This window comes from Myroides sp. (assembly GCF_032073645.1).
GTDB lineage: Bacteria > Bacteroidota > Bacteroidia > Flavobacteriales > Flavobacteriaceae > Flavobacterium > Flavobacterium odoratimimum.
Genome location: NZ_DAMANB010000001.1, coordinates 154,546 through 269,888, shown reverse-complemented (window position 1 = coordinate 269,888; position 115,343 = coordinate 154,546). Strand labels below are relative to the sequence as shown.

The following is a 115,343-nucleotide window of genomic DNA, read 5'->3' as shown; positions in this document are numbered from 1 at the left end:
AATACTGTCCCTGATAAGATTAAGATAACAGAGATTATTTTTAAAAGATTAGGAAACGTTTTAGTCGCGATACTGTCTAATACGATACCGATCCACACAGACTGCATTAAGAGAACTACTGCGATAGAAGCATCGATATAACTCACAGCCATATAATATAATACAGAAGTGAATCCCATCGAAGTACCAGCTAAGATTAATTGTCTAATATCTTTAGAAGTCGCCTTTTGTTCATCACTAGACTTCTTGCGTAGTACATTGATTAAGGTCACACAGATTAACCCAATAAGTACTTGAGACAATGTTACTTCTGCAGTCGTATATCCCTGTGCATAAGCCAGTTTTACGAACGAAGCTAACATACCGAAACTAGACGCTCCGATAGCAACTAAGAAAACACCTTTTGCTGTATTTTGTTCTTTCATTTTTATTACTTTTTGCGTGGCAAAGGTAGTCATATTTTTTTCAGCAGTCTAGGACAAATGTCTAGCGCTATACTTCGGTTAGGAATTAAAAATTGTAAATTAAGAATGTTTGTTTTAATGCTCCTATAAGCCATCTATATCTAGGTTGGCTTGCACTTTCTAGGGGGTTGCTAGGAGTATCCTTGGGGTTTACTTGCCTAGAAGTCCATTTTGTCGAAGAAAGGTGCAAGAATACCCCTAGAAATGTGCTAGTATAGTAAGACGAAAAAGAAAGATTAGCTTGTAGAAAGTGTAAGAGAGGGATGGTGTAGAGATAAGAAAGGACTTTTAGATAAGTCAATAAAATCAAGTGAAAAATTATGGAGGCATAGTTTAGATAATAGTATATTAAATAACTTGAAAGGAATATGATAGGAAGAGTGGATGTGTTTGTAAAAAAGAAAAGCCCATAACATCACTGTTATGGGCTTCTCTGGAAGTGCTATAATCTTATTTCAGATTGTTGAAATTTCTTTTTACGAAGGCAGTAAGTTCTTCACCTTTTAATAAACCTTGAGATAGTTTTGCAAGGTCCATTGCTTGTTTGATACTTTCTGTTCTAGTTGCTTCATCAGCATTACCGATGATGTTAGATGCTAGAGGAGAGTTTGTGTTCACCACTAGGTTATACATCTCAGGGAAGTTACCCATACCGAACATACCTCCACCACCTGACTGACTCATCTCTTTCATACGACGCATAAACTCAGGCTGTGTAATGATGAATGGCTCTGCTGTGCTGTCCATAGCTTCTAGCTTCACAGTATATTTATCCTTAGGTACGATATTCTCTACGATCTCTTGTAATGATTTTTGTTCATCTTCAGATAATCTAGAGATTTCAGAATCCTCTTTCTTAATCAAGTTATTGATATGGTCAGAGTCTACACGTACGAAAGTAGTTTTCTCATTATCACTTTCTAACTTTTGGATCAAGTGAGATACGATAGGAGAGTCTAATAATAATACTTGGTATCCTTTCTCTTGTGCAGCTGCGATATAGCTGTGTTGAGCATCTTTATTAGAAGCATATAAGATTACTAGATTACCGTCTTTGTCAGTTTGGTTATCTTTAGTAGCTTCTTTTAATTCTTCTAATGTATAGAATTTATTATCTACAGTAGGGTAAAGCATGAATGCTCCAGCTTTTTCGTAGAACTTCTCTTCAGATAACATACCGTATTCTAGTACGATTTTGATATCATTCCATTTGCTTTCGAAGTCTTCTCTATTTTCGTTAAATAATGATTTTAACTTATCCGCTACTTTACGAGTGATATAGTTAGAGATTTTCTTCACATTACCATCTGCTTGAAGGTAAGAACGAGATACGTTCAATGGGATGTCTGGAGAGTCAATAACTCCTTTTAACATTGTCAAAAAGTCAGGAACGATACCTTCTACATTATCCGTTACGAATACTTGGTTTTGGTATAATTGGATTTTGTCTTTTTGCATTTGAAGATCAGCACTTAACTTAGGGAAGTATAAGATACCTGTAAGGTTAAATGGATAATCTACATTTAAGTGGATATTGAATAAAGGATCTTCGAATTGAGTAGGGTATAACTCTTTATAGAAGTTCTTATAATCTTCATCACTTAAGTCAGCAGGTTGTTTTGTCCATGCTGGGTTAGGGTTATTGATAATAGTATCTACTTCTACTTTATCATCTCCTTCACCTTCTTCATGCGTACCGAACTTAATAGGCACAGGCATGAATTTATTGTATTTTACTAATAACTCACGGATTTTATAGTCTTCTAAGAAGTCTAGTGAATCCTCCGCAATGTGTAATACAATCTCAGTACCTCTAGTCGTTTTGTCGCATGCTTCTAAAGTGTACTCTGGGCTACCATCACAAGTCCAATGTGCAGCAGGCTCATCTTTAAATGATTTAGTGAAGATTTCTACTTTATCCGCTACCATAAAAGCAGAGTAGAACCCTAGACCAAAGTGTCCGATGATACCTGTGTCTTTAGCCGAATCTTTATATTTCTCTAAGAATTCTTCAGCTCCAGAGAAAGCAACTTGATTAATGTATTTTTCTACTTCTTCTTTAGTCATCCCTAGACCTTGGTCTATGATGTGAAGTTTTTTATTGTCTTTGTCTATTTTAACTTCAATGATAGGGTCTCCATATTCTACATTAGCCTCCCCTATACTCGTTAAATGTTTTAGTTTTAATGTAGCATCAGTAGCATTAGATACTAACTCTCTTAAAAAAATTTCGTGATCACTGTAAAGGAACTTTTTAATAAGTGGGAAGATGTTCTCCACTGTAACGTTAATTTTTCCAGATGTCATAGTTGTATGTTTAATGTTATTTGAATTTTTAATATTTTTACAGTGTTGTAAGGACAAAAAAGATACCAAAGCAAAAAGAGTGTCACTTTGTCAGAAAACTCAAGGTTATCTTATTTCTTCGTAACTTTGAGAAGAGTATCGCGTAAAAGAAAACGTAACAATAATAAAAAATCTATGAAAAAATTAGTGTTATTTGGTGCACTGGCTCTTGCAGTAGCATCGTGTAAGCCTACTATGGACACAAAGTCTCAGGTAGGGATAAAAGGGAATTGGACTTTAACGGATATCAAGCACATCGGTGGTGAGTTCGTAAAAGTGAGTTCATTTAATATTGCTGATTCACAATGTTTTATTGGGAGCCAATGGAAATTCGTTTCTAACAATAATACAGGTGTAGTAGAATTGACAAAAGGAGGAGACTGTCCTAGTTTTGCAAGTGATTTTAAATGGACTGTTACTCCGAATGGTAACTTCGAATTTAAATTCGTCGATGAGGGTGTCAAAGCTAAAAATGTAACAACAGGGTATTCTCTACGTGTGAAGAATCAAACAGCTAATACATTTGAGTTAGTTGATAAATTCTATGCAGGTGGACAATCGTATGATGTGACATACCGCTTTACTAAGAATTAATTTACCTTTTAAAACAAAACAATAAAACAAGATGAAAAAAACAGCCACATTTATATTAGCAGGAACATTATTAATCTCTTCAGTATCTTTAACAGGATGTGAAGCTGCTAAAAACTCTAATAAGACACAACGTGGTGCTGCTATCGGTGCTGCAGGTGGAGCTATTATCGGGGGTATCTTAGGAAACAATATCGGTAAAGGAGGTAACGGTGCTCTAGGTGCTGTACTAGGAGGTGTAATCGGTGGTGCTGCTGGAGGAGTGATCGGAAACAAGATGGATAAGCAAGCACGTCAGATCGAAAACACGGTACCTGGTGCTCAAGTAGAACGTGTAGGAGAGGGAATCAAGCTAGTGTTAGGAGAGAATTCTGTAAACTTTGATTTAAATTCTTCAACATTGACACAAAGAGCGAAAGATAATTTAGACAAGTTAACTACAGTATTTAAAGACCCTGAGAACCAAGATACGGATATCGAGATCTACGGATATACGGATAATACAGGTAGAGAAGAGTATAACTTAAGCTTATCTAAAAAACGTGCAGCATCTGTAAGACAGTATTTAGCGTCTAAAGGAGTAGCTGCTAATCGTATGAAAACAGATGGTTTCGGTGTAGCTGATCCTATCGCTTCTAACGATACGAAAGAAGGACAAGCTAAGAATAGACGTGTAGAGTTTGCGATTAAAGCAAATGATAAAATGATAAGAGATGCTTATAATGAATCTGGTTCTTACTAATCAGATGAATATGATACAAAAAAGGTTCCTTTTTGAGGAACCTTTTTTATTGGTAATAATTGAAACAAAATTAATATTACTAGCAGTCAGAGCATTTAAGGGTAGAGTCCTCTTGCATCTCGTACCAATGCGCTCCAGCTGTAAGTGTCTCGTTTGATTTTATCAATGCTTTTACTGGTTCACTGATGTATACTTTTTTTCCTTTTGGGATGTAAATAGTGTATACTATTTTGGCATTTTCAGTATCTGCATTTGTTTTGTTTTCTGGAAATAGATTGTTAGAAATGATTAATTGATTCCCTTCTTGATTTAAGTTGGTTAAGTTCAAATCTATCTTTATTATCTTGTTTTTCTTTTTATTGATAGTAAAGTCTTTAACTTCTGAAGTACCGTATATCTCGTTTTGAAATGTAGGTAAGATTTCTATTTCGATAGGCAAAAGTGAGTTGATTTCTTTTACTTCAAACCCTTCCGTTTTTGACTTATCTGATTTGAAATAATCCTCTGTTACTAATGTGATTTTGATTTCATCAGTAGTGTCATCAAAGCTGAATTCTGAGGTAGCCTTAGCAGACTCTGTATATTCAGTTCTATAGACGTGTCGAGATTCATAGTTTTTAGCATTTAAGAATGGTATAGAGAATAAACCTAAAGAAATAAACCACAGTAGTAATAACCCAATTATGATTAGGGCTACATACTTAATGTTAGTATAGATCATGCGTAACCCTATAATTAACAATCCGATGAAAGGAAGGGTAACTAAAGAAGTTAGTAATAAGGTACTCACCCAAAATGGATAAACTCCTGCAGAAAGTAAAGGAAATTCAGAACCTATTTCTTCTAAGATAATTTCTTTATTAATCAAAGCTGCAGAAATACCAATTATGCTTGAAAATATGGACAATACACTGATGACGATAAAGAAGATACCGATGATATTTAGGATTATTTTACCACTGCGTTCACCAGCTCTTTTCGTTTGATTTTTGATATGTTCGTAGTCTACATCATTGATTTTGCTCGTTACATAATTAACATTCTCCATTACCTTTTTCTCAATAGTAGAGATGTTTATAGGCTCTCTTTTCATTTCTAAGATCTGAGAAGTAGTCTTAGCTTCTGGTACGATAATCCATAAGATAAGGTATAATAAAACTCCTGTTCCGTAGAATAATACTAATATCATAAAGATAATTCTCATCCATACCGTATCTATCTTAAAGTAGTGACCTAGACCAGCTAATACTCCACCTACCATAGCATTCTCACCATCTCGGTATAGTTTTTTGGTGCCTGTGTAGACATATTTAGTCTCTGTTTTTGCAGTTGGCTCTTCATCTATTATATAGTCTTCTGGACTTCCCATAATAGAGATTACTCTGTCTACATCAGCTATTGTGATTACTTGATTAGAGTCTGTAATATTCTCAGAGAATAGTTCTGCTATTCTGATTTCAATATCATGAATGATTTCGTCCTGTTCTTCTTTAGGAAACGAACGTTTGATTGCCTTTAGATATTGATCTAGTTTTAGATAAGCATTTTCATCTATGTGAAAAACTGATCCTGCTATATTGATTGTAAGTGTTTTATTCATCGTTCATTTTTTTAGTAGTTATTTCTTTTACTGCGTTAGCTAACTCATACCATGTTTTAGCTAATTCGTCTAAAAATAATTCTCCTTTTTCGGTTAGCTTGTAGTATTTGCGTGGAGGTCCAGAGCTGGACTCTTCCCATCTATAAGCTAGGTAATCATCATTTTTTAATCTAGTTAGTAAAGGATATACTGTACCTTCTACCACTACCAACTTGACGCTTTTTAATTCGTCTAGTATTTCTGAGGTATAACAATCTCTCTCTTTAAGAATAGAAAGAATGCAAAACTCTAAAATACCTTTTCGCATTTGAGCTTTTGTGTTTTCTATATTCATGGTAATAGTGTTTCTTATTTTCTATAGCAAAGATATATCTAAAGGAAGGTACTTTGTATTACATAGTACTGTTTTTTAACACAGAATTAACTTTTGTTAAATTTATGTTAGGGATAAACATTTTTTGTATATTTAGTAAAAATCTAAGTTTTATGAAGTTTAACGTATCGAATATTAATAAGTTTTTGTTTTTTAAATTGCCATCTGCTTATTGGACAGGTGTGCGTATGAAAGAAATATCTGATGTAAGGGCAGTTACGACTGTTAAGCATGGTTGGAAAAATCAGAATCCATTTAATTCTATGTACTTTGCTGTACAAGCTATGGCAGCAGAATTATCTACAGGAGCATTAGTTATGCGTAAGATTGCAGAGAGTGGAGAGAAAATATCTATGCTAGTAGCCAATAATAATAGTAGTTTTACCAAGAAGGCAACAGGGCGCATCTTTTTTGAATGTGTAGATGGAGCCTTATTAGATGAAGCAATAAAGAAAACAATAGATACTGGTGAGGGAGTGACTGTATGGATGAAGAGCATTGGAAGAAATGCGGATGGTGATCAGGTGTCTGTTATGAACTTTGAATGGACATTAAAAATAAGAAGTAAAAAATAATGAAGGTACTGATAACAGGTGCTACTGGTTTTATCGGGAGTAGAGTAACTCAATCTCTAATCAATCAAGGTCATGAAGTACATTACCTTACACGCTCTTTAGGGAAGAATGAGGTAAAGGGTGCAAAAGGATTTGTTTGGGATCCTTATAAGGGAGAAATCAATATCGCTTGTTTAGAAGGAGTAGAAGCTATTATTCATCTTGCGGGGTCTAGTATAGCCGATTCTTGGTCTAAGGCTGGTAAGAAGTTAATATTGGATAGTCGTATTATACCAACTGCTTTTCTGTATCAAGTACTTAAAGAAAATACGCACCAGATAAAACATATTATTGGGGCATCTGCTATCGGTATTTATAGCAATATAGCTGAGGTTCAAGATGAAGAACATTATCAAAAAGCTACTAACTTCTTAGGAAATGTAGTAGAACAATGGGAAAGAGGTAATTTAGCTTTTAGAGAATTGGGACTTAAGGTGAGCCTTGTACGTATAGGTTTAGTATTAGATTTGCACGAATGTGCATTAGCTACGATGATAAAACCTGTTAGATTATGGTTAGGAGCACCTATTGGTACAGGTAAGCAGTATTATTCTTGGATTCACATTGATGATTTAGTAAACTTGTTTGTCTATGTCTTAGAACGTGGGTTAGAGGGAATTTATAATGGTGTAGCTCCAGAACCTTTGACGAATAGAGCGTTTACAAATAGCTTAGGCGAAGCAATGGGGAAGCCTATTTGGCTACCTGCTATACCAGAAAGTGTTATTCGAGTAGCTCTAGGAGAAAAAGCAATCTTAGTAACGGAAGGACAAAAAGTAAGTAGTGAAAAGATTATTAGTTCAGGATTTGATTTTAAATTTAAGACGTTAAAAACGGCTTTAAAGGACTTTTTTAAAGGATAAAGAAGAGGTACAATAGATAACGATAGAAGGAAACTTTAGGATGCTAGAGTTTCCTTTTTTTATGGAGTGTGATATAAATCGCTATTTTGAGTGAATAAGTGAGGTAATTAGCACGAATATAGCTTAATAATGAAAATGTCATAATGACAGATTGACTAAGTTGGCAAAGGATTTGCTATGAAGTTAGCAGTTAATAAGAATAATAAATACACAATCATGAGTACTGAAAATAAAGATATAAATAAGGAACAAGAAGAAATTCAACAAGAAGTAGTACAAGATACTGCTGAAACGCAAGAGAACGTAGAGCAAGAAGTGAAGAGTGCAGAAGAATTACTTGCTGAACAATTAGCAAGTGAAAAAGATAAAAACTTACGTTTGTTTGCTGAATTTGAGAACTTTAGAAAGCGTACTGCTAAAGAGCGTTTAGAGCTTTTAAGTACTGCTAGTGAAGGTGTGATGTTATCTTTATTGCCTGTGTTAGATGATTTTAACCGAGCTATTATAGAATTAGAAAAACATGGAGAGAGTGATCATCTTACAGGGATTAAGTTAATTGCTACTAAGTTTACAGATACATTATATAGCAAAGGGTTAGTAGAGGTAGAGATAAAGGCAGGAGATGACTTTAATGCCGATTTGTCAGAAGCTGTGACACAAATTCCTGCAGGAGATGAGATGAAAGGTAAAGTGGTAGACGTTATAGAAAGAGGATATAAACTAGGAGAGAAGGTTATTCGTTTCCCTAAAGTAGTTATAGGACAGTAATCTTTCTAAAATAGGAAGTAAAAGACAGTAAAGATGAAAAAAGATTATTACGAAATATTAGGTATTGATAAAGGTGCAGATGCTGCAGCTATAAAGAAAGCATACCGTAAGAAAGCAATTGAGTTTCACCCTGATAAGAATCCTGGAGATAAAGAAGCAGAAGAGAAGTTCAAAGAAGCAGCTGAGGCTTATGAAGTATTAAGTGATGCAGATAAGAAAGCAAGATATGATCAATATGGACATGCTGCATTCGAAGGCGGAGGTGGCTTCGGCGGAGGTGGTCACATGAATATGGATGATATATTCAGTCAGTTTGGAGACATCTTTGGTAGTGCATTCGGAGGCGGAGGCTTTGGTGGCTTCGGCGGAGGTGGCGGAGGTCAGCGCAGAGTGAAAGGAACTAGCTTACGTATAAAAGTGAAGTTGACTTTAGAAGATATCGCTAATGGAGTAGAGAAAAAAATAAAAGTAAAACGCAAAGTTCAAGCAGACGGGGTTACTTATAAAACGTGTCCTACCTGTAATGGTACAGGACAGGTAATGCGAGTAGCTAATACTGTGTTTGGACGTATGCAAACAGCTTCTCCTTGTAATAGCTGTCAAGGAAGTGGTCAAGTAATGGATCACAAACCTGCTGGAGCGGATAATGACGGTATGATCGTAAGCGATGAGACTGTATCAATCAAAATACCTGCAGGTGTAGCAGATGGTATGCAACTGAAGGTATCTGGAAAAGGAAATGAAGCTCCAGGAAAGAATAGTATACCAGGAGACTTATTAGTAGTAATAGAAGAATTAGAACACGATACATTACAACGTGAAGGAGATAATCTTCATTATGATTTATACATAAGTTTTGCAGAAGCAGCTCTTGGAGGAAGTAAAGAAATTGATTCGGTAACAGGACGTGTACGTATCAAATTAGAAGAAGGAATTCAGTCTGGTAAGATTTTACGCCTAAAAGGTAAGGGGTTACCAAGCTTAAATAGTTACGGAAATGGTGATTTGTTAGTACATATTAACGTATGGACACCTAAAAAGTTGAACAAAGAGCAAAAAGAATTCTTTGAACAAATGCTTGAGGATCAAAACTTTAAGCCAAGTCCGACTAAAAATGACAAATCTTTTTTTGAAAAAGTGAAAGAAATGTTTTCTTGATTGAAAATAAGTTATACATTTGTAGGACACTTATTAAACAGTGGATTTTCTTTTTCATAGCAATTTTTCCCAACCTTATTTATCCAAATAAGGTTGGGTTTTTTTATGCCCTACCGAAAATAACTGTCCTCATTCTCCCGTTTTCAAATATTTACTTATTTTTACAGAAATTAATTGAATTCACCGATGCAATCTATATTAGAAGTAAAGGATGTGGTAAAGACATATTCTGATAAAACAGCATTAAATAAAGTATCTCTCACTGTACCTAAGGGTACAATCTATGGTCTTTTAGGACCTAATGGTGCAGGTAAAACTTCTTTAATCCGTATAATAAATCAAATCACTTATCCCGACTCAGGACAAATCTTACTAGATGGAGAACCTCTAAGTCCAAGACATATTCAAGATATAGGCTATATGCCTGAAGAAAGAGGTCTGTATAAAACGATGAAAGTAGGAGAGCAGGCTATGTACTTGGCTCAACTAAAAGGATTGTCTAAAGCTGAAGCTAAACGTCAATTAGATTATTGGTTTGATAAACTTGATATCAAGGGATGGTGGAATAAAAAGATTCAAGAGCTGTCAAAAGGGATGGCTCAGAAGATACAATTTGTAGTAACTGTGTTACACGAGCCTAAACTTTTAATTTTAGATGAGCCATTTTCGGGATTTGACCCAGTTAATGCAAATATCATAAAAGATGAAATCCTAGAGTTAAAAGAAAAAGGTACTACTATCATATTCTCTACTCACCGTATGGAAAGTGTGGAAGAGATGTGTGACTATATTGCATTGATTAATAAATCCAATAAACTAATAGAAGGTAAGTTAGTAGATGTGAAAAGAGAACACAGAACTAACTTATATCAAGTAGGGGTATTAAGTGATAATATCGAGCGTTTGTTTTTAGAATTGAGTGATAAGTTTAAGTTTGAGAGTACTCGTTTTAAATCACTGAATAACGAAGTACAGTTAGAAGTGGACTTAGGTACAAAAATGCCTAATGAGTTATTAAATATATTGTCAGTGAATGGACAGGTAACTCACTTCGTAGAAAAATTACCAACTGTAAACGATATTTTTATTCAATCTGTAAGTAAGTAATATGAATATACTACCATTAATAATAAAAAGAGAGTTCATTGCTAAAGTGCGCAATAAGTCCTTTATCGTAATGACTTTCGTTAGTCCTATATTTTTTGTTTTACTAACTGTGTTTATTGCTTATCTGAGCAGTATGAAAGGAGAGGTAAAGAAAGTAGCTATTCACGATGAGAGTGGATTATTTGTAACTCAGTTTGAAAGTAATGAAGCTTTTGAATATCAAGATTTATCAGCAGTTGATTTAGATATTCTTAAAGAGGGAGTGAAAGAGGAAAAATACGAAGGGATAGTGTATGTTCCAAAGTCTGATAATATTGGAGATTATCAAGAGAGTGTAACTTATATTTCTAATGAAAGTCCTAGCTTAAGTTTTGTTAGCAAAGTAGAGTTATTGTTAGGAGATAAGATAACACATGTTAATTTAGAACAAAGTGGAATCGATATTTCTGTGATAGATAAAGCTAAAGCTGATGTAAACTTAAAGCTAGTGAAAGCAGATGGAGAAGCTACTGTAAAAGGTCTTAATGAAATTAAGATTATTATCGGTGGATTATTTGGATACTTTATCATGATGTTTATTATTATCTATGGAAATATGGTGATGCGCTCTGTGATAGAAGAAAAGACAAATCGTATTATAGAAATTATCATCTCATCTGTAAAACCTTTTCAGTTGATGATGGGAAAAATAGTAGGAACATCTATGGCTGGGTTGCTACAATTCCTTATCTGGGGAGTAGTAGGAGCCATTTTATTAGGTGTAGCAAGTAGTATATTAGGCATCAATGCTATGCCTGGAGCAGGAAGTGCTGAAGCTATGCAAGCTGCTAATGGGATGATTTCGAATGAAATAATGTTCGATGTACAGAACTATGTGAGTGAGATATTAAGTTTGCCTTTGATTTCTCTGTTTATCTATTTCATCATTTTCTTTATCGGAGGTTATTTTTTATATAGTTCATTATATGCAGCTATAGGAGCTGCTGTAGATAACGAAACAGATACGCAACAGTTTTTATTACCTATTTTATTGCCTTTAATGTTAGGTGTGTATATTGGTTTCTTTACTGTAATGAAGGACCCTCATGGGACAGTAGCTACTGTGTTTTCTATGATTCCATTTACATCGCCTATTGTTATGTTGATGAGAATACCTTTCGGTGTACCTTTATGGGAAGTTATAGTGTCAATTATTATTCTATTTCTTACCTTTATACTAGTAGTATGGATAGCGGCTAAGATATATCGTATTGGAGTGTTAATGTACGGAAAGAGACCTTCATGGAAAGAGCTTTATAAGTGGCTTAAATACTAGTGTTATAAATTGCTTTTGAATTATAATATATGGGAAAGACATCTAAAATATTAATAGTAGAAGATGAAGCTGCTATTCGTAGAGTGTTAGTAAAGATTTTAGAAGAAGAATCTTCGGATTATGTAGTGGATGCTGCAGAAAATGGAGAAGAGGCATTGCAAAAGATAACAGGTGAAGATTATGATTTAGTAATCTCGGATATCAAGATGCCTAAAATGGACGGTGAAGAACTGTTAGTGGCAGCTAAAAAGATAAAGCCAGATACAGTATTCGTAATGATATCTGGGCATGGAGATTTAGAGACCGCTGTAAACACAATGCGTCTAGGTGCTTTTGACTATATCTCAAAACCACCTGATCTAAATAGGTTATTAACTACAGTTAGAAATGCTTTAGATACTAGTAAGCTAGTAGTAGAGAATACAATCTTAAAGAAAAAGGTAGGGAAGAAATACGAGATGATAGGAAATAGTGAACCTATCAGTCAAATAAAAGATATTATCGAAAAAGTAGCTCCTACAGAAGCAAGAGTATTGATAACCGGACCTAATGGTACTGGAAAAGAATTAGTGGCTCATCAGATACATTTGCAAAGCAACCGCGCTCAAAATATGTTGGTAGAGGTGAATTGTGCAGCTATACCTTCAGAATTGATAGAGAGTGAATTGTTCGGTCATGTAAAAGGAGCTTTTACTTCTGCTGTAAAAGATAGACCAGGTAAGTTTGAACAAGCTAATCACGGAACTATATTTCTAGATGAAATAGGGGATATGAGTCTGTCTGCTCAAGCAAAGGTACTTCGAGCATTACAAGAGAATGTGATCACACGTGTGGGGGCTGAAAAAGATTTGAAAGTAGATGTACGTGTTATTGCGGCTACGAATAAAGATCTTAGAAAAGAAATAGCTGAAGGTCGCTTCAGAGAAGATTTATACCATCGCTTAGCAGTTATTTTAATTAAAGTGCCTGCATTAAACGACCGTAGAGATGATATTCCTTTACTGACAGAGCATTTTGTCAGTCAAATAGCAAAAGAGCAAGGAACAGCTCCAAAAGCATTTAGTAGTGAAGCTATCGAGTTATTACAACAATATGATTGGACTGGTAATATCCGTGAGTTAAGAAACGTAATAGAAAGATTAATAATATTAGGAGGCAAGGAAGTTTCGAAGCAAGATGTCGAGATGTTTGCAAATAAATAGAATATGAAATTAAAAAAGATAAATAGTACTTTACAAGAGAACTTAAGTAAGAATGGTCTTTTAGAACCAACAACTCTTCAAAAGAAAACTTTTGGAACAATTAAAAGTGGAAGAGATGTAGTTATTTTTGGACCTAAAGAGCAGGGGAAAACAACAGCTATGATCATCGCAGCTCTACAGCGTACTGAAAGACCTGTAGAAGGCGAAATCGCTACAAGAGTATTGATTGTTGTTAAAGATAAGTTTGAGGTAGAGAGATTAATGGAAGTCTTCGAAGCGTATAGTAGATATACAGACCTTAGAATCTATGGAGTACATGATTATACAGATTTAGATGAAGATAAGAATCTACTTTCATTAGGAAATGATATCTTGATAGGTACTGCTAATCGATTGAATGAGATGTTTGCAAGCGCTGGGTTTGACGTAAATCAGTTGAAGATGTATATTATAGATGATATAGATATTCAGCTTAGAAATCGCTTAGAACCGCGTTTACACCGTTTATCAGAAAGTATTGGGAAAACACAACGCCTTTATTTAGCTACTGAGTTTGTTGAACAATTAGATATGTTCGCTGATAAGTCTCTTAGTGAAGATGCGGAGTGGTTTGACTTTTACGATGATGACGAGGAAGAAGAGGATAATGAATAATAATACAAAAGGCAATCAGAAATGATTGCCTTTTTTTTAGATTTAATCTTGTTCCCTCTGTTGTTCAATTTTAGCTAATATATCTAATGCTTGCTTTTTAATAGCTGGAGGTAATTGCTTAAAATTAGTATCTTCTTCTGTGTAGTATTTATCGCTTTCTTGCTCTGGAAAGTAAGCTGTGATTTTAGATTTATATAAATCATATGATTTAGGTTTAGAATTATAGACAATCACCTTTAAAGGTTTAGCGTCTAAGCCATCAGAATCCATTATGTAGGTCAGATAAAACTCAGGTTTACCATCTTTATCTGCATCCTTTACGAAGCAGTAATCATATAGAAAATCAGGTTGTGCTAATCCTTCGGCATAATCTTTAAAGGTGATTTTTTCGACTATCCCTCCATGGTCTTCTATATAGATGCCAGATAATATATCTGTAGGTTTGCCTGAAAAATAGCTAGGCTTAATGGCTTTTCGTTGGTTAAAATACCATATATAGCTACCCGTTTTGTCTCCCATGTAATGAATTATCATTTTAGGTGTTCCTTCAAGCGGATTGCCTAACTCCTCAATTATATCTTTAAATTTTTGGTCTTTAGGTTTTAATCTTTGGTTTATTTGAGCAATCGAATGTAAGTTAATACAAAGAAATGCCAATATTAATAGAGTTTTGTTCATATTGTAATATGGATTCTGTTGAATTATGGTTAATATACAGTTTTAAGCATTGATTGATAAAAAGACAATAGCTAATATCACTAGAGATATAATAAGTGCGATAATCATTGTTTTTTTGTACCCTTTTTTATCAAATTCAAAGGTGTTAGGATTGATAAAAAAATCATTATATACACTATCAGCTATTTTTAAGTCTGGTCTGTATAATGTAACTCCTTGTAAGAAGTGCTGTCTAAGTTCTCTAGAATTAGTAGAAAGGTATGTGTAAAAAATATCGGTGTTCTGAAAAGATATAGTACGTTCCTGCTGATTGTAAAATACTTTTAACAAAGTTTTACTGCTTATATTAACTCCTATTGTTTTTGTGAAAATATCTTTAGTATAAAGTTGTTTAGACTTGTTGAGGTCTTTATATGATAAGTGTTCTATTTCTCCATTGAGTTTGTGATATTGTATTCCTAGTTTATTGACTACAATTTTATGTATGGCATTAGTACTTTTCTTTTTGTAGTCTTTACTGAACTTATATATTCCATAAGTGAGTATTAAAGCATATATGCCTATAAGTATGTAAATCTCCGTACTGCCTGTATAGTCGTTTATTAAAGCCAAAGGGATGAGATATAATAACACTAATAAAAATGTCGTAAAAAGTAGAAATACAACGCGAACCAATAAAGTTAATTTAGGATTCGTAAGAGTAGTTAATTCAGGGAAAGTATCTGAAGTATATTTCATCTTTATCTTTTATTAAAGTGTAAAAATATAAAATTATTGAGAAGCTGATTTAGATAAGAGGAAGTAAAAAAATAGGCATAAAAAAAGGAGACTTATTTAAGTCTCCTTGGTAGTAGCGGGAACAGGACTCGAACCTGTGACCTTCGGGTTATGAGCCCGACGAGCTGCCTACTGCTCTATCCCGCGATATTGTGGTGCAAATATACTACTAAATAGTAACCATGCAAGGGATAGAAGCTTTTATTTTTAAAAATATTTTAGTTTATGGGTTAATGCGTTGTTTTTAAGGTTGTTATTTTGATAAGGTTTTTGTGTGTATATCGACATTATGAGGTTTAGAGTCTATTATTGCGTAGTGTTGGACTTCCTCTAGCCAGTTTTGACGATCTTCTAATGATGAATTATTCATTAACCCGATGAAAGTTGTATCTGTTACTTCCACACCACAGTATTCTAAAATACCTGTTTTGAGTTGAAGTAGACCACTATCATTAAAAACTGTTGTGTAGATTTCTTGACTAAGGTCACCACCTGTTGTTATTATTCTAGCTGTTCTGCCTTTTAAAAGGCCTATTGTTTCTGTAGTAGAGATATGGTTAAACGTGATGCCAGGCAAGAAGGCTCTATCAAAAAAGCCTTTCATCAGAGCAGGTAGCCCCACCCACCATAGAGGATGTATCCATACCATATGGTTACTCCATTTAATATCATCTAAGGCTTTTATTAAATCAGGCTCTAGTTCTGTACGTTTTCTATATCCATATTCAAGATTAGGGTTGAAATCTAATGAATGTAGTGCTAAATATTTTACTTCTGTGTGAGGAGTTTCTTTAAGTGCTTCTATATAAGCTGTAGCAAGTGCTTGATTATAACTTTCTGGATCAGGATGCCCATTGATTACTAATATTTTTTTTGTCATATTGTATTAATGATTTTTTGAGATGACAAACTTAGTTCGTGACTTTCTATAGAAGTAGGTATATTTCTATGATAGTTCGGTAGTATTTATAATACAGGAGAGAATATAAATAAAAAAAGGACATCTTATTTAAGATGTCCTTTTACCTTGTAGCGAAGACGGGAGTTGAACCCGTGACCTCAGGGTTATGAATCCTGCGCTCTAACCGACTGAGCTACCTCGCCATTGTTGGGCTGCGTTACTTCTGTAATGCGGGTGCAAATATAGAACAAAAACTTTATAATGCAAATAGAGGATGAGAAAAAAAATATTTTTTTATTTACAAAATATGATTATATTCGAAAAAATTATAAAATTTGATAAAAGGCTATGAAAGAAAAATACGAACTAGAATTCTCAATTAATTCATCTCCGCAATTATTGTATCAGTATATTTCGGATCCCTCAGGGCTAAGCGAGTGGTTCGCTGATAATGTAAATTCACGTGGAGAGATCTATTCTTTTATTTGGGGAGATTCAGAAGAGAAAGCTCGTGTTGTTACTCGTAAAGCTGATGAGAGAGTTCGATATAGATGGCTAGATGAAAACGATAAAGAAACTGACTATTTCTTTGAGTTAAAAATCAATAAAGATGAATTGACAAAAGATGTAACTATTATCGTTACAGATTTCGCTGAGCCAGATGAAATCAATGAATCAAAACAATTATGGGAAAATCAAATCATGGACTTAAAACAAGTATTAGGTTCTGCATAATTCCATAAAATATAACTTATATTTGCCGTTAATAGTAATCAGAAGAAAAGAAATATATGATTAATGTTAACGGCAAAATTGTTTCTAATAGTGATGTATCTGTAGAGCATAATAGAGGCTTTTTATATGGAGATGCTGTTTTTGAAACAGTTAGAGTTTTAGATAAAAAGGTTTTATTCTTAGAAGACCACTACTTTAGATTAATGTCTTCTATGCGCATTCTGCGTATGGAGATACCTATGGAGTTTACAATGGAGTATTTTCAGGAAGAAATACTTAAAGCAATCAATAGTCTTGAATCAGTTGTAAATGCATTTAGAGTGCGTTTTACAGTATATAGAGATGCTGAAGGTAAGTATTTACCAACTAGTCGAAAAATAGGTTATATCGTTTCGGCTGAGGTTTTAAATAATGGAGTTTATAGTTTAAATACTATGAACTACGAGATAGAACTATATAAAGATTTTTATATAACTTCTCATTTGTTGTCAACTTTAAAAACAAATAATAGGTTAATCAATGTAACAGGAAGTATTTTTGCTGAAGAGAATGATTATCAGAACTGTTTATTGTTGAATGATACTAAAAACATTGTAGAGGCTTTAAATGGTAATATTTTTATCGTTAAAGATAATGTGGTAAAAACCCCTCCATTATCTGATGGATGTGTGAAAGGGATTATGCGAAAACAAGTAATCGAGTTACTACAAAAACATCCTGAATATAAATTTGAAGAAGCAGTCATTTCACCATTTGAATTACAGAAGGCCGATGAATTATTTATTACGAATGTCATTATGGGAATTCAACCTGTGACTAAGTACCGTAAGAAAGAATATGGCAACGTTTTAGCTGCTGATTTGGTAAATAAATTAAATGCTAAAATTAGATTGATGTAAGTATGTTATCTGTATTCCCTAATTAAAGTTAGGGTTTTCAGGTGCATTTAACCATAGAGAGTATTTGTTTCCCAATTTAGATAACGAACTTTTCCATAGTTCTGTCGGAGATTGGGAAAAAATATTCTTGGTATCTAATTTATTAGAAGCTATCCAAAAGTTGTCTTGAATCTCATTTTTTAATTGGTCGCAGTCCCAACCTGAATATCCTAGAAAAAAGCGAATATCATTCTTGTTAAGTATTCCTAGGGATAGAATGTTATTCAATTCTTCAAAATCTACTCCCCAATATAAATCATCTACAATATGAATACTATCAGGAATTAGCTCTGGTCTAGTATGGATATAGAATATTCTGTTTTTTTGAACAGGACCTCCGTCATAAATAGTAAATGAGGCTTCCGTATTCGGTAAAAGATCTGATAAGGTTAGATCTAATGGTTTATTCAGAATAAAGCCAACAGAGCCATCCTGACTGTGTTCTGTTAATAGAATGACTGATCTTGAGAAAATAAGATCTGCGTTAAGGGCACTAGGCAATGAGATTAACTGATCTCCTCTTTGTATGGAAAGTGAATGAATCATATATATAAACTATCAGATAGATTTCATCTTCTAATATAATAAAAAAACCCCACTAAAATAAGTGAGGCTTTATATTTTCGAAAAAGTGTTAATATTACTATTAATATTATTTTTTCTTCTTGTTTACAGCGTTTTCTAATTCAGAACCAGCTTTAAATTTTACTACATTTTTAGCAGCAATTTTGATTGTTTTCCCAGTTTGAGGGTTTCTTCCTTCTCTAGCAGCTCTTTCAGATACTGACCAAGATCCAAAACCAACTAAAGAAATTTTTCCACCTTTACCTAAAGTAGTTTCAACATTTGATAAGAATGATTCTAATGCTTTTTTAGCAGCCACTTTGCTGATCTCTGCATCTTTAGCAATTGCATCAATTAATTCAGTTTTGTTCATAATAATTTTTTTTAAAGGTTAACTTTATTAACGTCCTTATACAAATTTAGGGTAATTCTGTAATAAAGCAAGTCTTTTGCATAAAAAAAAATAAAAATTTGATAAATCAAAGTGATTTAAAAGCTAAAATAAACTATAAATTCATTAAATGTTGATTTTTAGAGCTTTATAGAGCTATTAAGTCTTCGGTAAAAGTAACTCCATTGAGTAATTCATTGGCTTTCATAGGTTTTTTACCTGGGAATTGAAGTCTTAAAATATTGATAAAACCTTTTTCGACAGCAATTTTAAGCTCTTTTTTGCTAGAAACTACTTTACCAATAGGGTAGTTGTGACTATCTTCCTCATAATTAGCTTCGTATATTTTAACTGTCCATTCATTACTTTTATCTTGAAAGAAACACCATGCTGTAGGGTATGGACTAAGCCCTCTAATAAGATTGTGTATTTGCTGACCTGTTTGTGTGAAGTCAATTTTAGTATTGTCCTTATTTAATTTATAAGCTGTTTTGGTTTCTTCTTTTGGTTGAGCAGTTGTAGTAACATTACTTTCTTTGATCAATTCAAGCGTTTCTAATACAGTAGAAGCTCCTAAGACCATCAGTCTGTCATGTAGTTCACCAGCATTCTCATTAGCTCCAATATTTAATTCCTTTTTAAGAATGATAGCTCCCGTATCTATTTTTTCGTCTATAAAGAATGTAGATACTCCGGTTGTTGTTTCTCCATTGATAATAGCCCAATTGATAGGAGCCGCTCCTCTATAATCTGGTAAAAGGGAAGCATGTAAATTAAAGGTTCCTAGTTCTGGCATTTTCCATACTACTTCAGGAAGCATTCTGAAAGCAACCACTACATTAAGGTTAGCATTATAACTTTTTAATTCTTCTAAGAACTGTTCGTCTTTTAAGTTTGTTGGTTGTAGTATTGGTAAATTTTTTTCTAAAGCATATTCTTTAACAGCTGAGTACTTAATCTTCTGTCCTCTACCAGCTGGTCTGTCAGGAGCAGTAATTACAGCTACTACGTTATAGTTATTTGTATATATAGCATCTAGAATCCCGACAGCAAAGTCTGGAGTTCCCATGAATACGATACGCAAGTCTTTCATATTACTAAATATTGATTTTCTAGGTTTATTTTTATTTTATTTTGTTCTTGTAGTACTTGTAGTGAATATATTATATCCTCTTTATCTATACCATGCTCTACTTCTAATTGTTGAATAGTGCTAGGTGTATGTAATAGAATTTTAAATATATTGTCAATAATAACACTACTAGTTTTATGTTTCTTTTTATTAGATATACATGTAGAACAAGTACCACAATCAGTTGTTTTGTTTTCATCAAAATACTTTAGCAGTATTTTGTTCTTACAAATATCTTCATTTTCAATATAAAATAAGAGAGATTTATATTGATTTATCTTTTGTTCGTTCTGTTGTTTAAGATATGGAAATGTACGGTATAGTACTCTGTCTTCTTCCCAAGCCTCATTGAATATCACTGTAAGATCGTTTTCTTCAGGAATGTAGTTGCATAAGTTTTGGTCATGACAATCCTTTAAACAAGCGATAATGCTCTCTTGACTTTCGCCAGTATGTTGTTCTATTAGGTGTAAATCTAAATCTTGTTCGTACTCGTGTATTCCTGTGTAAGTACGTAGTATGAAGTGAATGATGTTCTCGTAACTTTCATTGTCATACGTTATGTCTAGTATTTCACTACTAGGAGCAGTAAAGAGCAGTTTAGTTTTATTTTTACTGTTTTCTAATAGTCGAATGATACCTTGTCTATCTAAGAATTGTAGTGCGTTATAAGCTCTCCTATGTGGAAAGTTATTATGACTACAGAATTTATTGAAATTTAAACTGTAAGTACAGTTGTATCCCTCTCCATAAGCAATACTTAGAAAGTTATTGAGTTTTCGATAGATGCGTTTAAGAAACTCTTTGTCAAAGAGATTCGTTTCAAACATTTCACTGTTTTGCTTGATTTCTTGTGGAGTGACTAGCATAGTAGCAAATGCTTTATTACCATCTCGTCCTGCTCTTCCGGCTTCTTGGTAATAGTTCTCTATGTTTTCGGGTATCTGTATATGGATTACATTCTTTACATTTTTTTTGTCAATCCCCATTCCGAAAGCATTAGTCGCTACCATAATAGGTGTTTTTTCTTCTATCCAATCTTGCATTCTTTTCTTTTTTTCAATGATAGATAAGCCCCCATGAAAAAAAGTAGCTTTATAATTCATTTGATTTAATTGGTTAGAGAAGAAATAAGCTTCTTTTCTATTGCGAACATAGATGATTGTTGGTGCAGGATTTTTTTGTAATATGCGTAGAACCATGTTTAATTGGTTCTCTACCTTATATACACCGTATATTAGATTCTCTCTCAAAAAGCTTTTTGTGAATAGCTTTGGAGAATTAAGTTTAAGATTTGTGCAGATGTCTTCTATTACTTTTTTATTAGCAGATGCTGTCAGTGCAATAATAGGTACTTCAGGGAAAACATCACGTAATTTTCCTAATTCTAGATAAGCAGGTCTAAAGTCATGTCCCCATTGAGAGATACAATGGGCTTCATCAATGGCTATAATACTGATTTTAAGCTTTTCTATTCGTTCAAGAATCCAAGTCTGTTTTAATCGCTCAGGTGATATATATAGAAATTTATAGTTTCCATATAGGCAATTGTCAAATATGGCATCTATCTCATGCATTGGCGTACCTCCTATAATAGAAGTAGCCTTTATATTAAGTTTGTTAAGATTGTTGACTTGGTCTTCTATTAGAGCGATCAAGGGGGAAACTACTAAACATGTGCCTGGTAATAGAAGTGTAGGAATCTGAAAGCAGATACTTTTTCCTCCACCTGTAGGAAGTAAAGCAAAAGTATCATTCTTTGCTAGGACAGAATCTATAATGTCTTTCTGTGGCTCTCGAAAACTGTCGTAGTTCCAGTACTTTTGAAGAATTTCAATTGGTGTGGTCATGTGCTAACAGAAATATATGAAAATATGATAACGAATTTACAAAATTTGTTGTAAATAAAAGGGTTATAGTTTGAATACTATAACCCTTTTAACTCAAATATGATGATTTCTTAAATTCTGCTTAATATAAAATCAATTCTATTCTCAACTGTGTCTCTTGGAACTTCGATTAGATCGTAACCATAGTTTTTATATGTTGAGATAAGATGTTCGTGTATTTGACTTGCCTGTTCAAAATTCTCATAACGTTGTTCATCACTTTGATAAATTGATTCCCAAGGTGGTAATAAGAATATTTGGTGATAAAGATGTTGTTTACATGCTATATCAAAACTCTCAGGGTATTTGTCTCCTGTGTAATGCATATAAGCTAGTACATCAGGAATTCCTCTATCTATAAAAACAATATTCGCTGATTCTTTAACAGCATCTTTATGTTGCTCGATTCTTCCTTCTAAAAGTAATTGGCTGAATAATAGAGGTTCTGTTAAGAACAATTGATCAATACCTTTTTCTTGGGCTTTTTTCGTTACCGCACGAGATATTTCTGGATAGCAAACATATCCTTTGTTAGTAAGTTCGTTAATCAACGTAGTTTTACCAGAACCGGGTCCTCCTATGATTAAGATTATTTTTGTGTCCATTTTGCTGTAAATATCAAAGGTGCAAAAGTACAATAAAATGTGGTCTGCAAAAGAGTTTTAACTACATCTTTTGAAAATTATAGTGGTTAATTTGATTATATTTGCCTAATAAAAACGATATGGACGATAAGACAATAGAATTTTATAAAAGATTAAAAGAGCAATTAGAAGACGATAAAATGTGGCCAAGACCTTACCTTTATAAATTTATAGTGCCAGGTGAACCTGAGAAAATTGCCAGAGTAGAAGAAGCTTTTGATGGTTGTAATGCAGATATTCAAATTAAGAACTCTAGTACAGGTAAGTTTGCAAGTGTTTCTGTAAAACTTACAGTGAAGAATGCACAAGAAATCATTGATAAATACATTGCAGTTTCAACTATTGAAGGAATAGTTTCTTTATAATCCTTTTTTTACCTATTTTTAAATAAATTACTTGATTAGGAGTTATATATAAATAACTTAATAAGTAATTATTCCAATATAACAGTATAGATAATATGAAATTTGATTCCAAAGAAGCAGTAACTCACTTAGATTATAATTCCTTAAGAAAACCATTGATAATACCAGAATATGGGCGTCATCTACATAGTTTGATAGACCATATTTGTAAAATCGAAGATAGAGAAGAGCGAAATAATGGCGCTAAGTATGCTATTAGTGTGATGGGGAGTATGAATCCGCACTTGCGTGATGTACCTGATTTTCAACATAAGTTATGGGATCAACTATTCATGATGTCTGAGTTTAAATTAGATGTTGATAGCCCATTTCCTATTGCAACACAAGAAACTATCTTTACAAAACCTGGTAAATTAGCCTATCCTCAGAATCACCCTAAATATAGATTTTATGGTAATAATATTACCTATATGATAAATAAGGCTATCGCTTGGGAAGATGGTGAGATGAAGGATGCCTTGATATTAGTGATCGCTAATCATATGAAGAAGAGTTATCTGAGTTGGAATAAAGAAACAGTGAAAGACGAAGTGATCTTTGAGCATCTATGTGAGCTGTCTAATGGAAAGATTAATTTATTTAAAAAAGAAGAAGAATTATCTACTACTGCTAACTTAATGCAGGTAAATAAGAAACAATCTAACAAAACGAATCACTCTAATAATCAGAAGAGTAATTCTAACAACAACAATAACAATAAGAAATATAAAAGTAATAACTATCATTCAAAAGGTAAGAAGTAATGAGTACATTTAAGATTGAAGGAGGTTTTAAACTACAAGGGGAGGTATATGCTCAGGGTGCTAAAAATGAGGCATTGCAGATTTTATGTGCTGTCTTATTAACACCAGAAAAAATTGTACTCTCTAATATACCGGATATCATTGATATAAATAAATTAATAGAGTTATTAGGCAAATTAGGAGTTAAAATTGAAAAGTTAGGTCCTAATAAGATGTCATTTCAAGCGGATGAGTTAGATTTAGATTATCTTATCTCAGATGACTTTAAGACAGATGGTAAAGCCTTAAGAGGATCTATTATGATGGTTGGGCCTTTATTAGCTCGTTTTGGAAAAGGATATATCCCAAAACCAGGAGGAGATAAGATAGGACGTAGAAGATTAGATACGCATTTCGATGGATTTATAAAATTAGGTGCTACATTTAGATATAATAGAGAAGAATATTTCTATGGAGTAGAAGCAGAGAAGTTAGTAGGTGCTGATATGTTGTTAGATGAAGCATCTGTAACAGGAACTGCTAATATACTAATGGCTTCTGTATTAGCAGAAGGAGTTACGACTATCTATAATGCAGCCTGTGAGCCATATATCCAACAACTGTGTAAGATGTTGAACTCTATGGGAGCTAAGATTCAAGGTGTTGGGTCTAACTTACTGACTATAGAAGGAGTGACAGCACTAAAAGGTTGTGAGCATACGATGTTACCAGATATGATAGAGATCGGTTCATGGATTGGGTTAGCAGCGATGACACAGAGTGAAATTACGATTAAGAACGTAGGTTGGGAGCATTTAGGTGTGATACCGAATACTTTTAGAAGACTTGGAATTACATTAGAGAAGCGTGGAGATGATATTTATATTCCAGCTCATACAGATGGATATGAAATCCAAAACTTTATAGATGGTTCTATACTTACTATAGCAGATGCGCCATGGCCAGGACTAACACCTGATTTGTTAAGTGTTATCTTAGTAGTAGCGACACAAGCTAGAGGAGAGGTATTAATCCACCAAAAGATGTTTGAGAGTAGATTATTCTTTGTGGATAAGCTAATTGATATGGGAGCTAAGATTATTTTATGTGATCCGCATAGAGCTGTTATTATAGGACATGACTTTAAGTCTCAGTTAAAGGCTACTAAGATGTCTTCTCCTGATATTCGTGCAGGTATATCTTTATTGATAGCTGCTCTATCAGCTAAGGGAGTAAGCGAGATTCAGAATATAGAGCAAATAGATAGAGGATACGAAGCTATAGATGATAGACTACGTGCTCTAGGAGCTCATATAGAAAGAATAGAAGAATAGTATAAGAATATATTAAAAGGACTAAGTCAAGCTTAGTTCTTTTTTTTGTGCTTTTTTGTAGTATATCTCTCCATAGATAGTTCTTAGTTGTAATCCTAATATTGATTTAAAAGACTTTATAACAGTATCATTTAAAAGTAATACCATTAGGTATGAATACGTTAAAGTGAAAGAGCAATTATTATCTTAAACTAGTATACGAGTTGTGATTTTAGTATTTAGGAATAGATATAAGGCGTAAGGCTTGCACTTTCTAGAGGTTTGCTAGGAGATTTCTAGGGGTTTTCCTGCCTAGAAGGTGTTTTTGTCGAAGAAATGTGCAAGAAACCTGCAAGCAATCTGCTAGTATACCAGAGCAAAATTCATTAACTACTCAATACACACTAAAAAGAATATACTTATATATGAATGTCGTTTTTTGATATTTTAATATTCGGCTTTTTGAAGCTGTGGTTATTCTATCTTTTGTGTAATTGTAGACAACTAAGAATTCACTAAACTAAGCTCGTAAAGTAAGGATCTACATTAATAACGAGAGTCGTTCTTGCTAAATATCAAATACTAATACAGCGTTATTATTTTTGGATTAAGTCAAGTACTTTAATACCGAATACAAAACCAAAATTCTTATAAGGTCCATTCGAAACAGTTTTAAAGAAGTCTATTCTAAAAGGTCTAAACTTTCCAAAACCAAAGTTATTTAAGCCTATACTATATTCTCCATACACATCTTTATCAGGAACATTCAGCATATGGTATCCTACTACGATAGAATATCGGGTCTTATTTAATAAAGGAATTTTATTCATGATATACCCTCTAAAGTCGTGTTCTAGGTGAAACTCAACATAAGATTTATTTGTACTATATTCATAGTAGGGTAGTAAGTTGAATTGTTTGTTATATACAGCGGTAGATCCTATAAAAGTTCTATTTCCATTGAAGTGTTTATAGTCAGTGAAGGCGATATCATTTTGTTCAAGGTATTTTCCTGCAGCTAGCCCTATGTATAAGTTTCCTATTTTACCGATATTATCATTGTACTGTGTTGCAAATGATACAAAAGTATAGTTATAATTACTAGTTGTAGCATTCAATGTCTTATCTAATGTAAGTGATATAATAGGATATTTAGAAGTAGGTAAATATTGTTTGTAATCTGGATAAGTGATTATTTTTTGGTCAAAGATGATGTTTAGCCCTAAGTTAAATTTAAAGATAGAATTATCTTTAAATGGTGCATTATCAAAATCCGTTGGGTCTAATGGGTTATTAGAAGTAAAGTCTTTTTGTGGTGCAAATGGTGGGCTGTTAAGACTATTATTTAATGCTCTTCTATGAGCATACTCTAATAAACCACTAAACTTAAATCTATTAAAAGCATATTGTTCATACTTGATTTGAAGGTAACTTTTCTGAAAATACTTTGCATAGTTTTTACCAAAATAAGCACTTGCAAATGAGTTAATAGGCGTTTTAATAGGATCATCTTGGTTAAACTGTAATATCGTACTACCACCAGATATAGTGATTGTATTATAGTCTATTTGATTAAAGATATGAGATGCATATCCAGATACTCTATATTTATTTTCGGAGATACCATAGTTGACGATTGTACCTAGTTTAGTTTGAGAGTAGTCGTCTTTTACTTTTACATAGTCTAAGCCTGTAGTAACATTGAATCCTTGTACCGCATTAAATGCGAATGTGGATAAAAGTCCACGATAGGTAATAGCCGAGTTTTTATAAGAGTTTAAATGTTGATATCCCTTGACTAACTTAAAAAGAGTGAAGTTATTAGTTCTATTATCTATAGAATCTAATGTTACCCTTGTTGCTTCTTGTATTTTTATTTCTTGTTCATTGAAAGTAGCCATCTCTTTTTTAGATAAAGGATATGGTCTATTCTTTTCCCAGTAACTTTCTGGCTGATGTAAGAAGTTATTAGAATATTGGATTAGTTCATTGCTGAATTGTGATTTATTAATAGAGTTGTCTGTTTGGTAATTTGTATAATGCGCTTTAAATGAACCAACATAGTCAAATACTAAGAATTTCCCTTTCAAATATAGGTTTTGACTTTCTTTAAGATATAGATTTAGTAATGGATTATGCTTATACTGTTGAGTTATTACGACTTGTTTTACATTCTTTAATCCAACATTTTCTCCATTCATAGCTGCATACAGTTCTGTAATTTGCCATTTATCACTAGTGATTTTTATTTTACCTTCCATGATAGGTTCTCTATCCCTTTTTGGGGTAAAACCTATTGTATATATATCATTTCCTAAAGAATCAGTGTCTTTTTTCAGTAATTTAAAATAGTAATATGTCTTAGCATAGGACATCAGAGGAGAGATTACATTAATCTGATTAGAAACGATTTTATCGTATAAATTAATATCACTATCTGTTGCTGTTAAGAAGAAAAGATCTTTTGCCTTTCCTATTTCATTGAAGGCGATAACTTTTTCTTTTCCATAATCTTCATTTAAAACTGTTTGTTGAGAAGATAACTCTCCTAGATAGATAAAGTTATTTACATCTGTTATATCAAGTGAGGGATCTAGGTCTTTTCTTTTTTGCCCTAAGAATGTTTCTCTTCCTGATGCAAGTTGAAGATTACCTTTAGAATAATAGTCAAGAGTATATTTCTCTAAGTTATTCGTTTTTTTATGCGTACTAGCTAGATCCATAATGAAGATGGCATATTCATCTTGTGGATTATCGTAAAAGATGTCTGTTTCTTCTAAAGGAGTAAGGACTAGCTCTAGTTTTTGTGCATTAGTTTTATTTGGAGTGTACTCTATCCTTCTAATTGTAAAATCCTCTTTTTGAGCATAGATATATTGACCTGGAATTATTTCTATCTGAAACTCTCCATTCTGGTTAGTGATAGTCTGTTTATCCGTTTTTTTTACAAATACTGTAGCATTCTCTATAGGATTACCATATAAGTCTATGACTTTACCATTTACAGTGTTGTCTTGTGCATAACTACCGTATATAGATAGTATCACAACGCATATAGAAGTAATATACTTAGAAAAAGAATGTTTCATTATAACTGTAAAGAAGCAATAGCTAAGTCGTAACTTTTTAGACCAAAGCCTAATATTACTCCATGTGATACTGGTGATATATAAGAATGTTTTCTAAAATCTTCTCTCTTATGTGTATTAGAGATATGTACTTCGATGACAGGTGCTGTTATACCTGAGATGGCATCAGCTATAGCGATAGAGGTATGCGTGTACGCTCCTGCATTTAAGATAATAGCATCATAGCTAAAACCTACTTCATGTATTTTATTAATTAGTTCTCCTTCTATATTAGACTGATAGTACTCGAGTTCTACTTCAGGATAATTAGCCTTTAATACTTCAAAGTAATCTTCAAAAGAGGTGTGACCATATACATCAGGTTCTCTTTTTCCTAGAAGATTCAGATTAGGACCATTTATAATTAATATTTTCATGTAGTTTAATTTACTTCTGACAAATATATTATTTAATACTTAATCAGTTGCTTAAAAAAAAAGTTAATGCTTCTTATGTGTGTTATATAGTGTTTTTATAAATAGTATTTCACACTTATAAGAATAGTGTTTAGTGTTGTTTTATGTGGTTTGTGCTGTTTATTATGTTAAAAATGGTTTTATATAGCTGGTGTTTTAGTATAAAATCGAATAATAATTGTTTTGTTATGGTTAAAAACAGTTGTTTTAACTTATATTTATGAATTGTTTTTTATTTTATATTATATTGTTTATTAGTGTTTTAGTGTGATTTTTGTAGATTTTATGTTATCTAATTGTTATTTTATCATTAAAAATTACATCGCTATTAGTGATAGTCGCTACATTTGGATTGTTAATTAAAAATAGCTTAAAAACATGAAAAAACTAGTACTTTCATTAGTTGCAGTTGCAGCTTTCGGGTTCACTGCTAACGCACAAGAAACAGAAAAACCAACTTTCGGATTCCAAGAATCTAATGTATTCGTTGAAGGGGCTTTCCAAATTAATGATGTAACAGTTAAACCTAAGAATGGTGGATCTGATATCAAAACAACAGAATTTAACTTTACTCCAAAAGTAGGATATATGTTATCAGATAAATTCGCTGTTGGTGTTGAATTAGGATTTGGAAAACTTGGTTTAAATAGTTTTGAAGGATTTGATGGAATTGAGGATTTAAAAGGAGACCATGTTAATACAACATATGCAGGAGCATTTGGACGTTACTACTTTTTAGAAGTTGGAAGACGTTTTAAAACTTTTGCTGAAGTAGGTATTGGATATAATGAGGCAAAAATTAGAGGTGGAGTTGCTGATGTAAAAGCAACAGGTATTAAAACTGGAGTTACTGTTGGATTTAATTACTTTGTAACTGAGAAAATTGCTCTTGGATTTAATATGGGAGATATCTTCTTTTACGAGAATTACAATGTTAAGGCAGCTGGAACAAAAGTTGCAACAGTTTCAAATACTAAATCTAACTTAAACATTTTCAATAACTTCTTTGATAATGCTAAGTTTAGTTTAACTTACAAATTCTAATTAGAATAAAATCTTATTTGAATATAGAGAGCCTCTTTTTAGAGGCTCTTTTTTTGTTTGTATATTTGGGATATAAAAGAATGTACTATGGCTTCTGGGTATTGGGAAGGGTTTATTAAGATGTTTACTACTTATTTAAAGTTAGAGCGAGGACTCTCGCTTAATTCGATAGAAAGTTACGAATTAGATATTCGTAAGTTTATCGGGTATATAGAAGGGTATGATGAGCACGTCTTATTAGAGGCTATAGATGCAAGTGTGGTACAGGAGTTCTTGTATAGTATCGCTGATATAGTTGCACCTACCACCCAATCGCGTATAATATCAGGATTAAAGAATTTTTTTAATTACTTTATCTTAGAAGGTTATCTAAAGGTTTCCCCAGTAGAGTTGATAGAAACACCTAAGACAGGACGTAAATTACCTGATGTATTAAGTGTAGAAGAAATAGATATACTTATAGAGGCAATTGATCAATCTACTCCAGAAGGCTTTAGAAATAAAGTAATGTTAGAAGTATTGTACAGCTGTGGTTTACGTGTAAGTGAATTAGTAGGACTTAGGTTATCTGATCTCTTTTTTGAAGAAGGTTTTATACGTGTGATAGGTAAGGGGAGTAAGCATCGTTTTGTACCTATTGATCATAATAGTATGGAACTAATCGTATTGTATAATGATTCTATACGTTCTCATCAGGTAGTTAAGAAAGATAGTTCTGATATTTTATTTTTGAATAGAAGAGGAGGGCAATTGACCCGAGCTATGATATTTACTATTATTAAGCGATTAGCTGTAGAAGTAGGTTTAGAGAAGAATATTAGTCCACACACATTTAGACATTCTTTTGCTACGCATTTATTAGAGAATGGAGCTGATATTAGAGCTATTCAATTGATGCTAGGACATGAGTCTATCACTACAACAGAAATATACACACATATTAGTACAGAGCGTTTGAGGTCGGTATTAGAAGAATTTCATCCACGTGCTGGTAAGATATAAAAAAAGAGCTATTCATTTGAATAGCTCTTTTTTGTGACTTGTTGTCTTTATTATTTAGCAATATTTATTGCTCTAGTTTCTCTAATTACAGTAATCTTCACTTGACCTGGATAAGTCATCTCAGTTTGGATTTTTTGAGAGATATCGAAAGAAAGAGTAGCAGCCATTTCATCAGTTACTTTTTCACTTTCTACGATAACGCGTAATTCACGTCCTGCTTGAATAGCATAAGCATTTTTAACTCCTCCGAATTCATTAGCTATACTTTCTAGATCTTTAAGACGTTGAATGTATGAATCCAATACTTGACGTCTAGCACCTGGTCTAGCACCTGAGATAGCATCACATACTTGGATAATCGGAGCGATTAATGTAGTCATTTCTATCTCATCGTGGTGAGCACCTATTGCATTACATACTTCAGGTTTCTCTCCGTATTTTTCTGCCCACTGCATACCTAAGATAGCGTGCGGTAATTCACTTTCTGTTTCTGGTACTTTACCGATATCGTGAAGTAATCCAGCACGTTTAGCTAACTTAACATTTAAGCCTAACTCTGCTGCCATTAATCCACATAATTTAGCTACTTCACGTGAGTGTTGTAGTAAGTTTTGTCCATAAGAAGAACGGTATTTCATTCTACCTACTATTTTGATTAGTTCAGGGTGTAGACCGTGAATACCTAAATCAATAACAGTTCTCTTACCTATTTCGATAATTTCTTCATCGATTTGTTTAGTCGTTTTAGCTACTACTTCTTCGATACGAGCAGGGTGAATACGACCATCTGTTACTAATCTGTGTAGAGATAGACGAGCAATCTCTCTTCTAACAGGGTCAAAGCAAGATAGGATAATAGCCTCAGGAGTATCATCTACAATGATTTCTACTCCAGTAGCTGCTTCTATAGCTCTAATGTTTCTACCTTCTCTACCAATGATTCTACCTTTTACATCATCAGATTCGATGTTGAATACAGACACGCAGTTTTCTACAGCTTCTTCCGTACCAATGCGTTGAATAGTATTGATAATAATCTTTTTAGCCTCTTGTTGAGCTGTAAGTTTAGCTTCTTCGATAGTCTCTTGTATTGAAGCCATAGCATTTGCTTTTGCTTCATTTTTAAGACTCTCTACGATTTGAGCTTTTGCTTCCTCAGCTGTAAGGCCAGAGATGATTTCTAATTGTTCTACTTGAGAACGGTGAAGTCTATCTACCTCTTCTTGTTTCTTTTCAATGATTTCAAGTTTAGTACTGTATTCAGCAACTTTTTTCTCACTTTCATCATTTGCTTTCTTTGCTTTAGCTAATTCACTTGAAATTTGAGACTCTTTATCTCTAGTTCTTTTCTCAGCCTCCGCCATCTTCTTATCACGAGCTAAGATTACTTGTTCATGTTCAGATTTTAACTCTATAAACTTTTCTTTAGCTTGTAATATTTTCTCTTTTTTAATTGCCTCTCCATCAGTCTTTGCATCACGCAATATCGTTTTGGCCTCGTTTTGAGCATTAGACAATATTGAGGAAGCATGGTTTTTTTCAAGGTACTTCGCCACCATGAAGCCTATCGCAGCACCAAGTATTATTCCCCCAACGATCATTAGTATTTCCATAAATGTTTCTATAAATTATATATAAAAAAAGCTCACATTAGTTTGAGTCGCGTAAACTCTCTTATTAACAAGTTTTGAGTTAGCTTGCTTTTCAAGGATCTGCGCAAGGCAGCATGCTTTAGTTGCAAAGATTCACCCATTTTAATTTGTTTGTGTTGAGTTTATCAAACAGTACTAATGTGAGCAGTATTTTTAGTATCTTATGTTAAGAACGAATTGTTATATTTTTTTAGAAAGTACACGATCTAAAGCTTCATCCAGTCTGATTAAACGTTCTACAGCTTTGTTATAACTATCTGTAGTATCAATTGTCTTTTGTTCGTTTTGTGATGCGAACTGTAACGCACACATCGCTAGAACATCTTGCTTATCTCTTACAGCATAGTTTTCCTCAAATTGATGTATCATTAAATCTATCTTCTTCGATGCCGATCGCAGTCCTTCCTCTTGCGAATAGGCCACCGTTAGGGGATATACTCTATCAGCTATAGATAGTTTTATTTTTAATTGTTCATCTTTTTGACTCATATTTCTCCTATTTTGTGAGATGAGCTATACACTGATCTATCTCTTTAATCAATGAATTTATCTTGAGTTTCGTATCTCTTCTATTCTCTTCACTGCCCAATAGTGAATTAGCTAATTGTATTGACTCATATTTTTTATAAATAGAGTCTAATTGCTCTTCATTTTTAAGAATCTCTTTTTGAGCTTGCTCCAAACTAGTTTTTAACTGTTTGTTTTCTGCTTCCAAGACACTTAGCCTTTGCATAAGTTTAGCAAACTTTACCTCTAAAGAATTAATAATATCAGTTAGCTCGCTCATTATACTTGTTATTCACTATCCTTTCAACAAAGTTACAATTAGTATTTAAATTTAAAAAAGTTTTCTGTAAAAAAAAAGGTTATTTATCTTTTTCTTTAAACAGCTTTTAGCTATGTGTTTCATTTTTAGCGATAATACTATTTTTTCTAGGGTTATTATGTATTTTAGCAGAAATGTTTTAAAAATTATGAAAGTAAGAATACTACCGAGCCTTTTTTTAAGTGTATTAGGAACTTTTGCATATGCGCAGAATACCGAAACCTTTGATAGTCCTTTAAATATAAGCATACATGCCTCAGGTAATTTTGGAGAGTTAAGAGGTACTCATTTCCATACAGGTCTTGATATAAAGACACAACAGAGAATTGGTTTACCAGTTTATGCTCCAGCAGATGGTTATGTATCTCGTATCAAAGTATCGACTTGGGGATACGGTAAGGCTCTGTATATTGATCATCCTAATGGACAGACTACTGTTTATGGGCACTTAGACTCTTATGCTGGCGATATCGCTACTCTTGTTTTGAATAGACATTATGCAGAGAAGAACTTTGAGATAGAGATTTTTCCTCGTAAGAATGAAGTATTAGTAAAGAAGGGGCAAATCATTGCATATACTGGGAATACAGGTGGATCTGGTGGTCCTCACCTTCACTATGAGATTCGTGACACAAAGACACAGAATATCATTAACCCTTTAAGAGAAGGAATGGATAAATTGTTAACAGATACTCAAGCACCTACCGTTAATGGGCTTTATGTTTATCCTGTTGGTGATGGAGCTGTGGCTAATGATAATGAGACTCCGCAGCAGTTATCTTATGTGACACAGACTGATGGTAGCTTTTTGACCTCTCCTGTCAAGGCTAGAGGAGATATTAGTTTTGGAATAGATATTCATGATACAGCTAATTTTAATACCAATAAGAATGGAGTGTATATGGTAGAGACTTTTGTGAATGGCAAGGCTTTGTTTTCTTATAAATTTGATACTTTTTCTTTTTCTGAGACGGGTTATGTCAATGCTTTAATTGACTATGAACGCTATGTTTCAACAAAGAAAAAAGTACAAAAACTGTTTTATGAGAAACCTTATAACTTATCAGTCTTAAAAGTAGATCCTACTAAAGGAATTGTCACTGTTAAGAGTGGGCAGAACTATAACTATAGTATTGTGTTGTCAGATTATCACGGGAATAAGAAAACAATTAATATTCCTGTAGAATATACAGACGCTACTGCTAAAGTGAAGAAGTCAGAAGCAAAAGGAGAGTACAAGATAGTTACAGATAGAGATTATATTTTTGAGAAGAAGAATGTAACAGTGAGTTTTCCTATTAAGACATTTTACAATGACTTCTTGATGGATATGTCTGTAGAAGATGATGTATTAAAATTGCACAAACCTGTTGTTCCTCTAGCTAAGAATATCCTTGTATCATTTGACACGTCTGCTATGAATATCTCTAATCGTGATAAAGCATTTATTGCTAGAGTAGATGGAGGTAGAAGAGATTATTTTAAAACGGCTAAGAAAGGTAATCTGTGGACGATCTATACTAAGAGCTTTGGAGATTATAAGATCTTAGTGGATGAAAAAGTGCCTGTTATTGAGAAACCAAGTTTCACAGAAGGGCAGTGGTTAACTAAAGAATCTCAGATCTCTTTCTTGATTAAAGATGATTTGTCAGGTATTAATACCATTACAGGCTTTATCAATGGCAATTGGATATTATTAGATTATGACTACAAGACACGTAAGATTGTTCACAAGTTTAGTGATGGTAAAGTAGTGACAGGTAGAAATGATGTAGTTATAAAAGTAAAGGACAATGTTGGAAACGAAGGAGTCTTCGAATCACACTTCTTCAGAGGATAGTAGATTTCGTATAATAACTGATAAAGCTTTGTTGAAAAAATGCCAAAGTAGTGTTGTGTACAGAAACAGTAATTATGTATCTTTGAAGTATTAAATTTTCTATTATGAAAGTAAGAATAACCCTGTTTTTAAGCGCATTAGTTTTAGTAACAGCTTGTAAACAAGAAGGCGAAAAACCAAAAGTTATTTATAAAGAAGACGGTACCTCTGCTGCTACGACTGAAGTGGTAAAAGAAAGAGACCGTTCAGAAGATATTCGCATTGCTGATCTTCCTATTCTGATGGGCAAATCAGATCATCTAATCCATCCTATAGGAGAGATTAGAGTATATAGCTATTCTTCTAAAAGTGGTATGAGTAAAGTAAACCAAACTTCTTATACCGTATCTAACTATGCGCCTTTTGAACTAACAGGGTATCTAGAGAACCTTATGTTTCAACATAAAGATTCTTTACAGATCAGACCATTAACAGATAAGAAAGTGCAGATACAGAATGTATCTTACCTTAATACGATAGCAGAGAAGACCAAAAAGAATATATTAGTGTACAGCTTATTCGATGCAGATACGAATAGAGATAGCAAGGTAGATTCTAATGATATCAAGACATTGTATATTAGTAGGGGAGATGGTACACACTTTAAAAAGCTAAGTGCTGATTTACATGAATTGTTAGATTGGACAGTTATTGATAGTCAAAATAGATTGTACTTTAGAACAATAGAAGATATCAATAAGAATGGTGCTTTTGACAAAGATGATAATGTAAACTACTACTATATTGACTTGTTGAGTAAAGATTGGGAAGTTATCAGTTATGACCCACTTCATATCAATGCAGAAATAGAAGTAGATAAATAAAAACAAAACTCGTGAATTGCTTCACGAGTTTTTTTATGCCTTCTCAGCTCTGTTTTTTAAAGCGATATTCATAGCTTCAAAGTCTTGTTGAGTTTCAGTTTGTAGTTTCTTTTTGAATAGGGGAACTAATATTCCACTGAAGTCCTCTCTATGTATAAATAAGCAATGTTGCTCATCTAGCTGTTGTATTTCAAATTGATGATGCCCATCGAATATCCCTTTTATTCCTAATTTTCCTTTCCAACTAAGGAGTTGTTCTTTTTTATTTGTTAGAATTATAGGTTTAAACTTCATCGTAGGCAGGCTAATCTTGATTTGTCTTTCTACTATTGGCTCACCTGTGATGGATAGTATAAAAGGATTCCATTCAGGATATTCAGAGAAGCTCATTAATACTTGCCATATTACTTCCTTCGTAGCTTTAATTGTGATACTCGTTTCTATTGTCATAAGATTGTAAATTAGATAGACAAAGGTTGTATATCTCCATTTATCACCTCTTGACATTTATCAAGAAAAGTAATTAGATAAGGGAGCTAAGCTTTCTGTAGAATAAAGTCATCCTGAGGAGTGGCTCCCAGATTAAAGTGAAAGACCTCATTATAATCTACAGGTACTTTAAAGGTGTTGTTGATTGGAGTTTGTAATAGGTAGTTCCACATACATCTTATCGGTCCTGCATGAGTGACTAGTAATACTTTTTTATACTCTGCTTTGCGCAAGTCATCTAAGAAAGAAGATACTCTATCTTGTACTATAGATAAGCTTTCTCCATAAGGAGGACAAGTTTGTGCGAGGTTGTCCATCCAGTTTTGTAAATCATTTTTGGGTATTTCGTCCCACTTTTTCATCTCCCATTCTCCGAAGTTCATCTCTAAGAGTCTGTCATCCGTAGAGTACCACTGAGAGAAGTGATCCGCTATAAAAGTACACCTCTTTAGAGGGCTAGAGATGACCGTGTCGATGTCATTTGGGATTCTATCTCTGAAGGTAGTTATTTCATCAGGATAGTCATTGAATAGATTGACATCAGTCTGCCCATAACAGTGGCCAGGGGGAACGTCTACTTTCGTATGACGGATTACAAAAATTTCCATAGTGTTAGTGTTGTTAAGTAAAATAAGGCTTCACATACTTGCTGTATCGTGCCAAGACAGTCACCAGTATATCCGCCTATATGTTTTTTAAAGTACATCGTCAGGTATATTTTACCAATGTAGCTAACAAAAAAAGCTATGATAAATAACCAGTTATCAAATAGTATGTAAGGGACGATCGCTAGAATCAGAGAAAACAGTAAGGATGAATAAGATAGCTTTTGGTTTGCCATCGGTTTAGACTTACTGTCATCTGTATCTCTTACATATCGATGAGTATATATAGCTGTAGCAGCGTGAAATCTACTCGTGATATGTCCATTTAGCATCACTACAAGTAAAAAGGAAGTAGATAACTCGGCAATATTATGCAAGGCAAGAAACTTCAATAGAAGTAATAAAACAATACCGATGACACCATACGCTCCTATACGACTATCTTTCATAATCGTCATAATCTTCTCCTTGCCATATCCACCGCCAAAAGAATCACAGACATCTGTAAATCCATCTTCGTGAAATGCCCCAGTCAGTAATACTGTGCTCACCATAGAGAGTACGATAGCTATATCTGCAGAGAATAAATAGGAGGTAACCCAATAGACGAGTACCGCCATACCACCTACTAGATACCCTATCAGAGGGAAATATTTCTGAGACTTATTCATGATCTCATGGCTATAAGGTACTTTAAAAGGAATAGGTATTCTCGTAAAGAACATAACAGCCGTCAGAAAGTAAGTGAGTTCTTTTCGGATCATTTGTTAGAAACATTTGCAGATTCGAAACTAGCCATTTCGTTTAAGAATGCTACAGCACTCTGTATAAGAGGATATGCTAGAGCACACCCGGTACCTTCTCCTAAGCGTAAGTTCATATCTAGAATTGCCTGTTCATTAAAAGAGCGAATCAATAGGTGATGACCTATCTCATCAGATTTATGGCAGAAGATTGCGTTATCAGTTATCTTTGGCTCTAAGTTAGCCGCACATAAGAATGCACTCGATGCGATAAAGCCATCTACTAATATGATCATATTCTGCCTGTAAGCTTCTAGCATAGCAGCACACATCTGAGCGATCTCATATCCTCCATATTGTTCTAGAGCATCTTTCGCATTTGCAGGTTTTGGATGAGTATTGATAATCTTGGTAAGGATATCTTTTTTTCTTTTTAATCCTTCATCATCTAGACCAGTTCCTCTCCCTACACATTTATCTATAGGTAGATCTAAAAGAGAACTCATCAGCAGAGAAGCAGAAGAAGTATTCCCTATTCCCATTTCTCCGAATCCTATAATATTAGTTCCTGTAGCAGCGATATCTCTCACTATTTGCTCTCCAGAAGTGAAGCAGAAGGCTAGTTCTTCTTTAGTTATAGCTGGGCCAGAGATCATATTATGTGTACCATGACCTGCTTTAGCTTGGATTAAGTCAGGATGAGGGGCAAAGTCTTTACTCACACCAGCATCTACTACTTTTAGATTGATGTTGTGTTGCTTACAGAATACATTGATTGCAGCACCGTGATTTAGAAAGTTAAGTACCATCTGATAAGTTACTTCAGCAGGATAAGCACTCACACCTTCTTTTGCTAAGCCATGATCAGCTGCGAATACGATGATGGTAGGAGATACTAGACTAGGTGTAAGTGTCTGTTGTACCTTTCCTATTTTATAAGCTATCTTTTCTAATAGTCCTAGTGCTTGTAGAGGTTTTGTTTTTAAATCTATCTTCGTTTGTAGTTGTTGTTCAAAATTCATTTTTATAGTGTTTTGGTTCACACAAATATAATAGAATTAGTATAGTTCCCACAACGAAGAGAATAGCAGGCTTAACTAACTTGATTATCGAAGTGTTACTGCTTTTTTTCTTATTCTGCTCAGAGTTTCGGGTGTCATACCTAGCATAGATGCGATATATTGATGAGGCACTTCATTAAATAAGAAACCGAATTGCTCCATGAAGTGAAGGTAGCGTTGCTCTGCTGCTAACGAGATGAATTGAAATATTCTATTCTCCATCTGTATGAAACAATGTCCGATGAAACCTCTCTCTTTTTCTACCCAATTAGGTATCTGTGTTGCTAATTCTTTATAGTCTGTAGGAGTGATGCATAGCGCTGTGACAGGTGTAAGAGCTTCTATTGTCCACTTAATTGGGGTGTCAAATAACCAATTAGACAGATCAGTCATAAAGTAGCCCGCTCCACTGATCCACTGTGTAACCTCTTTATCATCTACTAGAGCATAGATACGGATATACCCTTCTGCGATATAGTACAGAGGAGCATTCTTCTGAAGAGGAGTAATAATAGTCTCACCTCTATTGAATTGTATAGTATAGAATAGTTCTTCTGCTATAGAAGTTTCTTCTATAGAGAGCTGTAAAGATTGTTGTAATTGAATAGCTAATGACATGGATAGTAAACATACAAAAAAAACGCCTTATAGGCGTTTTTTGATTATTCTTGAACTTCAGTAGTTGTATTCTGAGTAGTCGTCACTTGTGCTTCTGATTCTTTTCTCTCTTTGATATACTCATTCAGTTGCTTTCCGTATTTACGAGCAGTTACTTCAGGAGATAGAGAGTTATAGATCGTGTCTAATAACTTAGTATGAGCGTTGTACAAATCTGTCAATGCGATATAAGGACTCGCATCAGAGTCTTTATGATTAATAGCAAAGTTTACAGCATTAAGATACTTTCTGATTGTAAGTTTCTTAGATAAGTTATTAAGGCTGTCTTTTTTGGCAGCGTTTTGTTCTTTTTCAGCATTAAAGATGTCTACTAATAGACCATTCTGTTTATCTGTGATTAGCGAACGTGTTTTTAAGTATTCATCATACACCTCTTGAGATTTCGATCCAGTTACCTTAGCATCACTATAGAAATTCTTAAGCGTAGTATTGATTGTCATTTTTCCAGGTTCAGCGAAGAACATAATCTGATTATCCTGAGAGTTAGAATGACCACGGTCTAAGGTTAAAAAGAATACTTCAGGAGAGTCAATATTTAAGTCAAACTTAAAGTTAGCATCTCCTTTTACATTTAATGAATCTATTGCTTTAAATACAGTATCTTGAATCTGAAACAGGTATAACTTACCTTGTTTAAATCCATCTACTTTTCCAGTAACAGTAAGGTTCCCCTTAGTTTCTTCTTTATTACAAGACACGAATAACGCTCCAGTAGCAAGTAAAAGAGCACAAACAATTTTTTTCATAATATTATTTAAATAGATCTAGTCCAGGGATATTCGGCATTCCATCTTTAGCAGCCGCAGCTAATTCTGCTTCATTGATAGCAGAAGCTTTTTCGATAGCACGGTTAAGTACCATGACTAAGTAATCTTCTAGTTGTTCTTTGTCCTCCATTAGTTCATCACTGATAGATAAAGAGCGGATAGTTCTATTAGCAGTCATCGTCACTTGTAGTAACCCATCATTACTCTGATCATCTACTAATACGGTGTCTAATCTCTTCTTTGTTTCTTCTATCTTAGCTTGGGTCTCTTGTAGTTTACCCATCATGCCCATTAAGTCTCCAAACATGTTTAATACATTTTAGTTAGTGGCGCAAAAATATTAAAATCTTTTTAAGATAAATGATTTTGTTATAGAATAGTTAATAACAACTGAAGAATATTCTATATTATAACAGTGTATGAGGGAATTTATGGCTATCAAAACGCAGTAGTCAATAGGATATAAAAAGTGACCTAGTTATTTGGGGGTAACCAGGTCACTTAAGAAAAAGAAAGTTTTGTTGTTTTTGTTGTGATATGTATTTTACATATATCGTGCCAAAAAATATAAATACATGAAAATTTATGTTTTTTATTGAGATAATAAGTCGATTATTTTTCTTTTAATAGTTAAAAAATCTTTTAAACAAAGAGATTTAGACGGTATGAAAATTATATTAGTACGGGATATATAGGTATGATCTTTGTATAGAAAAGTACAATAAACTTAATCTAGGTCAAGTACAGTAGAAGAGAATTAGTTCTAATTTTGTAATAGAGTAGAATTAACCACGTAAACGTATAGGATATGAAAGAAGAATTTGTAAATTTAGAAGTAAATAAAAATGCTGATACTAACCGTTTTGAATTAACAGTAGAGGGGCATACTGCATTTATAGATTATGCTGAAGAAGGTAATATTATTAAACTTATTCATACAGAGAGCCCAGAAGAGCTAGCAGGTAGAGGAGTGGCTACTGCTCTGATCGAGAAGAGTCTGATGTATATAGAAGGGCATAACTATGAGCTGTACCCATTATGTCCGTTAGTGTATGCTTATATTAAGCGTCATCCAGAATGGAAGAGAATAGTATCTAGAGCGTTTCCTGCATACGATAAACTATAACAATAAATAAGCTATGAGAATATTAGGATTTGCAGCAAGTACATCGAGTACTTCTATTAATAAAAAGCTAGTTGAGTATACCGTGCCTTTGTTCCCAGCGGGAGAAGTGGAAGTCATAGATCTGAATGACTATAAAGTACCTCCATTTTCTGTAGATCAAGAGAAACAAGGTTTTCCAGAAGGAGCGAAGTTATTCTTAGAAAAGATAAAGCAGTCTGATGCTATCATCTGCTCTATGTCTGAACACAATCGCAACTGGACAGCTTGTTTTAAAAATTTATTTGATTGGTGTTCTAGAATAGAGTTAAAGCTATTCCAAGAGCGACCGATGTTCTTAATGTCTACTTCACCAGGAGGATATGGAGGTCAGAATTCATTAAACCTTGCTAAGACGGTGTTCCCTCAGTTTGGAGGACAAGTAAAGGACAGCTTCGCATTGCCTAAGTATTATGAAAATTTTGATGAGGTGAATGGTATTGTAAATAGTGAGCTCGCAGCAGAACTAAAAGAGAAAATCGAAAAGTATAGAAGTGAATTAAACGAAGTAGCTTTATAAAGTAAGGGTATATACTTAGTGAATAATATAAAAGGTCAAAGAGATAATCTTTGACCTTTTTTTTGTTTTTTAATTTCTTTTTTGGGCAATTTATATACTTAAAAGTCTTTTTAGAAGGTTCTTTTTTTGTTTTTCAGCCTAATTTAATGGGTTTTGAACTATTTAATTGAAAAAAGATATCTGTTTTTTTTAAGCCTATTAACTACTGTTTTTAATTTAACTTATTGATTATTAGTTTGTTGTTTGTTTTGTGTGTGTTGTATCTCATCATGCACTATACCTGCTTATCGTAGTGTTTATAGTACTTAGATTGAATTCCTTCGACAATTCATGGACAATACCTCGAGATTAGTGGAGTGGAGGACTTGTTTGTCGAAGAATGATCCTTTTATATATCAGCCATTCTCCTAGGGTGTGCTGTAAACAAAAGAATAGGATAAGAATAGAATATGAGGTCATATAATAGAGGATGGTAGAAGAGATAAAGTGAAGTTTTAACAGTCTAAGCATAGTAGTAAAGTTGCCTGAAAATCCTTTGTTAATCTAGGTTAAGTGATTTTGGGAGAGGATGTGATAATTTTATACTTGTAATCAGAAAGGGAGTTAGACTATCATTTATTGAATTTATAAAAGGCCTTATAAATACAGTCTGTATTCTTTTTTTGTTACAGTGTATAGTATTTCATTTTCTTCTAGCGAACACTGTCTTATGTCCAATAAAAGAGAGACTATAAGACAGGAAGATTAGAAGCGAATGTATCATGATTAAATATTAAAAAAATAAAGTTATGGCAAGTTTACCAATTAGAGACAAAAAACAAGATCACTTATTAACAGGTGAGAACGCAGCATTAATCGTTATTGATTATCAACCAGTACAAGTAAATTCTATCGCTTCTATGGATAGACAGTTACTACTAAACAATATTAGAGGAACTGTAAATGCAGCCAAACTGTATGATATGCCTATCATTCTATCTACAGTGAATGTAAAAACAGGATTAAATAAAGAGACTGTTCCTCAACTAAGAAAACACTTAGAAGGCGTGCCTTCTTATGATAGAACGACGATTAACTCATGGGAAGATAAGGAGTTCGTAGAGGCTGTAAAAGCTACAGGTAGAAAAAAATTAATCATGACAGCACTGTGGACAGAAGCATGTCTTACATTCCCAGTGATGGATGCGTTACAAGAGGGATATGAGGTATATATCGTGGTAGATGCTGTAGGAGGTACTTCTAAAGAGGCACATGATGCCGCAATTATGAGAATGGTACAGGCAGGTGCTAAACCAATTAGCGTAGTACAGTTATTCTGTGAATTACAACGTGACTGGAATCGTGCAGAAACTGCAGAAGGATTCATGAAGTTATTTACAGAACTAGGAGGTACAGCAGGTATTCAGTTTGGATACGATCTAGCGGAGTAATCCCTAGCTGTATATAGAGGTTAGAATACGCGTATTTATTTACTTTTTTATTAGCGTTATAAGTCAATAAAGCACGAGTTCTAATCGCTTTTAAAAAACGAGGTTTATACACACTGTAAGGTGTGAAGTTATTTAGTTATTCAGTTATTTTCGAAAAGGTCAGAGACGTATGTTTCTGACCTTTTCTATTTTATAGGTGGTTGATTGACAGTAAATAGCAAAGTTATTTTAGTGTTAATAGCTTAAAAGCTCTGTGGTGTTATCAATATATTTAGAACATAAAACATCTAATTAACGATATAATGAAGAAAATTTTTGCACTGTTTACACTATTGATTTGTACTGTTTCTTTTGCTCAGCAAAGAGAGTTGAAAGAGGTAAGTTCTGAAAGTCTAATACATGTATGGGGACTAGTCAAGTATAAACACCCTAATGTAAGTAGAGGTGGTTATGATATGGATCAAGAATTCTTAAAGGCATATACTACTCTAGAAACGATAAAGAGCGAAGAGGCTTTAAATACCTTCTTAAAGCAATGGATAAAACAGTTTGACTCTTCTAAACATCCTCTAAAAAAGGATGGTATAAAAGTAGTTGAAGATAAATTATTTACAGTTAATGCTAGATTTGAATGGATAGACAGTGACCTCTATGATAAGGAATTAAAGTCTATTTTGATAGACTTAAAAGACAATACTAATTATGGTAAGTATTATCTAACTAATCGTAAAATATCTTCTATCGTAAAATTTGATCACGAAAAGCCGTTGCCTAATTTTAGCAATGGGAATGAAAGCCACCGTATGTTGTTTTTATCTTCTTTTTGGAATAGTATCCGTTATGGCAACGTGAATATATATCTAGCTGATACGCCATGGGATGAGGTATTGACTGATTTCGTTCCGAGGTTTAAGACGAAAGAAGGAGTAGAATTTGAGTATCTAAAAGATGAGCTTTTCGTAAAGTTGAATGATTCACATAGTGACTATCAAGCAAGTTATTATCTCAATACTAAAGTTAAACGTTTTAGTACCTATGGGACCAAAAATATAAATGACTCCTTAGTGATAACGACTATTTATGACCCTATCGAGGCTAAAGAGAGTAATATAGAGCTAGGAGATGTGATTTTTAGAGTCGAAGGAAAGTCTGTAAAGGACTATAGAGAAAGTACAATAGGAAAATATGTAAGTGTATCTAATCCCAATTATTTAAAAAGATTTGAGAGTTTTTATTTTCCTGCTTTAGGAGATCAAGAATCAATGACAGTAAGTATAAAAAAGAAAAGTGGAGAGATTATAGAAAGAACGGTTCCTCTATTAAAGGGAGAAGAGTTTAAGAATTTTAAAACAATAAAGTCACTTTTTAAAGAACAGAAAGCTCCTGAGTTAGGTGATGATATAGGATATCTTCATCTAGGTAGAGCGACAAAGAAGAGACTGAAGAGTTTCTTTAAGGCTAATAGTAGTAAGCAGAGCATTATCTTAGATCTACGTAATTATCCTGAGAATATAAGCCCAGAGCTTATTACATCTTACCTATTACCTCATAGAACTACTTTTTTTAAAGCATTAGGTTGGTATGGGCCAGCGTTAGGAGAATGGGATAGTAAGGTGGGCATTGCTAAGATTATAGATCCTTTCAAGGTGGGCAATGAGAATAAAGATTATTATAAAGGAACTGTAGTCCTACTTGTGGATCATACTACGCTGAGTGCTGCTGAATATATGGGAATGGGGATTCAGCAGGCACCAAGATGTATTACTATAGGTAAGCAGACAGGAGGAGCTGTGACTAATCGTGTACGGGTACTTTTAAAAGATGATACTACAATAGACTTCTCAGGTTATGGAGCTTTCTACCCAAATGATAAAGAGTATAATGTGCACCGAAATGGTTTAAAGATAGATCATATAGTATCTGAATCAGCAAATGATTATAATGCGTATGGGATGATACAGTACGCAGTGGACTTAATTAATAAAAAGAGTTTAGGTAAGTAAGACAAACTGCTAAAGAGTGTTTTTTTAGATTAATTAAAAATATTCTTTAGATGAGGTTAGTTAAGTTATTATATTTGCTTTTTGATATTTAAATAAATAAAAACATGATAAAACTTCGAGGTATTATAGTAATAATGGTTTTATTTTTACAGGTTTTTGCATTTGGGTAGAAAAAAGTGAAAGACTTTACTAAAGATAATTACTTAGCTGATTTTGATTTTGTAGTTAAGGCAATAAAAGAACAGCATCCTAATCCATTTCGATTTATAACAGAAAAAGAATTTGATAAGAAGGTAAAGGAACTACGTCATACTTTAGAGCAAAAGCCAATTTTAGAGAATTTTGTCTTATGTAACCCTGTTGCATTAATACGTGATGCTCATTCAAGTATTGAGATGGATGATATTATTTATGAGGATTATATTAAGGTCAGTCATTTCTTTCCTATTGCGACTAGTGTATATGACAATAGAGTGTTCGTTAATCAGTACACTCTAGATATCCCGATGGGAGCTGAGATTATCAAAGTAAATAATGTAAGTATTGCTGACTTATTGAATAAAATACCGAATAAGGTAGATGGAGGAGTAGAGGCTAGTTCTAATAAGAATTTCTCTAATTATGCTTCTTTAATATTTCCAGAAGCCAAAGAGTTTATCATTGAGTATAAAGAAACTGTGGAGGCAACCCCTAAGACGATAACGCTGAAAGCAGTGAACTTTAATGACTATGAGTATCATGCTCAGAAGAGTGTTCTACCACTGAGTACTGTTGCCTTCTCTAAAGGGATCTATGGATATCCATTAAATGATGATACTTATATTTTGAAAATAACAACATTTAGTGTATCAGAGACATATGCTTATTATATCTTGAACAACGTATTTCAAGACATCAAAGACAAGAATATTAAAAAGCTAGTGGTTGATATTCGTGATAATGGAGGAGGTCTATTGTCTAATATTCCTTTGTTTTATTCTTTTATTAGTCCAGAGAAGAGTTTTAAAAATATTTATAAATATGCGACTAGAGTTCCTAAAGTGAATATGAAAGAGAATCTATTGGATGGAAATGGTAAGTTGGCAAATACAGCTGATATTATTAGCCAAGACAACTTTATGAGTCAGCGATTTGATTATAATGAAGAAGATCAGTTTTATTATGGAAACAGTCGTCTAGACGATTCTTATGTAGAGAATTACCCACAGGATAAAAATGCGTTTACAGGTAAAGTAGTTTTATTGTCAAATAATAATACTGTATCAGCAGCAGCTTATTTTGCACATTTGTTCCAATTGAATAAGCGTGGTGATATCGTAGGTCAGGAGACTAGAAGTTGTAGTGACTTTACAACGGCAGCCTGGTTTTTAAGTTATAAATTACCGAATACAGAATCTGTATTATCATTGCCTAGAAGTGAGGTATTCTTTAATGCAATAGCAAATAAAGATCGCACTTGTAGAGGAGTATTGCCTAATCATACTATTAAAGCAGATGATTTCCAAAAGGGATTACAGCAAGCACAAGATGCTGAGATGAATTTAGCATTAGAACTCTTGAAGAAATAGAGATTAATACAACGATATAGAAAAGCCAAAGATGGGAGTCTTTGGCTTTTTTGTTTCTACTCAGTTGAGTCAATAAATGGACGAGTAGGTCATTAGTATTCATTTAAACCATGCTAACATTTATTTAAATATTAAAACCTTACTTTTGTGTTTTAACATTTGAAAATGAATAAAGATATACAAGCGCCAATAGCTACAGTGAGACCTCACGAGTTAACAGCACACAATCATACACGTATCGATAACTACTTCTGGTTAAACAATAGAGAAGATCAAGAAGTGATCGATTACCTAAATGCTGAGAATGCATACTATGAAGGACAGACTGCACATACTAAGGCTTTCCAAGCAGACTTGTTTGAAGAGATGAAGAGCAGAATAAAAGAGGACGATAGTTCTGTACCTTATTTCTACAACGGATATTATTATATCACTCGATTTGAGAAAGGAAAAGATTACCCTATATTTTCTCGTAAACAAGGAAGCTTAGAGGCTGATGAAGAGATCATGTTTGACTGTAATGTGATGGCAGAAGGACACTCTTATTTTCATTTAAGAGGGATTAATGTATCAGAAGATAACCAATGGGTTGCTTTTGGGGTAGATACTGTATCTCGTAGAGAATACACACTGCAAGTAAAGAACTTAGTAACAGGTGAGATATCTCCTATCTCGATAGAGAAAACAACAGGTAGTTCTACTTGGGCTGCTGATAATAGGACTTTGTTTTACTCTCGTAAAGATGAGGTAACACTGCGTGCAGATAAAATCTATAAACACAAATTGGGAACTGCTATCACAGAGGATGTGATGGTGTACTTCGAAGAGGATGATACTTTTGATACTCATATCTTTAAAGAGAAATCGCGTAAGTATTTAGTGATAGGAAGTGAGAGTACGCTGACAAGTGAGTACAGAATCTTAGAGTCTCATAATCCTGATGGAGAGTTTAGAATATTCCAAGAGAGAGTGCGCGAGGTAGAGTATAATATCTCACACTATGATGGACATTTCTATATCATGACAAATCTAGATGAGGCAGATAACTTTAAGTTGATGCGTTGTCCTGAGGACAAGACTACTGTGGAGCATTGGGTAGAGCTTATCCCTCACAGAGAAGAGGTACTATTAGAAGGAGTGGACATCTTTAAAGATTATTTAGTGATCTCAGAGCGATCTAACGGATTAGTTCATTTGAAGATTCAACCTTGGGATGATAGCCAAGAGGCATATTATCTACCATTTGACAGTGAAACATATAATGCGTATACAGGTACGAATTTAGACTTTGATACAGAGATACTACGCTATGGATACCAGTCTATGAACACGCCTTCTTCTGTAATCGACTTTAATATGCGTACGCGTGAGAAAGAAGTGAAGAAGGAACAAGAAGTATTGGGGACTTTCGACAAGAATAATTATGTAGAAGAACGCATCTGGGCTACTGCAAAAGACGGAGTGAAAGTTCCGATGTCTATCGTGTATAAAAAGGGAATGAAGAAAGATGGTACTAACCCATTCTTACAATATGCATATGGATCATACGGATATTCGATGGAACCTTATTTCTCTACTACTCGTTTAAGTTTATTAGATAGAGGATTTATCTATGCGATAGCACATATTCGCGGAGGTGAAGATATGGGACGTCAGTGGTATGAAGATGGTAAGCTATTAGAGAAATGGAATACATTTGACGATTTTATCGCTTGTTCAGAGCACGTGATTGCTGAAGGGTATACTTCTCCAAAACATTTATATGCAGAAGGTGGCTCAGCAGGAGGTTTATTAATGGGAGTAGTGGTGAATAAACGCCCTGATTTATACAATGGAGTTATTGCTCAAGTACCTTTCGTAGATGTGATGACGACTATGCTGGATGATACAATACCATTGACAACAGGAGAGTATGACGAGTGGGGAAATCCGAATGAGAAAGAGTATTATGACTATATGCTGTCTTATTCTCCGATAGATAATGTAGTCGCTCAAGATTATCCGAATATGTATGTATCAACAGGGTTACACGATTCTCAAGTGCAATACTGGGAGCCAGCGAAGTGGGTAGCGAAGTTACGTGTGATGAAAACGAATGATAAACAACTGTATTTAGACACAAATATGGAGGCAGGACACGGAGGAGCTTCAGGACGTTTTGAGGCTTTAAAAGAGGTCGCAAAAGAGTTTGCTTTCATGTTCGATTTAGAAGGGATAAAAGAGTAGTCTCTTTGTTTTTTTAGTAAATTTGTTAGATAACAGTGGTAGATGAGATAAAGAACATCTATCCATAGTAAATAAGATATTATGAAAGAAGAAATTCAAGCGTATGATAATGTATTGGCTCTTGTAGGGAAAACGCCAATTGTAAAATTGAGTAAAGCAACAAAAGAGTTAAAAGGGAATTTCTATGGTAAAGTAGAAGCTTTCAGTGCTGGACAATCTGCAAAAGATAGAATAGCAATGCACATTATCGAGGCAGCTGAGAAAAAAGGAATATTAAAGCCAGGTAGTACTATCGTAGAGACTACATCAGGTAATACAGGATTTAGTATTGCGATGGTGAGTGCTATTAAGGGATATAAATGTATCTTATCTGTGAGTGATAAGTCTTCTCCAGATAAGATAGATATGCTACGTGCGATGGGAGCTACGGTATATGTATGTCCTGCTAATGTAGCGGCTGATGATCCTCGCTCATACTATGAGGTAGCGAAGACGGTGCAGAAAGAAACGCCAAACTCTATTTATATCAATCAATATTTTAATGAGCTAAATACAGAAGCACACTATCTATCTACAGGACCTGAGATATGGGAACAAACAGGAGGTAAGATTACACACTTCGTTTGTTGTTCTGGTACGGGAGGTACTATATCTGGTACAGCTCGTTTCTTAAAAGAGATGAATCCAAACATTCAAATCTTAGGTGTGGATGCTTATGGTTCTGTATTAAAGAAATATCACGAGACAGGAGAGCTTGATCCTAATGAGATAGCTCCTTATAAGATAGAAGGATTAGGAAAAAACTTAATCCCAACTGCTACAGACTTCTCTGTTATCGATAAGTTTATGAAGGTAACGGATAAAGATGCTGCACAAACAGCACGTGAGTTGGCACGCACAGAGGGATTATTCTTAGGATATACTTCAGGTGCTGTACTACAAGCTACAAGACAATATGCTGCAGAAGGAGCATTTGACGAGAATAGTGTAGTAGTTATGTTATTCCCAGACCATGGTTCGCGTTATATGAGTAAGATCTATAGTGATGCATGGATGGAGCAACAAGGCTTCTTAGATGGAGAACCTAAAAATGAGATTACTTATATCAAGTAATTCACTCTACTAAAATATAGAAAACACCTCTCTTTAGGATGAGGTGTTTTTTTATTTTTGGTAGCTCTGTAATTGTTTTCACATAGTTCAATGTCTATTTATTTTCTGTATCTTAGAGATGTAAATATTCTTTAAATCAGTTTATTATGAGAAAGTCTGTGTTTTTCGTTTTGTTAATTCTTGTTGGGGTGAGTTGTAAATCTAAGCAAGTATTAGAAAACAAGGTAACTACTGTGAATGAGATAGGAACTTTTGAGTATGGCTACACACCTGAGAATCCTATAAAAGTAGGAGGGGTAAAGACAAATGAAGGGCCTAAAAATCAGAGAGAGTACTTAGATGATCTAACTGATTTAGAAGGAAATAATTTATCTTTCTACAGAGTAGGTAGTTGTTGTCATTTTGACACTCCTAATGGACTGTTTAACGGTAGAGGAGTACTCGATATATATGCAGTTTATATAAAGGGAAAACAAGATACTGTTCGTCTTTATTTAAACCTATATGATGAGGATAAGTTATATGCACCACGAGGATTTAAATTTAAATTGTAATTTTTTTTATGAATGTTAATTTTTTGGTCTAATACTTGTATTAGTATCTTCAAAAGATTAAAAAAATGAATAAAGTAATCAGTTTTAGTGACTTTACAGAGGATGTAACTACTTATGTGGACTATGTAATGGACAGTGGTAATGAGTTAATCGTAAATGAAAACGAACATAATGGAATCGTAATTATTCCTATCGAAGAATATAATTCATTAAAAGGTATTGACTGCGAGTTATCACCAAATTAAAGAGATTAAGTAAACAGCTTGTAATAAGAAACGTTTTACACAAAAAAACACCTCATTAGAGGTGTTTTTTTATAGGTGATAGTATCATATGATACTATCAATGTCTATAATCTAGAATAGAAAAGGACAATAGATGAGGTAGTCCTTTATTTTTTGTCTTTAGGTAGATTAAATATAATAGCAATTATAAAGAATCCTATTCCTGTAATGGTTGGAGGTAACATATCATTGTTTAATCCTAAAAAAATAAGATAACCTCCTAGAATAGCAAGTAATACAGATAGTGATATTTTTAGCATAATAATAGTGTTTTTTAAAATTGTAGTGGTTTAAACTCAAATATAAAGAATTAACTCTGATAATAGGCTACTGGAATATATCAATCTAATTGTTTTCTAATAAGTTACTGTTGAAAAGCTTAGAATTGATTAACAATCTTTTGCTTTCAGCATTGACATTGATAAGTAAGATTTGTTTGTTTTGTTCTTGATATTTATCGATTAGTTTTTTCAAAGCTTCTATAGCAGACATATCTACTATTCTAGATTCTTTAAAATCTAAGTATACCACAGGAGTGTCTGTAAGAGGAGTAAATTTCTCAATAAAAGAAGTAGTACTCCCAAAGAATAATGGGCCATAAATAGCGTAGACTTTATTGCCGTGAGGGTCAAAAGATTTTCTAGCTCGTATACGTATGGCATTGTCCCAGGCAAATACTAAAGCAGAAACGATTACACCGATTAATACAGCTAAGGCTAAGTTATGTGTGATTACAATAATGATAGTAACTAGAAATAAAACAAAGATATCGGCTTTAGGCATTCTGGTCACTAACTGAAAGGATACCCACTTAAATGTAGTAATCGCGACAATCATCATCACTCCTACTAATGCAGCTAGAGGTATCTGTTCAATGATAGGAGCGCCAACTAATATAATGGCTAAGATGGTAAGCGAGCCAATAATAGCAGCTAGTCTACTTCTAGCTCCTGCATCTAAGTTAACTAAAGTCTGTGCTATCATGGCACAACCTCCCATACCTCCAAAGAATCCATTTGTGATATTAGCTATACCTTGGGCTATAGATTCTTTATTACTATTCCCTTTTGTATTGGTGATTTCGTCTACGATACTTAAGGTTAGTAAAGATTCTACTAAACCTACTCCTGCCATAACCAGAGAAAAGGGCAAGATGATCTGTAAAGTCTCTAGTGTAAAAGGGAGTGAAGGAATATGAAAGCTAGGTAAGCTACCACTGATATGAGCGATGTCCATAACTTTTCGAGTGTCTACTTGGAAGAAAAATACAACTGCTGTAGTCACAATTATAGCAACAAGAGTAGCAGGTACTTTCTTAGTGATTTTAGGAAAGATAGTTACAACTAGTATGGTTAATAGTGTTAATCCTATCATTATGTATAGAGCCATTCCGCTAAGCCATGTATTAACTCCCTCTATATCAATTTTGAATTGGGCTATTTGTGCAAAGAATATTACAATAGCTAATCCATTCAAGAACCCATACATGACAGGCTGAGGTATGAATCGTACAAACCTTCCTAACTTAAGCACTCCTACTAATACTTGTATAATACCAGCTAATACTACTGCTGCGAATAAGTACTCTATTCCATACATAGCAATAAGTGATATCATGACAATGATAGTAGCACCAGCTCCTCCTGAGACCATACCTGGTCTTCCTCCAAAAACAGCTGTTATAATCCCCATAAGAAAGGCAGCGTATAATCCTGTTAATGGATGTAAGCCAGCTAGTATGGCAAAAGACAGTGATTCTGGTATCATGGTCATAGCTACGGTTAGACCGGCTAGTATTTCACTTTGAATTCTGATGTTTTGATTTTGTAAACCAAATAAGCGTTGTAACATTTAATAGGTGTTTAGAAGGTGTAAAAGTAAGGTATAAATGATAAAGTTATATTTATTGAAACAATAGAAATTATGATTTAAAGTCAATGGAAGTGTGATATGCTTAGTATAATGTATGATTGTAAATTATGAATAAAAACACACTTGTTAAAAAAAGATTAAAAAATAATGTAACATAATTATACTTTTTGCTACTTATGATATAGAACCAAAAATGTGATTATGAAATTAGTTATTAAAAACTTGAACAAGACCTATAAAAATGGGGTTAAAGCAATAGATAATTTAGACTTAGAGATAGGAGCAGGGATGTTCGGTCTGTTAGGACCTAACGGAGCTGGTAAGTCATCTCTGATGCGTACCATCGCTACTCTTCAAAAACCAGATAGTGGAACAATTCACTTCGGCGATATTAATATATTAGAACAACAAAGTGAGTTCAGAAAACTGTTGGGGTACTTACCACAAGATTTCGGTGTATATCCTAATATGTCAGCAGTAGATCTATTAGATTATTTCGCTCGATTAAAAGGGATATCAAAAGCTGCTGAAAGAAAGGAAATAGTAACGAAAGTATTAGAAGTAACGAATCTTTATGAAGTTCGTCGTAAAAGTGTGAGTGGATATTCAGGAGGTATGAAACAACGCTTTGGGATTGCTCAGTTGTTATTAAATGATCCTAAGTTAATTATAGTAGACGAACCTACAGCTGGACTAGATCCTGCAGAGAGACACCGCTTCTTAAATGTACTTAGAGAGATCGGTAATAATAATACAGTGATATTCTCGACCCATATCGTAGATGATGTAAATGAGCTATGTCATGAGATGGCTATTCTAAATGGAGGAAATCTATTAGAAAGAAGTACACCTAAGCAAGCTGAACAGAAATTGGAAGGTAAGATCTGGACTAGAGAAACTACTCGTGAAGTAGCAGAAGAACTGAATAAGGAGCTTATGATACTGTCTGGAAAATATAATCAAGATAATAAGCTAAACATTAGAGTGTATTCAGAGGATTCGCTTACAGAAGCAGGTTTTGTATCAGTACAGCCAAGTTTAGAAGATGTTTATTTTGTGGCACTTAAAAACGGATAAACGATGTTTGGAACTATTTTTTCATTTGAAATAAAACGCTGGTTAAAGAATTGGGTATTTTATCTATACCTAGTGTTATTCTTTTTGCTAGGTTTTTTAAGTATGGCTAGTGCCGTTGGAGTTTTTGATGTAGTGAAAGTAACGTCTAGTTCTCTAATGAAGTTTAATTCACCTTATGTATTGGCTAATTTTATAGAAGGTTTTAATAATTTACTTTATTTCTTATTTCCTTCTATTATCGGGGCTTCTATTTATAGAGATTTTCGTTATGAAGTACATCATATTCTATTCTCGTATCCTTTTTCTAAAAGAGAATATTTAGCAGGAAAATTCTTAAGTTCATTTTTAGTAACCTTATTCATTAGTTTAACGATAGGTATTGGTATATTTCTTGCGACATTACTACCGTGGGCTAATCCTAATTTATTAGGAGAGAATGTGCTTTGGAGTTATGTACAGGTGTATTTATTGACTATTATTCCTAATATGTTATTCTTTGGTAGTATTGTATTTGTTGTAGTGACAATGTCTAGAAGCGTGTATATCGGTTTTGTCTCTATGGTTATATTATTGATTATACAAGGGGTATTAGGGGGCTTAGGAAAAGATATGGATAATAAAGAGTTAGTCGCTTTATTAGATCCATCAGGAAGTTCGGCTTTAAGATATTATACTGAATACTGGACAGTGGATGAGATAAACAATAATAATCTTCCTATAGAAAAGTGGTATCTATTAAATAGAGGAATTTGGTTAGCGGTATCTTTATTGTTCTTAGGGGGGCTTGCAAAGTTCTTTACGTTTACACAGCAAGCATTTACTTTTAGTAGAAAGTCTAAGAAATCAGAACGCGTGACGAAGAATAATTTCGGAGGAATAGTACGTATTGAATTACCTAAGGTTAGCTATAACTTTTCATTAGGAACACAGTGGAGTAATATATTTAGTTTCGCTAAAGGAGAGATAAAATATTTAGCTAAGAATAAAGTGTTTATGATCCTTGTGGGATTAGGTGTTTTAATGATGTTGTTAGTCTCTTCTTCAGCGACTTCCTTATATGGGACTACAGTATATCCAGTTACTCGCTTGATGTTAGGAATACCAGGATCTACATTTCAGTTGGTCATCATCATTATTACTTTCTTAGGAGCAGGGTTATTAGTACATAGAGGAAAGTTGTCAAGAATGGACTTATTAATAGATGCTACTCCAACTCCTAACTATGTATTCTTCTTTTCTAAGTTTATAAGTTTAATAGTAGTACAGTTATTCTTGTTATTAGTTATTATGATAGGAGGGATTATTGTACAAATACACAATGGTTATTACAACTTTGAGATAGGACTTTATTTTAAAGAGTTAATAGGAATAAGTTGGATATGGTATATGATTTGGGCAGGTTTAGTTATTGCGGTTCAAACTTATTTTAGAAACTATCTAGTAGGATTCTTTGTTTTATTTGTGTTCTTCTTATTTGGAGGACAATTGTCAAAGTTAGGTATTGAGCAACGTATCTTCTTTTTTAATAAACTACCAGGAACACCCTATTCTGATATGAATGGTTTTGGTTCTAACCTAAGTAGATATTATATCTATGCTCTTTATTGGGTAATGTTTATTACTTCATTAAGTGGATTGACATTATTGTTCTGGAGAAGAGGTATAGTGAATAATTTGAAAGAGAGATTATACTTTGCTAGAAAAAGAGCTAACAAAGGTATAGTAAGCGTTATTGTACTTTTTGGTATAGGATTCTTTAGTTTAGGTGGATATCTGTACTATGAAAATACTGTATTAAATAAGTATACTTCAGACAAAGAAAATGAGCTATTAGGGGTAGAGTACGAAAAGATTTATAAGAAATATGAGAATATGACTCTTCCGCGTATTATAGATATAAAAGTAGATTTTGATTTATATCCAGCACAAGGGGACTTTTTAGCAAAAGGACAGTATGTACTAGAGAACAAGAATGAGAAAGCAGTAGATAGCCTTTATGTAAACTATGTTAAAAGATATATTAATGTCATCACTGTTGATGGAGCAAAAGAAGTATTAAATGATACTGTAATTGGTATTAGATTATACAAATTAACTAAGCCTTTAGCTCATGGAGAAAAATTGGTATTTAAGTTTGAAGTAAAGAATAAAGAAAATACCGCTATTCGCAGTAATTCCTCTGTACTAGAGAATGGTACATTCATTAATAATGGTGAGTTGTTTCCTTCTTTTGGGTACATAAGTCGATTTGAGTTATCTGATGATGAGGTGCGTAAAAAGTATGGTCTAAAACCAAAAGAGCGCATGGCTGAGCAAACAGATAAGAAAGCATTACAAAATACATATATAAGTTCTGACTCAGATTGGGTAACATTTGAAACTACTGTAAGTACATCAGCAGATCAAATAGCGATAGCTCCTGGATACCTACAGAAAGAGTGGACAGAAGGGGATAGACGCTATTTCCATTATAAAATGGATCAGAAAATGCTGAATTTCTATGCTTATAATTCTGCTAGATATGAAGTGAAGCGCGATAAATGGAATGATATTAATATAGAGATATATTACCATAAAGGGCATGAATATAATATCGATCGCATGGTAAATGGGGTGAAGAAGTCCCTAGCATATTATGAGAAAGAATTTAGCCCATACCAACATAAACAAGTTCGTATTATTGAATTTCCTAGTTCAATGGGAGCTTTTGGACAGTCATTTGCGAATACAATACCCTTCTCAGAAGCTATTGGATTTATTGCTAAAGTAGATGAAGAAGCCGATAATAAGGTAGATTATCCATTCGCGGTAACTTCACATGAGGTAGCACACCAATGGTGGGGGCATCAAGTGATAGGGGCTAATGTCCAAGGTGCAACGATGTTGTCTGAGAGTTTAGCTGAATATAGTTCTTTAAAAGTATTAGAAGCAGAATATGGAAAAGGACAGATGCGTAAGTTCTTGAAAGAAGCATTAGATAGATACTTAGGAGGACGTAGTGGTGAGAGTAAAAAAGAAAAAGCATTGATGTATAATGAGAATCAACAGTATATCCATTATCAAAAGGGCTCTTTAGTATTCTATACGATGAGTGATTATCTGGGAGATAAGCAGCTTAATGATGTTTTAAAAGGATATATTAAAAAGGTAGCTTTTCAAGATGCTCCTTATACTACTGCATCTGAGTTAGTAGCGGATATTAAAGAGGCAACTCCAGACTCATTGAAGTACCTAGTTAAGGATATGTTTGAGACAATTACTTTATATGACAATTATATAGATAAAGCAGAAGTAAAAAAGTTAGACAATGGTAAGTATGAAGTGAAAATTAAAGCTATCGTAAGTAAATATAGAGCTGATGATAAAGGAGAAAAGAGCTATACGGATGCAACGACTAAAGCTGGTTCTGATCTGAATACACGTGTCTACAAATCGGATAAAGGAGTAGAAATTAAATCACTTCCATTAGCAGATTATATAGAAATAGGGATTTTTGCACAAGAAGATGTGAAAGAAAAGTCTAAAAACAGTAAAGAGAAAGTCTTATATCTGAAAAAAGTAAAAGTATCAGATATTATGAATGATTTTACTATTATAGTAGATGAGAAGCCAACAGAGGTTGGTATCGATCCATATAATAAGTTAATCGATACAAGATCTTATGATAATAGAAAAGGTGTAAATTAATATATAGGGAAGGGATTTAATTATCTCTTCCCTTTTTTTTTGACATAAAAAAAAGAGACTGTACATTGTACAATCTCTTTTTTTATAACTCTTAGAAAGTTGATTATCTTCTTCTTTCTTTGATTTTTGCTTTTTTACCAGTAAGCTCTCTGAAGTAGAAGATACGAGCTCTACGTACTTTACCTCTTTGATTAACTTCGATTTTTTCTAAAGCTGGCATGTTGATTGGGAAGATACGCTCTACACCTACGTTACCTGACATTTTACGGATAGTAAAAGTTTCAGTAGTACCTTGTCCTCTTCTTTGGATAACTACACCTTTAAAGAACTGAGTTCTTTTTTTGTCACCCTCTTTAATTTCGTAGTAAACAGTGATAGTATCTCCTGCGTTGAATTGAGGAAAATCTTTTTTTGCAACTAATTCGTCTTGAACGAATTTCATTAAATCTGCCATTGTAATAATGTATAAAAGTTATTTTTCAGAACAACATACACGGACCTCGCCAGAGGTTGGTCTAAAATCGAGTGCAAATATAAAAAATAAAACAGAATAATAACTAATTATTTTAAGTAAAAGCATAGTTGTTATTCTATTGATTTCTATTTCGTTATAATATAAATGTGCCTAATGTAAGAAGCTCTAGAGCTTCAAGTTTCTCTATAATGAATAAAGGTAATAAGTATATAGTGTGTGTGCTGTTATTATTTATGTTTTTAACTTTTTTTACATCACTAGGAGGATAACCATAAAATTTTTTAAAAACTGTACTAAAATGATTCTGTGATTTATAACCTAGATCTTCTGCTAGCTCCGAAATTGTAATATCTGAATTTTGTAATCGTTCTTTTGCTTTATTCATCTTGTGCTCATTTAGATACCCAAATACTGTTGAGCCAAAGAGTTCTTTAAAATACTTTTTCAATTTAAATTCATTTGTACCTACTTTTTTAGCAAGAGTTGATAGAGTATATGGATGTTTAATATTTTGAGTCAATAGTTTTCTAGCAGAGTGCATTCTTTCAATGTCTATATTGGATATATAAGATTTTGATTGGTCTTGATTGATGTATTCTAATTGTAGAAACAGTAACTCTATTATTTTATTTTCTAAATAAACTTGTTTGAATGAACCATCTCTTTGACAGGAGCATATATCCGTGATTACGGATTTCATTTCTGGAGAGATGATTTTGTTCTTTTTTATTAAATCGTCTAGTTTTAAAGTGCTAGGTAGTTCTTCAGCTTCAAAATCTATTAATAAATCTTGTTTTAGTTTTATTATAATCTCTTTAGGTATTAAAATGGAAATATAGCGAGTTTCTTGTTTTGAGGAATCTATTTTAAGCATATAGTTCTCTTTATTTACTTTTCTTATTAGATGATGAGAAAGTTGTTGTTCACCTTCAAGTAAGAACAGCATTAAAATACCTTTAGAGTTTGGAGATAGAGAAATGGTGATGGGGCTATTCAACATAAACTCATAGTAAGTTATAAAGTAACGCCCTACTTTTTGAGTTTTTTCTAGAAAGTAATCACCATCATTAACTGTGTACTCTATAATTGATTCTCCTTCTGTTTTCTTTGTTGTTTGTTGACCGCTTATTTTGTCTATATAGTTAGTAGTTAGTTGCATATAATAGAATGAAATTAAGATTGTAAATATAGATATTAATTAGATTTAATAAAAATAATCCTTGATGTGTATTTAATTATCCTTTTTTGAAAGATAAAAGGCTTAATGCTTAAAGTAATTTTGCATTACAGAATTAATAAGTGGTATACCTCTTATTAAAAATGGTTTTTATTAAAAAAAATATATTGAAAGGTGTTTAGAATCATTAGTATAAAAAAATATTGGGGTACAAAAAAGAGTGAAAAAGAAGTGCTAGGTAGTTATAGAAATAATACTTGGAGTAAATATGTTATTTATATTTTAATGCTACTTATACCTATGTTCATGGTTGCTCAAAAAGGAGTTTTATCAGGAGTAATAAAACTAAAAGATGGGAGACCTATAGCATATGCCGTTGTTAGCTTAGATAAAGGAAACTTGTATAGTGAGACAAATGATGAAGGAGAGTTCTCTATTCAAAATGTTGATTATGGTCAATATGTATTAGATGTGAAATCTATGGAAATAGTTGATTTTAAAGTAAAAATTGACTTTAAAGATTCTAAAAGTAATTTATTGGTTACAGTAGAAGAATCTAAAGGACACAATCTAGAAGAAATGCTTATTTCAGTCAAAACAGAGAAACGAGATCTTGAAACTAAAGGTTTTGCAGTGAGTGTTATAGAAATGAAAGAAGCATCTCTGATGTCTTTGCAAACGAATGAAATACTTGATAGAACTGCAGGAGTTAAAATAAGACAAGATGGAGGGTTAGGTTCTAGAGTAAATTATAATTTAAATGGTTTGTCTGGAAACGCGGTGAGGGTATTTATAGATGGAGTACCAGCAAGTAATTATGGTAGTTCATTTTCATTGAACAGTATTCCTCCAGCTTTGATAGAGCGTATAGAAGTATATAAGGGTGTAGTGCCTACTTATTTATCACAAGACGCTTTAGGAGGAGCTATCAATGTAGTATTAAAACAGAAAATGACTAATACTTTGAGTGCTAGTGGCTCTTTTGGCTCTTTTAATACACACCAGTATAATGTCAATGGAGGATATCGAAATGATAAAAATGGACTGACTGTTAGAGCTAATGCATTTTATAATTATAGTGATAATGATTATAAAGTCTATGGAGATCATATTAGGTATGTGGATTATCAAGGAAATGTAAGTTATCCAAAGAATGGAGCTAGGCGTTTTCACGATGGTTATAAATCTTATGGAACTAAAGTAGATGTAGGTTTCACAGATGTGAAATGGGCGGATAAATTTTTTATTGGAGGCATTGTTTCTGGAAATAGAAAAGAGATTCAGCATGGTATTACTATGGAGAATGTATACGGGGATAGAAATACTAAGAGAGAATCTTATGTAGCAACACTTAATTACGAAAAAAAGGATTTATTAGTAAAAGGATTAGAGGTAAAGCTAGATTTATCTTATAGTGATTTAACTAGACAAGTTATCGATACAGTTGGTAATATGTACGATTGGAGTGGAAATGTAATAAGAGATCCTTTAGGGAAACCACTGAAATATACAAGTGGTGCAGAAGTAGCGTCTCAAAAAACACTAGAAAAGAACAAAGATGAATCTTGGGTTGTTCGTGCAAATGTAGGGTATGAATTTATAACTAATCATAAGCTGAGTGTTAACTATTTCTATAACAGTTTTGAAAGAGGAATAACTGATGTTTTGCAACCAGTAGCTGTTATGAGATTAGTTAATACAAGAGATTTGACTAAGGATATACTCTCGTTTAGCTATGAGAATAAACTTTTTGACAATAGGCTTCAAACCAATTTATTTTATAAACTATATCATCAGAAGGCAGTCTCTAATGAACCTTATAAAGATACGAATAAGCCATTAGTTGGTGATTTATATAAGACTAAGAAAATAAATAATAGTATTGATCATAATGGAGTGGGGGTAAGTGTGTCTTACAAATTGTTAGAACCATTTTACTTATTAGGTTCTGCAGAAAAGGCAATTCGCTTGCCAGAAGAATCTGAGCTTTTTGGAAGTAATGCAGATAATCTATTGCCTTCATTTAGCCTTGATCCTGAGAAAAGCACAAACTATAATATAGGGTTTATAGCAGGGCCATTTAACTTTAAAGATCATTCAATGAGCTTAAATGCTACTTACTTTTATCGAAATGTAAAAGGAATGATTAGGGAGAGTATTGACTCAAAAGGAATCTTTACTAGGTATGAAAATTTAGATGATGTATTAAGTAGAGGTTTTGATATAGAGTTAAACTATTCTTTTAGACAACGTTTAGCGTTCAATCTAGCACTATCTAAGTTTGATGTATTATTTAATAAGCAATTTGATAAAGATGGCAATCCATATTTATACTACAAAACGCAGATAAGAAATGAGCCTTCATTTAAACTAAATGCTAATCTGAGTTATAAGTTTAATAATGTTTTATCGAAAGGAGATTTCTTTTCTGTGAATTACAATGTTTACTATGTAAAGAAATTTTTGAGGAACTGGTCTAATGTAGGAGGAACTAATTTAGATGAAATACCTTCTCAATATCCTAATGACATTGGAGTGATATATCAGTTCTCTAATAAAAAAGCAACAGTAAGTTTTGATATGAAGAATATTTTTAATCAAAGGATATATGACAATTTTGGTTTGCAGAAACCAGGAAGAGCTTTTTATGGAAAAGTAACTTATTCAATTTTTTAATATATAATAAATACTATGAAACGTAAATTTTTTAAAAGCACATTATTATTTGCAGGGCTAGCATTAATGACAATAGGATGTTCATCTGATGATAATTCTAACCCAGATACAGGAGAGGAATTTAAAGGTAAGCAATTTCAATTAGCTTATGCTAGTGGATCGGGATCACAGTCAGCTACTTATTTACAAGGGGTAGATAAACTAACGGAAGGAGAAATAAGTTTTAGTAAAAAAGGATTCCAAATGCCTTCATCCCGAACTTCTCGAATATATGTATCAAAAGATGGAAAGTATGTATATAATTTAAATTATACTGTGGGAGATTTACGAAAATATGAACATAAAGGTGGACAAAATTACACTCAAGTAGGTCATATTGAATCTGCTCCTGTATTAGGGACAAAAACAGGTAGATTTACTAAAATTAATGAAGATATGGGGTCTGTTCATTATATAACTGCAGCGCCTCAACATGCCGGAGAAAATGGAGAAGGTGCTTATTTAGGGCATAAAATTACTGCAAGTATTGCTCTTATAGATTTAAATAAATGGTCATTTTTGCCAGGAGCACAAAAAGAAATTAATGTTAAACTTAGTGACGAATTTACTAAAAAAGGATATTACATAAGTAGGATTGATTCGCCTGTATTAGTTGATAATAAACTTTATTATGGTGCTGCTGTTAGCCTTTATGATCCAAGTACTGGAAAAAGAAAACCTACAGATAAAACTTTTACTTTAGTTGTTGATAAAAATAATTTGTCTAAAACGGATGTAATCACAACAGAGCATGTTGTAGGAAGTACTAACGGATATCGTACACCAACTTTATATGTAAATAACCAAAAAGAAGTTCTTCAAATGGTAAATGGAACTGATAAGACATATATTGCAAAAATTAAAGATGGTAAATATGATACTACATTTAAATTCGATTTAGGTAGTGCCTTAGGTGGAAAGAAAGTTTCTAGTAATGGATGGTTTTATATAGGAGATGGTATAGGTTATATGCCTTATGAGAAACTTGATGCACCAGAGATCGAAATGGGAGTGGATCCTAATGGTAAACCAACAACTACTCATGCATGGGGATTAGCACGTATAGACTTAAATAATAAAACTGCGGTGGATTTAGAAGTGCCAGCTAACTTATGGTTGACACAATATCAGACATCAGTTGTAAGAGGAGGAAAGTTCTATATTGCTTTAGCACCTGTTTCAGGAAAAGGAAATGTTTACATTTATGATATTAAGTCAACAGCTAAAAAAGGACAATTAGGAGCAACAATAACAACTGGAGTAGATCAGTATTATATAGGTGTATATTAGGATAGAAAAGAATAAAATGTAAATCATTTTATCAATGAAAATAGGGATAATCAGTATGTGATTTATCCCTATTTTTATTAAGTATTTTAAGAAGTGGAGAGATAATTTAGTCTTCTCTCTCTAATAAATCTGGTCTTCTTGTCTTTGTGTGTTCATAAGCCATATCTTCTCTCCACTTATCTATAGCAGCGAAGTTTCCACTTAGTAACACATCTGGAACTTTCCATCCCTTATATTCAGATGGTCTAGTGTATATAGGAGGGGCTAATAAGTTATCTTGAAAGCTATCAGTCAATGCTGAAGTTTCATTAGAAAGTACTCCTGGGATAAGACGGATAATAGCATCGCATAAAATAGCTGCCCCTAGCTCTCCACCAGATAAGACATAATCTCCTATAGAGATTTCCTTTGTGATGAAATGGTCACGTACACGTTGGTCTACTCCTTTATAGTGTCCACATAGAATGATAATGTTTTTAAGCATAGACATTCCATTGGCCATTTGTTGATTTAAGGTTTCGCCATCAGGAGTCATATAGATTATTTCATCATATTCTCTCTCGGCTTTTAATGCAGTAATACATTTATCTATCGGCTCTACACTCATAACCATTCCTGCTCCACCACCGAATTGGTAGTCATCTACATTCTTATGCTTATTAGTACTATAATCACGTAAGTTGTGAAAATGTACTTCTACTAGTCCCTTCTCTATTGCTCTTTTTAGGATAGAAGCTTGAAAAGGGCTCTCTATTAATTCTGGTAAAACGGAAATAATGTCTATGCGCATAATTACTTTTGATATTTTGGCAAATGTACAATTGTATTCTGTAACCTACAAAATTGTATTAGTGGGCTTGGCTTTTTGAAAAAAGCTGAATGATTAAGACTCCTGTAATTATAAATGCAATTCCTATTAAAGCAGCAGTATCGAGTTTTTGTTTGTATAAAAAGTAAGCCGCTATAGTGACCAACACAATTCCAATCCCTGACCATAAAGCATATGCAATTCCAATAGGTATAGCACGTAAGGTCAAACTCAATAAATAAAAAGCACCTACATAACCAAGTAAAGTTATAGTGGTAGGAACAAGTTTAGTAAATCCTTCACTAGCTTTAAGAGTAGTTGTAGCTATAGTCTCTAAGAGTATAGCAAGAAGTAAGAATAGTATATTCTTCATTTTTTAATGCAAAAGTAGCTTTTTATTAGGTCTATTAAAATTGTGTAAGGCAAAATACTTTATGATATATGATTTGAAAATTACTTTCTTAGAAGTAATGGATATAGATTATTGAAGCTAATAATGAATATTAGAAAAGAAGTTATTTGATAGTTATGAATTTAAATTAAAGAGATAGGCTATTGTAGTACTTCTAATTTTACTGTAATTATTATAATTTCTTATGTTATCTTAAGATTTCTACATCTGAATTAGTTTAAATTTGTATCTATGAGTTTATCAAAATCAAATGTGCTATTTATGGCAGCGATTACAGGTTTAATCGTTGCTAATTTATATTATTGTCAACCATTAATTCCTTTGATATCAGAAGAGTTTGGTGTGTCTGAAGCTTCAGCAGGAACACTTACCTATCTGACTCAGGCAGGGTATGCTGTAGGGATGTTTTTAATGATTCCTTTAGGAGACATGCTCGAAAGGAAAAAACAAATTATTATAACAACAATATTTGCTACTATTGCTTTAGCCCTAACTGCAATTGTACAAAATTTCTTTTTATTACAGATTATTAGCTTTGTCTTAGGAGCGACTTCTATTGTCCCTCAGTTAGTCTTGCCATTAGCTGCTAGTTTATCTTCTGATGAGCAACGCGGAAAAGTAATCGGAACAGTAGTGAGTGGATTACTTATAGGGATATTGTTTTCTAGAACGCTTAGTGGCTTTGTAGGTGTATGGTTAGGATGGCGAGGTATGTTTTGGATAGCTACTATAGTAAGTATTATTATCGTAATCATGATTCAAATTAGACTACCCTATAATAAACCTACCTTTAATGGAAAGGTCAAAGACTTATATAAATCTCTTTTTGTCTTAATAAAAGAACAACCTGTATTAAGGGACTCAACAGGAGTAACAGCTTTAGCTTTTGCTCAGTTTGGAACTTTTTGGACTACGATGGTATTACTTTTACACAATGAACCTTTCGGATATGACTCTGCTGTAATTGGGGCGTTCGGATTGATAGGTGCATGTGGTGCTTTTGCAGCTCCTTTAGTAGGAAAAATAGGGGGAGCAGGAGGAGCTAGAAAGTTGATACTATATGGCATATTCATGACATTCATAAGTTTTGTAATATTTTATTTTTCAAGTGCTTCAGTGATAGGGCTTATTATAGGTATTATTTTGATAGACTTAGGATTACAGACTATACATGTATCTAATCAAACGCGTATTTATTCTCTTTTACCTGAAGCTCGCAATAGATTAAATACTGTCTATATGTCATTTAGTTTCCTTGGAACTGCTTTTGGCTCGGCTTTTGGACTATATTTGTGGAAGTTTTTTGGATGGAGTGGAGTATGTATAGGAGGTATGTGTTTAGCATTATTATCTCTAGTAGTATATCTTGCTGCAAATAAGAAATCATAAAAGAAAGAATTAGTCTTAAGACTAAGTGAAGTAATTCAAAAACGATAAAAATTAGAACAATGGAAAACGGTATTTACGCTAAGTTCAACACATCAAAAGGAGCAATATTAGTAAAGCTTACAGAAGAATTAACACCTGGTACAGTTGGTAACTTCGTAGCTTTAGCAGAAGGTAATTTAGAAAATAGTGCACGTCCACAAGGAAAACCATACTATGACGGTCTTAAGTTTCACAGAGTTATTCCTGACTTTATGATCCAAGGAGGTTGTCCATTAGGTCAAGGTTCTGGAGGTCCAGGTTATAAATTTGATGATGAGTTCCACCCAGCTTTAAGACATGATGGTCCTGGTGTATTATCTATGGCTAATGCAGGTCCAGGTACTAACGGGTCTCAATTCTTTATTACGCATGTTGCTACACCTTGGTTAGATGGTAAACATACTGTTTTTGGTAAAGTTGTTGAAGGACAAGATATTGTAGATGCAGTAGCACAAGGAGATATTTTAGAGTCTGTAGAGATTGTAAGAGTAGGAGAGACTGCTGAGAAATGGAATGCTATTGAAGCTTTCAGAACTTTTGAAGGAGCTAGAGAGAAAAGAGAAGCTGAAGCTAAAAAAGCTGCTTTAGTAGAAGTAGAGAAATTATCTGCTGGTTTTGAAGAAACTCCAAGCGGATTAAGATATCAAATGATTGTTAAAGGTACAGGTAAGAAAGCAGAGAAAGGTAAAACTGTTTCTGTACACTACAAAGGTGCTTTAGCAAATGGACAAGAGTTTGATAGTTCTTATAAAAGAAAAAAACCTATTGAATTCCCATTAGGACAAGGTTATGTAATCGAAGGATGGGACGAAGGAATTGCTTTATTAAACGTTGGTGATAAAGCTAGATTCGTTATCCCTTCTTATTTAGGATATGGAGAAGCTGGTGCAGGTGGGGTTATTCCTCCAAATGCAACTTTAGTATTTGACGTAGAGTTAATGGACGTAAAATAATAAGTTATATAAAAACTCTCAACTTACAGTTGGGAGTTTTTTGTTTAAATGATTACATTTTATGAAAGAGGATTTCTTAGCTTGTTTAGAACGTATTCGACCATATGCACGTTATACTCCAATTATGGAGTCTGGTCAAATAGAAAACTTTTTAGGTAACGATTTGTACTTTAAGTGTGAGAATTTTCAACGTGCAGGTGCATTTAAGATGAGAGGTGCAGCCAATGCTATTCTTCAGTTGACAGAAGATCAGAGAGCAAAGGGAGTGATCACTCACTCTTCTGGTAATTTTGCGCAGGCTTTAGCTCTTGCTGCTAAATATCTTGGAGTGAAATGTTATATCGTAATGCCAAAAGATGCTCCTGATGTTAAGCGTAATGCAGTAATGGCTTATGGAGGAGAGATTATAGACTGCATTGCTACATTAGAGTCTAGAGAACGTATTTGCAATCAAGTGATAGAGGACACAGGAGCAACATTTATACATGCATCTAATAATATAGATGTTATTATGGGGCAAGGTACTGCCGCTATGGAATTGTTAGAAGCGTACCCTGACCTAGATGTTATTATCACTCCAGTAGGTGGAGGAGGCTTAATTGCAGGCACTGCATTAGCAGCAAAAGCTTTTGGTAAGGATACTATTGAAGTAATAGGAGGTGAACCTTTAGAAGCAGATGATGCCTATCGTTCTTTAATGAGTGGGCAGATTGAGTGTAATGAGACTACAGATACTATAGCTGATGGTTTGCGTACCCAATTAGGGGATATTACTTTTCCTATTATCAAAGACCATGTATCTAAAATTATACGTGTACGAGAAAATGAAATTATTAGTTCGATGCGATTGATATGGGAACGTATGAAGATTGTTGTAGAACCAAGTAGTGCTGTTGCTTTAGCAGTATTGATAAAAGAAAGACCTTCTTTTGCAGGAAAGAAAGTAGGGATTATTCTTTCTGGAGGTAATGTTGATTTGAATAATTTACCTTTTGAATAGATTATTACAAAAGGGTGTCAAACTAATGACACCCTTTTTTATATCGGTTTCTTTTTTAGTACAGGCAGTTTTATTTCTTTTCTACCGAAGTAAAGTCCAGCTACGATTAGTATACCTCCTAATATCTGTAAGAACCCTAATACTTCATCATCTAATAATCCCCAACAGAAAGCTACTAAAGGCATTAGTAGAGATACAGACGAGGCAAAACTAGCATTGGTCTCATGGATAAGTTTATAGTAATAGATATTAGCTAATGCACTACCAAATAAAGCCAATAAGAAGACAAAACCAAGTCCTTTCAATGCTTCAGGATGTTCACCGATAGTTTGAAAGAAGCCTGATGATGTTAATACAATTAAGGCAGGTATAAGTAAGACTAGTTCTATAAATGCTGTCCAGACAATAGGAGGAATATTACCCATGTATTTCTGAGTTAATAATCCACTATAAGCATACATTAAGGAAGCGATTACTAATAATAAATGATAGAACCACTCATCCGATACAAGACCTGTAGATTCAGGAGACTGTAATAATAAAATGACTCCAATAAAAGAGAGGATAACTCCTGTGACTTCTCCAAGGTGAGTTTTGTACTTAAAGAATAAAACACCTAATACAATTACGAATATCGACATTAAGGCATTTAATATTCCGGCTATAGAACTATCTAGGTGTACTTCTGCTATTGGGAATAAAAACATAGGAATAAAGCTTCCTACTAGAGCAGTAAGAAATAACCAGTGAAATGTTTTCTTAGGTAACTTTTTAATATGCTTTAGAGAAATAGGCAATAAGAATAAACCTGCAAAAGTAATTCTAAGTGCACCTACTTGTATAGGAGTAAAATATTCTAAACCTCGTTTGATAAGGATGAAAGACGATCCCCATATTAAGGAAAGGATAATGAGTGTTACCCAGTGTTTTGGTTTAAGTTTCAAGGCGTTTATTATTATGTTGTTTTGATAGGGCTAATATAAAAAAAGACCACAATAACTTTGTGGTCTTTTATATAAACGAAGCTTAGTCAGCTTATTATTTTACTTTTCTAGTATCTAAGTTACCGAAGTACATTTCTTGGAAACTTTTAATCACTCCGTGATCGATACGTTTGTAGAATGTTTTAGGATTAACTTCTTGAGTATTCTCATATCCACAAGCACTGATGAACTCTCCTAAAGCTTTCATTGTGTTTTTATGGAAGTTAGCAACACGCATTCTCTTATCTGTTACATCTAATCCTTTGTATAATGTCTCATCTTGAGTTGCAATACCTACTGGACAGTGACCACTATCACATTGTAAAGCTTGGATACATCCTAAAGCGAACATCATACCACGAGCACTATAACAAGCATCTGCACCTAAAGCCATTGTTTTAGCAATGTCAAAAGCAGAAATGATACGTCCTGATGCTAGTATTTTTATTTTATCTCTTAATCCGTTTTCGATTAATGTTTTATTAGCGAATACTAAAGCATCATTTAATGCCATACCCATGTAGTCAATAAACTCTAATGGCGCAGCTCCTGTTCCTCCTTCAGCCCCATCGATAGTGATAAAGTCAGGGTGAATACCAGTTTCTACCATTGCAGCTACGATATCTAAGAACTCATCTTTCTTACCAATACAGATTTTAAAACCAATTGGTTTACCATTTGATAGTTTTCTTAATCTAGCGATGAAGTGAACTAATTCAGTAGGGTTAGAGAAAGCTGTGTGTCCTGATGGAGAGTGTACTGTAGTGTGAGGAGTAATACTACGGATTTTAGAAATCTCTAGTGTATTTTTCTCAGCAGGTAAAAGACCTCCGTGACCAGGTTTAGCTCCTTGAGATAGTTTTAACTCAATCATTTTTACCTCTGGGTAGTTAGAACGCTCTTCGAATAAAGTATCGTCAAAGAAACCTTTTTCATTACGACATCCAAAGTATCCAGTACCGATTTGCCAAATTAAATCTCCTCCAGAACGGTGGTATTGACTAATACCTCCTTCTCCTGTATTGTGTGCAAAACCACCTATCTTAGCTCCTTCATTAAGAGCAGTAATAGCTTTTTTACTTAATGCACCATAACTCATCGCACTAATGTTGTAAACACTTGCACTATAAGGTTGGCTACATAAGTCGCTACCGATAGTAGTTCTAAAGTTTGTATCTGATATATGTTTAGGGTATACTGAGTGAGAAGCCCATTCGTAACCGATACGGTTAGGGTCATCTTGCATACCGAAAGAAACAGTTTGTTTCTCGTTTTTTGCTCTTTGATAAACAATAGAACGCTCACGTCTATTGAATGGTTTACCGTCTAATTCTCCTTCCCAAAAGTACTGACGCATCTCTGGTCTGATTGATTCAAACATATATCTGAATCGTGCAAAAATTGGGTAGTTTTTACGAATTGTATGTTTGTTTTGTATTTTGTCGATTATAGCAAGTGTTGCAAGAAAACCTGAAATAACGATATTTACTATACTAGCAGTTGATTGGTATAATACAAATGAAGTAATTGCGTAAATAAGGTAAAGGAAAACGACAGCCATCGTTAATTGTCCAAATGTAAACCGATTTAAAAATTTTTTGTGAAACATAAAATAGAATTTTAATGCAATCTTTTGTTGTTTAGTTTGTAATAGAATTAGCGTTTATTTTGTTATTCTTTTTCATAAGTTATTTTATGAAGATTGCCCTAATTTCTTAGTCTCAAATCAATCAATACCTTATGAAATTTACGAAGCAAAGGTAGCAAAGATTTTGAATTTACCTCGTTTTTGTAATTATAATTTTGTGAATATAAAGCCTTGAAAATATCATATTGATAATTTAATACTAAATTACTAGTAGTACTTTGAAAATATGCTATTTATCCTTTGATTATATACGCTTATTTCAATTTTAGATCTATTATCTTGTTCTTGTTTTTGAACTGTTCACTATATATACTTTGTTTCCCTGATGTAAAATAGGCTACAAAGCATACTACCGCTAGTAATATAGCATATTCTATGCCAAAAAGTTCTATGCCCATAAATGTACAAGCAAGCGGCGTTTTAGTAGCTCCAGCGAAAACAGCTACAAAACCTAATGCAGCCATTAGGCTTATTGGTAATCCTACATAAAGAGAGAGGTAACTACCTAGTGTCGCCCCTATAAAGAATAGAGGTGTAACTTCACCTCCTTTAAAGCCTGCCCCTAAGATTAATGTGGTGAAGACTATTTTTAGTATAAATACTTCCCAGTTCATTTGTATAGTGAAGGAGTCTACGATAGTTGGAACACCTAGTCCTAAGTAGCTTTCATTACCTATCGTATGGATTAAGAGTATAAAGAGTAGCGCTCCTATAAAAGGTCTTAGGGGAGGGTAGGTGATAGTTGTGGTAAATAGCTTTCCCCATTTTTGTAAAAACAGGATGAATAGATAAGCTGTTAGACCAAATACTACTCCTATTACTCCACATTTCAGTAACGTAGTTATAGTATGTGAGATAGGTATATCTACAGTGTATATGGTATGATGTATTCCCCAAGCGATACAAGTGTAATGACTTATATAAGCTGTCAGAATAACAGGTAATAGACTATTAAGTTTAAAATTTCTTAGGAGCATTAATTCGAATGCAAAGAAAATACCTGCTATTGGAGTTCCAAACACAGAGGCAAATCCAGCACTAACTCCCATCAGAAGAATAGTCTTTCTAGCTTCAGCACCTAGATGTAAGTATTTATTAAGTTGATCTGCTATAGTACCTCCCATTTGTACAGCAGTACCTTCACGACCAGCAGATCCTCCAAATAGATGAGTAACCCAAGTTCCTAATAGAACTAAAGGGAACATTCTAAATGGTATTGTCTTAGAAGGAGTGTGGTATTCTGATATGATTAGGTTATTCCCTTGATTAGCTTCTTTGCCATAGTAGTGATATAATAATCCTATTAAAAAACCACCAAGAGGTAAAACATATAATAAGTAAGTATGAGAGATTCTTAACTCTGTTACTTCTTCTAAGATATAAAGGAATAGGGCAGATATGCTACCTATTATTGTCCCAGAAAGGAGAATAGCAATGAACCATCTTATCAGTAGAGAAAAAGAAATATTTTTTGGATTAAAAGCTTGTTTAAAGCTTGAGAAATTTAAATGCATAGTCTATCATTCAGTTTTACGTTAGTATACTATTATGTTAGACGTCATCAGCATTCTATAGAGAAGCGGTTCGAGGCAGACATCATTGCCTATGATTTATAAGTCAAAGGTATAAAAAAAGTCCGAGTTGAATAACTCGAACCTATTTTATTTTGTGTGTTTCTATTAAATATCGTCAAAACTAACATCAGTAAATGAACTTACCTCATTCTCTGACTGATATTCTTTTTTGAAATCTTTTTGATGTCTCTCAGAAATAACTTCTTCTCCCTTGTGATCTACTACGAATTGAGTCATCTCATCTAATATCTCTCTAAAAGCACCGAAATCCTCTTTGTATAAATAGATTTTGTGTTTTTTAAAGTGAAAAGATCCATCTTCTTCCGTGAACTTTTTACTCTCAGTAATTGTTATGTAATAGTCATCTGCCTTTGTAGATCTAACATCAAAGAAATAAGTTCTTCTACCCGCTCTTAGTACTTTTGAAAAAATTTCTTCTTTTTCTAACATTTCGTTATCTCTCATAATTCCTTCTTATCAATTAATTGATTTGTTCATATAGCATTCAAAAGTCTAAAAAAAAACTTAATAAACCAACTATTTATAATAATTCTTTTTCATTTAATTGTTTTTGGTATAACTCTCTATAGTATCCTTCAGTATGAATAAGTTCGTTGTGTGTACCCTGTTCTACGATTTGACCGTGGTCTAGTACGATTATTTGGTCTGCATTCTTAGCAGAAGAAACTCTGTGTGTGACAATTAGTGTCGTGATTTCTTTGCTGTGTTCTTCTAGATTTTGCAATATTTTCTCTTCAGTTTCTGTATCTACAGCAGATAATGCATCGTCTAAAATTAGAATAGGAGCATCCTTTATCAGTGCTCTAGCGATAGAAACACGTTGTTTCTGACCTCCGGATAGCGTAAGCCCTCTTTCTCCTAGCGTAGTGTTATATCCCTCATTGAATTGAGTGATATTATCGTGTACAACAGCCTTTTTAGCTACTTCGATGATTTCTTCTTCAGTAGCATCTTCTTTACCAAATCTAATATTGTTACTGATGGTATCAGAGAATAAGAAAGCATCTTGAGGTACTACAGCGATACTGTTTCTCAGATCCTTTAGATTACAGTCTTTGATAGGTGTGTTATCTATATAGATATTTCCGCTAGTGACATCGTACATTCTACTGATTAGCGTAAGTAGAGTAGACTTACCAGACCCCGTTTTACCTAATATAGCAAGTGTCTTTCCTTTTTCTAAAGTAAAAGAGACGTCTTTTAGAGCCTGTATACCTGTATCTTCATAAGTGTATGACACTTTGTCAAAGGTGATATTCCCTTCTACGTTAGTTGGGTTAGGATTCGTATTGTATATCTCAGGTTGTTCGTTTAAGAATTCATTGATACGCTTCTGAGAAGCTTCTGCTTCTTGGATCATTGAAGATACCCAGCCAATAGAAGCAATAGGCCATGTCAGCATATTAATGTACAGGATAAACTGAGCGATAATACCGATGTCTGGTATACTACCATTGAAGAACATTAAGGCTCCGACAGCGATCACTACTAAGTTACTTAACCCGATTAAGAAGATCATCAGAGGAGCTATTAAAGCACTAGACTTCGCTAAGTTTAAGTACTTGTCTTTACTCTCTTGTGTTAGTGTTCTAAACTCGTCTTGCTTTTCTTGTTCTATAGAATAAGCTTTGATTACTCTTATTCCAGAGAACATCTCTTGTGAGAAAGTAGTTAGTTTAGATAGATTAGCTTGGAAGATAGAACTTCTCTCATTGATCTGTTTACTTAATTTGTAGATAAAATATCCTAGCAATGGAAGTGGTACTAACGAATACAGGGTTAACTGTGGAGAGATTAAGTACATCTGTGTCAGTACTACAGCAAAACGGATTAATGTATTGATAGAGTACATTACAGCAGGTCCCACATACTGTCTTACCTTACCGACATCTTCACTGATGCGGTTCATTAAGTCTCCAGTTCTATTTCTTTTATAGAAACTCTGAGATAGCACCTCATAATGTTTAAAGACATCATTCTTTAAGTCAAACTCGATATGACGTGACATCACGATCAGTGTTTGTCTCATTAAGAAGGTTAGGAATCCTGCTATTAATGTAGTGATTAGTATCCACAGAATATTATTTAGTAGGATAGAGGTCACTTCCTCTTTGTCGAAGACAGTCATCTGTTCTAATGTACGGATAGAGTCCCCGACTAGTTTAGGGGTGTATAATGTAAATATCTGTGCTACTATAGTAATAATAACACCTATTAAGAAACGATATTTATATTTATAGAAATACTTATTTAATTGACTTAATGCGCTCATACTTGGGATAAATGCTATATAGAAGCATTTTTAATAATTGATAAAACTAGGCAAAAAAAGCTTGTCTAGCTTTGCAAAGATAAAGGATTATTAGAGATCCTAAATTTTAGAGTTTTAAATAAATTATTAAAATTCAAGTTAAATTATATAGTTCTATTAAATTTCTGATTTGATTAAAAGTATATTTTTATACCTTTGCCCTCGTTATACAAACAACATATAATTTATTTTTTTTAAAGTTCTTAAGTAGCATGTTAAACAGAAGACACATTCGTATAAAGGTTATGCAAACGCTTTATGCAATGCAACAAAGTAATTCTGAACAAATTCAGTCAGGAGAAAAGTTTCTAATCAATAGTATAGAGAATATACAAGACCTATACTTATTAATGATTACTACCTTAGTAGAGATTAGAAAAAAAGAAGTCGAGTATATCTCCTTAGCACAAAAAAAACATTTAGCTACTGCCGCAGAACGAAACCCAAGCAAGCGTTTTATCGAGAACAGAGTTCTAGACCTATTAGAAAGCTCTACTTCTATATCGAATAAGATAGAGGAGAAGAAGATAACTACATGGCAAGTACACGATAACTATATCCAAATGTTATTGGACGAAGTGAAAGAGAGTACTTTCTTTAAAGCTTATATGGCTAAGAGTGAAGTAACTTTTGAAGACGATCGTCAGTTCGTATGTGACATCTTTACAGAAGTTATCGCTCCTAATGAGAAAATCTATGAGTTCTTAGAAGATAGTAAGTTAACTTGGTTAGACGATATTCCTGTGGTGAATACCATGATCCAAAAACAACTTCGCAAGTTAAAAGAAAGAGATGTACAGTTCATCGTACCTAAGGTTTATAAAGATTCTGAAGACCAAGAGTTTGCAGTTAATCTTTATAGAAAGACGATTTTGAACTTTGCAGAGTTAACAAAAGAGTTTGAAGATAAAACACCTAATTGGGACCCTGAGCGTATTGCAGAATTAGACACGATTATCTTGAGAATGGCTATCTGTGAATTCTTAAAATTCAGCTCTATTCCAGTAAAAGTGACAATTAATGAATATTTAGAGATTGCAAAAGAGTATTCTACAGCAAAAAGTAGTATTTTTATCAATGGAGTATTAGATAATATTTCTAAAGTTTATAACGAGGAGAATAGACTTAATAAAATCGGTAAAGGATTGCTATAACCTTTCTAAACTAAGTAAAGAACTATGAGAAAAATTTTATTATTAACATTAGGGTTAGCTTTTACAGTAGTTTCTTGTAAAGAGAACAATGCTGCTTCTAGCTTGATTGACAGAGAGAATGCAGCTAAAGTAGAAGGTACTAGAACTAATGGAGAGTATCCTGAGATTGTTTTTGACAGAACAGTACATGATTTCGGTAATATTGCAAATAATGAATCTGTAACTACTGAGATCGAATTAAAGAATACAGGTAAGGCTGATTTAGTTATTATTAATGCTACAGCATCTTGTGGATGTACAGTTCCAGAATATCAAAAAACACCTATTAAGCCAGGAGAAACTTCAAAATTAACTGTTAAGTTTCAAACAGGGGCAGAAGGACAACAACAAAAAACAGTAACTTTGGTTACGAATACAAAAAAAGGAAATGAGACACTTACGATTAAAGCTAACGTAGGTCTTCGTAGTAATTAATAATCTATAAATAATACCAAATGGAAAATTTACAACAATTTTTACCTATAGTTTTAATGTTTGTGGTAATCTATTTCTTAATGATTCGCCCACAACAAAAGAAAATGAAACAAGAGAAAGCTTATGAAGCTAGTATTAAAGTAGGTGATCGTATTGTTACTAAGTCTGGAATTCACGGTAGAATCAATGAGTTACACGAAACTACAGTAATTATCGAGACGATGGCTGGTAAGCTACAAATGGAGCGCTCTGCGATCTCTATGGAAATGAGTCAAAAATTAAATGAGAAGAAGTAATTCTCATTGCACTATAAAAAAAGCGTTATCAATATATTGATAACGCTTTTTTTATGTCTTTTTTTAGATGAAAATTACTTCTTAATCTTTTCGAAATAAGTAATCAAGTCTATCAACCTAGAAGAATAACCGATTTCGTTGTCATACCATCCTACTACTTTTACCATTTTGTCTAAGACAGAAGTGAGTTGAGAGTCGAATAGACACGAGTTTGTATTCCCTAAGATATCTACAGAGACTATAGGATCTGTAGTATAGGCTAAGATTCCTTTTAACTCTCCTTCTGCTGCTTTTTTGAATGCAGCATTGATTTCCTCTATTTCTACTTTTCTTTTGACGATACAGGTTATGTCTGTCAATGATCCATCCGGTACAGGTACGCGTATACCACCCCCACCAATATTGCCTTCGTATTCAGGAAATATTTTAGTCAGTGCCTTCGCTGCTCCTGTAGTAGTAGGGACTATAGACTGAGCAGCCCCTCTAGCTCTTCTCAGATCTTTATGAGGTTGATCATGTAGACTCTGGTCAGTAGTATAAGAGTGTACTGTAGTGATATAAGCATGTTCTATACCACATAGTTCTTTAATTACTTTGACCATAGGAGCAGCATTGTTAGTCGTACAGCTCGCATTAGATATGATAAGTTCCTCTCCTGTCAAGATATTGTGATTTACACCGAGTACGATAGTCTTGATAACATTGTCTTCTGGTGGTACAGATAAGATGACACGTTTAGCTCCTTGCTGGATATGTTGCTCTAATAGGGGATAGGTTTTTCTACGTCCAGTAGCTTCTATGACATAGTCTATATCTAACGTTTTCCAGTCTAGACCAGATATCTCACTTTCTCTAAAGAATGCTATTTTCTTACCAGCTACGATGATATGGTCCTTGTCATAACTTACATCTTTATTCAGTATACCATGTATACTGTCATATTTTAGTAGATGTGACATAGTCTGCGTATCAGCCAGATCATTTATAGCGACTACCTCTATGGTAGGATGATCTAAAAGGAGTTTAAAAAGGTTGCGGCCTATACGACCAAAACCATTTATTGCTATTTTTATTTTACTCATAAGTGTAAAAAGAAGAAGGTCGCGAAGAACGCGACCTTATTTATATTATAAAAGGTGTTTTTGCGCTCGGTAAGATGAGCGAACTAAGGCACCACTTTCTACGTGTCTGAATCCTAATTCTAGCCCTATCTTTTCGTATTTCTCGAATTGCTCAGGAGTGATAAACTCCTTCACAGGTAAGTGCTTTTTACTAGGCTGTAGATACTGTCCGATAGTTAATACGTCAAGGTTAACAGCTCTTAGATCATGCATAGTTTGGATTACTTCTTCTTCCGTTTCTCCTAGTCCTAGCATGATACCAGATTTAGTTCTATTCACTCCTTTTTCTTTTAAGTATCTCAGTACTTCTAGGCTTCGATCATATTTAGCCTGAATACGTACCTCACGAGTCAGTCTTCTAACCGTCTCCATATTGTGAGAGACAATCTCTGGAGCTACTTCTATGATTCTATCTATATTTCTCTCTATTCCTTGGAAGTCTGGTATCAGGGTTTCCATTGTAGTACCAGGGCTGATTCTTCTCACTGCTTGTACAGTTTCTGCCCAGATAATAGATCCTCCATCTTTAATGTCATCTCTATCCACACTAGTGATTACAGCGTGTTTGATAGACATTAATTTGATCGAGCGCGCTACTTTCTCTGGTTCATCCCAGTCCACCGTCTCAGGACGTCCTGTCTTTACACCACAGAATCCACAAGAACGCGTACAGATATTTCCTAATATCATAAATGTAGCAGTTCCTTCTCCCCAGCATTCTCCCATATTAGGACAACTACCTGAAGTACAGATTGTGTTCAGTTTATATTTATCTACTAAACCTCTAAGTTCAGTGTACTTCTTTCCAGTGGGAAGTTTTACACGAAGCCACTTTGGTTTAGCTTTAGGTTCTATATTTGAGTCTAAGATTGTATCCATAGTATGAGTTTATGAAAGTACAAATATACTTAATCTTAAGAGTTATACATTATTAATATATGCTAAAAGTTATCATGTTGTCACTGATTCATAATCTGTGACTTTACACTAGTGTATTTCTGTTCGCTATGTCCTTCTGTGTATGTGAAGAATCCCACCGTACACATTTGTTCTCATTGTCTTTCTCAGCTTTCGAAGAATCCATCCTACACATCCGCTCTTATTGTCCTTCTGAGTCTGCGAAGAACCCCATCCGATACATCTGATCCCGATGTCATTTGGCTTGCACTTTCTAGGGGTTTGCTAGGAGTATCCTTGGGGTTTGCTTGCCTAGAAGGCCATTTTGTCGAAGGAATGTGCAAGAATACCCCTAGCAATGTGCTAGTATAGTAAGACGAAATAGAAAAATTAGCTAGTGAGGGCTATAAGGTGATGATGAGTATTTACTAACAGTAGTTTTATTGGCGAAAATAACAAACTTTAAGACAAAAAAAATAAAAGTAGTGTTTGTATAATTTTGGCTGTTATTCCTTTGAAAAATAACAAGACAGGCTAGAATATGATAGCCGTAGAGTTTCTTTATTTTTTAAACAGTCTACGAAAAGGTTAGGAGATATTTTTTGGATTGATAAAAAAAGTAATGTTTTTTTGTATTAAGAGCAAGGAGTTTAAGGAACAATTCTATTTTATTGTTAAATGTGAATTATTTAAAATAAAAAGTTTATTGCTGATGTAAATTTAGTTATTTTTAAAAAATGCAGTATAAATTTGTGTAAAATGCGGAGAAAATATATATTCGCTATTATTTATTTTACAACATAATGGAAGATCAAATTAGAGAGACACCTGCAGACAAGTGGATTGCAAAACCCATGAGTAGATTCATGAGCAAATCTACATCTGGTGGGGTAGTATTATTTTTAGCTGCTGTATTTGCTATTTTTATGGCAAATTCACAATGGGCAGATGCTTACATGAGTTTTTGGGATGATAACCATATTGGGTTTTCATTAAATGATATGACTTTAAACCACTCTTTAAAACATTGGGTGAATGATGGTCTGATGGCTATTTTCTTCTTTGTGGTTGGTTTAGAATTAAAACGTGAGTTAACTACTGGAGAATTATCATCACCTAAGAAGGCGATGTTACCTATTATCGCTGCTATCGGTGGTATGGCTGTACCAGCTCTAGTATATATTGTGTTTAACGGAGGTACTGATGCAGCACATGGATGGGGAATCCCGATGGCTACAGATATTGCCTTTGCATTAGGAGTATTATATTTATTAGGTGATAAAGTGCCTACTTCGTTAAAAGTGTTTTTGACAGCGTTAGCGATTGCAGATGATTTAGGAGCAGTATTAGTTATCGCAATGTTCTATACAAGTGATTTATCTTTAGCTAATCTAGGTATGGGATTAGGATTCTTCGGATTATTAGTAATCAGTAATCTAGTGGGAATTAGAAACACGATATACTACGCGATCATCGGTATCGGTGGAGTGTGGTTATGCTTCTTATTATCAGGAGTACACGCTACTATCGCAGCAGTATTAGCGGCATTCGCTATACCGAGTACAGCGAGAGTACACGAGTCATACTTCGTAGCAAAATTAAACAAGTTAAGAGACCGTTTCAGTAAAATAGATCCAGACGATAAGATTCCTAATCTTACAGGAGATCAGATGGAATGTGTCCATGATATTAAAGATTTGGCTACAGATGCGTTACCAGCATCTATTCGTTTAGAGCACAGCATGCATAATTTCGTAGCATTCTTTGTGATGCCTGTGTTTGCGTTAGCTAATGCAGCTATTCCGATTAGTATCGGAGATGGTGGATTAAGTGCTGTGACATTAGGAGTAGCATTCGGTTTATTAGTAGGAAAAGTGTTAGGAGTATCAGGACTAACAGCGTTATTAATCAAACTTAAAGTAGTAGCAATGCCTAAGGGGATGACGTATCTTAATTTATTAGGATTAGGATTCTTAGCTGCTATTGGGTTCACGATGTCGTTATTCGTTACTGAATTAGCATTTGATATCAATCTGCATCCAGAGTTCCCAGATCAAGCAAAATTAGGTATTCTAATTGCTTCAGGACTTGGTGGTATCATAGGATATGTACTACTATTTATGTGTGGTAAGAAAACGGGAGTTCAAGAAGAAGCCTAGTGATGATACTATAAAGATATATGGCTCTGTAAATTTAGTTTTACAGAGCTTTTTTTATTAATTAAAATGTAGTAGATGGTACTTAACAAATACTATATTTGCAACTTAATTCAAAACAGATATACAGAGTTACATGATTACAGTTAACGATATTTCAGTTCAGTTTGGTGGTACTACTTTATTTAGTGGTGTCAATTTTTCAATCAATGAAAACGACAAGATTGCCTTAATGGGAAAAAATGGGGCAGGAAAATCTACTTTATTAAAGATAGTAGCAGGAGCGAATAAACCTTCTACAGGGAATATCTCAGCACCAAAAGATGCTGTTATTGCTTATCTTCCACAGCATTTATTGACTGAAGATAACTGTACTGTAATGGAAGAAGCGTCTAAGGCGTATGCAAGTATCTTCTCTATGAAGAAAGAGATAGATGATATCAATGAGCAACTGACAGTGCGTACTGACTATGAGAGTGATGCTTATATGAAGCTAATCGAGCGTGTATCTGAGTTAAGTGAGAAGTTCTATTCTATCGAAGAGGTGAACTATGAGGCAGAGGTAGAGAAGATATTAAAAGGATTAGGTTTTACTAGAGAAGACTTTAATAGACCTACATCAGAGTTTAGTGGTGGATGGAGAATGCGTATCGAGTTGGCAAAAATCTTATTACAAAAACCAGATTTGATTTTATTAGATGAGCCTACGAACCATATGGATATCGAAAGTATCGAGTGGTTAGAAGACTTCTTAATCAACCAAGCTAAGGCGGTGATGGTTATCTCTCACGACCGTGCATTCGTAGATAATATTACCAATCGTACGATTGAAGTAACGATGGGTAAAATCTATGATTATAAAGCGAAGTATTCTGATTACTTAGTATTGCGTCAAGATAGACGTGCTCATCAGCTAAAAGCGTATGAGGAGCAACAAAAGATGATCGCAGAGACAACAGAGTTTATTGAACGTTTTAAAGGAACGTATTCTAAGACTTTACAAGTACAGTCTCGTGTAAAGATGCTTGAGAAACTTGAAATCATCGAAGTGGACGAAATTGATAATTCTGCACTTCGTTTGAAGTTTCCACCAGCAGCACGTTCAGGACAGTATCCTGTGGTAGTAAAAGAGATGTCAAAGTCTTATGGAGATCACGTTGTATTTAAAGATGCAAATATTGTAATAGAGAGAGGCCAGAAGGTTTCGTTTGTAGGAAAGAATGGTGAGGGTAAATCTACTATGATTAAAGCGATCATGAAAGAAATAGATTTTCAAGGTGAAGCTGAGATTGGACATAATGTACAGATTGGTTACTTCGCACAGAATCAAGCTTCTTTATTAGATGAAGATTTGACTATTTTCGAAACAGTAGATAGAATAGCAGAAGGAGATATCAGAACACAGATAAAAAATATCTTAGGAGCATTTATGTTCTCTGGTGATGATATTCATAAAAAAGTAAAAGTGTTATCAGGAGGAGAGAAAACTCGTTTAGCGATGGTGAAACTTCTGTTAGAACCTTATAATGTATTGATTCTGGATGAGCCAACGAACCACTTAGATATGAAAACGAAAGATATCATTAAAGAAGCTTTGCGCGACTTCGAAGGAACCGTGATTTTAGTGTCTCACGACCGTGATTTCTTAGATGGTCTTGCAGAGAAGGTATTTGAGTTTGGAAATAAACGAGTGAAAGAACACTTCGAAGATATCAAAGGATTCTTAGCACATAAGAAAATGGAGAACTTAAGAGAAATCGAAAAATAAAATCGTAAAAGAGCAGTCAGTAAGGATTGCTCTTTTTTTTGTACTCTAAAGTTTAGTTTGTGGATATTGATAGAGTGGCATATGTTTTGAGTTTTATTATTTTGATAAAATAGTTGTATTCTACATAGATACATAGTTTTAGATATAAGTAATGGGTTGATTACTACAGTGATGAGGTCAGTATTTTATATAGGGTCTCTGATGCAGATGTTTTATTCAATAAATAAGACTGCTATATAGTGTACAGCTTATTGCTAAAAAGAGCGTTTAATCATTTTTAATTGTATTAAAAAAGTTTAAATTTATAGGTAATTTTACGTAAAATATAATATTAGGAGTATAGTCTCTATATTTGCAATATATAAATAGAAAGTATGTTCATGAAGCGATTAGATTTAAGGGATTATTTCTCTGTAGTAGGAGGAGTATTATTCTTTATAGGTATGTCTAGTTCTGTGTATGCACAGGAGAGTCTGTCATTTACAGATGCGTATAATAAGATGTATCAAGATAATAGTCTTATTAAGGCAGTAGAGAAACAGGAAGAAGTACACCATTATAAATGGCAAGCTACTAAGGGGCTACGCTATCCTTCTGTGCGTGCTTTCGGAGGAGGACTATATCTTAGCAAATCGTTAGGAGTAGATCTAAATGGGTTGAAAAATGGAATAGGAGATTTTATTCATTTACCTAATCCAGATGTCTTAGGTAACTGGTCTAAGTCATTTAATAAAAAAGATATGGTTTTCGGTGGTTTTATGGCTACTTGGCCTCTTTATACAGGAGGAAAGATTAACGCAGCTATAAAGGCACATGAGATAGAGAGTAAAATAGGAGAGAAAGATTTAGAAAAAACGAAGAATAAGTTAATCACTGAATTAGCACAACGTTATTATTCAGTGAAGTTAGCTGAAGAAGCTGTGGCTGTAAGAAGAACAGTCTTAGAGGGGATGAATAAACATCTACACGATGCGACTAAGCTAGAGGAACACGGTATGATAGCAGCTGTAGAAAAGATGAGTGCTGATGTGGCTGTATCAGAAGCTAATAGACAGCTAGATGGAGCGCTAAAAGATGCTAAATTAGCAAGGTTAGCCTTAGCAAATACATTAGAAGTAGATGAAGTTACAGCTACGTTAGATAGTGATTTCTTTTCGATACCTCAGTTAGAGAACGTTGACTTCTTTCAAGGTTCTGCTGTAGAAAATTATCCAGAACTACAAAAATTAGTATTGCAAAAAGAGCTAGCTGATCAAGGGGTAAAAGTAAAGCAATCTGCTAATTATCCAACAGTATTTGGATTCGGACAAACAATATTAGCACATAATAACCCTATCTTAATAGGAGAGAAAGATAGTAAGCCGTGGGTAGTAGGGATAGGTGTTAGTTATACGTTATTCGAAGGATTTAAAAACAAGAATGAGATTAAAGCTGCTAAAGCAACTAGAGAAAGCGTAGAATTATTCGAAACAAAAGCGAAGAGTGATGTGAAGATGCTAGTAGCTAAGCTGTATCAAGATATTCAAAAACAAGAAGATCAGATTAAGAATCTTAATGTACAAGAGAAATTAGCAGTGGAGTATCTACGTGTTAGAACTAAAGCATTCTCAGAAGGTTTTGCAACATCAACAGAGGTAGTGGATGCTGAGATGAATTTGTCAGGAGTAAGATTAATGAAACTACAAGCCAATTATAATTATGCTATAGGGGTGGCATCCCTTTTCGAAGTAGCAGGATTAAGTTATGATTTTTTACAATACACAAAATAATATAAGCTTTAAAAGATGAAAAATAAAGTTGTAAGTGCAATGGTTGCTATCGTTATAGTGCTTTTAATTTTAATTATATCACTATGGTATATGAGTGCACCATCAGAATCCTATATTCAAGGACAGGTAGATGCTACACAGATTAATGTGGCTTCTAAGATACCTGGACGTGTAGAAGATATTTTAGTAAAGGAGGGACAACAAGTTAAAGCTGGGGAGTTATTATTAAAAATAAGCACTCCTGAGATAGATGCTAAACTACTACAGGCGGAATCAGCTAAACAGGCTGCACAAGCTATGGATGCTAAAGCTAATAAAGGAGCAAGAGGTGAAGAAGTCTCTGCGACTTATAATATGTGGCAACAAGCAAAAGCTGGAGCAGAGTTAGCAGAGAAGACTTATAATCGTGTAGAGAATTTATATAAAGAGAAAGTAGTACCAGCTCAAAAAAGAGATGAGGCATATACACAGTTTAAGGCTTCACAAGAAGTAGAGAAAGCGGCTTATGCTAAGTATCAAATGGTACAAAAAGGAGCTCGTGTAGAGGATAAAGCTGCAGCATTAGCTATGGTAGGACAAGCACAAGGTGCTGTAAATGAAGTAATGTCTCTGAAAGGGGAAGGTGATGTAAAAGCTCCACAACAAGGAGAAGTATTGACTATCATGCCTAATAAAGGGGAAATAGTGAATTCTGGTTATCCTGTGGTCAATCTAGTAGATTTGTCAGATGTATGGGTATATTTCAATATCAAAGAAAATCTAATGCCTAAGTTTAAGATGGCAAGTAAGTTTATGGCTAAGTTTCCTGCTTTAGGGGATGAGATGGTAGAGCTAGAAGTACAGTATATCGCTGCTCAAGGAGACTATGCTACATGGACGGCTACGAAAACAAAAGGTGATTTTGATATGAAGACATTCTTAATTAAAGCTTACCCAACTAAGAAGGTAGAAGGTCTTAGACCAGGTATGAGTGCTTTAGTATTAGAAAGTAGTTTGAAATAAAGGGTGTAATGACTAAAACAGGTTTTTTATCTATATTTATTAGTGAATGTAAAAGGATGTTTACATCACCGCGGTTGCTTGTCTTGATGATAGGCGTGCCTGTGATGCTATTCTATTTTTATTCGTCACTGCTGAGTCAGGGGATTTCACGAGATCTCCCTGTTACGTTACTAGATTTAGATAAAAGTAAATTGTCTCGTCAGTTAGGACGTATGATCGATGCTACAGCTAGTATGGACATTGCTTATGAAGTAAGTGATGAGCTAGAAGGTCAACAGACAATTAGAAGAGGAGATTCGTTTGCTCTAATTATAATACCAAAGAATTTTCAGAAAAATGCTCAGAAAGGTGTTTATACTAATGTAGTGTGTTACTACAATGGGCAGTATTTACTACCGGCAGGATTAATACAAAGAGATTTCCAGATGGTAGCAGGTAATCTAGCTGCAGGGGCAAAGATCATGAGTTTACAACAGAGTGGACTGATGGCAGAACAGGCTGTGGCTACTGTAGTGCCTACAGGTACTAATAGCCATGTGCTGTATAATCCTTATACAAGTTATGGGTATTATCTGACACTTGCTTTTATGCCAATGTCATTTCAGATTATTATTATGGTCATCTCTATCTATGTTTTTGGATCTGTGTTGAGATATAATAAAGGGAAACAATTATTAGAACAGAGTAATGATAAAGTATTCGTAGCTGTGATAAGTAGAATATTACCTTATACGTTACTGTTCTGTTTAATGGGGTTCATGATGAATAGTTTACTTTATTACCGAATTGGAGTTCCTTTTAAAGGAAATATCTTCGTTATAAATTTATTCTTTTGTTCTTTCGTAGTGGTATGTCAGAGTATGGCTTTCTTTATGGCTTCTATTATGTCTAGCCTTAGAACAGCATTGACTATAGGAGGGTCTTATGCAGCTCTAGCCTTTTCTTTTGCAGGATATACGTTTCCTCCAGAAGGGATGAGTGCATTCATAAGAGGGTTTAATTATATTTTTCCATTCCACTCTTATATGCGTTTTACAGTTGATTATGCTATTAAAGGATTTCAATATAATAATACACAACAGAATTACATCATAACGCTAGCTATATTTGTATGCGTAGGATTGTTGTGTATTCCGTTGTACTATAAAAAATTGAAGAAAGGAGGATACGATGTTTAAAGGTCTAATAGCTAACTTCGCTTTAATTACAGAAGCGTGTAAACGAGAGTTTAAACTAATCTTTTCGGATTCGGCTGTAGTGATGTCCTATATGCTATCTTTTATGTTAGTAGGATTCTTCTATTCTTATGTCTACTCACATGAGAACTTTGATGACTTACCTGTAGCAATTGTAGATCACGATCAGGCTAAGTTAGGGCAGCAGGTTAGTAGAATGATAGATGCTACACATCAGTTAAAGGTAGTATATCATACAAGTGATTTTGATGCAGCTAAGGAAGTATATGATAAAGGTGAAATTAGAGGTATTATAATGATACCAAAAGATTTTACTCGTGATATGCAAAAGGGAGAAGTCCCTTCTATCTCAGTATATGCAGATGCGTCTTATATGCTCTATTATAAGCAAACTATAGGAGCTGTGATGGTCTCTATGGGAACGTTCAATGCGCAAGTAGAAGTGAACAAGGCAATGGCTAAAAGCACACCAATGGATCAGGCTATTGCTACTAGACGTCCATTTAATGTCACAGCTGTACCTCTTTATAATATTAATGTTGGATATGCTACATTCGTTATCCCAGTAGTGTTTATTATTGCATTACAGACATTACAGTTAACAGGTATGGGGATTATGGGGGGGACACTTCGTCAGAATGGGATGTTTGCTCAGGTCTTTTCTTATGCTGAAAAAAGACGTTTTAGCAATGTCTTTTTAACTTTAGGAAGAGCCTTGACTTATTTGATTATATCAATGATATTACTTTTAGTAGGAGTGCTTATTATCATGCATGTTTATAATTTGCCCCAACGAGGAAATATATTTGAGATTATGATCTTTTTGATTCCTGTTATCTTGTCTATTACCTTTATGGGAATGACTTTAGTAAACTTCTTTAAGAGAAGAGAAGAGGCAATTATGAGTGTTACAGTATTCTCTATTCCAGCTCTAATGCTTAGTGGTACTTCATGGCCTACAATAGCCTTTCCTGCTTGGATAAAAGGTGTTTCTGTATTGGTACCAAGTACGTTAGGAGTAAAAGGATTTATATCTCTTACACAGTTCGGAGCATCACTGACAGAAATTAGCGATGTCTTTATTAAAATGTGGGGTATTTGTATTTTTTATTTTATCTTTGCGGTCTGGACCAACAGAAGGTTAAGACAAACGAAAACAACTAATTCAATATAGCTTTAGAGCTAATAAAATTAAAAAAGCAGAAGTATTTACTTCTGCTTTTTTTGTTCAGATATAAAGGGAAAATTTAATTCTTAATAGATAGTTTGTATATGCCTGATTCATTTTTGTCATTATCAGGATCTTCACATAGTAAGAACTCTAAGTTTTTTCCTTCTTGACTATATAAGGTTAATCCTTCGAATTTATGTGTGTTACTTATGGTTAGTGTCTTTTCTACTTTTAGTTTTTTGGTATCTATACGGCCTAGTATAGTTCCTTTTATTTCTCCATCAGCATAGGTTGATTGACCATCTTCTGCAGCAGCTAAGAAGTATATCTTGTCTTCTACTTTAATAGCGTCTGTAAAGCTAGTCTGTACTTTATTAAGTTTTGGTAATTTCATAGGAGTATAAGTGATTTGAAAATTATTTAGAATGTTGTTACCCTTTACAACGAATACTCCATTAGCACCTTTAGGTCCATTTCCTCGATTAAAAAAATACCATAGATCATTGTCAAAAATTACCCCTTCTATATTAAAGTCAGCATCACTTAGATTAGCAAAACTCTTCATAGAATCATATAGTATGTCTAGTTCGTTTTCTGAAAGGACTTCGTGTGTCAGTCCGTTTACTTCTACTAAGTTTATTCTATTCGGTTTAGAGCCAGAACCAAAAATATAGTAGTTTAACCCATCTGTAGTGATTGCTTCATAATCAGGTTTAATAGCTTTCTCTATATTCTCTTGACTTAGATTATCACTTGATAAAGACGTTTTATAAAGATGATTATTCTGTAAACTATAGTGATAGAAGTAAGTAGAATTGTCAGAAATGATATGGAGTTGGTTGTCATCATACACTAAGCCAGATGCAGCTCCAATGCCTAATATCTGGAAAAGTAGTTCTAGTGCAATTTGTTTCATAGAATAAATGTTATGTAAAAGCGGAGTAAATTAAAATAAAATAGTAATTTAAGCTTAAAAATTTCTGAGAATGAATATAGAAGAAAAATATAGAATAGACAATAAAGTTGAGCTAGAAAAATTATCAACTGTACCAGATTTAAATCTATCTATGACCAAGGCATTTCGAAAAGTGGAAAAACTGAGTCGTAACTTAGGTAAATTTCAGGATGTGATGTATGCTCATAATCGTTATAGTGTACTTATCTGTATACAAGGAATGGATACAGCTGGGAAGGACAGTTTAATTAGAGAAGTTTTTAAGGCTTTTAACGCTAGAGGGGTAGTGGTGCAAAGTTTTAAGAAACCTACGTCTTATGAACTAGAGCATGATTATATCTGGAGGCATTATGTGACCTTGCCTGAGAGAGGAAAGTTTACTGTGTTTAATCGTAGTCATTATGAGAATGTATTGATTTCTAGAGTTCACCCACAAGTAGTTTTAAATGAAAGAATACCTGGTATTAATAAAGCAGAAGATATAACAGATGAGTTTTGGGACAAACGTTACGAAGAGATTAATAACTTTGAGAAACATATCAGTAATAATGGAGTAATAGTCTTGAAGTTCTTTTTGCACCTAAGTAAGAAGGAGCAGAAGAAAAGAATATTACGTCGATTAGAAAAAGAGAAACACAATTGGAAGTTTGAACCTAGTGATATTAAAGAAAGAGAGTACTGGGATGACTATCAAAAGTATTATGAAGAGGCTATTAATAGGACTTCTACAGCAGAATGTCCATGGTATGTATTACCTGCTGATGATAAGGCTTATTGTCGTTATGTGTTTGCTAAAATACTAGAAGAAGTATTTAGTAAATATGACGATATCAAATTGCCTAAACTAGACCCTGAGATTCAAAAGGATCTGGATATGTATATTGAGAAATTAAAGAATGAAGAGTAAGATAATGATAAAGCCAATTCAATTATTGAATTGGCTTTATTGTTCAGTTATGTTTCTATTTCTATTTCTTTTTGCTTTTCTTTTTTAAAGAAAATCCGTAGGCTACACGGACAGCAAGTTGATCAGTGTTATAATCATTGTAATTTTCATAACGAAGACTTACATCTACATAGCGATTAGCAAAACCAATAGAGGGTGACCAAATAAAGGTATTTCCCATTCCTGAGTGCGTACCAATACCTACTCCTAATTCTCCCATAGCATAGATGTTTTTGTTTAAAAACTGTTTAAATCCTGCTTTTATTGGAACTAATCCTAAATCTCCTTCATCTCCATTAAATAAATGAGTATAACCTGAAGTTAAAGTAAACGAGGTTTTTTGACTAACGTCATATTGGATTCTTGCATCTACACCAAGTGCGGCATCATATTTAGAATCTAAAGGCATACCTCCGTTTAGACCAAAACCTACTCTAAATCCCTGAGGGTAATAAGGCTTGTCTTTCTTTTGAGCTGCAGCTGGCATTGCAACTAAAATAGCACTTAGTGCTAACACTGTAAGTGAAATTTTTTTAGTGAGTTTAATCATGAGGATTGTGTCTTTATTTTGTTGTTTGAGAAAAATATACTGCAATAAACTTGCCGTTTGAGAATATGTTTTTGTTTATTCGTGTAATTAAGAGAGTGAGTTTCCGTATACAGTAGTTATATTTGCACAAAATTTTTGTCAATGAATTTATCAGTATACTATAAAGAATTTGGGTATAATATACGTTTAGCTTATCCTATTATATTAGCAATGCTTGGTCATACAATTGTGGGGGTGATTGATAATATTATGGTGGGGAAAATCGGAGCTACAGAATTAGCAGCAGCTTCTTTAGCAAATAGTTTTGTTTTTATAGCAGTGGCTTTAGGTGTCGGATTTTCAACAGCTTTGACTCCATTAGTAGCTCATAGTGATGCAGAAAAAGATGTAGAAGGTGGAAGAAGTATTTTTATTAATGGGCTGGCATTATGTACTATTTTAGGAGTAGTGTTATTTAGTATTATCTTTTTTGCAAAGCCTCTATTAATGCACATGGGGCAGCCAGAGGAGGTAACGATCCTTGCTAAACCATTCTTAGATATTGTAGCTTTATCTTTGATTCCATTAGTAATGTATCAATCTTATAAGCAGTTTGCAGATGGTAAATCACAGACAAAAAATTCTATGTATGCAACGATAATTGCAAACTTAACTAATATAGTATTTAACTATTTGTTGATATATGGTGTGTGGATTTTCCCCGAATTGGGTATGCTAGGGGCAGCTTATGGTACACTTATTTCGCGTATTGTGATGATTATTTATATGCATTTCGCTTTGAAGAGACAAGAGATGTTTAAGTCTTTCTTATCACATATTAAGTTTCATGAAATCAAAAAGGAGATGTTACTGAAAATTACAAAAATTGGAGTTCCTTCAGGAATGATGAGTTTCTTTGAAGTAGCACTTTTTGTTGGAGCAGTATGGTTATCTGGAATGATAGGTACAGAGGCACAGGCCGCTAATCAGATCGCATTGAGTATGTCTTCGATGACTTTTATGTTTGCAAGTGGGCTAAGCGTAGCTGCGATGATTAGAGTAGGGAATCAAAGAGGATTAAAGGATTATGTGAAGTTAAGAGTAGTAGCGAGGTCTATTATCTTAATGGCAGTTATTATTTATACAGGCTTTGCAATTCTTTTTGTTTTATTCCATCAGTATATTCCAATGTTGTTTTTAGATAATAATGACATCGAAAATGCGGTAATGAATCAAGAAGTGATTAAATTAGCAGGCACGTTATTACTTGTAGCGGCAGTATTCCAAATATCAGATTGTATACAAGTAGTAACATTAGGAGCACTTAGAGGACTTCAAGATGTAAATATGCCTATGGGAATTACTTTTGTATCTTATTGGATTATTGGTTTTCCTATATCTATTTACCTTGGATTGTATACTAGTGTAGGAGCAGCTGGGATATGGATAGGTTTATTAGCAGGATTAACTACTGCTGCAATATGTCTATACTGGCGTTTTCATAAATTGTCAAACAGATTAATAAATAATAATTAGAATTAATATGGAGTTACCAAAATTCGTACTAGCTGATAATACTGAGTATCCAGAGGATATTTTTATTATACATTTAGAATTCCCTAGATTTATCATCAACTTAAATACTGATGAGGTAGAGTTCTTAGAAACAATAGAAGAGTCTGAAGAAGCTGAGATAGAAGCTGAGATGGAAGGATTGATCGTAAAAGCTGGTGAGTTTTACGAAAGAGAGATGGAGCGTTACGTAGATGACGAGGAACTAGACGAAGAAGATTAATATAGAACAAGCTAAATAGTTCAATACTATTTAGCTTGTGAGTTAAAATATAGATCTAAGATTTTATGAGCAGCTGCGAAAGGTGATAATTCACTGTTTTGCACTGCTTTTTTGTTTTCAGTAAGCATTGCTTTTATTTCTGGGTGATTGTAGAAGTTCATTAATATGTTTTCGTTTATAGTCTCCATCATCCAATATTGGTTTTGTTCTTGACGTCTGTTGTCGAAATAACCATTTTCTTTGGTCAATGTGGTGTATTGAGTGATGATGTCCCAAATTTCTTTTATTCCTGTGTTTTCAATAGCACTACAGGTACTTACTTTTGGTGTCCATCCAGAAGGCTTCTTAGGGAAAAGATGTAAGGCTCTATTGTAATCAAGTTTAGCCATATGAGCTCTTTTTATATTTTCACCATCTGCTTTATTGATAATAACAGCATCCGCCATTTCCATAATCCCTCTTTTGATTCCCTGAAGTTCATCACCAGCACCAGCTAGATTAAGTAATAAGAAGAAGTCTACCATACTCTGTACCGCAGTTTCGCTTTGTCCAACCCCCACTGTCTCTACTAGTATAGTGTCAAAACCGCAAGCTTCGCATAAGATTATACTTTCTCTTGTTTTTCTAGCTACACCACCCAAGCTGTCTCCAGAAGCTGATGGGCGTATAAAAGCATTCTCTTCTCGGACTAGTTCTTCCATACGTGTCTTATCTCCTAAGATACTTCCCTTAGTGATACTGCTACTAGGATCAATAGCTAATACAGCTACTTTTTTACCCATTTTAGTCAGTAAGAGACCGAAGGCTTCTATGAATGTACTTTTCCCAACTCCAGGTACACCTGTTATACCAATGCGGACAGATTTATTAGCATAAGGAAGACATCCTTGTACTATTTCGTCTGCTTGTGCGTGATGCAGTGGATTTAAACTCTCAATAAGTGTGATACCTTGACTTAAGGCTACTTTATCATTGTTAATGATTCTCTGAATAATTTCAACAGTAGATATCTTCTGTCTGCGTCTAGCTTGAAACTTAGCTATAGCATCTTGATCCGTAGTATTAGGTTGTTCAATACCTTCGTTTTCAGTTAACGCTGATTTATTATAATTATGCTGTGACATTTTTAAGAATCTATTGGGTTGGTGTAATGATAAAAGGTAAAAGTACTAAAAATAGGCATATTTCGAAATTTATTTGAACGGTTAGGACAGTATATGTACAACCTATTATATTTGGGCTTAACGAAAAATGACGTAATGAATACTAAACTTTTTGCACCCAAAACATTAGTAAACAAAATCAATGAACAAACAGTAAATCAAAAAACAGTCTTTCCAATTCTATTAGCAATAAGCTTTGGACACTTATGTAATGATTTTCTACAAGCTATAGTACCAGCGGTCTATCCTCTATTAAAGACTAACTATAACTTAACATTTGCACAAATCGGAATGATCACTTTTTGTTATCAAGTTTCTTCCTCTTTACTTCAACCTTTAGTAGGAACTTATACAGACAAACATCCAAAACCTTATTCACAAATGATTGGTATGATTTGTTCTATGCTTGGAGTGATTTTACTTAGTTACGCCCCTTCTTATGCAATGGTACTATGTGCTGTTATATTAATAGGAATAGGATCTTCTATATTCCATCCAGAGTCATCTAGGGTATCTTATGTAGCTTCAGGAGGGAAACGTAGTTTAGCACAATCTATTTTCCAGATTGGAGGTAACACAGGAACAGCTTTAGCACCATTATTAGTAGCTTGGATTGTATTACCAAAAGGACAACAACATTTACTATGGTTCTTAGTTGTTGGTTTTATTGCTCAATTTGTATATGCTTTTATTGGTGGATGGTATAAAGATGTATTAAAGAGTCAAGTTGGTAAGAAGAAGAAAGTTATTCGTATTCCTGAACTTTCTAAGTTAAGAGTATGGACATCTATTGTAGTTTTATTATTACTTATCTTTTCTAAGTATTTCTATGTAGCTAGTATTTCTAGTTATTTTCAGTTTTATACAATGGATAAGTTTGGTATAAGTGAAGTACAAGCTCAGGTTTATCTTTTTTACTTCTTGTTAGCTGTGGCAGCAGGAACTTTAATAGGCGGTTTCTTTGGAGATAAGGTAGGACGTAAATATATTATTTGGTTCTCAGTATTAGGAGTAGCTCCGTTCACGATGTTACTACCTTATGCTTCTTTAGAGTGGACAGGTATATTAATTGTGATTATCGGTTTAATCCTATCCTCAGCATTCCCATCTATATTAGTGTATGCACAAGAGCTATTACCACGTAAAATAGGGATGGTATCAGGTTTGTTTTATGGCTTTGCTTTTGGTATGGGAGGTTTAGGATCTGCTGTTTTAGGATGGTGGGCTGATCGTACTTCTATTGAGAATATCTATATGATTTGTGCCTATTTACCTTTAATAGGGATTATAGCAGCTTTGTTACCAAATATGAAAAAAGTCAAATTTAGAGAAGAGGAGTAGTATCTATTAATTTAAAGTTTATCTTTAAGAGAATCAACCTTTAAACTAGATAGTATGAGAGTAGCGTATATTACACTATCAATAAGTATATTATTTATTTCTTGTGGAACAAAAGATAAATTGACTTCAGATAAAGACAAGTATAAAAAAGAGTATGAGCAAGCTCTAGTTAGTTATAATAAAAATAATGAGCCTCAGATTTATAATAACTCTAATGCTCCTGTATTAGAAGCTGAAAAACCTCTTACCTTAAAGTAAGGTTATATAAAAAAAGCGAGTAAACACAAATGTTTACTCGCTTTTTTTTAGTTATACTTATTTATTATAATATCTTTCCTGATAAGAACATTGCTGCTATAGAGAAGTAGATTATTAATCCAGAAACGTCTACTAGTGTAGCAACAAACGGAGCTGATGCAGTAGCAGGGTCCATTCCAAACTTTCTTAGTATAAATGGTATTAACGAACCTGATAAGGTACCCCATAACACAATGAATAGTAAAGAGACTGATACACTTAGTCCGATAGCAATCCAATGCTCTCCGTAGTCATAGATACCTGCTTCTTGCCAAATAAAGATTCTCACGAAACCTATAATTCCTAAGATACCTCCTAGCATAACTCCTGAGGCAACCTCTTTTCGCATTACATACCACCAATCACTTAACTTTAGCTCTCCTAATGCCATAGCGCGTATAATAAGAGAAGCTGCTTGTGAACCTGAGTTACCTCCACTAGATATGATTAAAGGAACGAATAGTGCTAAGACAACTGCCTTTTCTATTTCATCTTCAAAATGTCCCATGGCTGAAGCGGTTAACATTTCTCCTAAAAATAATATAATTAACCAACCAGCTCTTTTTCGTACTAATTCGAATAGTGGTGTATGTGTATAAGATAAATCTAACTCTTCCATACCCCCGAACTTTTGGATATCTTCGGTATCTCTATCTTTAATAGCATCTAAGATATCATCGAAGGTTACTATACCCACAAGTACTCCGCTTTCAGTAATAATCGGTAGTGCAGAACGATCGTATTTCTCGAATATATCAAAAGCATCTTCTGTTTTTGTAGTACTTGTAATAGAAGCAAATGTATTGTCTATTAAGTCTGCTATTAGTGTATTTTCGTCTGCTAGAACTAATTCACCTAGTTTTAAGTCATCAATTAATCTATTGTGATCATCTACTACATAGATATAGTTTAATGTTTCGGCTTTTTTACCATACACCTTGATATGATCTAAAACTTGTCTAACTGTTTTGTTAGCCTTTGTTTGTATGTATAAAGGAGTCATTAAACGAGCAATACTATCTTCTTTATATCCTATTAAGTTAAGTGCAATTTGCTTTTCTTTATCATTTAATAAGTTGATAGAGTATTTAATTAATTCATCTGGGAAATCTTCTAATAACTCTGTACGGTCATCGGGTTCTAAGTTATTAAGTACATCTGCATAATCTTCTCTAGTCATGCTACGTACTATTTCCTCTTGAATATTAATATCTAAAAAGGAGAATACTTCAACTTTTAAGTCAGGTGAAAGCTTTAGAAACGCAAGGTTTCTATCGGTTCTTTTCATCTCTGTAATTGCTTCAGCAATATCTGCTGGGTGCATGTCTTTAAAAGTCATAGATCGAAGCTTATTAAGTAGTTAGTATAATATTTTCTTAAAAACTATGCAAAGGTAATCTATACAAAGTGTACTTTAAAATTTCTAATGATTTTTTAATAAAATAAACTTCTCTTAATATTTTATCTATTTAAATTAAAGGTTATCAATAGCATTGTCTAAAATTTGTGAATCTAAGCTTTTCTTAGCCTTGGCGCCCATGTCTTTTAATTTTTGCACAGAAGTTATCAAGTTTCCTTTTCCTTCACTTAATTTATTGAAGGCATTGTCATATTCATTTCTTGATTCATCTATCTTCTTTCCTACTTTTTGTAAGTCTGTAACTAGTCCAACAAATTTATCATATAGCAAGCCTGCTTGTCTAGCTATTTCATAAGCGTTTTCTTGTTGCTTGCGTTGACTCCACATTGTTTCTATTGTGCGTAATGTTGCTAATAGAGTAGAAGGGGTTACTATGACGATGTTTTTTTCAAAAGCCTTAGTGTATAGTGTATTATCTGCGTTAATTGCTATCGAGAAGGCTGTCTCTATAGGGATAAATAGCAATACAAAATCAGGACTTGTACCTCTGTATAGTTCGTGGTAATTCTTTTCAGACAATCCTTCTATATGTCTTTTTAAAGAAATTAAGTGCTCTTGTAGATAGCGTTTTTGTTCTTCGATATCTACAGTATTGATATACTGTTCATAAGCAACTAAGGATACTTTAGAGTCGACTACCATATGTCTATTGTCAGGTAAGTAGATTACAACATCGGGTTGTAGTCTATTACCTTCTTCAGATGTGTAGCTTTGTTGAGTTTCATATTCTCTACCTTTTTCTAAACCAGATTTTTCAAGTACACTTTCTAGAATCATCTCTCCCCAGTTTCCTTGCATTTTATTATCCCCTTTTAGTGCTTTTGTTAGATTAAGGGTTTCTTGACTCATTTTTTGGTTTAGTTGTTGTAACCCAAATATCTGTTGACGCAATGCAGCATGATGATCAATACTTTCTTTATGTGTTTGTTCTACTTTTTGTTCGAAGTGTTGTATTTTCTCTTGTAGAGGTGATAATAGCGTTTCTAAGCTAGCTTTGTTTTGTTTAGTGAACTTATCACTTTTCTCCTCTAATATTCGATTAGCGAGGTTCTCAAACTCTTTTGTGAACTTCTCTTGAAGATTAGCAGTCTCTTGTTGTTGTGATTCTAATCGTTCTTGTAAATTAATGTATTCTGTATCGCGAATAGATATACGTGCTATTAGTTCCTGATTATCTAATCGGATAATCTCTAAGTTTTCTTCTATTGTTTTCTTTTCGCTTTTTAGTTGATCTATCAGTTTATCTTTAAAGTCGTTGTCTGCTTGTAGTCTAATAAGATCTCCAGATGAGGTAGTTTCTTTTTTACCTGATTTACCAATAAAAAAAGCAACGATAATTAGAATAGCTAATAAGCCTATTAATATTTCTTGTGACATGTTTTTTGACAATGAAGTTAGATAGTCAAAAGTAGTAAATAATGTCTGTATAACAGAGTGTAGTATTGCTATGGATTTTAGCAAAACTATATTATGGATATTAGTGTTTGTAATTTAGGTTTTTGTATTGTTAAATGTTATATCTTTAATATCAGGCTATAATTTTAAAGATATTTATTATGAGAAACTTTTTATGTGTATGGTTATTATTTATGACCTCAAGTTTATTTGCTAATTCTTTTGTTTCTATTCATGTTAATGATACACTTATACAGAGTGATATTAAGCAAGAATCGAAAAGCAAAAAGAAAAGAGATTTAAAAGAAAAACTAACTCAGACGGATGGATATATTGCTTGTAATTTTACACAAGTGGATGAAACACAGTCTATAGCAGATGGGAATGTTTTTATGAGCCCTGAAGCTATGACAAGTCTTAAGAAGTTTGTAATGAAAGATCGAAATGTATTACTTAGCTCTATTTTTATAATTTCAGCTTATGACTCTATAGAATTTGGAGAGTATGAGGTATGTGCAGGAGGTATTTATTATAAATATTATAATAGTAGAGTAGATAAAAGAGAAGGATACTCTAGAAATAAATAAAAAAAGCCCACTTGATAAAAGTGGGCTTTTTTAGTATTATCTACTTAAGTACATTTTTCTACGAGAATAGATTTCATAGAATTGATCGTCTCTTAAGTTTTCGATAAACAAGATACTTTCTCCTGTAGATTTCATTTCAGGTCCTAATGCTTTATTTACATTTTTGAACTTGTTGAAAGAGAATACTGGAGTTTTGATTGCGTATCCGTTTAATTGTGGATTAAAGTCAAAATCAGTTACCTTGTTGTGTCCTAGCATTACCTTAGTAGCGTAGTTTACATAAGGTTCTCCATACGCTTTAGCGATGAATGGAACTGTTCTAGATGCTCTAGGGTTAGCTTCGATGATATATACAATATCATCTTTGATAGCAAACTGAATGTTGATTAAACCAACTGTTTTTAAAGCTACAGCAATTTTTCTTGTGTGGTCTTTAATTTGGTTTAACACATATTCACCTAAGTTAAATGGAGGTAACATAGCGTGGCTATCACCAGAGTGAACTCCACATGGTTCTATATGCTCCATAATACCGATGATGTGTACATTCTCACCGTCACAGATAGCATCTGCTTCAGCTTCAATAGCTCCTGCTAGATAGTGGTCAAGTAATAATGAGTTACCAGGAATAGAGTTCAGTAATTCGATTACGTGTTCCTCTAATTCTTTTTTGTTGATAACGATCTTCATTCCTTGTCCTCCTAATACATAAGAAGGTCTTACTAATAGAGGGAAGTCTAATTGATCTGCTAATTTATTAGCTTGTTCAGCTGTTTTAGCAACACCGAATTGAGGGAATGGGATGTCTAATTGCTCTAATAATTCAGAGAAACGCCCTCTGTCTTCTGCTAAGTCTAATGCGTCAAAGCTAGTTCCTAAGATCTTAATACCATTCTTCTCTAGTTTTTCAGCTAGTTTCAGCGCTGTTTGACCACCTAACTGTACGATTACTCCTTCTGGTTTTTCGTGTTGGATGATGTCATAAATATGTTCCCAGAATACTGGTTCGAAGTATAATTTGTTCGCTGTATCAAAGTCAGTAGATACTGTCTCTGGATTACAGTTAATCATAATCGTCTCATAACCACACTCTTCAGCAGCTAATACTCCATGTACACAAGAGTAATCGAATTCAATACCTTGACCGATACGGTTAGGTCCTGAACCTAGTACCACTACCTTTTTCTTATCTGTTACGATACTTTCGTTAGAGACATAACGTGTACCGTCAGGTCTTTCGATTTCAGCCTCGAACGTAGAGTAGTAGTAAGGAGTCTTAGCAGGGAATTCTGCAGCACAAGTATCTACTAATTTAAACACACGTTGAATGTTCATTGTATCACGTAAGTCGTGTACTTTACTCTCAAGTGTATTTAGCATATGAGCGATTTGTCTATCGGCAAAACCTTTTTGTTTTGCTTCTAGTAATAAATCTTTAGGTAGAGTTTCAAGTGTATATTTAGAAATCTCTTTTTCTAACATATATAGTTCTTCGTATTGTTTTAAGAACCACATGTCGATTTTAGTGATTTCGTGTATTCTACTTAATGGAATACCGTGTTGGATTGCATCATAGATTACGAAAACTCTATCCCAACTTGCGTGAGTAAGTTTATCGATAATTTGATCATAATTAGTGTATCCTTTACCGTCAGCTCCTAGACCATTACGTTTAATCTCTAATGATTGAGTTGCTTTGTGTAAAGCTTCTTGGAATGAACGTCCGATACCCATAACCTCACCTACAGATTTCATTTGAAGACCTAATGTTCTATCAGCGCCTTCAAATTTGTCAAAGTTCCAACGAGGTATTTTAACGATTACATAGTCTAAAGTCGGCTCGAATAAAGCAGATGTAGATTTAGTAATTTGGTTTTGTAATTCATCAAGTGTATATCCTAATGCAAGTTTAGTTGCAATCTTAGCGATAGGGTAACCAGTCGCTTTAGAAGCTAATGCAGAAGAACGAGATACACGAGGGTTGATCTCAATAGCTACGATATCTTCTTTTTCGTCTGGTGATACAGCGAACTGTACGTTACATCCTCCAGCGAAGTTACCGATACTACGCATCATCTTGATCGATAGATCACGCATTCTCTGGAATGTTCTATCTGATAATGTCATAGCAGGAGCTACTGTGATACTATCTCCTGTGTGGATACCCATAGGGTCCATATTCTCGATAGTACAGATGATTACTACGTTATCATTTTTGTCGCGTAATAATTCTAATTCGTATTCTTTCCATCCCAATAAAGCTTTGTCAATTAAAACTTCGTGGATAGGAGAAGCTTCTAATCCATAAGTTAATAAATCGTCGAAGTCTTCTTCTTTGTGAACGAAAGCTGCTCCAGTACCTCCTAAGGTAAATGAAGGACGAATAACTAATGGGAAACCAAATTTTTGAGCGATCTCTTTTCCTTCTAAGAATGAGGTAGCTGTACTTGCAGGAGCTGCAGGAACATCTATTTTTTCTAGAAGTTGTTTGAACTGCTCACGATCTTCAGTGATGTTAATAGCGTTGATATCAACACCGATTAGGCGAACTCCGAAGTCTGCCCATATACCTTTCTCATCGCATTCTAAACATAAGTTTAGTGCTGTCTGACCACCCATAGTAGGTAATACAGCATCAATCTCAGGATGAGCTACAAGAATCTCAATAATAGATCTTGCTGTCAGTGGTTTTAAGTAAATATGATCTGCCATAGATGGGTCAGTCATAATTGTCGCAGGATTAGAGTTAATCAAAATAACTTTAATTCCTTCTTCTCTTAAAGATCTTGCTGATTGTGAACCTGAGTAATCGAATTCACAAGCCTGTCCGATAATGATTGGTCCAGAACCAATGATTAATACAGTTTTGATAGAATTGTCTTTGGGCATTTTAATTGTGTTGTTATGTTAAATACTTCGTTGTGAGTGAAGTAAGTTTAGTGTTGTTGTGTGTGATAGATGGTATGTTTTACGACAAAGTATAAAAAAAGGCGTTACGAATAATAGTAACACCTTTATTTATGTTTGAATCAAACATTATTTTTTATGTCTTGTTTCACAAGAAACAGTCAATTTATGTCTTCCTTTAGCTCTTCTAGCAGCTAATACTTTTCTACCGTTAGGAGTAGACATTCTATCCATGAAACCATGTTTGTTTCTTCTTTTTCTATTCGATGGTTGAAACGTTCTTTTGCTCATTGCTTTTATCTTTAAATCTTAATTTTACTAATCTAACTGGTTTATTTGAATTAGCTGTTGCTTAAAAACCGAGTGCAAATATATAAAAGTCTTTTTACTCTTACAAAACGTTTTTGAAAAATATTTTCATTCTTTTCATGATTAGATTTTTTAAGTGATTGTTTTCTACTTTAACAACTTCAAATCTATCCAATCTAATATTTCTTTATCTTTTGTAGTATCGAATTTTCTTGCATAAAGAAAATTGTCTGAAGCTGTTTTTAAAAACTCCTTATCTTCGATTGTAAAAGTAACTGGTAGAGGAACATTCGTTCTATCCCAATCTATATATGTTAGTAAAGATTCGACTTTAATATCGATATCATCTTTCATAACTTGTACTAATAGAGTTTGAAAAAAATATTCATCAGAACAAAACGATACTTTAAAGAAATTATAAAATTCATCATAATTAGAATTGTATAAATCTACTATTTTTTGCAATGTATCATATCTCAATGACCACCATTGAGAGCCTTTGTAAAACGTTATAGATGGATTGAGTTTTTTTTCTGTAAAAAAATACTTTAAGTATTTAAATTTAAAGCACCTTTTAAGTAGTGATTTGTATATACCTGTAAAGTTATGTTTTTTAAAAATTACATAATCACCTCTTTTATCACTTCTGTTAACTTTGTAACCTTTGAAGTTTAAGTAAGGGCGGTAATGTTTTTCTTTAGCTACAAAAAATTCAATGAAATCTTTTGATATATTCTCAGAGTAAAATTTTGTTATCTCTTTCGCGTTTTTTAGGGGGTAATCTTGTCCACTAATTAAGACTATTCTATCTTCTGGTTGTACAGGAAATAGTTTTAAATTTTGTATTAGATTAAGTGTTGCTTGAACTTGTGAAAAATCTCCCCAAATACAGTTAACTCTGTTCTCTATGAAATGTATGTTTTTTTTATAACTAATTTCTTTAAATATATCGATAGAAGTTTTAGAATCAATGTGAATTAGAAAAAAAACTTGATCATCTGTCAATTGACTTATCATACGTTTTAACTGTGATGGATTTGTATGAGCTTGTACTAAATAATATATTTTCATATTGAAACAATAAAAAATTATAACTTCATATTGAAGTAAATGAAATCAATATGAAGCTGTTATTGAAAAGAGTTAACTTATCTTTCGTTTTTGATTAGAAATAATAATGAAGACAAAAGATTTTACTTAATTATACTTTTTTAAACTAAAACAAATATAGTATAGTTTTGAAATAAAATATCTTTTATGATAATATAATAATTATATTTTATCTGATGCGAATTATAAATATACAGGAGATAATCTGTTTTGTAATACTAAGTCTTATAGATTCGGTCTAAATGACTATAGTTATATGGTTGACTCTGTGGGGGATAGTGGCGATTGAGAATGATAAAACATATTATTATACTTGGGTAGGAAGTGATAAGCGAAAGCCGAAAGTACAACCAGAAATGGGAGAACATGGACAGTATATGCTGAATAAGATGAAAGCTTTTACCACTATGCAGACGGTAAAGATATACGAAGATATACAAGCTCATCAAATGAGCAGAACAAAATAATAAAGAGCTCCATTAAGGAGCTCTTTTCTGTTTATATAATCGTTGATTTGTGATACGGGATATTATCTTGATATCGATATCCTGTTCTGTATCGAATATGGTTACAGATATAGTCACCGATATCAGATGTAATAAATTTAGAAGTCTTGTCTAAGTCAGTAGTTAATACTCCTGCATTGATACAGTGTAGTACTGCATCCTCTATAGCTTCAGCAGCTTCGTGTTCGCCTAAATGTTCTAGCATCATAGCTCCACTTAATATGGAAGCAATAGGATTAGCGATTCCTAGTCCTTTTGCCTGTGGATAAGAACCGTGAATAGGCTCGAATAAAGCGCTTTCTTCTCCGATAGATGCAGAAGGCAATAATCCAATAGAGCCACCGATAACACTAGCTTCATCAGAAATAATGTCTCCAAACATATTTTCTGTTAGAATAACGTCAAACTGTTTTGGGTTTAAGATTAATTGCATAGCCGCGTTATCTACAAACATAAAGTCTAGTTCAACTTCTGGGAACTCCATAGCAATGGTCTTCACTACTTTTCTCCACAGCCTAGAAGTTTCTAATACGTTTGCTTTATCTATAAGTGTCACTTTATTATTACGTTGTTTAGCAGTTTTAAAAGCTAGACGAGCGATACTTTCTATTTCTTCTTGATGATACGAGCAGATATCTACTGCTGACTTGCCGTCAGCAGAAGTGCTTTTGTCTCCGAAGTAGATACCGCTAATTAATTCTCTATAAATTACCATATCAGTTCCCTGAATGATGCTTTCTTTTAAAGGGCTTTTATTGATCAGCTTTTGATACGCTTTTACAGGACGTACATTAGCATAAAGGCCTAATTCTTTTCTAAGAGCAAGTAACCCTTGCTCAGGGCGTATCTTCGCAGACGGATCATTATCGTATTTAGGATCCCCAATCGCGCCAAAAAGCACAGCATCCGAAGCCTTGCATTTAGCTAATGTTTCCTGTGGCAAAGGATTGTTTGTTTCGTCTATAGCAATAGCTCCGATTAATGCTTCGTGATATTGTAATTGGAACACATAGGTCTGTGCCGCTGCGTTTAATACTTTTATTGTCTCGTGGATTACCTCAGGGCCTATACCGTCTCCCGATAATACCGCTATATTGTATTTGTTCATCATGTCTAGTACGATTTAGTTTGTTCAAAGGATTTTATTGCATCCTTTTTAGCAATTAAGAAGTCTATGTCGTCATATCCATTTAGCAAACAGATCTTTTTATACGGATCTAGTTCATAGTGCTCTTTTTGATTATTGACTGTAATAGACTGTTGTTCCACATCCACATCTATCTCTACATTAGGGTTATTTTGTACTTCATTAAATAAGTAAGAGAGATACTCCTTACTTACCATAATAGGAAGTACACCATTGTTTAAAGCATTCGTTTTAAAGATATCTGCAAAGTAACTACTCACAATCACTTTAAAACCATAATCAGATAAAGCCCATGCTGCGTGTTCTCTACTACTTCCACACCCAAAATTATTACCAGCGATTAATATCTCACCAGTGTATTTAGGGTTGTTTAGAGAGAAGTCTTTTTTCTCACTACCATCATTGTTATATCTCCAGTCTCTAAATAGATTATCACCGAAGCCTTCTCTGTTTATACTTTTTAAGAAGCGAGCAGGTATGATCTGATCTGTATCTATATTCTCTATAGCTAATGGAGTAGCAGTAGATGTTATCTTAGTTAAGGCTTGCATATTCATTCATTTTAGAGTAAGTAATCTTTCCTTCTACAGCTACGATAGCTGCTGTTAATGGGCTTGCTAATAAGGTACGAGCTCCTTGTCCTTGTCTTCCTTCGAAGTTTCTATTTGAAGTAGAAACACAGAATTCGCCTGATGGTATCTTGTCTTCATTCATCGCTAGACAAGCAGAACAGCCTGGTTGTCTAATTATAAAACCAGCTTCTTGGAACACTATATCTAGTCCTTCTTCTTTAATCTGAGCGACTACTTTTTGTGAACCAGGTACTATTAGAGCATTGATGTCTTTAGAGATTTGCTTTCCTTTAATATAAGAAGCAGCTACTCTAAAGTCTTCTATTCTCGCATTCGTACAACTACCTATAAATACGTGTTTAATCGGTATCGTATCAATAGCCTGACCAGGTAATAATCCCATATAATTAAGAGCTTTCTCTTCTGATTCATTTTTATTGAATGGAATGAACGTATCTATGTCTATTCCCATACTTGGGTTAGTACCATAAGTAATCATCGGCTTGATATCCTCAGCATTGAAGTGATATTCACAGTCAAATTGCGCATCTTTATCTGTTGGTAACGTTGACCAGTAAGCCACTTTTTGATTCCACTCTTCTCCTTGAGGAGCAAAGGTTTTGTCTTTTACATAGTCAAAAGTAGTTTTGTCAGGAGCTATCATTCCTCCACGAGCTCCCATCTCTATACTCATATTGCAGACCGTCATTCTCCCTTCCATACTCATCTCTTCAAATACGTTACCAGCATATTCACAGAAGTATCCCGTACCCGCATCTGTTCCTACCTGAGAGATGATATATAAGATCACATCTTTTGGTTGTACATGAGCATTAAGCTTACCACTTACAGTGATACGCATAGTCTTTGGTTTATTCATTAAGATACATTGACTAGCGAATACTTGCGCTACTTGGCTCGTCCCGATACCAAATGCTATAGTTCCGAATGCGCCATGAGTAGAAGTATGACTGTCTCCACAGACCATACTCATACCTGGCTGAGTAATACCAAGTTCGGGTGCGATAATATGCACTATTCCTTGGTATGGGTGTCCTAAATCATAGTAAGTAATGTTGTTTTCCTTACAGTTAATTGCTAATTGTTCTACTTGCTGTTTTGATAAAGGATCTTTTATTGGTAATTCTTGATTTAGAGTAGGTACATTGTGATCCACTGTAGCGATGATTTGTTGAGGTCTAAAGACAGGAATCTCTCTCTTCTTTAGTTCATCAAAGGCTTGTGGACTTGTTACCTCATGAATTAGATGTTTGTCAATATATAATATATCCGGACCGTTCTCAATACTTTCTACGACATGGGCATCCCATACCTTGTCAAATAATGTTTTTGGTGTTTTACTCATTTTCTTTGTTTGTTTAGGCGTGTTTAATAATCTGGTTTTGTGTATACATATTCATAATGGCAAATAAGTCTACTTCGGTTACTTCTTTTTTAGTATCTGCTACGCCTAAGAAATATTCGTATAAAGTATCTAGTTCTGTTTTAGTGACATCATATCCGATATTCTTGAAGCGATATGCTAAGGCAGATCTACCACTACGTGCTGTTAGAATGATAGAAGAAGCGTCTACACCTACATCTTTAGGGTCAATAATCTCATAAGTGTCTCTTCGTTTAATCACTCCATCTTGATGAATACCAGAACTATGAGCAAAGGCATTCGCACCTACGATAGCCTTATTCGGTTGTACTACCATTCCCATCGTAGAAGAAGTCAACTGACTTAAGTGGTTTAACATCGTCGTATTAATATCTGTATGAAAGCCTAAATTTTCATGTTGTTTTAAGATCATGACTACTTCTTCTAGAGCAGTATTACCTGCGCGTTCACCTATACCATTGATAGTACACTCGATCTGTCTAGCTCCATTGATTATTCCAGCGATAGAATTAGCAGTAGCCATTCCTAAGTCATTGTGACAATGACATGATAAGATGACGTTTTCTATTCCTTTGACATGATCTCTTAGGTACTTGATTTTGTTTCCATAATCTGTAGGTAGACAGTATCCAGTAGTATCTGGGATATTGATCACTGTCACCCCTGCTTGGATCACTGCTTCACAGACTTTCGCTAGATAAGCATTATCAGTTCTACCAGCGTCTTCTGCATAGAACTCTACGTCGTGTACATACTTCTTAGCATAAGCTACAGCTTCTGCAGCACGATCTATAATGGCCTCTTGTGTTGAGTTAAACTTGTATTTTATATGTGAGTCAGATGTACCGATACCTGTGTGTATTCTTGGTTTTTGTGCAAACTCTAATGCTTTAGCTGCCGAATCTATATCTTTTGTATTCGCACGAGTAAGTGCACATATTTTAGCGTTTTTAACGATTTTACTAATCGCCTGAACAGCTTCAAAGTCACCAGGACTAGAAATAGGAAAACCTGCCTCAATCACATCAACACCTAATTCATCGAGTTGCTGAGCAATAGTTAACTTTTGTTGTTTATCTAGTTTACAACCAGGTACTTGTTCTCCGTCTCTTAATGTGGTGTCAAAAATCTCAATCTTTTCAGTTTTCATATTTTTATGTTTTTAAATAACTTTAGACAAAAGTGTATAAAAGCTTTTTGTTAACTTTATCAAAAAAACAAAAACTACAATGTTAAAAAACCAATTTCAATATCTAAGTTGTTGTTTTTTAGTTTGTTAAAATATTTTTTATTACAATGTCAAATTGGGGGAAAGACTGGTTATTTATATTGATAAAATCTTTGACAAGGTCAGAGAAACGTCAATTTACTTTATATGTGAATAGGTTGCAGAATAATGCAGATGCTAAATTCATCTCTTTATTTAATGCGATGGATAAGATGGAGGAGTATGATGAGCAAGTTATTCTCAAACAAAAAATAACGAGTAAACAACAATTATCCAACTTAAAAGCAAATCTGTATAAAGCTATTTTGGCTAGCCTTCGTATGAATCCTAGTAAGAAAAACGTAAGAATACAGATACGTGAACAATTAGATTTTGCAACCATTTTGTATCAAAAAGGATTACATAAGCAAGGGCTAAAAATATTAGACAAGGCGAAACAAATCGCTTTAGATGTAGAGGAGAAAAGCCTGGCTCTAGAGATTATAGAACTAGAAAAGGTAATCGAATCTCAGTATATCACTCGTAGTATTACGGGGCGTGCAGACGAGCTTATCGCACAGTCTAATGACCTGATTATACAGAACTATTATGCGACTAAGTTATCTAATCTATCACTGAAGTTCTATAACGAGATGCTTACCTCAGGGTATGCTAAGAGCGAGGAAGATAAGCAAGAGCTAATTACCCGATTTAGTGATCAGCTCTTAGATATAGATGTGAAGGTGCTTAACTTTAGAGAGAAGTTGTGGTACTTTAAAGCACATGTGTGGTTGTGTTTTCTAATCCAAGATTATCACAATGCTTATAAATACGCTAAGCTATGGGTGACGCTATTCTATGAGCATCCTAAGATGATACAGAGTCATCCTATATGGTATTTAAAAGGAAATTCTTATCTATTTAAAATCTTATTGTTATTTAAATCAGTGGATAAGTATATTTATTGGAATGCTAAGTTAGAAGAACAATTAACTTTAGAGAGTTTCCCTCAGTCTATGAATATAGATTCTCAGCGATTCTTATTACAGTTTAGTAATAAGTTGAATATAGAGTTTATACAGCAGACTTATAATGGCAGTTTACTTTTTGTCAAGCAATTACAGCGTGGTATTAATGAATATCGAAATATGATCGATGAGCATCACTTCCATATTCTGTATTTTAAAGTAGCCTCTTTGTATTTTGGGTACAAGAAGTATGAAGATTCACTTGCTTATACAGCGCGCATTTTGAACAAATCTGACTATTCTGTACAAGAAGATTTACTATTCCATACGCGCATCTTATCTCTAATGGCACAGTATGAGTCTGGACAAGATCAGTATTATGAAGATTTTATTAAAGCCAATAGAACCTTGATGAAAAAGATGAAAAATAAAACACAGATACACGACACCTTTATGAGGCTATTCGAAGGGCTATTAGGGGCATCGGCTAAAGATCAGAAGGTTGTTTTAGAGCGATTTGTAAAAGAAACTGAAGAGCTCTATACGAATAGATTTTATGTGAGAAGTATTCTCTATATAGATGTCCTAAATTGGGCAAAAAAGAAAATAGTTTAGTTTAAATATATCGACTTATGCAATGATAAAAGCCACATAGACTTCTTAGTTTATGTGGCTTTGTTTGATTAAAATGTGTTGGATGTTTCAAAAGAATTACTATCTTCGCCACAGTATTAGAAAATAATACAGTATTTATTCCATAGAAATAGGTTATACTTAGTTGTATATGAAAAGGGAATCGTGTGAGAATCACGAACTGTCGCGCAACTGTAAGTAATTCATTAATTTTTTATCCAAGTGATCCACTGTTATTACTTAAGTAATGGGAAGGATGATAAAAAATAGTTACAAGTCAGGAGACCTGCCTAATTCTGTTTATAGACTATGCTTTCGCGGTTTAGAGCTTTATGTCAAGTTGGAATGTGTTTATTATTTAATCCATGAGATTATAGTCTGTATAATCTAGGATAAGCACATTGTATCTTTTCATTTAATTCCAAATCATTTTCTCGAATAGCAGTTTGATAGATTTCTATCTAGTTTATAGTATTGTCTGAATACTGTAGGATTAACGAATATAACTATGTTAATAGAAGCAGAGATAGAAGAACGCAAATCGAAGGCAATCACTAGTGTCTTTAAGGTAGTATTTCCAGATACTACTAATCATCATAACACGATGTTCGGTGGACGAGTAATCATGATGATGACAGAGACAGCATTTATGACTGCTACGCGTTTTTGTAGAAAGAACTTTGTGATTGTTAGCAGTGATAAGATTGACTTCAGCAAGCCGATACCAGCAGGCTCATTAGTAGAGATGGTAGGCGAGGTAGAGTCTATCGGTAATACGAGTATTCGCATCCGTGTCAATGTGTACAGAGAGAAGATGAGAGAGGATGAACGCATCCAAGTAGTGACAGGAGTATTAACACTCGTAGCATTAGATGATAATTTCAAACCGATATCTATATTAGACTAGGTTTTATACAAGTAAATTTTGTAAGCATCTTACATTTTTTAGTTTTTGGTAGGGGGATAGACAGGTTAGTGTTTATCCCCATTTTTTTTGACTCCTTTTAACCCAGAATCAGTGATAGACAGATAAACGAAAAGTAATTATACAAAATAGCTCTGAATTAGTGATACAAGCATACTATAGTATGGTTTTAGAGCTAATGAAAGAGATATGAAGTAGAATTGCTTTGTAGTATTTGGCTAACGCTTATTCTGGGTTTAATCTAGTCTTTGAGATCTAAACATTGGTTTCATTATAGCTATCTAACTCCATTTATAAACCTTTTATAAGAGGTATAATCTTAAAAATAATAAACTCATTTTTTTACTTTTTGATTCAAAAATTGACCTTTTATAACGAGTTTTTATAGAGTATACTTCCTTTTTTTTGATAATTAGCTCTGTAAAGACCTATAATTAGTTCTTTTTGAAAAAAAGGATGACATTTTTTTTAAGAGTGATTTCTGTTTAATGTGTTGATTTATAGTGTTTTGTTTGTTTAATGTGTAGAATGAATACTTTCTTTATATCCCCTTAAAGCCTTATAAACAGTAGTTTGACTGCAATTCCTTCGACAGTTGGTGGACAATAAGCCGTATTTAGTGGGCAAAAGAGGTCGTTAGTCGAAGAATTGTCCTTTTATTGACCATGTATTCTCCTTGGATATAAGGTTAAAATAAATTTGAGAAATAGTGAATCTGTCAGATAATGTCTGGGATTTTGGAAAGGGACTTTATAGTTTTGGATTCACTTGTAAAAAACCAATAAACATCACGCATGAAAGGATTGTTAAACATTGTATTAACAGTGGTATTAGCTACTACAACTATGACTGTATATGGTCAAAAAAAGAAAAGAAATGTAAAGCAGTATAATAGTGTTGAGGTATATCGTGCCAATGATGTTATTCAAGATTTATTAAAATCAGGAAGAGATACGGTTTTTACGAGACATTATTTAAGCAGCTTCTTAGTAGACTCTACGCGTTTATGGAAAGAAGAAGTAAAGTATACAGGAGAAAAACTGGACGATAATAAATATAAGCTGTCTGCTCAGAGTAGGCTTAAAGAAAAGAATTCGGGTGAGTTAAAGCTAAATACCGAAAGTGAGAAGGTATATCATAAGAATAAATCAGATGCTGTTCATATATTGAATAGGAGATATCTATTAGATGGATTAGTAGAAGAGGTAGTTCATCAGAATAAACAATATGTTGTCAAATGTATAGATAAGGAAGGGAACGTGTTGAATGAAACAGGATGCCTTCGCTACTCTCAGACACCTTTCCCAGTTGAAAAAACAGAAAAGTTTCAAAACAATCTACAAAAAACAATAACTAATCTAGTAAGTAAGAGTAAAGGTAGACTACCTCGTTATATCATATTGGCTATTGAAGCAGATTATGAGAGCCAACGTTGGAATCTAGCTTTAGACTTTCCTAAAGAGTATAAGTTAGGCTCTGATATGCACACTAGTTTAGTAGCTGCTATAGCACATGTGTTAAATAATGAGAAACTAGAAGAATATCATTTTGATAAAGATATTAATGGTAATTATTATAATAGAACTATGTTTATCCCATTATCTTTTAGATGATAAGAATAGTTAGAGATTAAAGAACTCTAGAGTATTGAAAATATAATGTTTTGAAGAAGGAATGATCTAAGAGAATAGTAATAGTTATCTAGGTGATAGGTCGTTTAGAACAAGAGTAATCTTAAATAGAAAGTATTTATACAATAAAGTAGGTGAAAAATACTTTTATAGTTATATGTAATTAAATTATAGAATAAAGAAATAGATATGATAATGAGACAAATGCAATTAAATAGAATAACGGCGTTAATACTTTTTTTAATTTCAGTATTAGGATATGGTCAGGGGGGACCAGCTTCTGATGCGCTTATAATTAATAGGTAGCTTTTAAGTGGATATGATATTGTAAAAGAGTTAAATAAGCAAGAGAAAGATACATTGTTTACTAGATACTTTAACAGTATTAATGCTGTTGATTCTGTATCTACGTGGGACAGAGTAGTGAAGTATACAGGGAAAAGCCTAAAGGATAATCAGTATTTACTAATGACTAAGACTTATAAGCTTGATATAGAAACAAGAAAATTAGTTAAAGAGGAAGAAAGCAAAAGAACTTTATTAGATAAGAAAGGAAAGAAACAGGTCTACATAAGAAAGCAATTCTTAAAAGGGGGGGCTAGTAGAAGAGTATAAGAGTGATAAAGGGAAGGAGACCATTAGCTGTTATGATAAAAATGGAGCTAAGTTAAACGATAAGGGATGTCTGCTATATAGTTATTCTAAATTTCCAGGACATAAGTTTGAGGCTTTATCTATAGATGTAAAACAGGGAATACAGAATCTTCTGTATAGTTCTAAAGGAAAAATACCTTCTTACATCTTGCTGAATATAGAAGCGGATTATCTAAGTAAGAAATGGTTTGTAATATTTTCTTTTCCTGAAGACTATAAAGTGAGTAATCATTTGTACTCGGGTTTAGTGATTAATATTCTTAATGCCCTAAATAGTTTAAAAATAGAAGAGTATCACTTTAATAAAGATTTATATGGTAATTTCTATAATCGTAACTATACTATTCCTTTGACATTTATAGCTCACCATGGATAGTTATAGTGTGTTAAATGATAGAATGTAAGTTTTGTATGAAATATTAATAATAAGTTAAAGTTTTATCTTTTTTGTCAGATAATGTCTAGGATATACGGAGTGGACTTTCTAGTTTTGATTTTATATGTAAAATATTAAATCAAACCTCAATGAAAGTATTATTTAAATCAACGCTATTATTTGTAGCTATAGTTATATCTTCACTTGGTTATAGTCAGACTACACCAGGCGGAAGTGCCCTTAGACAGAGTCGAATGAAATTTACGGGGAATGATATTATTAAGAGTATTCTAAAAAAGAATGAGAATATAACTTTTACACGCTATTTCAACGGTGGATTTGAGGTTGATTCTACTCGTTCTTGGACAAATAGAGTGGTCTATACAGGTAGTGTATTAGCTGATAATAAGTATGAGTTTAAATCAAAAATATATAAGAGAGATTTAAATACTAAAGAAGAAACTCTTTATATGGATAGGGTTGTAACCTATCTTAATAAAAAAGAAAAGGGTTCTACACTTGTTACTAAGCAATTTTTGTTGGATGGATTGATAGAAGAGATTACAACTGTAAATAAAGAAAAAGTGATTAAATGCTATTCTAAAGATGGAAAAGTTATTAATACTGATGGTTGTTTGTTATATACTAGATTTAAGTTTCCAAAGGATAAAATGATAGATTTATCTGAAAAAGTGAAGGCAAAAATAACTAATACTATTTATACTAAGAATGGTTCTGTGCCTAATTATATATTAGTAAATATTGAATCTGATTATAAAGCTCAAAAGTGGAATCTGGCATTAGATTTTCCTAGAAATTATAGTTCAGATAATGCTATGTATACTGAATTAGTGACAGATATTATGTATGCTTTAAAAAATGAAAAGTTAGAAGATTATCATTTTAATAGAGATATTAATGGAAATTACTATAATAGCAATTTGATTGTTCCAATTACTTTTAATAAAGCAGTGAATAAAAGATAAGATATTAACTTGGTATAATATGATTGGCGATATAAACTAATTGAGTGTAACATTCAATAGGGAAGAGATAGAAATGAATACGCTCTGATGACTAGTCATCAGAGCGTATTTTTTATACTATTTAGAGTTGTTGCTAAAGAAATAATAAATCACATATAACCATCCGAGAAAGAAATGGACAATGGCCCAAAGAATAGATTTATTTCTCGTCCAAGATAGGAATACTGCGATAAGCGAACCTAGTGTAAGTCCACCTCCCCATATCTTGATGGAGGGACTATCTGCAAAGGCTGAGGTCGTGATAAGGATCATGGCCGTGATCCAAAATGCATGAGATTTGTTCATAATGATTTTGTTTTTTGTGTTAATTACCTATAAAGTTAATAAAAAATAATTTTATAACTAATTGTAATTTAGAGTTGTAATGGAAATAAGGATTGTATTACAACGAAATGTCAAAAACAAAAAGCTCAAGAATCCTTGAGCTAGTAGAGTAATATATCGATTTATGGCTATGGTGATAAATGAAAAAAGCTACTCATAGAGAGTAGCTTTATATGTTGCTTAGTGCTTATGCAAGAATGCTTGTCTTTGTAAAAGAGTTTCTTCACTTTCGACATGGTTGTCGTCAGGAATACAACAATCTACTGGACAAACTGCCGCACACTGAGGTTCTTCGTGGAATCCTTTACACTCTGTACACTTAGAAGGTACGATGTAGTAGAACTCATCAGAAACAGGTTCTTGAGCTGCTTCAGCATCAACTTCAGTACCATCAGGTAAAACTACCTTACCTGTTAAGGCTGTACCGTCTTTATATCTCCAGTCATCTGCTCCTTCATATATCGCTGTGTTAGGACATTCAGGTTCGCAAGCTCCACAATTTATGCATTCGTCTGTTATAATGATTGCCATAGCTTATATTTTGTTTTATATGTATTAACTTTGTATGCAAATTTACACCCAAAACAATTCACAAACAAGTCAATATGAATTTAGATGTTAAAAAAAATGCATTTGTTAAGTTAGGTCAATTTTTGAGCCAATTCGCTGCAAATGAATTTGTAAAAAACAATGATGTATGTCATAATGATGAATTTTTTTCAAAGTTTGAAGAGCTGATTCACAGCTCAGTAAACTACAATGGATGGTTCACATTAGAACAAGTAGTGATCTCGATCAACTCTTGGGCAAGTGCGTTGACACAAGATAATTTAGAAAAGTGGACTTCAAAATATGATTTTTCTACTGAGCCTAATAAGCGAGTAGGATTGATTTTAGCAGGTAATATTCCTTTAGTAGGATTTCACGATTTTATCAGTGTATTGATTTCGGGTAATATTGCTAAGGTAAAAATGTCTTCTAATGACCAAAAATTACTTCCTTTTTTAGCGAATTACTTAGTAGCTGTAGAGCCTGGATTTGCTAGTCGTTTTGATTTTATTGAAGGGAAGATGGAAGGATTTGATGCAGTGATAGCTACAGGAAGTAATAATACAGCTCGTTATTTTGATTATTACTTTAATAGTGTTCCTAATATCATTCGCAAGAATAGAAACTCTGTTGCTGTCTTAGATGGTACAGAGAGTCATGAGGATATGGTGGCTTTAGGTAAAGATGTGTTTACATACTACGGCTTAGGATGCCGTAATGTATCTAAGATATTCGTACCAGAAGGTTATGTATTTGATAGTTTTTATCAAGGTATGTTTGAGTACAAAGATGTTATAGAATATGAGAAATATTCTAATAACTATGATTATAATAAAGCTGTATTCTTAATGAGTGAGTTTAAGATTCTAGATAATGGATTCTTAACTGTGAAAGAGGATAAGGGATATGCTTCACCTATATCGTCTGTATTCTATGAATACTATACTGATATTAATGAGGTAAAAGCGAGACTAGCTCAGGATGTGGATAAGATACAATGTATCGTGTCTAATAATCTAGTAGATGGCAGTATTGCTTTTGGACAGACACAAGAACCACAGTTATGGGATTATGCTGATAATGTGGATACTATTGAATTTTTGTTAGGATTGTAATGATTAGAGATGGCACGGATTATAAATCCGCGCCAACTGATATACGGAACAGGTTACAAACCACACCAGCATTAGTAGAGACGCAATATTTTGCGTGTCACAGTTAATGTTTACAGAACATGGCACGGATTGCAAATCCGCGCCAACTGATATACGGCGAGGGTTACAAACCACACCAGCATTAGTAGAGACGCAATATTTTGCGTGTCACAGTTA

The 115,343-nt window shown here is 33.6% G+C and carries 108 protein-coding genes, 2 tRNA genes, 1 other RNA gene and 2 riboswitches (1 of these 113 running past the window's edge); of the genes, 58 read left to right on the top strand and 53 right to left on the bottom strand.

Annotation, left to right across the window (positions count from 1 at the left end):
• Both RT228_RS01255 and htpG read right to left on the bottom strand, forming a co-directional pair.
• Window positions 1-425, bottom strand: the start of a protein-coding gene (locus RT228_RS01255) for an EamA family transporter (protein WP_006257066.1). It extends 553 nt beyond the left edge of the window; only the first 425 of its 978 coding nucleotides appear in the window; its start codon is at window positions 423-425; its stop codon lies beyond the left edge, outside the window.
• Between the two features lie 489 nt (window positions 426-914).
• Complete coding sequence (htpG, locus tag RT228_RS01250; RefSeq protein WP_006257065.1) at window positions 915-2,771, bottom strand: molecular chaperone HtpG; 1,857 nt, start codon at window positions 2,769-2,771, stop codon at window positions 915-917.
• An 87-nt stretch (window positions 2,772-2,858) separates the two neighbouring features.
• Here htpG and RT228_RS01245 point away from each other — a divergent pair, with 87 nt between their 5' ends.
• The gene (locus RT228_RS01245; protein WP_006257064.1) at window positions 2,859-3,404 is read left to right on the top strand and encodes a lipocalin family protein; all 546 of its coding nucleotides are present in this window, start codon (window positions 2,859-2,861) and stop codon (window positions 3,402-3,404) included.
• A gap of 31 nt (window positions 3,405-3,435) precedes the next feature.
• A complete protein-coding gene (locus RT228_RS01240; protein WP_006257063.1) occupies window positions 3,436-4,143 on the top strand; it encodes an OmpA family protein in 708 nt (235 codons plus the stop codon).
• A 79-nt stretch (window positions 4,144-4,222) separates the two neighbouring features.
• Here the strand turns inward: RT228_RS01240 and RT228_RS01235 are convergent, their stop codons facing one another.
• Together RT228_RS01235 and RT228_RS01230 are read right to left on the bottom strand one after the other, a co-directional pair.
• A complete protein-coding gene (locus RT228_RS01235) occupies window positions 4,223-5,743 on the bottom strand; it encodes a PspC domain-containing protein (RefSeq protein ID WP_006257062.1) in 1,521 nt (506 codons plus the stop codon).
• Window positions 5,736-6,077 (bottom strand): PadR family transcriptional regulator, encoded by a 342-nt coding sequence (locus RT228_RS01230; protein WP_006257061.1) that lies wholly within the window; start codon window positions 6,075-6,077, stop codon window positions 5,736-5,738. The genes RT228_RS01235 and RT228_RS01230 overlap by 8 nt, the downstream gene beginning before the upstream one ends.
• 152 nt (window positions 6,078-6,229) lie before the next feature.
• Between RT228_RS01230 and RT228_RS01225 the strand changes: the two genes are divergently transcribed.
• From RT228_RS01225 to RT228_RS01190, 8 genes are all read left to right on the top strand, one after another.
• Window positions 6,230-6,691, top strand: coding sequence for a DUF4442 domain-containing protein (locus RT228_RS01225; RefSeq protein ID WP_006257060.1), 462 nt, complete (start codon window positions 6,230-6,232; stop codon window positions 6,689-6,691).
• Window positions 6,691-7,593, top strand: coding sequence for a TIGR01777 family oxidoreductase (locus tag RT228_RS01220; protein WP_006257059.1), 903 nt, complete (start codon window positions 6,691-6,693; stop codon window positions 7,591-7,593). Before RT228_RS01225 ends, RT228_RS01220 begins: the two co-directional genes overlap by 1 nt.
• Before the next feature lie 177 nt (window positions 7,594-7,770).
• Entirely contained in the window at window positions 7,771-8,361 is a 591-nt protein-coding gene (locus tag RT228_RS01215; protein WP_006257058.1) for a nucleotide exchange factor GrpE, read from the top strand.
• Between the two features lie 33 nt (window positions 8,362-8,394).
• Entirely contained in the window at window positions 8,395-9,519 is a 1,125-nt protein-coding gene (gene dnaJ / locus RT228_RS01210) for a molecular chaperone DnaJ (protein WP_006257057.1), read from the top strand.
• A 186-nt stretch (window positions 9,520-9,705) separates the two neighbouring features.
• On the top strand, window positions 9,706-10,626 hold the full coding sequence (locus tag RT228_RS01205) for an ABC transporter ATP-binding protein (RefSeq protein WP_006257056.1): 921 nt from the start codon (window positions 9,706-9,708) through the stop codon (window positions 10,624-10,626).
• A 1-nt stretch (window position 10,627) separates the two neighbouring features.
• The gene (locus RT228_RS01200; RefSeq protein ID WP_006257055.1) at window positions 10,628-11,941 is read left to right on the top strand and encodes an ABC transporter permease; all 1,314 of its coding nucleotides are present in this window, start codon (window positions 10,628-10,630) and stop codon (window positions 11,939-11,941) included.
• Window positions 11,942-11,970: 29 nt separating this feature from the next.
• The gene (locus RT228_RS01195; RefSeq protein ID WP_006257054.1) at window positions 11,971-13,143 is read left to right on the top strand and encodes a sigma-54-dependent transcriptional regulator; all 1,173 of its coding nucleotides are present in this window, start codon (window positions 11,971-11,973) and stop codon (window positions 13,141-13,143) included.
• Between the two features lie 3 nt (window positions 13,144-13,146).
• A complete protein-coding gene (locus RT228_RS01190; protein ID WP_006257053.1) occupies window positions 13,147-13,797 on the top strand; it encodes a DEAD/DEAH box helicase in 651 nt (216 codons plus the stop codon).
• Between the two features lie 42 nt (window positions 13,798-13,839).
• On the opposite strand, the gene RT228_RS01185 is transcribed toward RT228_RS01190, so the two are convergent.
• The 5 genes from RT228_RS01185 to RT228_RS01165 form a co-directional block, all read right to left on the bottom strand.
• Window positions 13,840-14,475, bottom strand: a complete 636-nt coding sequence (locus RT228_RS01185) for a hypothetical protein (RefSeq protein WP_006257052.1) — start codon at window positions 14,473-14,475, stop codon at window positions 13,840-13,842.
• Between the two features lie 42 nt (window positions 14,476-14,517).
• A complete protein-coding gene (locus RT228_RS01180) occupies window positions 14,518-15,213 on the bottom strand; it encodes a hypothetical protein (protein ID WP_006257051.1) in 696 nt (231 codons plus the stop codon).
• Window positions 15,214-15,326: 113 nt separating this feature from the next.
• Window positions 15,327-15,399, bottom strand: a tRNA-Met gene (locus RT228_RS01175).
• A gap of 106 nt (window positions 15,400-15,505) precedes the next feature.
• Window positions 15,506-16,132, bottom strand: coding sequence for an NAD(P)H-dependent oxidoreductase (locus RT228_RS01170; protein WP_006257050.1), 627 nt, complete (start codon window positions 16,130-16,132; stop codon window positions 15,506-15,508).
• 150 nt (window positions 16,133-16,282) lie between these two features.
• Window positions 16,283-16,356, bottom strand: a tRNA-Met gene (locus tag RT228_RS01165).
• 145 nt (window positions 16,357-16,501) lie between these two features.
• Between RT228_RS01165 and RT228_RS01160 the strand changes: the two genes are divergently transcribed.
• Window positions 16,502-16,888: an START-like domain-containing protein gene (locus RT228_RS01160; protein WP_006257049.1), complete on the top strand. Its 387-nt coding sequence runs from the start codon at window positions 16,502-16,504 to the stop codon at window positions 16,886-16,888.
• Between the two features lie 56 nt (window positions 16,889-16,944).
• Complete coding sequence (locus RT228_RS01155; protein ID WP_006257048.1) at window positions 16,945-17,787, top strand: aminotransferase class IV; 843 nt, start codon at window positions 16,945-16,947, stop codon at window positions 17,785-17,787.
• Between the two features lie 18 nt (window positions 17,788-17,805).
• Here RT228_RS01155 and RT228_RS01150 read toward each other — a convergent pair whose 3' ends face one another.
• The 5 genes from RT228_RS01150 to RT228_RS01130 all read right to left on the bottom strand — a co-directional run bounded on the left by RT228_RS01150 (window position 17,806) and on the right by RT228_RS01130 (window position 22,407).
• A complete protein-coding gene (locus tag RT228_RS01150) occupies window positions 17,806-18,372 on the bottom strand; it encodes a YqgE/AlgH family protein (RefSeq protein ID WP_006257047.1) in 567 nt (188 codons plus the stop codon).
• Between the two features lie 106 nt (window positions 18,373-18,478).
• The gene (locus RT228_RS01145) at window positions 18,479-18,763 is read right to left on the bottom strand and encodes an HU family DNA-binding protein (protein ID WP_006257046.1); all 285 of its coding nucleotides are present in this window, start codon (window positions 18,761-18,763) and stop codon (window positions 18,479-18,481) included.
• Window positions 18,764-18,929: 166 nt separating this feature from the next.
• Window positions 18,930-19,874 (bottom strand): methionyl-tRNA formyltransferase, encoded by a 945-nt coding sequence (gene fmt / locus RT228_RS01140; RefSeq protein ID WP_006257045.1) that lies wholly within the window; start codon window positions 19,872-19,874, stop codon window positions 18,930-18,932.
• Window positions 19,871-21,763 carry an ATP-dependent DNA helicase RecQ gene (locus tag RT228_RS01135; protein WP_006257044.1) on the bottom strand — a complete coding sequence of 631 codons (1,893 nt, stop codon included), beginning with the start codon at window positions 21,761-21,763 and terminating at the stop codon, window positions 19,871-19,873. Before RT228_RS01135 ends, fmt begins: the two co-directional genes overlap by 4 nt.
• 110 nt (window positions 21,764-21,873) lie before the next feature.
• Window positions 21,874-22,407 carry an AAA family ATPase gene (locus RT228_RS01130; protein WP_006257043.1) on the bottom strand — a complete coding sequence of 178 codons (534 nt, stop codon included), beginning with the start codon at window positions 22,405-22,407 and terminating at the stop codon, window positions 21,874-21,876.
• Between the two features lie 119 nt (window positions 22,408-22,526).
• On the opposite strand from RT228_RS01130, the gene RT228_RS01125 reads away from it, so the two are divergent.
• The 3 genes from RT228_RS01125 (at window position 22,527) to murA (ending at window position 24,927) form a co-directional block, all read left to right on the top strand.
• The gene (locus tag RT228_RS01125; RefSeq protein ID WP_006257042.1) at window positions 22,527-22,811 is read left to right on the top strand and encodes a DUF493 family protein; all 285 of its coding nucleotides are present in this window, start codon (window positions 22,527-22,529) and stop codon (window positions 22,809-22,811) included.
• Window positions 22,812-22,906: 95 nt separating this feature from the next.
• Window positions 22,907-23,614: a DUF4290 domain-containing protein gene (locus RT228_RS01120; protein ID WP_006257041.1), complete on the top strand. Its 708-nt coding sequence runs from the start codon at window positions 22,907-22,909 to the stop codon at window positions 23,612-23,614.
• Window positions 23,614-24,927: a UDP-N-acetylglucosamine 1-carboxyvinyltransferase gene (gene murA, locus RT228_RS01115; protein ID WP_006257040.1), complete on the top strand. Its 1,314-nt coding sequence runs from the start codon at window positions 23,614-23,616 to the stop codon at window positions 24,925-24,927. Before RT228_RS01120 ends, murA begins: the two co-directional genes overlap by 1 nt.
• A gap of 575 nt (window positions 24,928-25,502) precedes the next feature.
• Here murA and RT228_RS01110 read toward each other — a convergent pair.
• Complete coding sequence (locus RT228_RS01110; protein WP_006257038.1) at window positions 25,503-27,995, bottom strand: DUF5686 family protein; 2,493 nt, start codon at window positions 27,993-27,995, stop codon at window positions 25,503-25,505.
• Window positions 27,995-28,411 carry a type II 3-dehydroquinate dehydratase gene (aroQ, locus tag RT228_RS01105; protein ID WP_006257037.1) on the bottom strand — a complete coding sequence of 139 codons (417 nt, stop codon included), beginning with the start codon at window positions 28,409-28,411 and terminating at the stop codon, window positions 27,995-27,997. Before aroQ ends, RT228_RS01110 begins: the two co-directional genes overlap by 1 nt.
• Window positions 28,412-28,828: 417 nt before the next feature.
• Between aroQ and RT228_RS01100 the strand changes: the two genes are divergently transcribed.
• A complete protein-coding gene (locus tag RT228_RS01100; protein WP_006257036.1) occupies window positions 28,829-29,494 on the top strand; it encodes an outer membrane beta-barrel protein in 666 nt (221 codons plus the stop codon).
• Window positions 29,495-29,581: 87 nt separating this feature from the next.
• Complete coding sequence (gene xerD / locus RT228_RS01095; RefSeq protein WP_006257035.1) at window positions 29,582-30,496, top strand: site-specific tyrosine recombinase XerD; 915 nt, start codon at window positions 29,582-29,584, stop codon at window positions 30,494-30,496.
• 50 nt (window positions 30,497-30,546) lie between these two features.
• On the opposite strand, the gene rny is transcribed toward xerD, so the two are convergent.
• The 4 genes from rny to RT228_RS01075 all read right to left on the bottom strand — a co-directional run bounded on the left by rny (window position 30,547) and on the right by RT228_RS01075 (window position 32,935).
• Window positions 30,547-32,109: a ribonuclease Y gene (gene rny / locus RT228_RS01090; protein ID WP_006257034.1), complete on the bottom strand. Its 1,563-nt coding sequence runs from the start codon at window positions 32,107-32,109 to the stop codon at window positions 30,547-30,549.
• 53 nt (window positions 32,110-32,162) lie between these two features.
• Window positions 32,163-32,270, bottom strand: a non-coding RNA gene (gene ssrS, locus RT228_RS01085) — 6S RNA.
• A gap of 58 nt (window positions 32,271-32,328) precedes the next feature.
• Window positions 32,329-32,637 carry a cell division protein ZapA gene (locus RT228_RS01080; RefSeq protein WP_006257033.1) on the bottom strand — a complete coding sequence of 103 codons (309 nt, stop codon included), beginning with the start codon at window positions 32,635-32,637 and terminating at the stop codon, window positions 32,329-32,331.
• A gap of 7 nt (window positions 32,638-32,644) precedes the next feature.
• Entirely contained in the window at window positions 32,645-32,935 is a 291-nt protein-coding gene (locus tag RT228_RS01075; RefSeq protein WP_006257032.1) for a hypothetical protein, read from the bottom strand.
• Between the two features lie 112 nt (window positions 32,936-33,047).
• On the opposite strand from RT228_RS01075, the gene RT228_RS01070 reads away from it, so the two are divergent.
• Together RT228_RS01070 and RT228_RS01065 are read left to right on the top strand one after the other, a co-directional pair.
• Complete coding sequence (locus RT228_RS01070; protein WP_006257031.1) at window positions 33,048-34,814, top strand: M23 family metallopeptidase; 1,767 nt, start codon at window positions 33,048-33,050, stop codon at window positions 34,812-34,814.
• Between the two features lie 104 nt (window positions 34,815-34,918).
• Complete coding sequence (locus RT228_RS01065) at window positions 34,919-35,677, top strand: hypothetical protein (protein ID WP_006257030.1); 759 nt, start codon at window positions 34,919-34,921, stop codon at window positions 35,675-35,677.
• Window positions 35,678-35,710: 33 nt separating this feature from the next.
• On the opposite strand, the gene RT228_RS01060 is transcribed toward RT228_RS01065, so the two are convergent.
• The 7 genes from RT228_RS01060 to RT228_RS01030 form a co-directional block, all read right to left on the bottom strand.
• Entirely contained in the window at window positions 35,711-36,127 is a 417-nt protein-coding gene (locus tag RT228_RS01060; RefSeq protein WP_006257029.1) for an SRPBCC domain-containing protein, read from the bottom strand.
• A gap of 86 nt (window positions 36,128-36,213) precedes the next feature.
• Complete coding sequence (locus RT228_RS01055; RefSeq protein ID WP_006257028.1) at window positions 36,214-36,774, bottom strand: histidine phosphatase family protein; 561 nt, start codon at window positions 36,772-36,774, stop codon at window positions 36,214-36,216.
• Window positions 36,759-37,535 (bottom strand): adenosylcobinamide-GDP ribazoletransferase, encoded by a 777-nt coding sequence (locus tag RT228_RS01050; RefSeq protein WP_006257027.1) that lies wholly within the window; start codon window positions 37,533-37,535, stop codon window positions 36,759-36,761. Before RT228_RS01050 ends, RT228_RS01055 begins: the two co-directional genes overlap by 16 nt.
• A complete protein-coding gene (gene cobT, locus RT228_RS01045) occupies window positions 37,532-38,536 on the bottom strand; it encodes a nicotinate-nucleotide--dimethylbenzimidazole phosphoribosyltransferase (protein ID WP_006257026.1) in 1,005 nt (334 codons plus the stop codon). Before cobT ends, RT228_RS01050 begins: the two co-directional genes overlap by 4 nt.
• 84 nt (window positions 38,537-38,620) lie before the next feature.
• A complete protein-coding gene (locus tag RT228_RS01040) occupies window positions 38,621-39,193 on the bottom strand; it encodes a Crp/Fnr family transcriptional regulator (protein WP_006257025.1) in 573 nt (190 codons plus the stop codon).
• A gap of 44 nt (window positions 39,194-39,237) precedes the next feature.
• Window positions 39,238-39,999 (bottom strand): DUF4369 domain-containing protein, encoded by a 762-nt coding sequence (locus tag RT228_RS01035; protein WP_006257024.1) that lies wholly within the window; start codon window positions 39,997-39,999, stop codon window positions 39,238-39,240.
• Window positions 40,000-40,003: 4 nt separating this feature from the next.
• Entirely contained in the window at window positions 40,004-40,327 is a 324-nt protein-coding gene (locus RT228_RS01030; protein ID WP_006257023.1) for a YbaB/EbfC family nucleoid-associated protein, read from the bottom strand.
• A 501-nt stretch (window positions 40,328-40,828) separates the two neighbouring features.
• Between RT228_RS01030 and RT228_RS01025 the strand changes: the two genes are divergently transcribed.
• The 9 genes from RT228_RS01025 to RT228_RS00985 all read left to right on the top strand — a co-directional run bounded on the left by RT228_RS01025 (window position 40,829) and on the right by RT228_RS00985 (window position 50,841).
• Entirely contained in the window at window positions 40,829-41,146 is a 318-nt protein-coding gene (locus RT228_RS01025; RefSeq protein ID WP_006257022.1) for a GNAT family N-acetyltransferase, read from the top strand.
• Between the two features lie 13 nt (window positions 41,147-41,159).
• Entirely contained in the window at window positions 41,160-41,702 is a 543-nt protein-coding gene (locus RT228_RS01020; protein ID WP_006257021.1) for an NADPH-dependent FMN reductase, read from the top strand.
• Window positions 41,703-42,490: 788 nt separating this feature from the next.
• Entirely contained in the window at window positions 42,491-43,132 is a 642-nt protein-coding gene (locus RT228_RS01015) for a hydrolase (RefSeq protein WP_006257020.1), read from the top strand.
• Between the two features lie 302 nt (window positions 43,133-43,434).
• Complete coding sequence (locus tag RT228_RS01010) at window positions 43,435-45,135, top strand: S41 family peptidase (protein ID WP_006257019.1); 1,701 nt, start codon at window positions 43,435-43,437, stop codon at window positions 45,133-45,135.
• A 176-nt stretch (window positions 45,136-45,311) separates the two neighbouring features.
• Window positions 45,312-46,703, top strand: coding sequence for a S41 family peptidase (locus RT228_RS01005; RefSeq protein ID WP_006257018.1), 1,392 nt, complete (start codon window positions 45,312-45,314; stop codon window positions 46,701-46,703).
• Window positions 46,704-46,868: 165 nt separating this feature from the next.
• Window positions 46,869-48,929 carry a S9 family peptidase gene (locus RT228_RS01000; RefSeq protein WP_006257017.1) on the top strand — a complete coding sequence of 687 codons (2,061 nt, stop codon included), beginning with the start codon at window positions 46,869-46,871 and terminating at the stop codon, window positions 48,927-48,929.
• 81 nt (window positions 48,930-49,010) lie between these two features.
• Window positions 49,011-50,042 carry a PLP-dependent cysteine synthase family protein gene (locus RT228_RS00995; RefSeq protein WP_006257016.1) on the top strand — a complete coding sequence of 344 codons (1,032 nt, stop codon included), beginning with the start codon at window positions 49,011-49,013 and terminating at the stop codon, window positions 50,040-50,042.
• Between the two features lie 146 nt (window positions 50,043-50,188).
• Window positions 50,189-50,596 (top strand): hypothetical protein, encoded by a 408-nt coding sequence (locus RT228_RS00990; protein WP_006257015.1) that lies wholly within the window; start codon window positions 50,189-50,191, stop codon window positions 50,594-50,596.
• Between the two features lie 65 nt (window positions 50,597-50,661).
• Window positions 50,662-50,841 carry a type II toxin-antitoxin system Phd/YefM family antitoxin gene (locus RT228_RS00985; RefSeq protein WP_006257014.1) on the top strand — a complete coding sequence of 60 codons (180 nt, stop codon included), beginning with the start codon at window positions 50,662-50,664 and terminating at the stop codon, window positions 50,839-50,841.
• 146 nt (window positions 50,842-50,987) lie between these two features.
• On the opposite strand, the gene RT228_RS00980 is transcribed toward RT228_RS00985, so the two are convergent.
• The gene (locus RT228_RS00980; protein WP_006257013.1) at window positions 50,988-51,140 is read right to left on the bottom strand and encodes a hypothetical protein; all 153 of its coding nucleotides are present in this window, start codon (window positions 51,138-51,140) and stop codon (window positions 50,988-50,990) included.
• 85 nt (window positions 51,141-51,225) lie between these two features.
• Window positions 51,226-52,731, bottom strand: coding sequence for a SulP family inorganic anion transporter (locus tag RT228_RS00975; protein WP_006257012.1), 1,506 nt, complete (start codon window positions 52,729-52,731; stop codon window positions 51,226-51,228).
• A gap of 222 nt (window positions 52,732-52,953) precedes the next feature.
• On the opposite strand from RT228_RS00975, the gene RT228_RS00970 reads away from it, so the two are divergent.
• Window positions 52,954-53,829 (top strand): ABC transporter ATP-binding protein, encoded by an 876-nt coding sequence (locus RT228_RS00970; protein WP_006257011.1) that lies wholly within the window; start codon window positions 52,954-52,956, stop codon window positions 53,827-53,829.
• A gap of 3 nt (window positions 53,830-53,832) precedes the next feature.
• A complete protein-coding gene (locus tag RT228_RS00965; protein WP_313138349.1) occupies window positions 53,833-57,516 on the top strand; it encodes a M1 family aminopeptidase in 3,684 nt (1,227 codons plus the stop codon).
• 103 nt (window positions 57,517-57,619) lie between these two features.
• Here the strand turns inward: RT228_RS00965 and rplS are convergent, their stop codons facing one another.
• On the bottom strand, window positions 57,620-57,970 hold the full coding sequence (gene rplS, locus RT228_RS00960) for a 50S ribosomal protein L19 (RefSeq protein WP_006257009.1): 351 nt from the start codon (window positions 57,968-57,970) through the stop codon (window positions 57,620-57,622).
• Between the two features lie 154 nt (window positions 57,971-58,124).
• The gene (locus RT228_RS00955; RefSeq protein WP_006257008.1) at window positions 58,125-59,150 is read right to left on the bottom strand and encodes a helix-turn-helix domain-containing protein; all 1,026 of its coding nucleotides are present in this window, start codon (window positions 59,148-59,150) and stop codon (window positions 58,125-58,127) included.
• Between the two features lie 192 nt (window positions 59,151-59,342).
• Between RT228_RS00955 and RT228_RS00950 the strand changes: the two genes are divergently transcribed.
• Both RT228_RS00950 and RT228_RS00945 read left to right on the top strand, forming a co-directional pair.
• On the top strand, window positions 59,343-61,844 hold the full coding sequence (locus tag RT228_RS00950; RefSeq protein WP_006257007.1) for a TonB-dependent receptor: 2,502 nt from the start codon (window positions 59,343-59,345) through the stop codon (window positions 61,842-61,844).
• Window positions 61,845-61,859: 15 nt separating this feature from the next.
• Window positions 61,860-63,173, top strand: a complete 1,314-nt coding sequence (locus tag RT228_RS00945; RefSeq protein WP_006257006.1) for a DUF4374 domain-containing protein — start codon at window positions 61,860-61,862, stop codon at window positions 63,171-63,173.
• A gap of 106 nt (window positions 63,174-63,279) precedes the next feature.
• Here RT228_RS00945 and trmD read toward each other — a convergent pair whose 3' ends face one another.
• Together trmD and RT228_RS00935 are read right to left on the bottom strand one after the other, a co-directional pair.
• Window positions 63,280-63,963, bottom strand: a complete 684-nt coding sequence (trmD, locus tag RT228_RS00940; protein WP_006257005.1) for a tRNA (guanosine(37)-N1)-methyltransferase TrmD — start codon at window positions 63,961-63,963, stop codon at window positions 63,280-63,282.
• Window positions 63,964-64,021: 58 nt separating this feature from the next.
• The gene (locus tag RT228_RS00935) at window positions 64,022-64,354 is read right to left on the bottom strand and encodes a DMT family transporter (RefSeq protein WP_006257004.1); all 333 of its coding nucleotides are present in this window, start codon (window positions 64,352-64,354) and stop codon (window positions 64,022-64,024) included.
• A 270-nt stretch (window positions 64,355-64,624) separates the two neighbouring features.
• On the opposite strand from RT228_RS00935, the gene RT228_RS00930 reads away from it, so the two are divergent.
• The 3 genes from RT228_RS00930 (at window position 64,625) to RT228_RS00920 (ending at window position 67,774) form a co-directional block, all read left to right on the top strand.
• Entirely contained in the window at window positions 64,625-65,782 is a 1,158-nt protein-coding gene (locus tag RT228_RS00930; protein ID WP_006257003.1) for an MFS transporter, read from the top strand.
• Between the two features lie 59 nt (window positions 65,783-65,841).
• The gene (locus RT228_RS00925; RefSeq protein WP_006257002.1) at window positions 65,842-66,774 is read left to right on the top strand and encodes a peptidylprolyl isomerase; all 933 of its coding nucleotides are present in this window, start codon (window positions 65,842-65,844) and stop codon (window positions 66,772-66,774) included.
• Window positions 66,775-66,835: 61 nt separating this feature from the next.
• On the top strand, window positions 66,836-67,774 hold the full coding sequence (locus RT228_RS00920) for a pyridoxal-phosphate dependent enzyme (RefSeq protein WP_006257001.1): 939 nt from the start codon (window positions 66,836-66,838) through the stop codon (window positions 67,772-67,774).
• A gap of 38 nt (window positions 67,775-67,812) precedes the next feature.
• On the opposite strand, the gene RT228_RS00915 is transcribed toward RT228_RS00920, so the two are convergent.
• The 5 genes from RT228_RS00915 to RT228_RS00895 form a co-directional block, all read right to left on the bottom strand.
• Window positions 67,813-68,718: a DMT family transporter gene (locus RT228_RS00915; protein WP_006257000.1), complete on the bottom strand. Its 906-nt coding sequence runs from the start codon at window positions 68,716-68,718 to the stop codon at window positions 67,813-67,815.
• A 94-nt stretch (window positions 68,719-68,812) separates the two neighbouring features.
• Window positions 68,813-70,366 carry an FMN-binding glutamate synthase family protein gene (locus RT228_RS00910; protein WP_006256999.1) on the bottom strand — a complete coding sequence of 518 codons (1,554 nt, stop codon included), beginning with the start codon at window positions 70,364-70,366 and terminating at the stop codon, window positions 68,813-68,815.
• Between the two features lie 293 nt (window positions 70,367-70,659).
• Complete coding sequence (locus RT228_RS00905) at window positions 70,660-71,919, bottom strand: chloride channel protein (protein ID WP_006256998.1); 1,260 nt, start codon at window positions 71,917-71,919, stop codon at window positions 70,660-70,662.
• Window positions 71,920-71,950: 31 nt separating this feature from the next.
• A riboswitch (Fluoride riboswitch) is annotated at window positions 71,951-72,018 on the bottom strand.
• A gap of 66 nt (window positions 72,019-72,084) precedes the next feature.
• Complete coding sequence (locus RT228_RS00900) at window positions 72,085-72,444, bottom strand: PUR family DNA/RNA-binding protein (protein WP_006256997.1); 360 nt, start codon at window positions 72,442-72,444, stop codon at window positions 72,085-72,087.
• 76 nt (window positions 72,445-72,520) lie between these two features.
• Entirely contained in the window at window positions 72,521-74,272 is a 1,752-nt protein-coding gene (locus tag RT228_RS00895; protein WP_006256996.1) for an ABC transporter ATP-binding protein, read from the bottom strand.
• Window positions 74,273-74,523: 251 nt separating this feature from the next.
• Here RT228_RS00895 and nusB point away from each other — a divergent pair, with 251 nt between their 5' ends.
• From nusB to yajC, 3 genes are read left to right on the top strand one after another with little or no spacing between them, the layout of a single operon-like run.
• Complete coding sequence (gene nusB, locus RT228_RS00890) at window positions 74,524-75,465, top strand: transcription antitermination factor NusB (RefSeq protein WP_006256995.1); 942 nt, start codon at window positions 74,524-74,526, stop codon at window positions 75,463-75,465.
• Window positions 75,466-75,489: 24 nt separating this feature from the next.
• Window positions 75,490-75,939: a DUF1573 domain-containing protein gene (locus tag RT228_RS00885; protein ID WP_006256994.1), complete on the top strand. Its 450-nt coding sequence runs from the start codon at window positions 75,490-75,492 to the stop codon at window positions 75,937-75,939.
• A gap of 20 nt (window positions 75,940-75,959) precedes the next feature.
• Entirely contained in the window at window positions 75,960-76,235 is a 276-nt protein-coding gene (yajC, locus tag RT228_RS00880; protein WP_006256993.1) for a preprotein translocase subunit YajC, read from the top strand.
• A gap of 74 nt (window positions 76,236-76,309) precedes the next feature.
• Here the strand turns inward: yajC and gap are convergent, their stop codons facing one another.
• Both gap and lipA read right to left on the bottom strand, forming a co-directional pair.
• Window positions 76,310-77,317, bottom strand: coding sequence for a type I glyceraldehyde-3-phosphate dehydrogenase (gap, locus tag RT228_RS00875; RefSeq protein WP_006256992.1), 1,008 nt, complete (start codon window positions 77,315-77,317; stop codon window positions 76,310-76,312).
• Window positions 77,318-77,362: 45 nt separating this feature from the next.
• The gene (gene lipA / locus RT228_RS00870; protein ID WP_006256991.1) at window positions 77,363-78,235 is read right to left on the bottom strand and encodes a lipoyl synthase; all 873 of its coding nucleotides are present in this window, start codon (window positions 78,233-78,235) and stop codon (window positions 77,363-77,365) included.
• Window positions 78,236-79,056: 821 nt separating this feature from the next.
• On the opposite strand from lipA, the gene nhaA reads away from it, so the two are divergent.
• The 6 genes from nhaA to RT228_RS00840 all read left to right on the top strand — a co-directional run bounded on the left by nhaA (window position 79,057) and on the right by RT228_RS00840 (window position 87,318).
• Window positions 79,057-80,412: a Na+/H+ antiporter NhaA gene (gene nhaA, locus RT228_RS00865; RefSeq protein WP_006256990.1), complete on the top strand. Its 1,356-nt coding sequence runs from the start codon at window positions 79,057-79,059 to the stop codon at window positions 80,410-80,412.
• A 133-nt stretch (window positions 80,413-80,545) separates the two neighbouring features.
• A complete protein-coding gene (locus RT228_RS00860; protein ID WP_006256989.1) occupies window positions 80,546-82,177 on the top strand; it encodes an ABC-F family ATP-binding cassette domain-containing protein in 1,632 nt (543 codons plus the stop codon).
• A 380-nt stretch (window positions 82,178-82,557) separates the two neighbouring features.
• Window positions 82,558-83,946 (top strand): TolC family protein, encoded by a 1,389-nt coding sequence (locus RT228_RS00855; protein ID WP_230486141.1) that lies wholly within the window; start codon window positions 82,558-82,560, stop codon window positions 83,944-83,946.
• A 15-nt stretch (window positions 83,947-83,961) separates the two neighbouring features.
• A complete protein-coding gene (locus RT228_RS00850; protein WP_006256987.1) occupies window positions 83,962-84,948 on the top strand; it encodes an HlyD family secretion protein in 987 nt (328 codons plus the stop codon).
• A 56-nt stretch (window positions 84,949-85,004) separates the two neighbouring features.
• Window positions 85,005-86,126 (top strand): ABC transporter permease, encoded by a 1,122-nt coding sequence (locus RT228_RS00845; protein ID WP_230486142.1) that lies wholly within the window; start codon window positions 85,005-85,007, stop codon window positions 86,124-86,126.
• The gene (locus tag RT228_RS00840) at window positions 86,119-87,318 is read left to right on the top strand and encodes an ABC transporter permease (RefSeq protein ID WP_006256985.1); all 1,200 of its coding nucleotides are present in this window, start codon (window positions 86,119-86,121) and stop codon (window positions 87,316-87,318) included. Before RT228_RS00845 ends, RT228_RS00840 begins: the two co-directional genes overlap by 8 nt.
• Window positions 87,319-87,391: 73 nt before the next feature.
• Here RT228_RS00840 and RT228_RS00835 read toward each other — a convergent pair whose 3' ends face one another.
• Window positions 87,392-88,231, bottom strand: coding sequence for a DUF6929 family protein (locus tag RT228_RS00835; protein WP_313138347.1), 840 nt, complete (start codon window positions 88,229-88,231; stop codon window positions 87,392-87,394).
• A gap of 70 nt (window positions 88,232-88,301) precedes the next feature.
• Between RT228_RS00835 and RT228_RS00830 the strand changes: the two genes are divergently transcribed.
• A complete protein-coding gene (locus tag RT228_RS00830) occupies window positions 88,302-89,177 on the top strand; it encodes a PPK2 family polyphosphate kinase (protein WP_006256983.1) in 876 nt (291 codons plus the stop codon).
• Between the two features lie 61 nt (window positions 89,178-89,238).
• Here the strand turns inward: RT228_RS00830 and RT228_RS00825 are convergent, their stop codons facing one another.
• Complete coding sequence (locus RT228_RS00825) at window positions 89,239-89,766, bottom strand: hypothetical protein (protein ID WP_006256982.1); 528 nt, start codon at window positions 89,764-89,766, stop codon at window positions 89,239-89,241.
• 141 nt (window positions 89,767-89,907) lie between these two features.
• On the opposite strand from RT228_RS00825, the gene RT228_RS00820 reads away from it, so the two are divergent.
• Window positions 89,908-91,281 (top strand): MATE family efflux transporter, encoded by a 1,374-nt coding sequence (locus RT228_RS00820; RefSeq protein WP_006256981.1) that lies wholly within the window; start codon window positions 89,908-89,910, stop codon window positions 91,279-91,281.
• 7 nt (window positions 91,282-91,288) lie between these two features.
• Window positions 91,289-91,540, top strand: a complete 252-nt coding sequence (locus RT228_RS00815) for a hypothetical protein (protein ID WP_006256980.1) — start codon at window positions 91,289-91,291, stop codon at window positions 91,538-91,540.
• 26 nt (window positions 91,541-91,566) lie between these two features.
• Here RT228_RS00815 and meaB read toward each other — a convergent pair whose 3' ends face one another.
• The gene (gene meaB, locus RT228_RS00810) at window positions 91,567-92,664 is read right to left on the bottom strand and encodes a methylmalonyl Co-A mutase-associated GTPase MeaB (protein ID WP_006256979.1); all 1,098 of its coding nucleotides are present in this window, start codon (window positions 92,662-92,664) and stop codon (window positions 91,567-91,569) included.
• 135 nt (window positions 92,665-92,799) lie between these two features.
• Here meaB and RT228_RS00805 point away from each other — a divergent pair, with 135 nt between their 5' ends.
• Together RT228_RS00805 and RT228_RS00800 are read left to right on the top strand one after the other, a co-directional pair.
• Complete coding sequence (locus tag RT228_RS00805; protein ID WP_006256978.1) at window positions 92,800-94,044, top strand: MFS transporter; 1,245 nt, start codon at window positions 92,800-92,802, stop codon at window positions 94,042-94,044.
• A gap of 54 nt (window positions 94,045-94,098) precedes the next feature.
• Complete coding sequence (locus RT228_RS00800) at window positions 94,099-94,302, top strand: hypothetical protein (RefSeq protein ID WP_006256977.1); 204 nt, start codon at window positions 94,099-94,101, stop codon at window positions 94,300-94,302.
• 64 nt (window positions 94,303-94,366) lie between these two features.
• Here the strand turns inward: RT228_RS00800 and mgtE are convergent, their stop codons facing one another.
• Both mgtE and RT228_RS00790 read right to left on the bottom strand, forming a co-directional pair.
• Window positions 94,367-95,680, bottom strand: coding sequence for a magnesium transporter (mgtE, locus tag RT228_RS00795; protein ID WP_006256976.1), 1,314 nt, complete (start codon window positions 95,678-95,680; stop codon window positions 94,367-94,369).
• Window positions 95,681-95,815: 135 nt separating this feature from the next.
• Window positions 95,816-97,138 (bottom strand): DNA recombination protein RmuC, encoded by a 1,323-nt coding sequence (locus RT228_RS00790; protein ID WP_006263046.1) that lies wholly within the window; start codon window positions 97,136-97,138, stop codon window positions 95,816-95,818.
• A gap of 179 nt (window positions 97,139-97,317) precedes the next feature.
• Between RT228_RS00790 and RT228_RS00785 the strand changes: the two genes are divergently transcribed.
• Window positions 97,318-97,743 carry a hypothetical protein gene (locus RT228_RS00785; protein ID WP_058699321.1) on the top strand — a complete coding sequence of 142 codons (426 nt, stop codon included), beginning with the start codon at window positions 97,318-97,320 and terminating at the stop codon, window positions 97,741-97,743.
• A gap of 36 nt (window positions 97,744-97,779) precedes the next feature.
• On the opposite strand, the gene carB is transcribed toward RT228_RS00785, so the two are convergent.
• The 3 genes from carB to RT228_RS00770 all read right to left on the bottom strand — a co-directional run bounded on the left by carB (window position 97,780) and on the right by RT228_RS00770 (window position 102,030).
• Entirely contained in the window at window positions 97,780-100,632 is a 2,853-nt protein-coding gene (carB, locus tag RT228_RS00780) for a carbamoyl-phosphate synthase large subunit (protein WP_006256973.1), read from the bottom strand.
• Between the two features lie 147 nt (window positions 100,633-100,779).
• Window positions 100,780-100,941 (bottom strand): 50S ribosomal protein L34, encoded by a 162-nt coding sequence (gene rpmH / locus RT228_RS00775; protein ID WP_006256972.1) that lies wholly within the window; start codon window positions 100,939-100,941, stop codon window positions 100,780-100,782.
• A gap of 165 nt (window positions 100,942-101,106) precedes the next feature.
• Complete coding sequence (locus tag RT228_RS00770) at window positions 101,107-102,030, bottom strand: beta-1,6-N-acetylglucosaminyltransferase (RefSeq protein ID WP_006256971.1); 924 nt, start codon at window positions 102,028-102,030, stop codon at window positions 101,107-101,109.
• Window positions 102,031-102,311: 281 nt separating this feature from the next.
• Here RT228_RS00770 and RT228_RS00765 point away from each other — a divergent pair, with 281 nt between their 5' ends.
• Complete coding sequence (locus RT228_RS00765) at window positions 102,312-102,536, top strand: hypothetical protein (protein ID WP_006256970.1); 225 nt, start codon at window positions 102,312-102,314, stop codon at window positions 102,534-102,536.
• Between the two features lie 31 nt (window positions 102,537-102,567).
• Here the strand turns inward: RT228_RS00765 and leuB are convergent, their stop codons facing one another.
• From leuB to RT228_RS00745, 4 genes are read right to left on the bottom strand one after another with little or no spacing between them, the layout of a single operon-like run.
• Entirely contained in the window at window positions 102,568-103,686 is a 1,119-nt protein-coding gene (gene leuB / locus RT228_RS00760; protein ID WP_006266495.1) for a 3-isopropylmalate dehydrogenase, read from the bottom strand.
• Window positions 103,687-103,688: 2 nt separating this feature from the next.
• Window positions 103,689-104,273 carry a 3-isopropylmalate dehydratase small subunit gene (gene leuD, locus RT228_RS00755; RefSeq protein ID WP_058700025.1) on the bottom strand — a complete coding sequence of 195 codons (585 nt, stop codon included), beginning with the start codon at window positions 104,271-104,273 and terminating at the stop codon, window positions 103,689-103,691.
• Window positions 104,257-105,660 carry a 3-isopropylmalate dehydratase large subunit gene (gene leuC, locus RT228_RS00750; RefSeq protein ID WP_058699322.1) on the bottom strand — a complete coding sequence of 468 codons (1,404 nt, stop codon included), beginning with the start codon at window positions 105,658-105,660 and terminating at the stop codon, window positions 104,257-104,259. The genes leuD and leuC overlap by 17 nt, the downstream gene beginning before the upstream one ends.
• 13 nt (window positions 105,661-105,673) lie before the next feature.
• Window positions 105,674-106,849, bottom strand: coding sequence for a 2-isopropylmalate synthase (locus tag RT228_RS00745; RefSeq protein WP_006256966.1), 1,176 nt, complete (start codon window positions 106,847-106,849; stop codon window positions 105,674-105,676).
• 146 nt (window positions 106,850-106,995) lie between these two features.
• On the opposite strand from RT228_RS00745, the gene RT228_RS00740 reads away from it, so the two are divergent.
• The 6 genes from RT228_RS00740 to RT228_RS00715 all read left to right on the top strand — a co-directional run bounded on the left by RT228_RS00740 (window position 106,996) and on the right by RT228_RS00715 (window position 113,079).
• Entirely contained in the window at window positions 106,996-108,489 is a 1,494-nt protein-coding gene (locus RT228_RS00740; RefSeq protein ID WP_058699323.1) for a hypothetical protein, read from the top strand.
• Window positions 108,490-108,622: 133 nt separating this feature from the next.
• Window positions 108,623-108,816: riboswitch (cobalamin riboswitch) on the top strand.
• A 199-nt stretch (window positions 108,817-109,015) separates the two neighbouring features.
• Complete coding sequence (locus tag RT228_RS00735; protein ID WP_058699324.1) at window positions 109,016-109,414, top strand: acyl-CoA thioesterase; 399 nt, start codon at window positions 109,016-109,018, stop codon at window positions 109,412-109,414.
• 812 nt (window positions 109,415-110,226) lie between these two features.
• A complete protein-coding gene (locus tag RT228_RS00730) occupies window positions 110,227-111,045 on the top strand; it encodes a hypothetical protein (protein WP_058699325.1) in 819 nt (272 codons plus the stop codon).
• A gap of 378 nt (window positions 111,046-111,423) precedes the next feature.
• On the top strand, window positions 111,424-111,678 hold the full coding sequence (locus RT228_RS00725) for a hypothetical protein (RefSeq protein ID WP_006256961.1): 255 nt from the start codon (window positions 111,424-111,426) through the stop codon (window positions 111,676-111,678).
• Window positions 111,679-111,865: 187 nt separating this feature from the next.
• The gene (locus tag RT228_RS00720) at window positions 111,866-112,093 is read left to right on the top strand and encodes a hypothetical protein (RefSeq protein WP_058699326.1); all 228 of its coding nucleotides are present in this window, start codon (window positions 111,866-111,868) and stop codon (window positions 112,091-112,093) included.
• Between the two features lie 149 nt (window positions 112,094-112,242).
• A complete protein-coding gene (locus RT228_RS00715; protein WP_006256960.1) occupies window positions 112,243-113,079 on the top strand; it encodes a hypothetical protein in 837 nt (278 codons plus the stop codon).
• A gap of 564 nt (window positions 113,080-113,643) precedes the next feature.
• Here the strand turns inward: RT228_RS00715 and RT228_RS00705 are convergent.
• Complete coding sequence (locus RT228_RS00705) at window positions 113,644-113,994, bottom strand: 4Fe-4S dicluster domain-containing protein (protein WP_006256958.1); 351 nt, start codon at window positions 113,992-113,994, stop codon at window positions 113,644-113,646.
• A 74-nt stretch (window positions 113,995-114,068) separates the two neighbouring features.
• On the opposite strand from RT228_RS00705, the gene RT228_RS00700 reads away from it, so the two are divergent.
• The gene (locus tag RT228_RS00700) at window positions 114,069-115,127 is read left to right on the top strand and encodes an acyl-CoA reductase (RefSeq protein ID WP_058699327.1); all 1,059 of its coding nucleotides are present in this window, start codon (window positions 114,069-114,071) and stop codon (window positions 115,125-115,127) included.
• The last annotated feature ends 216 nt before the right edge of the window (window positions 115,128-115,343 follow it).

Bases quoted from the DNA above. Each gene is read 5' to 3' on its own strand.
- fmt (WP_006257045.1), bottom strand. From the start codon at position 19,874: ATGAAAGACTTGCGTATCGTATTCATGGGAACTCCAGACTTTGCTGTC.
- RT228_RS01075 (WP_006257032.1), bottom strand. From the start codon at position 32,935: ATGAGCGAGCTAACTGATATTATTAATTCTTTAGAGGTAAAGTTTGCT.
- RT228_RS01030 (WP_006257023.1), bottom strand. From the start codon at position 40,327: ATGTTTGGAGACTTAATGGGCATGATGGGTAAACTACAAGAGACCCAA.
- nusB (WP_006256995.1), top strand. From the start codon at position 74,524: ATGTTAAACAGAAGACACATTCGTATAAAGGTTATGCAAACGCTTTAT.
- RT228_RS01025 (WP_006257022.1), top strand. From the start codon at position 40,829: ATGAAAGAAGAATTTGTAAATTTAGAAGTAAATAAAAATGCTGATACT.
- RT228_RS00925 (WP_006257002.1), top strand. From the start codon at position 65,842: ATGGAAAACGGTATTTACGCTAAGTTCAACACATCAAAAGGAGCAATA.
- RT228_RS00935 (WP_006257004.1), bottom strand. From the start codon at position 64,354: ATGAAGAATATACTATTCTTACTTCTTGCTATACTCTTAGAGACTATA.
- leuD (WP_058700025.1), bottom strand. From the start codon at position 104,273: ATGCAAGCCTTAACTAAGATAACATCTACTGCTACTCCATTAGCTATA.
- RT228_RS00990 (WP_006257015.1), top strand. From the start codon at position 50,189: ATGAGAAAGTCTGTGTTTTTCGTTTTGTTAATTCTTGTTGGGGTGAGT.
- RT228_RS00965 (WP_313138349.1), top strand. From the start codon at position 53,833: ATGTTTGGAACTATTTTTTCATTTGAAATAAAACGCTGGTTAAAGAAT.
- RT228_RS00745 (WP_006256966.1), bottom strand. From the start codon at position 106,849: ATGAAAACTGAAAAGATTGAGATTTTTGACACCACATTAAGAGACGGA.
- htpG (WP_006257065.1), bottom strand. From the start codon at position 2,771: ATGACATCTGGAAAAATTAACGTTACAGTGGAGAACATCTTCCCACTT.
- RT228_RS01010 (WP_006257019.1), top strand. From the start codon at position 43,435: ATGAAGAAAATTTTTGCACTGTTTACACTATTGATTTGTACTGTTTCT.
- RT228_RS01120 (WP_006257041.1), top strand. From the start codon at position 22,907: ATGAAATTTGATTCCAAAGAAGCAGTAACTCACTTAGATTATAATTCC.
- rpmH (WP_006256972.1), bottom strand. From the start codon at position 100,941: ATGAGCAAAAGAACGTTTCAACCATCGAATAGAAAAAGAAGAAACAAA.
- RT228_RS00895 (WP_006256996.1), bottom strand. From the start codon at position 74,272: ATGAGCGCATTAAGTCAATTAAATAAGTATTTCTATAAATATAAATAT.
- RT228_RS00995 (WP_006257016.1), top strand. From the start codon at position 49,011: ATGAAAGAAGAAATTCAAGCGTATGATAATGTATTGGCTCTTGTAGGG.
- RT228_RS00785 (WP_058699321.1), top strand. From the start codon at position 97,318: ATGAGAAACTTTTTATGTGTATGGTTATTATTTATGACCTCAAGTTTA.
- RT228_RS01215 (WP_006257058.1), top strand. From the start codon at position 7,771: ATGAAGTTAGCAGTTAATAAGAATAATAAATACACAATCATGAGTACT.
- RT228_RS00820 (WP_006256981.1), top strand. From the start codon at position 89,908: ATGAATTTATCAGTATACTATAAAGAATTTGGGTATAATATACGTTTA.
- dnaJ (WP_006257057.1), top strand. From the start codon at position 8,395: ATGAAAAAAGATTATTACGAAATATTAGGTATTGATAAAGGTGCAGAT.
- RT228_RS00790 (WP_006263046.1), bottom strand. From the start codon at position 97,138: ATGTCACAAGAAATATTAATAGGCTTATTAGCTATTCTAATTATCGTT.
- RT228_RS00845 (WP_230486142.1), top strand. From the start codon at position 85,005: ATGTTTACATCACCGCGGTTGCTTGTCTTGATGATAGGCGTGCCTGTG.
- RT228_RS01020 (WP_006257021.1), top strand. From the start codon at position 41,160: ATGAGAATATTAGGATTTGCAGCAAGTACATCGAGTACTTCTATTAAT.
- carB (WP_006256973.1), bottom strand. From the start codon at position 100,632: ATGCCCAAAGACAATTCTATCAAAACTGTATTAATCATTGGTTCTGGA.
- leuB (WP_006266495.1), bottom strand. From the start codon at position 103,686: ATGATGAACAAATACAATATAGCGGTATTATCGGGAGACGGTATAGGC.
- RT228_RS00730 (WP_058699325.1), top strand. From the start codon at position 110,227: ATGAAAGGATTGTTAAACATTGTATTAACAGTGGTATTAGCTACTACA.
- RT228_RS01100 (WP_006257036.1), top strand. From the start codon at position 28,829: ATGAAAAAACTAGTACTTTCATTAGTTGCAGTTGCAGCTTTCGGGTTC.
- RT228_RS01070 (WP_006257031.1), top strand. From the start codon at position 33,048: ATGTGTTTCATTTTTAGCGATAATACTATTTTTTCTAGGGTTATTATG.
- cobT (WP_006257026.1), bottom strand. From the start codon at position 38,536: ATGAATTTTGAACAACAACTACAAACGAAGATAGATTTAAAAACAAAA.
- RT228_RS01110 (WP_006257038.1), bottom strand. From the start codon at position 27,995: ATGAAACATTCTTTTTCTAAGTATATTACTTCTATATGCGTTGTGATA.
- RT228_RS00905 (WP_006256998.1), bottom strand. From the start codon at position 71,919: ATGCATTTAAATTTCTCAAGCTTTAAACAAGCTTTTAATCCAAAAAAT.
- RT228_RS01000 (WP_006257017.1), top strand. From the start codon at position 46,869: ATGAATAAAGATATACAAGCGCCAATAGCTACAGTGAGACCTCACGAG.
- RT228_RS01160 (WP_006257049.1), top strand. From the start codon at position 16,502: ATGAAAGAAAAATACGAACTAGAATTCTCAATTAATTCATCTCCGCAA.
- RT228_RS01190 (WP_006257053.1), top strand. From the start codon at position 13,147: ATGAAATTAAAAAAGATAAATAGTACTTTACAAGAGAACTTAAGTAAG.
- RT228_RS01125 (WP_006257042.1), top strand. From the start codon at position 22,527: ATGGACGATAAGACAATAGAATTTTATAAAAGATTAAAAGAGCAATTA.
- RT228_RS01035 (WP_006257024.1), bottom strand. From the start codon at position 39,999: ATGAAAAAAATTGTTTGTGCTCTTTTACTTGCTACTGGAGCGTTATTC.
- meaB (WP_006256979.1), bottom strand. From the start codon at position 92,664: ATGTCACAGCATAATTATAATAAATCAGCGTTAACTGAAAACGAAGGT.
- RT228_RS01180 (WP_006257051.1), bottom strand. From the start codon at position 15,213: ATGAAATATACTTCAGATACTTTCCCTGAATTAACTACTCTTACGAAT.
- RT228_RS00970 (WP_006257011.1), top strand. From the start codon at position 52,954: ATGAAATTAGTTATTAAAAACTTGAACAAGACCTATAAAAATGGGGTT.
- RT228_RS00700 (WP_058699327.1), top strand. From the start codon at position 114,069: ATGAATTTAGATGTTAAAAAAAATGCATTTGTTAAGTTAGGTCAATTT.
- nhaA (WP_006256990.1), top strand. From the start codon at position 79,057: ATGGAAGATCAAATTAGAGAGACACCTGCAGACAAGTGGATTGCAAAA.
- RT228_RS01225 (WP_006257060.1), top strand. From the start codon at position 6,230: ATGAAGTTTAACGTATCGAATATTAATAAGTTTTTGTTTTTTAAATTG.
- RT228_RS00910 (WP_006256999.1), bottom strand. From the start codon at position 70,366: ATGTTTCACAAAAAATTTTTAAATCGGTTTACATTTGGACAATTAACG.
- RT228_RS00770 (WP_006256971.1), bottom strand. From the start codon at position 102,030: ATGAAAATATATTATTTAGTACAAGCTCATACAAATCCATCACAGTTA.
- gap (WP_006256992.1), bottom strand. From the start codon at position 77,317: ATGAGTAAAATAAAAATAGCAATAAATGGTTTTGGTCGTATAGGCCGC.
- RT228_RS01040 (WP_006257025.1), bottom strand. From the start codon at position 39,193: ATGTCATTAGCTATTCAATTACAACAATCTTTACAGCTCTCTATAGAA.
- RT228_RS01185 (WP_006257052.1), bottom strand. From the start codon at position 14,475: ATGAACAAAACTCTATTAATATTGGCATTTCTTTGTATTAACTTACAT.
- RT228_RS00955 (WP_006257008.1), bottom strand. From the start codon at position 59,150: ATGCAACTAACTACTAACTATATAGACAAAATAAGCGGTCAACAAACA.
- RT228_RS00800 (WP_006256977.1), top strand. From the start codon at position 94,099: ATGAGAGTAGCGTATATTACACTATCAATAAGTATATTATTTATTTCT.
- RT228_RS00815 (WP_006256980.1), top strand. From the start codon at position 91,289: ATGGAGTTACCAAAATTCGTACTAGCTGATAATACTGAGTATCCAGAG.
- RT228_RS01195 (WP_006257054.1), top strand. From the start codon at position 11,971: ATGGGAAAGACATCTAAAATATTAATAGTAGAAGATGAAGCTGCTATT.
- RT228_RS01135 (WP_006257044.1), bottom strand. From the start codon at position 21,763: ATGACCACACCAATTGAAATTCTTCAAAAGTACTGGAACTACGACAGT.
- RT228_RS00855 (WP_230486141.1), top strand. From the start codon at position 82,558: ATGAAGCGATTAGATTTAAGGGATTATTTCTCTGTAGTAGGAGGAGTA.
- RT228_RS01205 (WP_006257056.1), top strand. From the start codon at position 9,706: ATGCAATCTATATTAGAAGTAAAGGATGTGGTAAAGACATATTCTGAT.
- RT228_RS00885 (WP_006256994.1), top strand. From the start codon at position 75,490: ATGAGAAAAATTTTATTATTAACATTAGGGTTAGCTTTTACAGTAGTT.
- RT228_RS01055 (WP_006257028.1), bottom strand. From the start codon at position 36,774: ATGGAAATTTTTGTAATCCGTCATACGAAAGTAGACGTTCCCCCTGGC.
- RT228_RS01145 (WP_006257046.1), bottom strand. From the start codon at position 18,763: ATGAACAAAACTGAATTAATTGATGCAATTGCTAAAGATGCAGAGATC.
- RT228_RS00945 (WP_006257006.1), top strand. From the start codon at position 61,860: ATGAAACGTAAATTTTTTAAAAGCACATTATTATTTGCAGGGCTAGCA.
- RT228_RS01220 (WP_006257059.1), top strand. From the start codon at position 6,691: ATGAAGGTACTGATAACAGGTGCTACTGGTTTTATCGGGAGTAGAGTA.
- RT228_RS00930 (WP_006257003.1), top strand. From the start codon at position 64,625: ATGAGTTTATCAAAATCAAATGTGCTATTTATGGCAGCGATTACAGGT.
- RT228_RS00920 (WP_006257001.1), top strand. From the start codon at position 66,836: ATGAAAGAGGATTTCTTAGCTTGTTTAGAACGTATTCGACCATATGCA.
- RT228_RS00840 (WP_006256985.1), top strand. From the start codon at position 86,119: ATGTTTAAAGGTCTAATAGCTAACTTCGCTTTAATTACAGAAGCGTGT.
- RT228_RS00705 (WP_006256958.1), bottom strand. From the start codon at position 113,994: ATGGCAATCATTATAACAGACGAATGCATAAATTGTGGAGCTTGCGAA.
- rplS (WP_006257009.1), bottom strand. From the start codon at position 57,970: ATGGCAGATTTAATGAAATTCGTTCAAGACGAATTAGTTGCAAAAAAA.
- RT228_RS00830 (WP_006256983.1), top strand. From the start codon at position 88,302: ATGAATATAGAAGAAAAATATAGAATAGACAATAAAGTTGAGCTAGAA.
- yajC (WP_006256993.1), top strand. From the start codon at position 75,960: ATGGAAAATTTACAACAATTTTTACCTATAGTTTTAATGTTTGTGGTA.
- RT228_RS01155 (WP_006257048.1), top strand. From the start codon at position 16,945: ATGATTAATGTTAACGGCAAAATTGTTTCTAATAGTGATGTATCTGTA.
- RT228_RS00740 (WP_058699323.1), top strand. From the start codon at position 106,996: ATGTCAAATTGGGGGAAAGACTGGTTATTTATATTGATAAAATCTTTG.
- RT228_RS01170 (WP_006257050.1), bottom strand. From the start codon at position 16,132: ATGACAAAAAAAATATTAGTAATCAATGGGCATCCTGATCCAGAAAGT.
- RT228_RS01065 (WP_006257030.1), top strand. From the start codon at position 34,919: ATGAAAGTAAGAATAACCCTGTTTTTAAGCGCATTAGTTTTAGTAACA.
- RT228_RS00975 (WP_006257012.1), bottom strand. From the start codon at position 52,731: ATGTTACAACGCTTATTTGGTTTACAAAATCAAAACATCAGAATTCAA.
- RT228_RS01015 (WP_006257020.1), top strand. From the start codon at position 42,491: ATGGCAAGTTTACCAATTAGAGACAAAAAACAAGATCACTTATTAACA.
- RT228_RS00825 (WP_006256982.1), bottom strand. From the start codon at position 89,766: ATGATTAAACTCACTAAAAAAATTTCACTTACAGTGTTAGCACTAAGT.
- RT228_RS00900 (WP_006256997.1), bottom strand. From the start codon at position 72,444: ATGAGAGATAACGAAATGTTAGAAAAAGAAGAAATTTTTTCAAAAGTA.
- RT228_RS00980 (WP_006257013.1), bottom strand. From the start codon at position 51,140: ATGCTAAAAATATCACTATCTGTATTACTTGCTATTCTAGGAGGTTAT.
- aroQ (WP_006257037.1), bottom strand. From the start codon at position 28,411: ATGAAAATATTAATTATAAATGGTCCTAATCTGAATCTTCTAGGAAAA.
- RT228_RS00805 (WP_006256978.1), top strand. From the start codon at position 92,800: ATGAATACTAAACTTTTTGCACCCAAAACATTAGTAAACAAAATCAAT.
- RT228_RS00860 (WP_006256989.1), top strand. From the start codon at position 80,546: ATGATTACAGTTAACGATATTTCAGTTCAGTTTGGTGGTACTACTTTA.
- murA (WP_006257040.1), top strand. From the start codon at position 23,614: ATGAGTACATTTAAGATTGAAGGAGGTTTTAAACTACAAGGGGAGGTA.
- RT228_RS01200 (WP_006257055.1), top strand. From the start codon at position 10,628: ATGAATATACTACCATTAATAATAAAAAGAGAGTTCATTGCTAAAGTG.
- RT228_RS00715 (WP_006256960.1), top strand. From the start codon at position 112,243: ATGAAAGTATTATTTAAATCAACGCTATTATTTGTAGCTATAGTTATA.
- xerD (WP_006257035.1), top strand. From the start codon at position 29,582: ATGGCTTCTGGGTATTGGGAAGGGTTTATTAAGATGTTTACTACTTAT.
- RT228_RS01230 (WP_006257061.1), bottom strand. From the start codon at position 6,077: ATGAATATAGAAAACACAAAAGCTCAAATGCGAAAAGGTATTTTAGAG.
- RT228_RS01050 (WP_006257027.1), bottom strand. From the start codon at position 37,535: ATGATCCGAAAAGAACTCACTTACTTTCTGACGGCTGTTATGTTCTTT.
- rny (WP_006257034.1), bottom strand. From the start codon at position 32,109: ATGGAAATACTAATGATCGTTGGGGGAATAATACTTGGTGCTGCGATA.
- leuC (WP_058699322.1), bottom strand. From the start codon at position 105,660: ATGAGTAAAACACCAAAAACATTATTTGACAAGGTATGGGATGCCCAT.
- RT228_RS01060 (WP_006257029.1), bottom strand. From the start codon at position 36,127: ATGACAATAGAAACGAGTATCACAATTAAAGCTACGAAGGAAGTAATA.
- RT228_RS00985 (WP_006257014.1), top strand. From the start codon at position 50,662: ATGAATAAAGTAATCAGTTTTAGTGACTTTACAGAGGATGTAACTACT.
- RT228_RS00765 (WP_006256970.1), top strand. From the start codon at position 102,312: ATGACTATAGTTATATGGTTGACTCTGTGGGGGATAGTGGCGATTGAG.
- RT228_RS01080 (WP_006257033.1), bottom strand. From the start codon at position 32,637: ATGAGTCAAAAAGATGAACAATTAAAAATAAAACTATCTATAGCTGAT.
- RT228_RS01150 (WP_006257047.1), bottom strand. From the start codon at position 18,372: ATGATTCATTCACTTTCCATACAAAGAGGAGATCAGTTAATCTCATTG.
- RT228_RS00850 (WP_006256987.1), top strand. From the start codon at position 83,962: ATGAAAAATAAAGTTGTAAGTGCAATGGTTGCTATCGTTATAGTGCTT.
- lipA (WP_006256991.1), bottom strand. From the start codon at position 78,235: ATGGATACAATCTTAGACTCAAATATAGAACCTAAAGCTAAACCAAAG.
- trmD (WP_006257005.1), bottom strand. From the start codon at position 63,963: ATGCGCATAGACATTATTTCCGTTTTACCAGAATTAATAGAGAGCCCT.
- RT228_RS01240 (WP_006257063.1), top strand. From the start codon at position 3,436: ATGAAAAAAACAGCCACATTTATATTAGCAGGAACATTATTAATCTCT.
- RT228_RS00835 (WP_313138347.1), bottom strand. From the start codon at position 88,231: ATGAAACAAATTGCACTAGAACTACTTTTCCAGATATTAGGCATTGGA.
- RT228_RS01130 (WP_006257043.1), bottom strand. From the start codon at position 22,407: ATGGACACAAAAATAATCTTAATCATAGGAGGACCCGGTTCTGGTAAA.
- mgtE (WP_006256976.1), bottom strand. From the start codon at position 95,680: ATGACTTTTAAAGACATGCACCCAGCAGATATTGCTGAAGCAATTACA.
- RT228_RS00735 (WP_058699324.1), top strand. From the start codon at position 109,016: ATGTTAATAGAAGCAGAGATAGAAGAACGCAAATCGAAGGCAATCACT.
- RT228_RS01235 (WP_006257062.1), bottom strand. From the start codon at position 5,743: ATGAATAAAACACTTACAATCAATATAGCAGGATCAGTTTTTCACATA.